Below are 115,343 nucleotides of genomic sequence, written 5' to 3'. Positions count from 1 at the left end.
TATTGTGATTGTAGCTGGGATTTTGGTGTTTAAATTGACCAAATTGGAGTCGGCAGAAACAGATCAATCGCAAGAAAAAGGGCTGCCACAAGAGTAGCTGCCCTACTTTATATCAATCGCCGCCATAAAACCGTTATCGCGGATAATCCATTTAAAAGGAGCCTTTTCATCAAAGGCTTTTTTTTCTGTCCATAAGCGCTCGCATGAAGGACTGTTCGATCTTTAGCTACGAGATAACTGTAGGCGATTTTTCGTTCAATTGCCTGTGTAAGTGATAACGCAAACGGGGCACTGTCAATGACCAAAATTGACTCTGTGTTTAAAAAACTAGACCTCGCATCTAAGTTATATGTCCCAATAATACTCAAGTAATCATCAATCACCATTGATTTCGCATGAATGGAATACGGGCCTTCATATTCATACAAGTGAACGCCTGTTTTCATCAGTTCCTTTTTTGTGCTTAAATACCCTGCAAAGGCCAACGGATTTGGCGTCGCTGTAAGAGAATTCGTAACAACTGTCGTCTGGATCTCACTAGGTAAGGGAGTGAGTCCGGCTTTCATTGGGCGTGTTGGGATGACATATGGCGTCTGTATGAGCACAGAACGCTTTGCTCGGTGCGCAAGATCGTTCAGCTTTTTCAACACAAGCGGCCGCTTATTAAAGCGTTCCACAGGATTTGTAAAAAAGGCAATCTGTTTCACAGAAATGGTATCTGCTGCCCAGTTAAAGGATGACATCACAAAAGGTTCTTTCGTGCGCATGGCTTCTTGATAGGATCTGAGCAGCTGTTTTCTTAGCTTTAACCCTTTTTTCGCTTTTGCCTTGGAAAACACATCTTTTGTTCTTTTCGTAAAATCATGATTCCATAAATAAACGAAATATTGCTCCATTTCATCTAACACTTTTCCCTTTTTCGCGTTATATAGCAGCACATCACGGTCAAAAGCAAAGTCTTTGGGCGGCTGGTCTGCAAAGTATTTATCACCGATATTTCTTCCGCCCATCACAGCCACTCGGCCATCTGCTAGTAGCAGCTTATCGTGTAGCCGATTATGCCACGTCCATGGCTTGAACAAACGAAAGGGCTCATAAAAACGAATCGACATGTTCGGATGATTTGCTACTGCATAGCGCAAATGCTTCAGCGGCCCGCGCAAACTGTGGCAGATGCCATCTAACAACAGCTGCACTTTCACACCTCGATCAGCTGCTTCAATTAAAGCACCTAGTATCCATTCGGCTGTTTTTCCCTTTTGAATGGAGTAGTAACTGAGGCGGATCATCTTCTTTGCCTCACGAATCATTTGGAGCCTCACCTGACCAGATTCAAACCCGTCGTCAAGAAGCATCACTTGATTTGTCCCCTGATCGTCTCCTGAGATAGAAGAGGCTTTATAAATGCAATGTTCTTTGCATGTTTTTCGAAACGGTAAATAAAACAAGACAAATGCGGTCAAAAATACATAGACGACATAAAGAAGGATGAGATAAAACAAAAGATGAAGCAACATGATCAGCTCCTTTCACACAGACACAACTTTTCCTTAGTGTATGTCAAAAATGAAATTTCACTCATTTTGGCTCTCTAACAAAATATATGACAAAAGAATCATCTTGTTTTTATTAGGTATTTAATTATAGTATGAAATGAGTAAGGGGGAATCGAATTGAATGAACCACTATTTAACATTCCAAGCGAAGTGTATCAAACGCTAAGTGAAACAGAACGTTATTTACTCCATTATATTCACCAACATTTAGAGGATATCTCCACCTTATCCATCGTCACATTGAGTGAAAGAGCGAATGTGTCGACAGCCACAATTGTCAGGCTGATGAAAAAAATTGGCTACAACGGCTATACATCCTTTAAATATCGATTGAAACAAGAAAAGAAAATGACCGATGCAAGCGATCAGCTCAAAAACATTGATGAAGACATCAAACTAGCGATTCGGAAAAACGAAGAAGAGGTTTTAAAAACGATCCAGCTGCAAAGTATTGGGCAAATTGAAGATGCCGTTCAAAAAATACATAATGCGGACAAAATTTATATTTTCGGCAGAGGTTTCTCAGAGATGATTGCCAAAGAAATGACCATCAAATTACAGCTCATCGGAAAAACATGCGAAGTACATGACGATCCGAATATCATTCGGCTGAAATCGAGAGACATCAGTAAAAACGAACTTGCGATCTTTGTTTCATTAAATGGCGAAACAGCAGAGCTCGTTGAAGCGTGTCAAAATCTTAGCATGAGGCAAGTCACGACCATTACCGTCACAACGAGAATAGATTCTACATTAAGCAAAATATCAGATATGACTCTAGTCGGATATAAAGGCGAACAATCTTTCTTCCCAGATTATGAGGTCAGATCGCGTTTGTCTCTTCATGTCATTGCCCGCATTTTACTAGATGCCTACGTGATTCGAATGAAATAACCGATAAAGAAGCCTTCGAGACTTTGATCTAGAAGGCTTTTTATACCTTTACACAATCTGAAAACATTTTCACTCCAGCGTATGAGATACTTTCTTTAGAGAAAAGAAAGAAGGTGAAACCAATTGATTTATACCTGCACCTTAAATCCTGCTATTGACCTATATATTGCATTAAAAGAAATGAAGGCAAATGCAGTCAACCGCACCGAAGATGAAGATTATCAGCCGAATGGCAAGGGAGTCAATGTCTCCATTATGCTAAAGAAATATGGATTCACCAGCACTGCATTAGGATTTATTGCTGGGTTTTCAGGCTCTTATATTGAACAATCCTTAAAGGACCTTTCCATTCAAACCGATTTTATCTCAGTTGAAGGAATTACCCGCATTAATGTTTTTATTAATACGACAGAAGAATACAAGCTCGTGAACCAAGGACCTGCGATTGAAGAAAAAGCACTTCACGCCTTTCGTGAAAAAATAGCGGCCATCCCGCAGGGGGACATCCTGATCATGTCAGGCAGCCTGCCAAAAGGCGTACCAGCCAGCATTTTTTCAGAAGTAGCAGCTATTTGTCATCAGAACAACGTCAAGTTTATTTTAGACACAAGCTCCGCAGCAGTTCTTGAGACGCTTCAATACAAGCCGTATTTATTAAAACCGAATGAAGAAGAAATCGCTGCTTTTTTCGGCAAAACACAGCCTATGTCAGAAAAAGAACTCATTGAATCAGGAGAAAAGCTCATTGAGATGGGTGCAGAGCAAGTGCTTATTTCCCGCGGGGGAGAAGGGGCTTTGTTCATTACGAAAGACGCCGTCTTAAAAGGAAACGCACCGACAGGCATTGTAGTAAATACAGCTTGCTCTGGAGATGCGATGCTCGCAGCCTTTCTTAGTAAACAGATTGAAGGTCATTCACCTGAAGAGTGCTTACGTTACGGCATTGCAACTGGCGCATCTACTGCATTTTCTAAAGGCTTAAGTGATTTACATGACATTCATTCATTAATTGATCAAGTACACATTGACAAGATATAAGGGGGAATAGACATGAGCCGCAAAAAAATTGTCGCTGCAACTGGCTGTCCAACAGGCATTGCACACACATTTATGGCAGCTGAGGCATTAAAAATAGCTGCTGAGCAACTAGGGGTCGACATCAAAGTCGAAACGCATGGTCAAGTAGGAATTGAAAACGCTTTAACCGATCAAGACATTCTGGAGGCCGATGGGGTCATTGTCGCAGCTGACAAAGATGTAAATACAGATCGTTTTCACGGCAAACCACTGATTGAAGTGCCTGTTGCGAAGGGTATCCGCACGCCAAATGAACTGATCCAAGGCATTATCAATGGAGAAGCTCCCGTTCATCAAGTGAAAGGAAGAGCTACTGGAACAGAAAAAACATCTGCTTCTTCTTCACCAGCTCAACAAAAGTCGGCGAATAAGTGGATACACACCATCTACAAACATTTAATGAACGGTGTATCACACATGCTTCCATTTGTTGTTGGAGGCGGGGTCTTAATTGCTTTATCTTTTCTATTCGGTATTTACTCAGCTGATCCTCAGCATGAAACGTATCATCCGTTTGCAGCCTATTTGAAAAGCATTGGTGGACTCAGCTTTAGCTTAATGGTGCCTATTTTAGCAGCATTTATCGCTGATTCAATCGCCAGACGACCAGGGATGGTTGTCGGATTTATCGGCGGCCTGCTTGCAAACGATGGAGGCGCTGGATTCTTAGGTGGTATTATCGCAGGTTTCGCAGCAGGGTATATCATCGTACTCCTACAATTCCTGCTTCAAAAATTACCTGCATCACTTGACGGATTAAAATCAATCTTCATCTATCCTGTCATCGGTATTTTCTTAATTGGGGCTGTGATGACACCTCTATTAGTTCCAATCACGGGGCTAAATAATTCATTAATGGATTTTCTCTCAGCTGTTCAATCCACGAATCCGCTGCTCTTAGGTTTAATTGTTGGAGCGATGTGTGGATTTGACATGGGAGGACCTTTTAACAAAGCAGCCTATGTCACAGGAACGGCTTTACTTGCAGAAGGTAACCTTTACTTCATGGCAGGTGTGTCAGCAGCATGTATCACACCACCGCTTATCATTGCGATTGCCACAACGATTTTCCGAAAACATTTCACACCGCAGGAACGAAATGCAGGAGCAATCAACTATATTCTAGGAGCGACACATATAACAGAAGGGGCCATCCCATTTGCGGCAAAGAACCCGATCGTTGTCCTGCCAATTATCATGTTTGGTTCCGCCATCTCTGCTATATTGACGTATCTCTTTGGCGTACAGGTTCCAGCTCCGCATGGCGGATTCCTTGTCCTTCCAGTCGTCACAGGCGCATTCCAGTGGGTACTATCCATACTGATTGGATCACTTGTAGGTGCCATTTTATACGGACTGTATCGTAAAAAAATAGACAAACCCGCAGTTTAATAGGGAGGAAGAGAAATGATGGAACATATTTATATGAATCTTCATGAAACCGCGTCGTCACAAGCTGGCGTTTTCGCAGCCATTGCTGACATTGCCTACAAAGCAGGTATTTGCACATCACCAGAAGATGTTAAAAAAGGCTTAGCTGAAAGAGAAGCACTGAGCACAACTGGATTTCAAGATGGATTTGCTATTCCACATACACAAACAGACGCCATCACAAAACCAGCACTCGTGATCGTACGCACGGAAACAGGCATTGAATGGGACGCTTTTGATGGGAAGCCTTGCTTTTTCTTCTTATCCTTACTGATCCCCAAAAATGAAGCAGGGACCACTCATCTAAAGGCCCTTTCTGCCCTTTCACGAGGATTAATGGATGAAGCGAAACGACAAAAGCTGCTTGAAACAAGAACAAATGAAGACATGCTGACTGTTTTAGAAACAGATATTTTAACGAGAGAGGATGTTTGATCATGCCTTTACTATCAACAACACCGATGCTTGAGACTGCGAAAAAAGAAAAATACGGAATCATTGCATTCAATGTACATTCCTTTGACAGTATTTATTGGGTGCTCGAAACGGCCGCAGAATTAAAATCACCTGTCATTTTGCAAACAACGGTTGGAACAGTTCAATCTCTTGGAGCAAAAGCGATTGCAGATACAGTCAAAGCGGCGGCTGATCAATATCAAATCCCAATCGGTCTGCACCTCGATCACTGTACGGACTTTGATGTGATTCTCACCTGTATTCGCGCGGGATATACATCCGTCATGATCGATGCATCAATGCATTCATATGAAGAAAATGTTCGTCGCACAAAAGAAGTTGTGGACCTCGCATTAAAAGTAGGGGTGAACGTTGAAGCAGAATTAGGTAAGGTAGGCGGCGTAGAGGATGATATCGTCGTCGATGAAAAGGATGCTGAAAAAGCCATTCCATCAGAATGCCGTCAATTTGTAGAAGAAACTGGGGTACCAACTTTAGCACCTGCAATTGGTACCGCACATGGCATTTATAAAGGGGTTCCGGATATTGACTTTGACCGCATTGAACAAATTGCATCACTGGTCAATGTTCCCCTTGTGCTGCACGGCGGTTCCGCTGTACCGGATGAAGACGTCAAACGATGTGTGGCACTTGGTATGGCAAAGGTCAATGTCTCAACTGAATTAAAAAATGCGTACTCTGAAGCCATCCGCGATCATTTTTCAAACGAACCAGAAAGCTTAGATCCACGTATGTATTTACAAAAAGCAAAACAAGCAGCAAAAGATATGGTCACATCGAAAATACGGATCGTTGGCAGTGAGGGCAAAGCCCTTCCTCTATATCAGTGAAACAAAAAAGCAGAGCCGCTTAAGCTCTGCTTTTTCACATTATTCGTTTTCTTTCATTTCATTTGATGTGTGTACCCGTGCATTTCCCATAAACAGGACCGTAATCGCTGCAAGGGCAATAGGAAACAATGCAATCAAAAATACGTACGTAATACTTTGTGACATCGCATCGATGACTTTATTTAAAATATCAGGCGGAATTTGTGAACGGGCACCTTCTTGAAAAATGGCTTGTGGATCGCCAATTTGAGAAGGTGCGCCTTTCATTCCGCTAAAGGCATCTGCTAAGCGATTCGATAGGACATTGGTTTGAATCGTCCCAAAAATCGTGACACCAAGTGTCATCCCAAGTGATCTCATAAATGAATTGGTCGAGTTTGCACTGCCTCGGTAACGAGGGGCAAGATCATTCATTGAAGCTGACGGCAGAAGGGAGAAGCTGAAGCCGACACCAAATCCTGATATCATCATAAAGATTGTGAGCCAAAGTCTAGCTGTATCTGGTGACATATTGGCAAGGAGCAGCATTCCCGCGAAAAATGAAATAACAGAGATCGCCATAAGACGTCTAAAAGGCACTTTCGTCTGCATCGTTCCGCCAATCATACTGCCAATGACAGACCCAATCATCATTGGTGTTAAAATGAATCCTGCACTAGTGGCAGATTCACCGTACACAGCTTGAACGAAAATAGGAATGAAGACGGCAAGAATAATAAATGTTGCGCCATATAAAAACGCCAAAATTTGAGATGTCGCAAATAAACGATTTTTAAACATCCAAAATGAAATAATCGGTTCCTCCGCTTTACGCTCAACAATAAAGAAGATGGTACCAAACACAAGAAACGCGGCAAAAAGTGTGAGGATTTGCACTGAATCCCACGCATAAGATTTACCACCAAGCTCAAGAGCGAACATCAAGCTCACAACCGCCACGACAAGTGTGATAGCACCTGACCAGTCAATTTTCTGCTTGCGATGTTCTAGCGATTCCCGGTAGTATCTGGCAATCAAGACCACACTAACAATACCAATTGGCACGTTAATATAGAAAACCCAATGCCAGCCGATTGAATCTGTGATAATAGCTCCTAATAGTGGTCCTAGTACACTCGATAAACCAAACACTGCACCAAACATACCGGACATTTTTCCGCGTTTTTCAGGCGGGAAGATATCAAAGATGATCGTAAACGCGATTGGAAGAAGGGCACCGCCTCCAAGCCCTTGAATGGCTCGGTAAATAATGAGCTGATCCATCGTTTGTGCGATACCGCACAGCGCAGATCCAATTAAAAAGAAAATAAGTCCAAACAGAAAAAAACGCTTTCGACCATACATATCAGAAAGCTTTCCGTAAATCGGCATTCCAGCCATTACTGCCACCATATAAGAAGCCGTCACCCAAGCAAATTTATCAAAACTGCCCAAATCTGCTACGATGCTTCCCATTGCTGTTGCAACAATGGTATTGTCCATCGCCGCCATAAAAATTCCTAACAGCAAACCGATGACAACTAAGCGAGTGGATGCCTTGCCTTTATCCACATGATTCATTCATTTACCTCCTGCTTACGTTCTCTCCTTATTTTTGCTATGATCAACTTAAATATAAAGGAAGAGAACATTTATCTTGATGATCAAGATAAATTGATTTTAAAGGGAGGAGAACAAGTTGTCAATAAAGAACGACGCAGAAGACAGAGCAGACCTGATCATCCATACAATGAGGCGCCTCGCCACACGAACGGTTTTATTCCACCAAGCGGCCGCACAATCGCTTGGTCTTTTCCCAACAGACCTCAAATCAGCCGATTTATTAAACGAACTCGGGCCGCTCACAGCAGGAGAATTAAGTGAAAAAACAGGTCTTAGCTCAGGTGCGGTCACAGCTCTGATTGACCGCCTTGAAAAAGCAGGCTACGTCAAAAGAGAAAAGGACCCAAAGGACAAACGAAGAGTCATCATCGTTCCATTAACGGCAGGGAAATCACAAGTAAAAGAACTCTTCCAATCCTTATCGGCATCAACAAAACAGCTTACAAACGAATACAAACGAGAAGAATTAGACTTAATCATTCAATTTATTACCGAAGCAGCAGATATTATGGACCAAGAGCTGCAATTGCTTAAGTCTAAGTCGTAAGAGAGCACACTGTTGCGGGTGTGCTTTTTCTATGAGCTGTTCAAATAAGGTAGCGAGGATTATAATTGGCTCAATTAGTGGTCTCTTCTTACCATGGAATTGCTCTATAACCTTGTTTACAATGATTTAAAAATCGCGTCTTAATGATTACTGACGATAGCGGAGCTAAAGCGTTCTAATAAAACACGGTTCATGACATATTAAGTACTTTTTTGTATCTTTATTCCTATTTAATGACAAACTTTGTGTTGGTAAAATTGACCTTGTCAATGAATGGGAAGGAGTGAATTCTTCTGGGGAAGATACTTGATGCAAAAGCACTAACAAGTGCCATGGATGCAAGGGCAAAACACTACCAGGAACTCCGTGAACAAATGGTAGATTTAAAAAAAGCACTTCAAGGCGTGGCTAACCTCGGTGATGATTTCACTGGAAAAGGTGCCGATAACATTAAAAGCTTTTATAAAGAACTGGCTGGAAATGTAGATATGTTTATCAGCTTCATTGATAAGCAAAAAGCCTTTCATGAAGGTGTTTCTGGGACACTAGATGATACAAACTTTGGCGGCGACACCTTTGTAGAAGAACACTTTTTAGACAACGCTGTACATATGGGCGTCAAAAATGCCAAAAGCATTGTGAAGGATCAAAAAAAGGCGCTTAAAACGATTTTTCAAGACATCGACGACCTCATTTCTCTAGAGGTATTTGATAGTCAAACCTTTGATGAAAAAATTGCAGATGCGGAAGACGAGCGAAAAAAGACAGTGAAAGACCTAAGAGAGCTTGATCAAAATTTAAAAGATGAATATGCTTTGTCAGAAACGGAGCAGCAAGCTACAATGGCATTGTACGCAGAAATGATGAATGCCACAAATGACGGAAAAGCGATTTCTCCGATGAATTTTGACAAGAAAGCGTATCAAAATAGCGAAATCTACAAGGCAAAAAGCGATATTGAGAAGCAAACTTCCGAATATCTCAACATTAAAAAAGAACAACAGAAAGCCCGCGAGATCGCAAAGGAACAAGAAGCACTCGCCAACCGCCCTTGGTATGAAAAAGCACTCGATTATGGCGGAAATATCGTCAATGAATTGACAGGTGTGAACGATGCAAAACGAGCTGCAACTGGCGTTGACCCAATTACAGGGGAAAAACTCGCCGCAGGTCAGCGCGTCGCCGCAGGCGGCATGGCAGCAGCGGGTTATATCCCAATCGTCGGATGGGCAGGACGCATTTTCAAAGGCGGGAAAGCTGTTTATAAAACCACCCAAGCCACATCAGCCGCAGTCAGAGCAGTCGACATTTACAAGACATCGCAAAAGTCTTTTGACGCCTTAAAAACATCTCAAAAAGGCTTATATGGCCTCACCGCCACCAACGGTTTCAGTGAAGCAATTACAGGTAGAGACATGTTTGGGAATAAGGTCTCGAAAGAACAGCAGGAAGCGAGTATGAATGCGGCGCTGGGAATGCTTTTGCCGTTTGGGGCGAAAGGGTTTCATGGGAAGATGGGGGTTAAGGATGCTGAAAAATATAATACCCATACAATGAAACACATTTATCATGGTGAAATTAACAAAAGAGGAAAAGCAGTTGGTTATCACCATGAAAGTATGCAGGGTGGAAAGGTTATTCCAGGAAGTGAAAGTCTACCAGATAAACACGGTATTTATAGAGCTAAAGTTGAAATTGATGGAGTTGAAAAAGTAGCTAAATCAAGTTTCTTTCCTAAGGAATGGAACCGCGTTGATGTGTTAAAAGCTATTGATGAAGCTTACCAAAATAAACAACAGATAGGTCCTAATAAATTTAAAGGTGTAACATCATCAGGAATTAAAATAGAGATGTATCTGAAAAAAGATGGATCAATAGCTACAGCGTATCCATTATATAAAAAATAATATGAAGGTGATTAGCTTATATGAGATATTCATATGAATTTAAGGAAGACAAATTTGGAGATTTAGCAATTATACTACCAGAAGAAATAAGTATTTTCTCAGATTTTATACAAGATATTTCAACAGAAGAAGAAGTGGATGAGTATATAGGATATATTCAAAATGTGATAGATGGAGTATACGAAAACTTTGAAATTACATTGAATGCTACCAGTGTAAATATCAAAAAAGATGAGACAGTAGTTGAACATCATTATAGGATTGAAGAACCCTTTGAAAATAAAATTGAAACGAAGGAGTTCATAGAACTGTTGTTAATTTGGAGAGAGAAAATACCAGAAATATTCAAAGATTAAACATTACTGTCGAGACATGTTTGGAAATAAGGTCTCGAAAGAACAGCAGGAAGCGAGTATGAATGTTGCGCTGGGAATGCTTTTGCCGTTTGGGGCGAAAGGGTTTCATGGGAAGATGGGACTAACTCCAAACATCTCGAAGAGACACGACAAAATAGCTCATAATCACTACTACAGTAGAAAAGACTTTAGAACTCAAATCAACAATTCTACCTTTACAGAACATGGTTTTAAACATTTAAAAGCAAAAACAACTGAACAAGCTAAGCTATTTAGCGAAACAGGACGAAAGCAGGCACAGTATTTGCCTAATATAAAAAATAAAGTTATTGAGAAAGAAGCATTAAAAAAAGGGTTCATTGTAGAAAACGAGAAAGGTGCAGTATATTTTATTTATAATACTGGTCGTCCAGTTGGTTTTGATTTAGGAGTCGAAACGTCTTGGGTTAGAGCGGAACTAACTTCAAGTGGAGTTTTTCATGGTCATCCAATAGCAGGTAATCGATTACAAGAGTATTTAAAAATAGCTAAACCAAGATCATAAGGAGCGTAAGTATTTAAAATGAAAATTGAGAAAGAACTTCCTAAATATAAACTTCAGCCACTTAGAATACCTTCAGGCTGGGAAATTAGTTACAATTCTTTAACAGAGTTAGATCCGGCATTACTCAATAAAGATGAACATGATAAATGGCTAAATTTCACAGAAGATTTATTGCAAATCAAGAATAGTAAGAAAAATATACTGCTAGATGTTGGATGGTATCCGGAAGCTGATCCGGAAGGGGTTTATGGTTTGGATGTAGTAGAAGACTTTAATTGGGAAAATCCAGTCACATCATTTGAAACGAATCAAAAAGGCGAATTAATAGAAAAAGTCGAGTTTCTATTGTGGCAACTGAGTTAACAATAAATAGAATAACCATCACCACTAATGGAATCAAGGTTTCACTTGTCTAATATAATTGGTGATTTTAATTATAATACATTGTAGAGATGATTCAATGAATGAGAGCTACAGTTATTTAGAGGAGTTAGAAGATTTTTTAGGTGGGACATTTCATCAGGATATTCATTCACAAGAAGAAGCGTTAAATGAGTTTATTCATTTAGCTAGCGAAGAATGTCTGCTGTCTACTATAAAGGATTGTCAGGATTTTTGAATAGTACTTTAAATTTACAGGAAAAAGAATGCTTTATCGTTAATAATGTAGAAATCTATTTTCCAGAGATCTCATTAAACCCGCTACAGTGGCTTAATAAAATAATAGAGAAAATGAAAAGAAGAAGTGAAAATGAAGTAATAAAAGGTACTCAAAATTTTTCACAACCTAACCTCATTACAAAGGTTTTCTATTACATAAAAGAAGACCAAAGGATAAATTTAGCCTTTTTATACAAGTCTCAAAGCACACTCAAGCGGGTGTGCTTTTTCTTATAGCAAAAGAACACCCAAAAAGCTGCACAGCATTTGCTGAAGACATTTGGGCTTCTTTGATGCATGTGAGTTGATTAGACTTATAACCAAAGGGAAGAAGGGAGGAATTCGAACTGCACTTAACCAAAAGGGGCACGACTTTATTATCGATGCTGCTTCACACAACCTCTTATCTATCAATTGAAGATTTACAGAATCGACTGAATGTCTCTACTCGAACCGTCTACTCTGAAATCAAACGAATGAATAGCTGGCTGAAAACTCATGAGCTTAGTGGCGTTCAGCGAAAAGATCAACTTGGCTACTACTTACACACACATGAAAAAGAAGTCATTATTCAAAAAGCTGACACCATTCTTGTCGGTCACGATTATGAACCATGTGTAAAGGAAAGAAGGGCGATCCTGCTCTTATCCATTGCATGCAATGAGAAATATCTAAAAATAGATGATTTTATGAAGCTCACCAAAGTGAGCAGAAATACATTGCTTGAAGATATGAAACAGCTAAAAGAAGCACTTTCAAAGCAGCTGCTCACGCTTCACTATCAGGCAGCCTGCGGCTATTTGATTTCAGGAAAAGAAAGAGCGATTCGATTGGCGCTGAAACCTTATATTCATTCCATTCGCACCATGATAAAAAATGAAAAAGCGTTTCCATCTTTTTGGTTAAAGGGGCCAATTTCATATAACAGGTTAAAGCATCTCCTCGAGCAGTCAGAACAAGAGCTTAAGCTCGAGTTTGCAGATGACATGCTGGATCAGCTGTCTTTAGATCTCTTTTTCTACTTTAAGCGGATGAAGCTAGGGCGTGCTGTACACCTTTCAAACGAAGAAAAGCGTACATTGCAGGAAACAGATGAATGTTTGGCGGCTATTCGTTTCATGGCACGAATTCAAAGAGAAACCGGCCTTCAAGTTCATGATGATGAAATCTATTTTCTTAGCACTCTATGGCTCAGCGCCAAGAAACAAAAGCTTCCATCAAGTCAAAAGCCAGAAGAGCATCTCATTCGCACCATTGCCAGACAAATGATTTTTGATTTTCAGCGGTATGCTTGTATCTCCTTTCAAGAGTACGAAGCCTTGGAGCAAAACTTAACCATGCATCTCATCCCAGCCTATTACAGACTCATCTATCACATTGATATCAGCAATGAATTAACAGAATCTATTAAAAAAACACAGCCAGAAGTGTTTGACATCACTCAAAAGGTCGTATGCCATTTAGAAAAGGCGACCTGCTCAAAGATAAGTGATCATGAAATTGCTTACGTGGCGATGCATTTTGGTGGTTGGATGAGAAGAGAAGGAATTTCGCCAATTGTGCGGCGTTCTGTATACATTGTTTGCGGCGAAGGAATTGGCACAAGTCATATGCTAAAAACACAGCTTATCGAATTAATCGGTTACATCGAAGTTCGTGATCTATTATCAAAGCGATCATATGAAGAAATGTCATCCATTGATGTCGACTTTGTTGTGTCAACAACACCTATTTCGTTTAAAGGAAAGCCCGTTCATCTCGTTCATCCCATCCTTACTGCCTATGAGAAAAAAACCTTACTTCAATATGGAGAAGGTGAAGTAACCAGGTTTGATGAGAAAAATGTGAACGCTTTATTCAACATCATTCAACAGCATACTATCGTACAAAATGAAAAAGCACTGCTTCGTGATCTTAAAGAGCTACTTCATCCCGCATATGTATCCCATCAGAAAGGGTGGAAACCAGTGTTAAACGATTTATTAACAGAAAAAACCATTCAACTCCAGCAAACAGCAGAAACGTGGCAAGAGGCCATCACAAAAGCAGCGCAGCCTTTACTCGATCAAAATGCCATTCAGAAAGGTTATGTGGAGGCCATGATTCAGTCCGTTGATCAAAATGGACCTTATATTGTGATTGCACCACAAGTAGCCATTCCACATGCTAGACCAGAGGACGGCGTGAACGAATTAAGCATGTCACTCATGTCATTCGAACGGCCCGTCTTTTTCTCTAAGGATGAAAAAAAACAGGTTCGTCTCATCATCGTGCTAGCAGCCATTGACAGTATGACCCACTTGAAAGCACTCAAACAACTGACCATGCTTTTAAGTGATGAAAAACGGAGGGAACAACTGGTTGAAGCAAATGAATTAGCATCGGTGCAAAAACTAATTGATCAATTTTCACAACGATAAAGGAGGAAAAAGAGAATGAAAAAAATTCTTGTTGTGTGCGGAAACGGATTAGGAAGTAGCTTTATCGTAGAAATGAATGTCAAAAAAGCATTAGAAGAGTTAGGACTTGTAGCTGAAGTGGACCATACCGATCTCAGCACAAGTAAAAATGAACTGGCTGATCTATATATCGGAGCAACAGACATTATCGATCAGCTGGATGACGGCACAAGAAAGGTCGCTGGGTTAAATAACTTGTTAGACCAGAAAGCCATTAAAGACGTCCTTCGTAAACACATTTAAGCCACGAAAAAGGGGGATTCACATCATGATAGAACTGATCATGAACGATATATTGGGCACACCAGCCATTCTCATCGGGTTGTTTGCACTGGCCGGTTTACTTTTGCAGAAAAAATCAGCCGCAGATACCGTGTCAGGCACCTTGAAAACAACGATGGGTTTTTTAATATTAGGAGCGGGCGCCACAGTCGTATCTGATTCACTTGGAGTTTTTCGAAAAATGTTTGAAGTAGCATTTCACATTCAAGGGGTTGTCCCAAATACAGATGCCATGGCGGCCATTGCTCAAAAGGAATTCGGGACACAGACGGCTCTCATAATGATTTTTGGCATGCTGGTCAATTTATTATTGGCAAAATTCACGCCCTTTAAATACGTCTTTTTAACAGGACACCATACCTTGTATATGGCTGCAATGCTCGCAGTCGTTCTCTCGACAGCTGGAATGCAAGGAGCGTTTCTTGTCACCACCGGTTCGATTATATTAGGGACAGCTATGGTCATTGCACCCGCTATTCTTCAGCCATTCACAAGGAAAGTCACTGGAAGCGATGATCTCGCGCTTGGACACTTCAGTACTTTCGGTTATTTTACAGCGGGAATGATCGGAAAATGGATCGGTCGTCCGGAGAGATCAACAGAAACCATTCAAGTGCCTAAATCACTCGGCTTTCTACGAGATACATCTGTGGCCATTTCAATCACGATGGCTTTGCTGTTCTTTGCGATTGCACCATTTGCTGGGATTCCCTTTATAGAACAAATGAGTGGGGGCACGAACTTCGCTGTCTTCATTCTCATTCAGGCTATAACCTTTGCTGCTGGTGTGTACATTATTTTAGCCGGGGTGCGGATGGCAATCGGTGAAATCGTGCCTGCTTTCAAAGGGATTGCCGATCGTTTTGTGAAAGGGGCAAAACCGGCACTTGACGCACCAACCGTTTTTCCATTTGCTCCAAATGCAGTCATTATCGGTTTTTTATGCAGCTTTGCAGGAGGCATCGTATCCATTTTTCTTTTACCTTTGTTTGGTTTAACTGTCATTGTTCCTGGTCTTGTCCCTCACTTTTTTTGCGGCGCTACAGCAGGAGTGTATGGCAATGCAACAGGAGGCGTGAGAGGGGCTGTCGCTGGGGCATTTGCGAATGGGTTGCTTCTTTCTTTTTTACCTGCTTGTTTATTACCTGTGTTAGGAACCCTTGGTTTTGAAGGGACAACTTTTGGAGATACAGACTTTGGTATCATCGGAATCTTGATTGGATTGATCAAGCTTTTATTTCAACTGTAAAAAGGAGGAACCTGGGAATGACAGCCATTTTTTCACCTTCACTGATGTGCATGGATTTAACGCATTTCCGCGAACATATTCATATTCTCAACACAAGAGCAGATCGATATCATGTCGACGTCATGGATGGTCATTACGTGAAAAATATCACCTTATCACCCTTTTTCATAGAACAGCTTCGAAAACTGACAGATAGACCAATTGATGTGCATCTTATGGCAGAATACCCCCAAGAATTTTTAATCGATGCCTGCATTGATGCAGGCGCAAGCATGATCTGCTTACACCCAGAGGTCGTGCAAAGAGACGTCTTTAGAATCATTCGGCATATCCATCAAAGAAAATGCGAGGTCGGCTTTGTCTTAAACCCCGCCACACCAATTGCAGTGTTAGATACCTATATACATTTAATAGACCGAGTGACGATCATGACGATTGATCCAGGCTTTGCAGGGCAGCCTTTTATTAAAGAAATGCTTCAGAAAATGAAACAGGTGAAAGATGTAAAAGAGAAGGGAGGCTACACGTTTTCAATTGAAGTAGACGGCTCTTGTAATGAGAGCACGTTCCGGCTGCTTGCTGAGGCTGGAAACGAGATCTATATTATCGGCAACTCAGGTTTATTTGGACTTCACCATCAACTTGATACAGCTTGGGAGACAATGAAGCAATTGTTTTCAAAAGAAACAGACTCAATTGAATCACGTTAGTAAAAGAGGATGAAACCCATCCTCTTTTTTACGCAACTTTACTAAAACCTCACATCTAACCAAAACATACTCAAAAACAAAATAAAAAATCACGAATTCACACTTGAAAGCGCTTTATCAACATGTTATCCTTCAAATACCTTTAGTAAATATTTAGTCAAAAACCAAGAGGAGTTTGCCTATGACCACACTCAAAGATATTGCTCATGATGCAAAAGTGTCCGTTTCTACTGTATCCCGTGTGTTAAATGGCGATCAAACCCTTGCCGTTTCGCACGCAACAAGACAAAACATCCTCGACATTGCAAAGAAGTTAAACTATACCCCAGTGAGAGCAAGAAAAGCCGATCAAGCAGAGGAAAAAAGCCCATCTGAATCCCCAGTCATCGGTATCGTTGTCGCTCAATCCATTGACGAAGAATTAAATGACCCCTTTTTTTCATCGATTCGAAAAGGAATTGAAAAAGAATATGCCAAACAAGGGCTCTCCACCCTCCATACCTTTCGCCTGAGAAGCATGGATAAAGGGGCGATGCTAAAGGATATTGACGGTTTGATCGTCATTGGACGAATTAGCCCTGATACGGTGGAAAAAATGACAAATCGAATGGAACACATTGTTTTTATCAATCATTATGCGGATGAGGATTTATATGATTGTGTACATGTCGATTTTGTCAGAGCGGCAGATCGAGCGATTCGCCATCTGCAATCGCTTGGCTATACACATCTAGGTTATCTTGGCGGAAAGGAGCGAGAGCATTATTTCGAAGGTAATGCTGTGATTGAGGACGAAAGACAAACGACGTTTATGAAAAGAATGCAAGAGGCAGGTAGTCTTCATCTGGATGACATCCATATTGGAGAATACTCCATGCAAGAAGGCTATACGCTCATGCAGAAGGCCATTAAAAAAGGAAACCTGCCACAAGCCTTTTTTATCGGAAGTGATTCAATGGCGATCGGTGCAATGCGCGCGCTCAACGAAGCCGGTCTAAGTGTTCCTTCAGATGTATCTATTGTTGGGTTTAATGACATTGAAGCTGCTTCATTTTCAAGCCCGCCGCTTACAACCGTCAAAGTATATACAGAAGAAATGGGGGAAGTCGGTTTGAAGCTTTTGCTTGAGAGAATAAACGGCAGAAAGCTTCCTCTAAAAGTTGTCATGCCAACAAAACTCATCGAAAGAGGCAGCACATGCCTCATCCATGAAAGGGGGTGAACCGCGTTTTTAGCAAACAAAAAAGAGACAAAAAAGCAGAAAGCAAGCTGCTTCGCATGATGGCCAGATCATGCGAAGAACAAGGCAGCCTACCGGTATGCTCTCTTATCTCTTTGAAAAGAATAGAATTCCAGTATAATGGACTTCTTTTGTTTCCGCAACTGCATGAATTCTACCGATTATCGTCTGAATTTTCAGTGATTAAAAGGAGGAAACCATGAATAAAAAAATCATGCTACTCACTGCGGCCTTTATCTTGACCATTCTTTTGTCTGCTTGTAGCAATAGCGGAACGTCCGAAGCAAACGGAAAGGTCACCCTAACTCTCTTTTCGACGATGAGCAACAGCGGGGAAAGAAAAGCGTTTGAAGAAGTGATTCGTAAGTTTGAAAAAGAGCATCCACATCTTCGAATCGATGCCAACTTCCCAGGCAACAGCTATGAAGATACGATCCGTGTCAAAATGGGGGCAAATGATATGCCGGATCTGTTTGACACACACGGCTGGGCCAAACTGCGCTACAGCGAGTATGTCGCTGATCTAAAAGAAATGGATTGGGTGAAACAGCTTGATCCTTCACTCGATCAAATTTTAAAGGACCAAGATGGAAAAGTATACGCGTATCCGCTGAATCAAGCAAAAGACGGGCTTAGCTTTAATGCCAATCTATTAAAGGACTATGACATTGAGGTTCCTAGAACACTTGATGAATTCAAATCGGCTTTGCTGACAGTTAAGGAAAAGAGCAAAGGAGAGGTTGTGCCGCTCTGGATACCAGGAGGAGACAACTCAAATATCGCCCAAGTTTTTGATGAACTCGCCACACCTTTATTGATCACCAGTCCAAACCATCGATACGGAAAAGACCTTGAAAACGGATCATTTGATTGGTCTCTCTATACACCGCTTGCACAGTTCATGAAGGATCTGAAGGATCAAGATCTTTTAAACAAAGATGTCCTCACAGCAAAACTATCTCAAGCACCTGAACTGATGGCACAAAACAAAATAGCTTTCACCTTTGTCGGAGGGTCTTTAGGACCTGAGGCGACAGAACTCAATCCATCGATCAAAGTAGGCACGATGCCTGTTCCTGCCATTCATGAAGGAGATAAGCAAAGCTGGATTGGAGGAGAACGGTTTACGGTCGCTGCATGGAAGGACTCCAAACATCTAAAAGAAGCAAAACAATTCATCGATTTTCTCGCAAAGCCTGAAAATGCGAAAAAAATCGCAGAAGGCACCTCCTCTGAAGCAGCCTTAAAGCAAGTTAAAGCGAAAAACTATTACTCTATGTTTTACGATCAATACGAAGAGGTGAAGGTTGAACCGTATTTCGATCGAAAATACTTACCAAGCGGCATGTGGGCTGTCATGTCAACAACGAGTCAAGAATTATTAGCAGGCTCCATCACACCAGAACAATTATCGAAGAAGATGGAAGAGGAATATAAGCGTCTGAAAAAACAATAGCAGGCTCATGCTGAAACAGGAGTGAATCCAATGAATGACATCACAAAAGCACAGCAGCCAGCCGCATTCACCTCTTTACCAAAGCAGAAAATGAAAAAAAGCCAAAATTCATCCCTTTGGTGGATGTACTTGCCAGCTGTTCTCATTGTCAGTACCTTTATCATTTATCCTTTTTTGAACGGAATTCAGCTATCTTTTACGAATTGGAATGGGTTCTCACAAACTTATGAATGGATTGGGCTTGATCAATATAGGCGTCTGCTTCAGGACCCAACCACATGGCTTGTTGTTAAAAATACGCTTCTATACGGAATCGGTAGCACAATCTTACAAAATATCATCGGACTTGGATATGCTCTTTTATTAAATCAAAGCTTAAAGATGAGAGCGATCACAAGAACAGTCATCTATTTACCTGTCATGATTAGTCCGATTGCGATGGGCTATATTTGGTATTTCGTGTTTACTTACCAAGGCGGTGCCTTAAACGATGTGGTGACGCTTTTTGGATTTGATCAAATGAATGCGCTTGGCAATCCCCAATTAAACACATGGATCATTGTGCTCGTCAACACCTATCAATTCGTCGGGATTGCGATGATCATTTATTTAGCAGGACTGCAAAGTATTCCTAAGGATTATTATGAAGCGGCACAATTAGACGGTGCATCCAGCCTCCAGCAATTCAGGCGAATCACATTGCCGCTCCTTATACCGTCTATCACCATTAATGTTGTGCTGAATGTCATTGGCGGGCTCAAGCTCTTTGATGTCATTGTGGCGCTCACTGGCGGCGGACCGGGAGATTCCTCACAATCGATGTCGACCTTTATGTATGATCTGTATTTCAAACGTCAGGATGCAGGCTATGCAGCAACTCAAGGGGTCTTCATGGCGGTCATCATCCTTGTCATTAGTGTCGCAGCGTTGATGTATTTCAAACGAAAGGAGACCGAGGTGTGATGGAAAATGCCTTTAAACGGAAGAAGAGATGGTACACCTTCCTCGCCCTTTTGGTGACATTGCTTCATCTCATTCCATTTTATATCTTGGTAACGACATCATTAAAGGGGATAGGAGATTTCAGTTCAAAATGGCTATTTCCAAAAGCGCTTCATCTTGAAAACTTTCGCACGGCATGGACAGAGGCTCAGCTTGGCCAATCCTTTTTGAATACCGTGATCATTACGTTCAGCTCTGCTGTATGCCTCATCTTTCTTGGCTCTCTTGCAGCCTATCCGCTCGCAAGAAGAAGCACAAAGCTAAATAAAACAGTTTATGTTTTATTCATCGCCATTATGGTCATTCCACCACTCACAGCCCTTGTCCCGCTCTATAAATTGGTCGTTCAAATTGGGATGATGAACACCTATCAAATCGCTATTTTAAATAATGTCGCTGCTTTTTTGCCGCTAACGATTTTCTTATACGCAGGCTTTATCCGGTCAACCATTCCAAAGGAGCTTGAAGAAGCAGCCCGTATTGATGGAGCTGGGACACTTAGAGTTTTTTTCACCGTCGTTTTTCCGCTTCTGAAACCCATTACCGCTTCTGTTTTAATCATTGCCTGTGTGTATATTTGGAATGACTATCAATTTGCCATCTTCTTTTTACAAGATAAAGAGATGCATACACTCACAGTCGCCCTATCCCATTTTTTTGGTCAAAATCAACATCAGCTTCAGCTCGTTGGTGCTGCTGCGCTCATTGCAATGCTGCCAATGGTGACGATGTTTTTACTGTTGCAAAAATATTTTATCGCAGGGCTTTCACAAGGCTCTGTCAAAGGGTAGTTCAATATGGATGCGAAAAGGAGAGTCGTCTATGTCTAAAATTACATTTATCGGTGCAGGGAGTACCGTGTTTGCTAAAAATATATTAGGAGATTGTTTGTTCGTCCCTGCACTAAGCGGTTTTGAATTCGCTTTATATGATATCGACCACAACCGGCTGAAAGAATCCGAAACGATGCTCCGCCATTTAAAAGAGAACTACGGTGCACATGTGACCATTACGTCCTATCACAACCGAAAAGAAGCCTTAAAGGATGCGAAATATGTGATCAATGCTATCCAGGTTGGAGGCTACCGGCCAAGCACGGTGATTGATTTTGAGATTCCGAAAAAATATGGGTTAAGACAAACGATTGCGGATACGGTTGGCATCGGCGGGATCTTCCGCTTCCTTCGAACATTTCCTGTGATGCTTGATTTTGCAAAGGAGATGGAAGAGGTTTGCCCAAATGCTTTATTGTTAAATTACACAAATCCAATGGCCACACTGACAGGTGCGATGCTGCGCTATACACCGGTTCAAACGGTGGGTCTTTGTCATAGTGTGCAGGTATGTACAAAGGATCTATTTGAATCACTTGAAATGGATCATGAAGGCATTGAAGAAAAAATTGCTGGCATCAATCACATGGCGTGGTTATTAGAAGTGAAACGGGACGGAAAAGATTTGTACCCTGACATCAAAAGAAGAGCGAAAGAAAAGCAGAAATCACGGCATCATGATATGGTACGTTTTGAGCTGATGGATAAATTCGGCTACTATGTCACAGAATCCTCAGAACATAATGCCGAATATCATCCTTATTTCATTAAATCACGCTATCCAGAACTGATCGGTCAATTTAACATTCCGCTTGATGAATACCCGAGACGCTGCGAGGAACAAATCAACAACTGGAATACCATGAAGCATGACCTTGTGGGCAATACACAGATCACACATACTCGCTCAAAAGAATATGGTTCTCGTATCATTGAAGCGATCGAAACGAACGTTCCCTTTAAATTTGCCGGGAATGTGCTGAATACAGGAGGCCTCATTCACAACCTGCCTGAAAAAGCGTGTGTCGAAGTGCCGTGTGTTGCAGATAGGAGCGGTATCATGCCATGCTATGTCGGAGAGATCCCTGAACAATTGGCTGGACTCAACCGGACCAATATCAGCTCACAGCTCATGACAATCGAAGCAGCAATCAGCGGCAAAAAAGAACACATTTATCAAGCGGCATTACTAGATCCACACACAAGCGCTGAACTATCGATTGATGACATCATCAAATTATGCGATGAACTCATTGAAGCACATGGTGAAATGCTCCCACATTTTTCAGAACCGAATCAATATGCCGCATCAACCAACTTACAGAAATAAACCAGACTCTACCTGATGCAACGCGCATCAGGTTTTTTTATGCTGCAAAAAAGAGGATTGACTGAAAGCGTTTTTAATATTATGATTTTTCTAAAGTTAACCAAAAGTTAATCAAAAATACACCATGAATGAATCACATTCCGGAATTATTTCTCATAAACAAATGGATGGGCGGCAACCTTTCACACGTTAGAGCAAGCTTTTATCACAACGTAAACCAAAACGACAATAATATTTGACAAAGAGTGTATACAGATGGACGCCCGTTAGATGAGACAATGACAACCAAACACATCCTATAAGCATGACACATTTTTTCATAAAAAGGAGAGAGGGAACATGACCAAAACAGATGTACAAATGTTGAAAAATTATATTGGCGGACAATGGATTGAGGCAGAAACTAGTCAAACAGAGGCAGTATATAACCCAGCTACTGGCGAGATCATCGCAGAAGTGCCGCTTTCAACAAAAAAAGATGTCGAACGTGCGGTACAGGCAGCACAAGAAGCATTTACCACTTGGTCGAAAACACCCGTTCCCCGCCGTGCACGCATTTTATTTAAATATCAGCAGTTACTCGTTGAAAAATGGGATGAGCTGGCTGAACTCGTAACGATTGAAAATGGAAAGAGCATAACAGAAGCAAAAGGAGAAGTGCAGCGCGGGATTGAATGTGTCGAATTTGCCGCTGGTGCACCAACCTTAATGATGGGAAAACAATTACCAGATATCGCATCTGGACTCGAATCTGGCATGTACCGCTATCCAATTGGCGTCATTGGAGGGATTACTCCATTTAACTTTCCGATGATGGTCCCTTGCTGGATGTTCCCACTTGCCATTGCCTGCGGAAATACGTTTGTTTTAAAACCTTCAGAGCGCACGCCGATTCTTGCCGCACGTTTAGCCGAGCTATTTGAAGAAGCAGGTCTTCCAAAAGGTGTTCTCAACATTGTCAATGGGGCTCACGATGTCGTCAACGGTCTGCTTGAACACCAAAAGGTCAAAGCCATTTCATTTGTCGGCTCTCAGCCAGTTGCAGAATACGTCTATAAAAAAGGCACAGAGCATGGCAAACGTGTCCAAGCACTTGCAGGAGCAAAAAATCACTCCATTGTCCTCAAAGATGCAGATTTAGACGCGGCAACGAAACAAATCATTGGTGCTGCCTTTGGATCAGCAGGAGAGCGCTGCATGGCCGCGGCCGTTGTCGCTGTGGAAGAAGAAGTGGCAGATGAGCTCATTCAAAAATTAGTTGATGAATCGAACGAGCTCGTCATTGGAAACGGAATAAATGAAGAGGTCTTTCTTGGTCCAGTCATTCGAGAGGAACATAAGGAGCGAACGCTTCAATACATTCAGTCAGGGATTGAAGAAGGCGCAAGTCTCATTCGAGATGGCAGGAAAGATCACGAAACAAACGAAAAAGGGTATTTCGTTGGACCAACGATCTTTGACCATGTTACAAATCAAATGAAAATTTGGCAGGACGAGATTTTCGCCCCAGTCTTATCAATTGTTCGTGTCCCTTCACTAACAGAAGCAATCGACCTGTCCAATCAATCAAAATTTGCGAACGGTGCCTGCCTGTACACAGACAGTGCATCAAGCATTAGAGAATTTCGCGAAAACATCGACGCAGGGATGCTCGGCGTCAATATCGGTGTTCCCGCACCAATGGCATTTTTCCCGTTTTCCGGCTGGAAGGATTCTTTCTACGGGGATTTGCACGCCAATGGAACAGACGGAGTGGAGTTTTACACAAGAAAGAAAATGGTAACCGCTCGTTATATGTGATCAACAGTCATGAATAAGCTAAGAAAGTGCAGTTCCAAAAGGGGAACTGCGTTTTTTTGTTGTCTCCTAGTCAAAAAGTAAGGGTTTACATAGTTGTGTTAGCAGCGATCCCCCAAGAAATCATCCTTTGTATTCATTCTTCATCAGCGTCTATCAACATAATTTGAAATTGGGCGTAAACCCCAAGATTAGGAAGATGAAAACAGGAGGAAAATGACACGATGAGAAAGAGGATGAAGTGCGGTGTAGGTTTTTTGATTCTAGCTTTGGTACTAAGCTGTATACCAGTATATGATGCGAGTGCAGCAAGTACCCCCATTGCAAAACGAGTAGGAAATGCAAATCCGCTCATAGATCATCACCTGGGAGCAGATCCGTTTGCGCTCACCTATAACGGCAGGGTGTACATTTATATGTCGAGTGATGACTATGAATATCACAGTAATGGAACGATTAAGGACAATTCTTTTGCAAATTTGAATAGGGTTTTTGTCATCTCTTCGGCGGATATGGTGAACTGGACAGATCACGGAGCGATTCCAGTAGCTGGCGCAAATGGAGCCAATGGCGGAAAAGGAATTGCCAAATGGGCAGGCGCTTCTTGGGCTCCAGCCGCTGCGGTGAAAAAAATCAATGGGAAGGATAAATTTTTCCTTTATTTTGCTAACAGCGGCGGAGGGATTGGCGTCTTGACAGCGGACAGCCCGATTGGTCCTTGGAAAGATCCTATCGGAAAAGCGCTCGTCACGCCAAATACACCAGGGATGTCCGGTGTTGTATGGCTGTTTGATCCAGCCGTATTTGTAGATGATGACGGGACCGGTTATCTATATGCCGGCGGAGGCGTTCCAGGCGGTTCAAATCCAACGCAGGGACAATGGGCCAACCCTAAAACAGCAAGAGTCCTGAAGCTAGGGCCTGACATGACAAGTGTGGTCGGCAGTGCATCAACCATTGATGCTCCTTTTATGTTCGAAGATTCAGGGATGCATAAGTATAACGGTACCTATTACTATTCCTATTGCATCAATTTTGGCGGCTCCCACCCAGCAGATAAACCACCAGGCGAGATCGGTTATATGACGAGCTCAAGTCCTATGGGTCCCTTTACGTATAAAGGACACTTCTTGAAAAATCCAGGTGCATTTTTCGGTGGCGGCGGTAACAACCATCATGCTGTGTTCAATTTTAAAAACGAGTGGTATGTCGTGTATCACACGCAAACGGTGAGCTCTGCCTTATACGGAGCAGGGAAAGGCTACAGATCTCCCCACATTAATAAGCTTGTGCATAATGCTGACGGCTCCCTTCGAGAGGTCGCAGCCAATTTTGAAGGCGTTAAACAGCTTTCCAATCTAAATCCTTATCAACGGGTAGAAGCTGAAACATTCGCTTGGAATGGACGCATTTTAACAGAGGCCTCCTCAGCACCTGGTGGGCCAGTCAATAACCAGCATGTCACAAACATTCAAAACGGCGATTGGGTGGCTGTCAGTAATGTCGATTTCGGATCGAGAGGTGCCAGAACCTTTAAAGCCAATGTAGCAGCCGCTTCAGGCGGACAAATTGAAGTACGTCTTGGCAGTCCAGACGGCAGAATTGCCGGAACACTCAATGTCCCTTCCACAGGCGGAAACTGGCGAGAAATAGAAACAGCTGTAAACGGGGCAACGGGAGTACACAACGTATTTTTTGTCTTCAAAGGAAATGGTGCCAATCTATTCCAATTTGATTCCTGGCAGTTTACTCAAAGGTAAACAAAATCTGATGCTACGGCATCGATTAATGGTTGATGGGAGAGTGGGGAAATTTGATGTCCATAATCAAAAAACCAATTTGCACTTTATTGGTCTGCTTCACTATGTTGTCTGTCATGTTCATAGGACCCGGCGTAACTGAGGTGTCAGCGGCAAGTGATGCGAATATTAATGTCAACGCGGAAAGACAAGTGATCCGCGGCTTTGGCGGGATGAACCACCCGGCTTGGATTGGTGATTTGACCGGCCCTCAAAGGGAAACCGCCTTTGGCAATGGGCAGAATCAGTTAGGATTCTCCATTTTACGGATTTATGTAGACGAGAACAGAAATAATTGGCACAGAGAAGTCGCCACCGCTAAAAGAGCGATAGAGCACGGTGCTTTCGTGATTGCTTCGCCTTGGAATCCTCCAAGCCATATGGTAGAGACTTTCAATCGTAATGGTGCGTCTGCAAAGCGGTTGAGATACAATCAATACGCCGCATATGCTCAGCATTTGAATGATTTCGTGACATACATGAAAAATAATGGCGTCAACCTCTATGCCATTTCTGTACAAAACGAGCCTGATTATGCACATGAATGGACATGGTGGACACCTCAGGAAATCCTGCGATTCATGAGAGAAAATGCTGGCTCCATTAATGCACGTGTGATTGCACCAGAATCCTTTCAATACCTTAAGAATATCTCAGATCCTATCTTAAACGATCCACAGGCGCTTAGAAATATGGACATTCTCGGTGCCCATCTGTACGGAACCCAAATCAGCCAGCTTCCGTATCCTCTTTTCAAACAAAAAGGAGGGGGAAAAGAGCTGTGGATGACAGAGGTCTACTACCCGAATAGTGATAACAATTCAGCGGACCGCTGGCCTGAGGCATTAGGGGTATCAGAGCATATTCACCATTCAATGGTGGAAGGGGACTTTCAGGCGTATGTATGGTGGTACATCCGGAGATCATACGGTCCTATGAAAGAAGATGGAATGATTAGCAAGCGCGGATACAACATGGCGCATTTCTCCAAGTTTGTGCGTCCAGGGTACGTCAGAATTGATGCAACGAAAAGCCCTGAACCAAATGTTTTCGTCTCAGCCTATAAAGGAAACAATCAGGTCGTCATTGTCGCGATTAACAAAAACAATACAGGAGTCAATCAACACTTTGTTATGCAAAACGGAACTGCTTCGCAAGCTTCAAGATGGATCACGAGTAGCAACAGTAACCTTCAGCCTGGAACTGACTTAAACATATCAGGAAATCAATTTTGGGCACACCTCCCTGCTCAAAGTGTGACAACATTTGTGATCAAACGCTAAAAAACACAAAAGCCAATTTTCTCATTAAAAAAGAAAATTGGCTTTTTTCTGTGTAAATAGAAAGTTGATTTTTCACGACGTCTACACTTTGGGTATAATAATAGCAATGACTTCAGGAGAGTGATCATAATGCCAAAGCTTCAAAGCAAAGTATTGATTATAGATGACGAAAAAGAAATCTTGGAATTAATCCATACAGTATTAACAAGGGAAGGCATTGATCGGGTGATAACAGCTTCAACTGCCCGTGATGGGCTTATGCAATTTCATCAAGAACAACCCGATCTCGTCATACTGGATATTATGCTGCCAGACGGTGAAGGCTACGATATTTGCAAACAAATCAGAGACGTCTCACATGTTCCGATTATCTTCTTATCAGCAAAGGGAGAGGAATCAGACAAAATTGTAGGACTTGCCATTGGCGGCGATGATTACATTACAAAACCGTTCAGTCCAAAAGAAGTCGCCTACCGGGTAAAAGCTCAGCTAAGACGGTCATCATACTTGCAGCCTTCTCAAGCTGATCCCGTCATCAAAAAAGGGCCATTTGAGTTAAACGAGCAGCAAGCCGAACTGACAAAAAACGGAGCGGCGATTGAGCTCACTCCGAAAGAACTTATGTTGATGACCTATTTCTTGCAGCATCCGAATCGCGTGATCAGTAAAGAAACGCTTTATCAAACGGTTTGGGGAGAGGATTTCTTCGGTTCTGATAATACAGTGATGGTTCATATACGAAGACTTCGGGAGAAAATAGAAGATTCCCCATCTACACCAGAATTTCTCGTGACGGTTAAAGGGCTTGGCTATAAATTTGTTGTAAAGGATGCGTAAAGATGAAATGGCGATTAACAGGCAGATATATGGTCTCTGTCATTATCGTGACCATTATCACGGTCTTTATTAACTTATTTGGATTCATGATTTGGCTTGTACTACAAGCAAGCAGCCAGCAAAACGAAGAAAATACGCCGGAAACCTTCACAAGAACATTTGAACAATACATCACCTTATCCGATCAAGATATCACCGTGAGCAAAGAAGGACAGCAAGCCTTAAAACAACAAAATGCATGGATTCAAATATTAGATGAAAATGGACAAGACGTTTATCATGCACAAGCACCTAAAGGCATAAAGAGTAAATATACACCTATAGAAATCGTAAATTTACATAAATATAAGGATAAGCAATTGCTATCGACTATTTATGCCGGGGGAAAAAAAGGAAAGGGCAAGGAATACAGCTACTTTATCGGATTTAAGGACCCTTCCATCGGAAAATATTTATTTTCGTTCGATACGAAAGACTTAATATCAAGATTTAATATCGGGACGATGATTTTATTATCAATAGATGCCATCATTGCCTTACTCATTGGGTACTTATTCAGCCGGCAGCTCACAAAACCGCTCGGCCGTGCTATTCATGGCATCCAGCGGCTCGCAAATGGAGATTATACGACGAAGCTGCCAACTAAGGGGATATATAAAGATGTTTTCTATAATGTTAATCACTTATCAGAGCAGCTCGCTTCAAGCCAAAAAGAAAAAGACAAATTAGAGCAAATGCGGGAAGAGTGGATCAGTCATATTTCTCATGATATTAAAACACCATTATCCTCTATTCAAGGCTATGCAGAAATCATGAAAGATCCAAATTATCCTCTTTCAGATCAAGACATCAAACATTATGCCAGCATCATAGAGAATAAATCACTGTACATTAAAGATGTCATGGAGGATCTCAATTTAACAACAAGGCTGAAAAATAACGATGTGATGCTGCATAAAGAGCTGGTGAACATTGTGCCGTTGCTGCGAGAAACGTTAATTGATATCCTCAACGATTCGAGATATGCAGATCAAAGCATTGAGCTGCAAACGAATGTAGACAAGCTTATGCTGAATATTGATACGATCCTCATACGAAGAGCGGTCACCAATCTCATTTTAAATGCCCTTGTTCACAATGATGCTGATGTGAACATCATTGTACAGCTTGAACAAAAAGAACATACCCACATCAAAATTCAAGACAACGGCAAAGGAATTGAAGAGGCAGAGCTAGAAAAAGTGTTTGACCGCTACTATAGAGGGACGAATACAGGAGGGACCCATGCAGGCTCTGGTCTTGGAATGGCGATTGCAAAAGATATCATCCAAAAACACGGCGGAGATATTACGATACAAAGTATGTTAGGGGAAGGAACAACGATTGATATCCAATTACCCGCTTGAACGGACATACAAAAAACGGTTCTGCTCAATCACAGAACCGTTTTTTTCATCTATTATTCTGAAAACACTTTAATGCCTTTCACAATGTTCCAAATGAAGAAGTAGATCGCGACAAGGAATGTCACAGCATACGTTGCAATTAAGAACGGACCAGCATGACTGATATCGTTCATGCCAAGTAAACCTGAACCGGCAATACCAATTCCGAAAATCAAATAAGGAATAATATGTGTCCATAGTGATTTTTTCGCATGCTCTTTCACTTCGTCCTTTCCTAAGAAATAGACGATAATCGGAAACAGAAACGGTGCAAAAAAGATACTGAAGTAACATAATGAAGACAAAATTTTATTTTCTCTCAAACCTTTTCACCTCTATGATTGATTTAGAAGAGGGGACCATTTGACTCATCCCTCAATTCCTATAAACCCATTGTACAACCTCAACCTTAACTTGTATTAATCCGAACCTTACAGCAACATTAAAAATGTTATACCGTAAAATGATTCTAGTTATTTCATTAATCAAGCTGTATGACAGATACCAAAAGCCTTTGTTTGTTTGTGAAAATGGACTTGGCGCAAGAGATACATTGACACAAGACAGAAAAATACACGATGATTATCGAATTGATTATTTGAAAAAACATATTGAACAGATGAAAGAAGCAGTCAAAGAAGGTGTCGACTTAATGGGGTATACGCCTTGGGGATGCATCGACTTAATTAGCTGCGGAACTTCTCAAATGAGTAAACGCTATGGTTTGATCTATGTGGATCAAGACGATAGAGGGAATGGTACATTGAATCGTTACAAAAAGGATTCCTTCTACTGGTACAAAAATGTGATTGCAACAAATGGAGAAGATTTATCATAATCCAGATTGAATGATGAAAAGCATCATTGCGCCCGACTTTATTTGCCGGGTGCGATGGTGTTTTATTTGTTCACCGAAAAGAAACCCAAATCATGTCATAGCAAGCACAAGGAATATCTTCTCTCTACTAATCTGAAAGCAAAAGCTGGCTAATAAATGTTTCACCTTGACCTTGAAGTATAGTTCAACCTTTATAATGTACATATAGTAAGACTAAATAATGACAAAGGAGTAACGATGGAGTTGATGACTAGAGGAGAACTTGCCAAAAAAACAGGAGTAAGTCCTGCCGCAATTCGTTACTATGAAGAGCACAACATATTGCCTGCTCCAAGACGACGTTCAAACGGTTACAGATTCTATACAGAAGACTATGTTGTGAAGATTCAATTGATCAAAGATGCGAAAACACTGGGTTATTCATTAAAGGAAATAGCTGAAATTATGGAAATGCTAAGTCAAGACATAGACCTTGATACCCTAAGAAAAATTGTCCATCTTAAACATGAAGAAATTGAAAGGAAAATTAAAAGCCTTCGTCTCATTCAAGACCTTTTATCTAACTTATTAAAGACCCGTGAAAAAAAAGTACAAGTCTACCTGGAATCATTTCGTGTACCAAATGAGGATGATCAATCATCATATTGAGTGAAAGGAGAGAAAAAAATGAGTGTAGAAATGTATCATGGTGAACGTTCTGAAGAAAGTGTTCAATTTGAAACATTATTCGCTTCGCAAAGTAATAAAGAGAGTTTTTCTAGTATCGAACAAACAAAAAAATTTCTTGAGCAAAAAGGAATTGAAAATACGCAGCCTTATGCCATTGGGGATGATGTGAAGTTAATGAGTGAGGTACAAGAGCAGACATTCGAAGGCATGCAAGTTTTCACATTGAACGAACAAGCATCACAAAACCAAAAAGTCATTCTCTATCTACATGGTGGCGCATGGACAAATCAGCCGTTGAATGTCCATTGGTGGTTCATGGATAAAATGGCGCAATCACTCGATGCGAAAGTGGTCGCTCCTATTTACCCAAAAGTGCCTCATTATAGCTACCAGGATACGTATCCGAAAATACTTAACCTATATAAAGACCTTCTGAAAACTGCCGGAAGTGCCAATCAATTGACGATCATGGGAGATTCAGCTGGTGGAAATATCTCACTTGGTCTGGCTCACCTTTTAAAGAAGGAGGATCTGCCGCAGCCGAAGGATATTATTTTATTATCTGCATGTGTTGACATGAGCTTAAGCAATCCTCTCATGTTTGAATATGCAAAAAAGGACCCGATTCTAGGTTATGAAGGAATGGAAGCCATTGCAAAGATTTGGACAGCTGATCAACATGTAACTGACCCATTGATCAGTCCCATTTACGGTGACTTCAAAGGACTTGCGAAGATTACTCATTTCATTGGAACACATGATATGTTATATCCAGATGCCATAAAGCTCGATGAAAAACTAACAGAACAAGGAATTGACATAAAAACCTTTGTTTATCCCGAAATGCTTCATGTATTTGTTGTCATGCCAATCCCTGAAGCAGATGCTCAGGAGAAAATCATTCAGGTGATCAATCGTTAAGAAATGTAGAATGATTTGATTGAAATAGTCGAAAGTTTAGTGAATGGGCTGCTTTTATGAAAGCAGCCTTTTTCAATTCAACATGAAATACATCCACAATGTCCATTCACTACAGATTAAACTTTCCTTAAATTCCAATTTATGTTTACAAGGAGCATCTTTCCCATTAATATAATGATTGTTCGCTTTATCATTGGGATGAAACAAATGGCTGGTTAGTAAAGGAGAGTGGATAATGATGATTTCTTTTCTTCAACCTATGGCTCTGATCTTATTTACATTGCCTTTGTTATTTTTAATATGGGGGATTGTAGGCTATATCATCTTTAAGCGGGTCTACATCGTTCTAATGATCACATTTGCAGCTTCAACCATTTTTATCTTTGCCTATACGGGGTTTGATATGTCGAATATGTATTGGGTCATCGCTATGACCTTTCTATGCATGTGTACCTCTCTCATCACAAAAATCATCCACTATATGATTCGTCGCTATAAAAAAGGATAAGAAGAAGATGATATGTGCAAACATAAGCTGTATTTGTTCCCATTCATTTCATCTCACGCAACAGTTCATCACCTAATGTTTGGTATAATAAATACGAGCAGTGAAGTAGAAGGAGAACACGATGAAAACTTTTGACCTATGACAAGAAGATTTAGAATTAATAGACGAAGCAAAAAAGAAGATTATCAGTCTTTATGAAGATGATAAACACCATGTATGGGCAGCAATCCGCATGAAAACAGGAGAAATAATGTCGGCTGTCCATATAGAAGCCTATATCGGACGGGTAACTGTTTGTGCAGAAGCCATTGCAATTGGCAGCGCTTTATCGAATGGATATAAGGATTTTGATACAAAATTGTTGCAGTGAGACACCCTTATTCAGATGAAGAAGATAGAAGAATTAGGGTAGTAAGCCCTTGCGGCATCTGCCGAGAGCTCATTTCAGACTTCGGACCAGCATGTTTTGTCATCATTGAGATGGATGGGGAGCTGGTCAAGGTGAAAATCGAAGAACTCATCCCGCTCAAATATACTCGAAGCTGATATACCACATAAAGATAAAGTAGGAGGGATGCAGCAAACGTTAAGTGTGATTCTTGCTGCATTCAAGATGACTGAAAAATCGCTCAACAAAAGCAGCCCCATATATTTTCTCCATATGTTTCGTGTTAAAAATATATTGTTCCATATGCTCAAGCTTGCGTAGACTGCGCACCAGTATTTTCCGTTCATCGTCAGAAAGTGCAGGGTCATCGTCTATCATCTTCAAGGCCTTTTTCACACGTGCAGATACCTTTTCAATATAGAGATGGTTTTTGGATGCTGGCGGAATACATGCCGACAGGTCACAGCCTGTAAAACGAACACCGTCAAGGGTACAGTTTTCAAAATCGGCGATCAGCTTTTGTTTGCCATTTCCCTCAAACGTTATATCTATTAGCTTACCACCAAAGGTACAATTGACGATATTTGCTGCCTGTAATACGCGGTCATTGAATCTACATTTAGAGAAAGTGCAATCGATAAACGTAGCATTCTCCAATGTCATTCCTCTCATATCGCAAGAAGAAAATACGCAATTGGTGAAGACAGCTTCGTTTTTGCCAATGCCCACAGAACGCAAGTCTGAACGACTAAAAGTACAATGATCAATCGTACTACCAGCAAAAAATCTTGCATTCGTGAGATCACACGTATCAAATACAAGATGATCCAGGTGACAGCTCCAAAAAATAGGAGAACGAACATTTGAGTTGATGATCGTCGTTTTGCTGATTGTTTCGTTTTCATACCTGGCAATATCAGAAAATGATTCGTTGTCTATTGATATACCAGACTCAAGTCTTCTCATCGCTATCACCCTATCATTTCTTCAGAACTTTTCACCATTATGATGTCCATTCAGCAAGTTCATTTCATTTCTCTTAGCACTTGTCTTTGACTCAAGATTATATCACAAAACGATACTCACCCAGCAAAGAACAGATATCCATTTTCATGATGAAGGGGGCATAAAAGAATGAAAAGGTATGACACATTCCCAGAACCAATCGGTAGCTATATAGCCGGCCGAATCCAGATGGATTTTGAGTATACGGCATCAGATCACTCCAAAAGAGAACTGACCGCATTTATGTACTATCCATCTGATAGCAGTAAAGGAAAGACTCCATCCACATACATGTTTCCTGAAGTCTACGAAATGATTCATGACCAGCCGCTTGTCACTGAGTATTTGAAGGAAATAAACTTCTTCTCTATCGATATCAAAACGCATTGTTACGACGACCTGGCTCTTTCTCAGAAGGAAGAGCGCTATCCAGTGGTATTCTATGTTTGCGGCGGGGGTGGTTCACCAGAATGGGGGACAGCCATCTGTACAGACATGGCAAGCCAAGGGTATGTTGTCGTCAGTATCGGTCATCAGGATAGCACCATGTATAAACGGAAAGATGGGAAACTGTTGAATGTATCAAAGGGTTTTTCGGATGTCATTATGGCGTTTTCTGAAGATCCAGAGATGATGGCGCTGGCTAGTAAGATGAAAATGCGCCCTGACGATGAAACGGCTATTGAGATGTGCCATAACATCCTTACCTTGCCAATCATTAACGAGTTAACAAGATATAGTGAACAACAGGCAGAAGATGTAAGGTACGTAGCTGATTATCTTCACAAACTAGACTCTGGAGAATGGAAGTCCATCTTTCATGACAGACTGCTACTCGACACGGGCATGGGTATCGCCGGGCATTCTTATGGCGGGCCTACAGCGGCTATTGTTTGCCGGGATGACGACCGGTTTGTCTGCGGGGTTGGCTTAGATAGTGGTGCATTCGGACTTCTCGACAGCGACCTCAATAAACCCTTTTTGCTGCTGTTTTCTGAACCGAATTATTATATGAATGCGATCATTGGCGCTAACAACAGCATGGAAACCTATTATTTCTCCGTTGATCGTGCTGCACATTTAGATTACTGTGACATCGTGTTTACCGGCGTAGATGAGGAACTTAGAGGCACAAGGGATGCATTAGAGATGCGTAATCTTGTGACGGACTATACGAAGACCTTTTTTGATCATAACATCCTGCAAAAGGCTGTACTTGTGGAAAGCCTGTCATATGATGGTGTAGACTTAATCAAGAAAACCAGCAACAAGTGAGATAGGAGAAGCTGCTGATAGCAGCCTTTTAAAGAGTCAGTTTAAAGGTGAATATCTTATTTAATTCATAAGCAAAAAGAGCAGCAAACAACCGCTCTTTTTTCGTGTATCAATCTTTATGCGTTTTTAATGGACCTTTTGTGATATGAGTCAGCTCAGAGTTTATGTCAAAGATTTTCGCATTGATGTCTGTTATGCCAAAGCTAGTGATTCTTTTAGAATGCACATCGAGATATGTTTCAGCTGCTTCTTTTGTTTCGAATAAATAAATCCCGCCAGCCTCATTTTTCTCAGGGTTCTCCGTCCATATCTTCCATATGAACCCGTCCTCTTCATCAATAGTTCTCGCTAAATCAGAAAACTCTTTTGCCAATTCATCTCCGAAAGGGCCATTCATCTTAAAATCCACTTGTAATACGTAAGCCATCTCCATTCTCCTTATGTTGAAGTTGTGAAATACTGTTCTCCTAGAACTTCTTTCATTTGAAACGATTCTTGTGAAAATTCTTTCTCCATAAAAGACCTCGCATCCGATTGGTCAATATCGTACATCACTTCAATCTCTTTAGAGAATAGAAGTTTTTCTTTTTCGAGTAAGGCAGAAACAGCTGGGAGCTTCTTCGGTTGAAGCTCTACAGAGTTTAAAGCTTGCTTTAATCCATCAACATAGACGTCTAATGGTCGACCACCCGTGATTTTAACTCCTTTATTTTCTTCATTGACGAAGATGATGGTAGGAAACCCTCTTGCACCGAGTTCTCGAACAAGAGCAAAATCTTGATTTAATAAGTCTTGTCCGCTAGGGAGTTCCGCTTCATGTAAAATAACATCTCCGTTCAGTCTAAGGTTGTTGACGATATCAATCAAAACCGTGATATCAGATATATTTTGATTAAATGCAAATAGTGCTTCTCTTGCACGACGTAAAAACGTATAGGCTTGTTCATCACCGTGATGTTTTTGAATCACTTTGAACACGCGAGAGGACGGGTAGGAGGATTGAACAGGATTGTCAATCATTAAGGACCCATCAATTGGCATGCGAGAATGTTCTCCGACCTCTCTCCAGTGACCCGCAACATCAGCAGGTTTATAAATTCCGTTTGCGGGGTCTATTGGACCGTCATGCCATTTCTCTAGCAGTCCACCCAGCACAGTCTGGAAATGAAAATAATGTCCGTATTGCTCTTTAAATCGACGCAGGACAGGTTCAATTGCCCAGCAATGAGAACAAATCGGATCTGTTACATAGTAGAGCTTAATGGATTTTTTAGGTTGGTGAAAGTCAATGACCTGGATATCTTCTTCACCTACACCGCATACACCAGTTTCTAAATCACAAAACATGCCATTGTTTTTCAAGTTATTTCCTCTTTTCTATTTAAGTATCCATGATCATTAATGTCTAATGGTTTTTAAAGCAGTAGACCAAGATACGACCTCAAACAACATCGTATCAACCGTTTGCTCATGAAATGCGGCTGGCTTAAAGGTTGTCATATGTTCAAAGTCAGTAAAAAGACTTAGCCCAGGTTGAGTACGAACTGTTGCAACAGCCGGAACAGATAAAATTAAACGTAAGTTATTTGCTGCTGTCACACCTAGAGAAGAACCATAACTGACAATTCCACCTGCCTTGTTGTTCCATTCAGTATATAAGTAATCAATTGCATCTTTCAGTCCAGCTGTGACCGCTTTGTTGTATTCAGGCGTGACAAAGATAAAACCATCAAGCTCACTCACTTTTTTTGACCATGCATGAGCTTCAGCCGTGATTAACCGGGCGACGTTTTATTATCATTTTGAGGATAAATACGATTTATTAGATAAAACACTCTCAGAAGTATTGTCGATTAATTTAGAAAGTATCAATTTTAATAATAGTAAACTAGATGAAGATACAATGATGAATATATTTAAAGCGCTAGCCAGTTTTCAACAATCTCTGCATAATCGCTGCCAAGTAGAATATGAAACTGAACTTGCTCCAATTGTTCGAGAACAGCTTGAAATTATTTTTTATCAATTGTTAGTGAATCAATATACAAATGTCGAAAAACAAGTGTTAAAGGTCACGGCTGTTTTTTTAAGCTGGGGAATTCACGGAGCTTCTGTTGAGTGGAGAAAGAATAGTTCGCACATATCTTCAGAAGAATTTATCAAATCAGCATTACCGTATATCATGTCAGGAATTGATTTTAAGCATAACAGGTAGACAATTTGACAATGTTTAATCGCTCCACTAATATAAATGCTATAGCATATAAAATTGTTAGAGGGTGTTTACATGAAGTTACATGATTTAATAGGTTATCTCGTTCATCGCACTGATGTGAAAATGACGAATTATTTTACGAATAGGTTAAAGCCGTACGGAGTTACACCAGAACAGTGGAGCATTATTAGTATTCTTAGCCGTGAAAAAGGCTCGACTCAAAAGGAATTGGCAGAAGGCATTGATAAAAATCAAACCACTGTCGTAAGAATGATCCAGTCAATGGAACGAAAAGGGCTTGTCAAAAAAATCTATAATGAACAAGACCGGCGCTCGCATCACCTGTTTTTAACAGAAAAAGGGGACGAGATCAAAAAGGCGATTCTTCCTGTCGTCATGGATGCACATCGAACTGTGACACATCAATTAAGCGATGAAGAGATCCAACAATTAAAATTACTTTTAAACAAATTATTCCATTCAGACTATCCATCTTGATAAATCTGTAAAGTAGGAACAACCTCTATTTTTGTACGATATATGCTATGACATATAAATTTCACCTTTTGGTCAAATAACTTAGAAAGATGTGATCACTATTTTCATTCTTATTCTACAAATTGTATTGGCCGTTTTCTTTTTCCTAACAGGAACGAAAATCATATCTGGAAAAATGGCAGAAGAGTTCAAACGATTTGGTTTACCCGCATTTTTCAATGTTTTAACGGGGGCTCTTGAGCTAATAGGCGCTGCTGGAATGCTAGCCGGCATATGGATGCCAACATTAGCATTATTATCAGGCTTATTGTTAGGAGGCACGATGCTGGCAGCTGCATTTACACTGATCGTATTGGCCAAAGATCCCTTTAAAAAAGCAATCCCTGCACTTGTTTTATTCGCTATCAGTATTGGGGTCAGCTTATACCACATTCTTTAAATTCATATCAAGAAGTCACAATAACCTAAACAAATCTCCATTGTTCCAATGATAGATTTTGTTTAGGTTTTTTTAGCGATTGAATCGTTTTCGAAGAACTAGGCATGAAACTGCGAAAGCGCCTGCTGATACAGCAGCAAACATCAGCCCAGATTGTTCTAGTTTGAATTTGAATAACAAAGGGACAGAAAGAATGAGAGCGGCACCACTAAAGCCCAATCCTAATATCAACATTGCCAATAATTTATTCATAGAAACACCTCTTATACTTAGAGTTAGAACAATGGAAGCCTACTGATCCAAGAATCATTGCTATGATTCGACATCCTTTAACATTCCTAGATGGAGTGTAACATATGATAGCAGGTGATTGGTTTCTTTTCATTAAAACACAATCATGAAACAAACGATTTTAAACGAACAATGTTCGTTATAATATAAATGAGAGGTAGTTTTAAACGATTTCCATAAAGGAAGAGGAGATGCATACGATGAAGGCATTATCTAAGGACCAAAAGCAAATCGCTATTATTGGAGGGGGACCTGGGGGGCTAACACTCGCCTTAATTCTGCAAAATTACGGTATACAAACAACCATCTATGAACGGGAGATGTATGACATGAGTCTTGAAAGAGGGGGGTCACTGGATATTCACGAAGAAACAGGCCAAAAAGCATTAAAAGAAGCAGGAGTTTATGAGAAATTTCAAAAGAACGCCCGTTATGAAGGAGAAGATTTCCGATTACTTGATAAATCAGGAAGAATTTATTTAGATGAAGAAACGGAATCAGATCAAAAAGGCACTCGTCCAGAAATTGATCGTGGTGTGTTGTGCGAACTGCTGTTAGATCAAATTGATGCTGCAAACATCAAATATGGATATAAACTAGGAAGATGCGTTTCATTAGAAAACGGCATGACGGAGCTTCATTTTGAAAACGGGGTTGTCGAGACAGTTGACCTTTTGATTGGGGCTGATGGTGCATTTTCTCGTGTGCGTCCTCTGTTAACAGATATTGAGATTGAATACTCTGGGCTCACGATGCTGGAATTGAATGTCCTAAGCGTAGAGGGGAACCACCCTGATTTAGCTGAATTTAATAAACGTGGTAAGATGTTTGCTTTAGCAGACCATAAAGGACTGATTGGTCAATTAAACGGAGATGGACGAATCAAAGTGTATGCAAGCCTTATGGTAGACCGCAACTGGATCGAGACTTGTGGTATACCGTTTCATCAAGCGAAAGAAGCAAAAGAACAATTATTAGAGTTATTTAGTGATTGGGATGATCAGCTGAAAAATTATATTCGTTATGCAGAAGATGCCATCATCCCAAGACGGATTTATACGCTTCCTGTCGGTTTTAAATGGAATCGTCATAAAGGAGTAACGCTTATCGGTGATGCAGCTCATGTCATGTCACCATTCGCAGGCGAGGGTGTAAACATGGCGATGTTTGATGCAATGGAGCTTGCACTTGCTATTGTCCGACATCCTCATGATATTGAAAAGGCTATTGAGGAATACGAAGACATGATGTACGAATATTCATCGGAAAAGGCTCATGATTCGGAGAATAGTTTAAAACTGTGTTTTTCAAAAGACGCTGCGGTCAAGCTTGCAGATATAATGAATTCTTTTCAAGAAAACGGTGATTGATGCTCAATTTACTATTTTACTTTGACATGTTATAAAGAGAGTATGAACAATTCAAATCGTCGTATTATAAGTCGCCGGTCTCGGCCGGCTAAAGAGCCCTTAAGCCGTGAGCTCATTGTGAAAACGGCCTATGAGCTTCTTAAGGAGCAAGGAATAGAGGGCATGAGTATGCGTAAGGTGGCTAAAGCATTGGATACGGGACCTGCATCCTTGTATGTCTACGTGAACAATTTTCAAGAACTCAGTGCTTACGTATTGGATTATGGTCTCGGCCAAATGGTTTATCCAGATTCAGCAGATAGCACATGGAAAGAACAGTTATTTGACATATTGCAGACTTATTTCCTACTGCTATTCGAAAAACCTGGTCTCGCTGAAATTTCTCTTTCCACTATTCCACAAGGAACGAACTTTCTTCAGTTGACCGAACATATTCTCGCTGCATTGCATGAAGGCGGGATCAAATCTACATCCGCTGCATGGGGAGTAGACCTATTACTGTTATACGTATCTTCGGTAGCTTACGAAAAGGTCTCTTGGAAGAAACATGACTCTTCGCAGATTTCAGACACAAAAAAAACATTTCATAATGCAGACAAAACGCGTTTTCCTTTCATTCATAGTGTAAAAGAAGAAATGTTTTCAGGTGATCCCGTATCAATGGAACGGTTCCGATGGGGAATTGACGTCATTTTGTATGGAATCCAGAAAGAAATCAATTAGAAAGGAGCACAAGCAAAAAGCAGTCAATGGCTGCTTTTTTTATATGGTTATTTTCACATTTATGATCTTGTGAGCATCATGATATATAAATAAATCTATATATTGTATTTATATATAAAAAATTATATAATCTAGTGGAATAAAAAAATGAGGTGCTTAGGCATGGAACATATTAAAAAGTTATTAGAGAGTTATATTCCTTTAGCAAAATCTACTGCAAAAATGTTTGGACCAAATTGTGAAGTGGTGATTCATGATTTAACGAACCCTCAAGCATCTGTCATGTTTACAGTAAATAACCATGTGACAGGAAGAGAAATCGGTCAATCATTTGATCATCTAGTAAAGACTGTATTACAATCAGAAGATTTTAAAGAAGATTATCTGGCTGGTTATACATTTGTAACTGAAGATAAGCGTACGATTCGTTCTTCGACTTCATTAATACGTGATTCAAAGCAAAAAGTGATCGGTGCTTTCTGTATCAATTTTGATGTTGAAGCCCTAAATCAAATGCAACATTTTATGGATACTTTTCTTTCTACACAAGTGGAAGCTCAAGAGAAAGAAACAACATCAAATGATGATCTTGAAAATGTGGAAGAAATAGTAGATCAATTGATTCAACAGATCATTCAAAACAGTGTTCATCCAGTCATGAAACGTCATGAAAAAATTGAACTAATTAAATTCATGGATGAAAAGGGCATTTTTTTAATGAAAGGATCTGTTGAGAAGGTCGCATCTATGTTAGGCATTTCCAAAGTAACCGTCTATAGCTATTTGGATGAAATCAAAAATAAATCGAGATAAGGAGTGTCAAAATGGAAAGCATACTCGAGGTAGGAAATTTAAAATCAAACGGACACTATGCATTCGCAACCATTCATCAAAACACGGTCTATGTTTCAGGACAATTTGCCATCAATCCCGAAACGAGAGAAAAAGAGTTCGGTCCCATTGAAGAAGAGACATTACAAGCGCTTAAGAATGTAGAGATGATTGTAGAGGCTGCTGGAAGTAAAAAAGAAAAGATTTTGCGCATGACATTATACATTTCGGATATTCATTTATGGGACAAAGTCGATGCTGTTTATACTGAATTTTTCGGTGAACATAAACCAGCACGTACTATTGTACCAACGAATGAATTACATTTTGGTTTCAAAATTGAAATTGATGCCATTGCATATATTTAAGACCTTTTTTTGTCTACTCTATATAAAAAATTATATTTCGTATAAAAAAATATTTGAAGGGGTTGATGATTGATGAATCAATTGATTTGTAACCATTGCGGGAAAAAATATGAGATGACACCAACTCTATGGAAATGTGATTGTGGTGGAGTATTAAATCTAGTGAAAGATACCCCGAAAATAGACGTCGCAGCTTGGGATCACTATCCAAATTCATTATGGCGTTATGTTGAAACCATGCCATTTTCAAAAGCTTCTAAGACTTGGGAAACTGTCACAATGGGGGAGGGTCAATCCCCTTTAATCGTTCTAGATCCTAATGAGCCAAACACTTATGTAAAAGTTGATTATATGATGCCGACATTATCCTTTAAAGACCGAGGAGCCGTAGTTCTAATGACAAAGGCTAAAGAACTCGGGGTATCAAAAGTGATTGCTGATAGTAGTGGGAATGCAGGAACAGCGATTGCAGCTTATGCAGCACGCTGCGAGATTGCCTGTGACATCTATCTAAGCGATGACACTTCACCTAAAAAGGTCGCTCAAATAAAAGCACATGGAGCAACGATTAAAGAAATTCACGGGACGCGAGAGGACATTGCAGCTGCGGCACAAAAGGCAGTAGACAATGAAAGCGTTTTTTATGCAAGTCATGTTTATAACCCTTATTTTTTTGAAGGAACAAAAACATACGCCTATGAAATCTATGAGCAACTAAAAGGAGCACCTGATGCTTTAATCATTCCGGTTGGAAACGGTACTCTCCTCCTCGGTGCATATTATGGCTTTAAAGAGTTATTTGAAAATGGTCTCATTCATAACATACCGAAAATCGTGGCCATACAAGCGAAAAACTGTGCACCCCTTGTGAAAGCTTATCAAAATGAAGAAAAATCAGCATCACCTGTGACGAATAAAGGGACCTTAGCAGAAGGGATCGCCATTGCTGCTCCAGCACGCTCCAAACAAATTTTAGAAGCTGTACTAGATACGAATGGTACGTTTATTGATATTGAAGAAGATGAAATTCTGAATGCACGTTCTAAACTAAGTGAGAAAGGATTTTATGTTGAAGTGACATCTGCAGTCAATTTAGCTGGCTACATGAAATATCAAAAGGAACCAGAAGAAACCATTGTCATACCTCTTTGTGGTGCAGGGATTAAATCAAAATAACCCTCCATTGCTGGATCTTTCGGATTCTGATAGTTACTTAATGCCAGATGTTTGTAAGACCGTTGCTGTTAGGTTACGTCAACTGATCCGATGACAGCTCATTAAATGCACTTTGATTCAAAAACCTTTATGACCGATTTGATTTATTGAAGAGGTAGTAGAGGTTTTTGATATTTATTCATTTCTTTTTATTAGTTTACATAATATATATTCTAGGAAGTTAAAGCATGAATGAATTTTCGTTGTCTCAACACTAAGTATACTTATCTTATTGAGACAAAAAAGAAAAAATCAAAATCCAACATTCAATCTTCAGATTTTGATTCATGATTTTGATTCATGTAAATGCTTTATGATTTTTCGTTTGCCCAATATCAAAATTCGTGAAAAAATGCTCATCGACCTCGATATTGTATTCATCATCACATTGCAACCTACCTTCAAAAACTACATTGTCACTGCAAGCGCCCAACAATTCCTTTAAAATGGATTGTTTTTTTTCCGATCTGTCATCAGCGTTTGATCATTAGATAGAAAAGATTCTCCGTGGATCATCTTTTCTTGTTGACCCTCCCTTCTATTTATATAGATTCATGGTTTGAAGGAATGCCTCTGTGAATTGGGTCGTCGTCTCGTTTCCTCCTAAATCTTTCGTTTTAATGTTCATTTTCATGATCTTATGAAGTGTACGTTCGATAAGAGCTGCCGTCTTTTTTAACCTTTCATCATGATATTTCGCATGTAACCAGTCACAAAGCATCACTGTAGAAAGAATCATGCCAATTGGGTTGGCGATATTCTGCCCAGCGATATCCGGTGCTGATCCATGTGCCGCCTGTGCCATGGCTTGGTCTTCGTTACAATTTAATGAAGGCGCTATTCCTAAACTTCCGACTAGCTCACCTGTTAGATCAGATAAAATATCACCAAACATATTCTCTGTCACAATGACATCAAAATCACTTGCACGCCTCACTAAGTGAGCCGCCATTGCATCGATATGTACATCCTCTACCGCCACTTGCGGATACGCTTTTGCTACCTCTTGGCATGTTCGCAAAAACAAGCCAGACCCTAATTTGATAACATTTGCCTTATGAACAATAGTAACCTTTTGCCTGCGCTTCATCGCACTTTGAAAGGCTGCATGAGCAATACGTGTTATCGCTTTTTTTGTAAATACACCTGTAGATATAGCGACATCTGGTGTAATCATCCACTCTCCTACCCCATGATACATGTTCCGATCTGGATAGAAGCCTTCTGTATTTTCTCGAAAAATAACGAGATCGACGTCTCGTACAAGGCTTTGTACCCCTGGTAACGATTGAGATGGACGAATGTTCGCAAATAGATCAAACGTATGACGGAGCTCTCCGCTTGGATTTCTCCTCTCTTTAAATATGTTCTGGTATGAAGCAGAATCATGAGGCCCTAAAATCCATCCATGGCATTTTTTCAATTCGTCTTTAGTAGATGTCGGCACAGGATCTTGGTGAAGAGAATGGATGGCTTCAAAACCGATTGGACATTCTACAAATTCCACAAATGACTCATGAAACTGTGACAGCGCTGCCTCTAAGATGCACATACTTGCTTGTACAATTTCTGGTCCAATTCCATCACCTTTCAATACACCGATTCGATATGACTGCATAAAATCCGCCTCCTTTGTCTTTATTTTACTTCTCACTAGAAGAATTGTGAAGGCACCATTTCTTGTTACTAAAATTTCAGCATGACCTTTTCTCATGTTATTTACGAATCAGGAAGTCTCATTTATAATCGAGTAGATTTGTTCTGTAATATATATCATTAAATGTGAGGGATTAGATGGAATTAAAATGGTATAAAGCAATCATCATCATTTTCACGATGTCTGGTATTTCCATCTCTACATGGTTTTCACGGACACCAGAAGTTAGAGATTTATTACAAGCGAATACAGGGACAATGGGACTTATTTTACTTGGCTTATCTGTTGGTTCTATTGTTGGACTTGTCCTTTCCAATATATTCGTTCGAAAAAAAGGCGGACGAGTGGCCATTGTGATCAGCGCTTTTTTGATGTTCACTGGATTCACGACTCTCGCTATTGGTTCAACACTCTCTTCTACCCTTGTTGTCACAGCCGGTCTTTTTCTTTTTGGAGCGGGCTCAGGCATGTGCAATGTGGCCATGAACTTAGAAGGGACAGAAATTGAGTACAGCATCAGGAAAACCATCCTGCCTATTTTGCACGCTTCCTTCAGCATTGGCACGTTAATCGGTGCAGGTGCTGGCATTCTCTTTATCCATCTAGGGGTATCTGTGTTGATTCACCTTCTGATCATTGCCATTCTTTTCTTTCTCAGCATTTTGATTTGTACACGGTTTATTCCGCACGGGACAGGAAAGGATCAGCTTGAGAAGCAAACAGATACAACTGATGGTTCTCATGCGGCATGGCTGAACAAACGGACGATATCTCTTGCGATGATCGCCTTATGTCTTGCATTTGTAGAAGGCTCTGCAAATGATTGGATTCCCCTTGCGATGGTAGATGGGTACCAGGTTTCACATTCCATGAGTACCGTCATCTATGCTTTATTTTTGTGCGGGATGATTAGTGGACGACTGATCAGCGGGCGTTTAATTGATCGATTTGGCAGGGTGTTATTACTAAGAGTCGCTATTTTTTCAGCAGCTGCCGGACTCTTGTTAGTCATTTTAAAGATTTCACTCGTAGTGTGTATGATATCCATCTTTTTATGGGGACTTGGCGCTTCTTTAGGCTTCCCGCTAACCATTTCGGCAGCTGGTGATGATAGCCGCTACGCCGTCAAACGCGTTAGCATTGTGACCTTATCTGGTTACACAGCCTCTCTTTCTGGTCCTCCTATTTTAGGACTGCTCGCCAATGAGGTGGGATTGCTTCATGCCTTTATATTTGTTCTATTCGCTATATGTATGGCGGGAATCTTTACAAAAGCTGTAGCAAAACCACATTCATTACATTCTCACTAAAAAGTGTCTGATCCTCGATCATGGCACTTTTTTTAAATTAAAAAATAAAATTGAAACCTTTCATGAAGTGAAACAGTCCTATAGATGTCCTGATGTTTATCGCTTTTTTAAAGAGGGAAAGTAAAAAAATAAGACTTTTCAAATAACAGAAAACGTGGTAAGATCATGAAAATAAAGAGGAAGGGGTGAGATAAATGAAAAAAAATATGCTGCTAAAATTAGCTGTCTTATTCATAGCACTCGCAAGTTTTCATTTGTTCTCAATGCCTCATTCCGTTCAGGTATACCATCATGCAAAGGTGGTTGCCGATCAAGAATCACATGAGATGAAAATCGCTCAGACCATGGGCGATGAAAAGAAACAAAAACATGTGAGCGCAGTATTTGCCGCATTTACAGTACTGCTGATGATTGGCAGTATGACAGCTGGATTTGCACGCATCACTCATACTGATCAATATGACCGGAAAAAGAAGCATTTACTTGCAGTGTTCTATCAATCTTCTTATTTCCGACTATCTCGTGTTTAACCCAACCATCTAAATCAAAACAAAAATTGGGAGGTTTTACACGATGTTATTTTTCTTAAGAGTATTCATTCTAGGTCTATTCTCTGTCACTTCACTTTCTCTTTTCGTCTACCAAGGAATTGAAGTAGTGCACGCCATTACAAACATGTTTGGCAGCCACGAGAGCTAAATGACCCGTATATAAAAGAAACCCCCTGTTTATCGCAGGGGGTTTTCGTTTGCTTATTTATTGTCATCTGGTGCAGGTTGAGGTGTGACAAGGACATGCGTTACTTCTCCCTGCTCTTCCTCATCTACAATAAATGATCCATTGCTATAGCGGTCATTCGCCCTTAGAGTAGAGATATCAAGCGGAATCGTTGAACCCTTATCCGTATCAATTTCAAGTGTATCGTGCAGTGATGCAGCAATGACAGCCACAATACGGTGCGGGTTTTTCTTTAATTCTCTTAACATCAGAACTCCGCGTTTGGCTCTAGATGTTTTATCAAATTCAGAGAGGTTCATTCGCTTCACAGCCCCTCTTTGCGTTGTCAGCACGAGGACATTGTTTTTCGGATCAATGATCTGGCCAGAGACTACTTCGTCCCCATCCTTCAAGTTGATGCCTTTGACACCAGCCGCTCTCGGACCAACAACACTTACTTCTTCTTCATCAAACCACAATCCATAACCATTTTTCGTCGCAATAAACAATTCCTGCTGTCCTGATGTCACATGGACATCCACGAGTTCATCGTTCCCTTTTAGGTTCAAGGCGACAAGCGGTTTCGAATAGCGCTGCGCTTTATATTGCAGAAGCTCTGTTTTCTTCACCATTCCGCCTTTTGTAAAGAACAGAAGATACGACGTTTCATCAAATTCTTTAATTGGAATGGCTTTTTGGATCGATTCATCACGATCAATTGAAATGATATTCGTGATATGCTGCCCCATGTCTTTCCAGCGTATGTCTGGCAGTTGATGCACAGGACAATAAATGTAGCTCCCTTTATTCGTAAACAATAGAAGGACATCTGTTGTGTTCATTTCAAACTGATGAATCAGGCGGTCTGTATCCTTCATGCCAAAGTCCTTACCGTTAGAAGCAGCATAGGAGCGCTGGCTTGTCCGTTTGATGTACCCATCCTTCGTCACCGTGACGTAAACATCCTCTGAGGCGATCATCACTTCAAGGTTAATCTTAATTTCTTCGATTTTTTCCTCAATGACAGATCGTCTCTCATCAGCATATGTCTTTTTGAGCTTTTTCAAACTGTTTGTAATGACCTTTAGCAGCTTTTTCTCGTTACCTAAAATGTCTTCAAGTTCTGCTATACGCACATCAAGCTCACTTGCTTCGTCTCTTAATTGCGTAATATCTGTATTCGTTAAACGATATAACTGGAGGGAAACAATCGCTTCTGATTGTGCTTCTGTAAAGTCATATTTATCCATCAAGTTATTTTTCGCATCTCGCTTATCATTAGAAGAGCGGATTGTGGCAATGACTTCATCTAAGATGGATAGCGCCTTAATTAATCCGTCTACAATATGGTGGCGTTCCTTCGCTTTTCGAAGCTCATATGCTGAGCGATTCGTCACCACTTCTTTTTGATGGGCAATATATGCATCAAGTATAGTTGTCAGCGTCATTAAGGTTGGTCTACGATTATGTATCGCCACCATATTAAAGTTATACGGGATTTGCAGATCTGAGTTTTTATATAAGAAATTCAAAACACCATTTGCATCTGCTTCTTTTTTCAGCTCTACTACGATTCGAAGCCCAGTCCGGTCAGTCTCGTCTCGAACCTCTGAAATTCCTTCCACTTTTCTTTCAATTCGGAACTCGTCCATCTTTTTGACAAGGTTGGCTTTATTCACTTCATAAGGAATCTCTGTGATCACAATTTGCTGGCGCCCGCCGCGGATGGTTTCAATCTCCGCTTTTCCGCGAATCATGATCTTTCCTTTGCCTGTTTCATAAGCCTTCTTAATGCCGTCTACCCCTTGAATGGTACCGCCTGTTGGGAAATCTGGACCTTTGATGACCGTCATTAAATCCTCAACCGTACAATCCGGTTGTTCGATTCGTTTAATGACACCATCAATCACTTCTCCTAGATGATGCGGCGGGATATCAGTGGCATAACCAGCGGAAATCCCTGTTGATCCATTCACGAGAAGGTTTGGAAACATCGCTGGTAAAACAACGGGCTCCTTACTTGTATCATCAAAGTTTGCGACCAACTCGACCGTTTCCTTGTCTAAGTCCTTTAATAGCTCTGAAGCAATCGCAGAAAGCCTTGCTTCCGTATAACGCATGGCAGCAGGCGGATCACCATCGATACTCCCGTTATTTCCATGCATCTCAATGAGCACATTCCGTACTTTCCAATCCTGACTCATTCTCACCATCGCTTCATAAACAGATGAGTCACCGTGCGGATGATAGTTACCAATCACGTTACCGACTGTTTTCGCGGCTTTACGGAAGTTTTTATCTTGCGTGTTTCCTTCTGCGTACATCGCATATAAAATTCTTCGTTGTACAGGCTTTAGTCCATCTCGCGCATCTGGAAGCGCACGATCTTGGATAATATATTTACTATAGCGACCAAACCGGTCTCCGATTACTTCTTCTAATGGTAAATCATGAAATCGTTCTTGTTGTGCCATGTTTAAACCTCCTCAGCTAGCGACAAGTTTTCATTTTCAAGAATGTTACTTTCCTCATCAAGTCCAAAGGCGACATTCTTTTCAATCCATTTACGTCGTGGTTCTACTTTGTCACCCATTAATGTCGTGACGCGGCGTTCCACACGTGCAGCATCGTCGATTTTGACTCTGACAAGTGTTCTCGATTCTGGATTCATTGTCGTTTCCCATAGCTGGTCGGCGTTCATTTCACCTAAACCTTTATAGCGCTGAATCGTGTACCCTTTTCCAACTTTCTTCAGTACGTCATCCATTTCTTCATCAGACCATGCGTACTCAATAACTTCTTTTTTCCCTGAGCCTTTGCTGACTTTATATAAAGGCGGTAGTGCAATAAACACTTTGCCATGCTCAATCAGCGGCTTCATATAGCGGTAGAAGAACGTGAGCAGAAGCACTTGAATATGGGCTCCATCTGTGTCAGCATCTGTCATGATCACGATTTTGTCATAATTGATGTCTTCTACGTTAAAATCGACACCGACGCCTCCACCGATCGCATGAATAATGGTGTTGATTTCTTCATTTTTGAAAATATCAGCAAGTTTCGCTTTTTCTGTGTTAATGACCTTTCCACGAAGCGGCAGCACTGCTTGGAATTTACGGTCACGTCCTTGTTTTGCTGACCCGCCCGCTGAGTCGCCCTCTACTAGGTACAATTCGTTTCTTGCTGGGTTTCTAGATTGAGCAGGTGTTAATTTACCGCTCAGTGTTGCTTCGGACTTTTTCCGTTTCTTGCCGCTCCTTGCTTCTTCACGTGCTCTTCTAGCAGCTTCTCTTGCCTGCTGCGCTTTAATCGCTTTTCTCACAAGAAGAGTCGCTGTTTCACGGTTTTCTTCAAGGAAATAAGCCAGTTTTTCAGAAATAACAGCATCAACAGCTGAGCGAGCCTCACTTGTCCCAAGCTTTCCTTTTGTCTGGCCTTCAAATTGAAGCAGTTCTTCAGGAATTCTAACAGAAATAATAGCAGACAGCCCTTCGCGAATATCAGTGCCTTCTAAATTTTTGTCTTTTTCTTTTAAAAGGGCTACTTTGCGCGCATATTCATTAAAGGCTCTTGTCATCGCCGTTTTGGCACCAGACTCATGCGTACCGCCATCTTTTGTTCTAACGTTATTGACGAAAGAAAGAATATTTTCCGAGTAGCCGTCATTGAATTGAAATGCAAAGTCTACTTCGATGGATTGATGCTCTCCTTCAAATGAGACCACTTCACTCAGAACATCTTTTTCTTCATTTAAATAAGCAACGAAGGCTTCAATGCCTGTCTCATAATAAAAGGTTTCTTGTACATCATGTCGTTCATCAATCAGCTCTATTTTTAATCCTTTTAATAAAAAGGCAGATTCTCTTAAACGTTCTGATAACGTATCGAAATTATAGGCTGTAACGCTGAACATGGATCGATCTGGTTTAAAATGAATCAGTGTTCCAGTTTTTTTCGTTTTTCCGACTTTTTCAAGTGACGTCACAGGTTTTCCGCCGTTTTCAAACCGCTGATGATATATATAGCCATCACGTTCAATTGTGACAGTGAGCCATTCTGACAGCGCGTTTACAACAGATGCCCCAACTCCGTGAAGCCCACCACTTGTTTTATATCCGCCTTGACCAAATTTTCCGCCTGCGTGAAGGACCGTTAAAATGATCTCAGGTGTCGGTTTTCCAAGCTTATGCATACCAGTAGGCATCCCGCGTCCTTTATCCTGAACGGAAATGCTGTTATCTTTATGTATTTTGACAACGATATGATCTCCATGGCCAGCGAGTACTTCATCGACAGAGTTGTCTACAATCTCATAGACAAGGTGATGGAGACCGCGTGAATCCGTTGACCCAATATACATTCCTGGACGTTTACGGACCGCTTCAAGTCCCTCTAGCACCTGAATAGAATCATCGTTATAATCTACTTGCTGCTTTTTAACCAAATGCTTAATCCCCTTTCACTAACAAACATAACCGGCAAACCATCAAATGATCTCTCTAGAATTTAATGATGATCATGCTGCTCATTACTGTCCACTTTAATAAGCTGCATCATCACCATGCATGTGTGGTTCAACAAAACATGCTCCTTTGCACGGCTATGAGAATGTTCTACATTCTGCAATGAGAACTAGAAGTCCATTATAAACAAGACTGTTTGATAAGCCAAATGCAATCATATGATGATTTTTACAAAACAGAACAAATGTTCTATCTTTATCTTATCGCTCTTTTTCTTGATATGCAAGATCACCGATATGTCCCTGTCGCCTTATTTTATCGCTTTCTTCTAGAATCGCAAATATATTTCTACAACAAAAAAGCAAAAATCCTTGAAAACCAAGGATTTTTGACGATTTAATGAGTTTTTGTCATTGCATGAGCCACCTTGATACATAAATCCATGATGGCGACCTTGCCATTTTCCTCAATCAGCCTTTTCGCTTTTTCATGATAGATGCCTTGCTGCGCCCAAAAAACAGGTGCGTCTATTTCGAGAAATTCTTCAGCCACCTCGGGCAAAAACTCTGAACGTCTAAATACATTGACGATATCAACATGCTCTTTGATCTCTTTTAGTGAAGCGACTGCTTTCACACCAAGTGCTTCATCGATCGTTGGATTCACCGGAATGATCTCATAACCGGCATCCTGCATCGCTTTAGACACCATATAAGACGTTCGGTGCGGCTGATCTGATAAACCAACAACAGCAATTCGTTTACTGCTTTTTAATATACGGCCAATTTCTTGTTTCGAAGGATGATTCATCCAAACACCCCTTTTCCTCTATTTTAGCGAACTTCTGCTTAAAAACAAAGCCGAATCCATCTGCATTTGATTTTTTCAAAAAAAGATCCCCATGTTTTTCATAAGATCATGTTAAAATGTAAGACAAGAGGGAGAATATAAAGGAGTTATGCAGATGTTAATTGCTTTGATGTTTATTTTGGCTTATCTTCTCGGCAGTATTCCATCCGGTCTCATTGTCGGGAAAGCTGCAAAGGGTATTGATATCCGTGAACATGGCAGCGGAAACCTAGGTGCGACGAATGCATTTCGTACGCTTGGCGTGAAAGCAGGGTCTATTGTTATTTCTGCTGATATTTTAAAGGGGACTCTCGCTTCTGCTTTACCGTTTTTCATGCAACTGGACATTCATCCCTTATTAGCAGGGGTTGCTGCTGTTATCGGTCACAGCTTTCCTATCTTTGCAAAATTTAAAGGGGGAAAAGCAGTCGCTACATCTGGCGGCGTGTTATTATTTTATGCCCCATTCTTATTTATCACGATGATCGCTGCTTTTTTCTTATTTTTATACATTAGTAAATATGTTTCATTATCATCTATGCTGACCGGCATCTATACATTCATTTACAGCATATTCACCAAAGACGTATTCTTAATCATTGTTGTTGCCGTTCTTGCTGGTTTTGTGATCTACAGACACATCGCCAACCTCAAACGAATCCTCAACAAAACTGAACCGAAAATCAAATGGCTCTAGCCGTTTCATAAGTTTCATTCTGTGGTAAAAGTAAAGAAAAGCTGTTTTTTGCATCCTGCATTTTAAAAAACAGCATGACTTCAAAAAAGGGGCGATCACATTGAAATTAACGATTAAAGAAGATGCACTCAATTGGTACAAGGATGAATTAGATTTAGAAAAAGGTGATCAAGTTCGCTTTTTTGTGAGATATGGCGGGTGCAGTAATGTACAAAAAGGCTTTTCTCTCGGCGTCGCAAAAGATGAACCTCAAAATGCCGGCGCAACCGCTGAAATAGAAGGTATTACTTTCTTCGTGGAAGAAAGTGATATTTGGTATTTTGACAACCATGATCTGCATATTGATTATAACGAGTCTGTAAAAGAACCAGAATTTCATTATGAATAAACAAAAAAGATACCTCCTCCCTCGGGTATCTTTTTTGTTTTATCCTTCAATATATAGCCCATATTCCTGAATGTTTCCTAAAGACCGCTCCTTTTGTATAATTCTTTTTTGCGTTTCACCGATCAAGTCAAAGTGAGGAAACCCTGCACGGTCGTGAATCCATTCTTTTTTGAGCCCATGTTTTTCTCCCCACTCAATTAACTGCTTCATATCCTGACAGGCTGCTTTAGTGACGGTATTGGCATGCGGGAAACGGTCATCAAGCCAATAATGGGTTAAAAAAGCCATTTCTCCTTTCTGAACAGCTGATTTCCACGCATTTAAATCGCTTCTTTTAATACCAAACGCCATGAATTAAACCTGCTTTTTCGACTGTTCATATACTTTGTGCCAGGCAGGAAATGCTTTTCTAAATTGAATCGGTCTAAATGTGTCTTTGTCTACACAAATATGCGAGGTTGTCCCTGTAATCGCTGTTTGTCCATCAGGCTTTTGAATTTCGTAGCCATACACCGTTTTGAGTCCATTGTATTCTTCAATCCAAGTATGAACTGTCGCTGTTTCACCGTACAAGAGTGGTTTTTTATATTTCACCTGCAAATCTATAACGGGTGCAAGAGCACCGTCTGCTTCTAGTTGTGCATAGGAAAATCCTAATTCTTTAATCAGTGCAGTTCTGCCGACTTCCATCCAGATTAAATAATTGGCATGATACACAATGCCCATTTGGTCTGTTTCTGCATAACGGACTTCTATTTCTTTTTTAGATACATACACGTTTTCATCGCTCTCCTATCAAAACCTAAGATCTCTGCCATTTTACCACAATCGAAATGGTTCTTCTAAAAGGAGGCAATAAAATAAACCAGGGATCCCTGGTTTATTCAGTATAGCCATTTTTTCTTGCTGCTTCTTCGTCCTTAATCTCAGAACGCATGGCATCAATGCTCATTTTTCGATTTTCATTTTTTTGCTTGATCATCTGTTTTTCTTGATCTGTCGAAAGGGCCATTGCTGCTTCAGATTCATCGATATTGTCAAGGGTGTTTTCGATCATATCTTGTAGCTTTTCAACATTATCAGAACGATCATCTGGATTGGATTGATATGACTTTTCATTCATCTTAATACCCTCCTTATTCGCCCTTCGTCTGGATCACATCAGGCTGTTCATTTGATTTATTATGCATCTTTTTACCTTTATTGCGTTTGTATGCTACAGGTTTTGTCCCTAAATGGTCTGGTGTAAACTGCGCTTGTTTATCATGCTCTCTACCCATCATTCATCCCTCCCTCTTCTTTAGGATGAACGAAAAAGGATAATTCATAACTTATTTCTGTCTAAATCGCTCTTCCAACTTTTCTTCAAGCTGGTTTAAAAATTCCTCATTGCTTAATAATTCTTTTTTATTTTCAAGTACAAGCTCTTCAAATGTACGTCGTTTTCTTCTTCTCATTGTACTCACCTCCAGTGTTGTATTTCATTTTCGCCAAAACATTTAGAAAATAAGCAAAAAAGCTGAATCATTATAGATCCAGCTCTTGCTCAATTTCTTTTTTTGTCAGCATTTGATGCTTCACAGACATGATGCGTCCTTTTTCATCTAATATGTATGTCGTGGGGTATGAAAGCACCTGATATCGTGCTTGAATGCCTTTTTGATCCAATAAAATAGGAAAGCTCAGCTTTAATTCATCTGCAAATGCTGCAACATGATCTACACTTTTTTCTGTGGTCGTCAAATTCACCGCAAGTACTTCGACCTGATCATATTCACTTCTAATCGCATCTAGATCTGGCATTTCTGTCCTACATGGCTTACACCATGTCGCCCAAAAATTAACGAGCACCTTTTTCCCTTGGTAATCAGATAACGAGGCCGTTTGACCATCAAGGGTTTTAAGTTCAAAATCAGGGGCTTGATCCCCTTTTTCAAGACCGATTGCGGGCTCTTTTGGTTCAAGTAAATTCCACACAAGTAAACCAATCAATACAAGTAAAACAGCGCTTGCTATTCCTTTTTTCCACATGATGGATCCTCCACTATTTTAAAAAAGAAGAGAAAGCTGTCTAGGCGCCTTCTCTTCTTTGCTGTATGAGTATTAGTTGCTTGCCAATTTTTCACGAAGTACCATTTGAAGGATACCACCATGACGATAGTAGTCAATTTCGACTTCACTGTCAAAGCGAACAACCACTTCAAATGTTTTCTCATTGCCATCTGTATCAATTGCTTTCACAGTGACAAGATCACGTGGACGAACTGTTTCATCAACTTCAACTTCAAATGTTTCTGTTCCTGTTAGTCCATAAGTTTCTGCACTTTCTCCGTCTTTAAACTGTAACGGAAGTACACCCATGAAGACAAGGTTACTTCTGTGGATACGCTCAAAGCTTTCAGCTAGAACGAATTTAATTCCAAGAAGGTTTGTTCCTTTTGCAGCCCAGTCACGTGAAGAACCCATACCGTAGTCTTTACCTGCTAAGATCGCAAGACCTGTTCCATCTTCTTTATAACGCATGCATGCATCATAAATGGATGTTACTTCACCAGTTGGCCAGTACGTTGTATATCCGCCTTCTGTTCCTGGTGCGATTTGGTTCTTAATACGGATGTTTGCAAAAGTACCTCTCATCATGACATGGTGGTTACCACGGCGAGATCCGTATGAGTTAAAGTCTCTAGGCGATACGCCTCTTTCTTGCAAGTATTTACCCGCAGGTGTGTCCTTACCAATCGCTCCAGCAGGAGAAATATGGTCCGTTGTGACAGAATCACCGAACTTCGCCACTACGCGCAAGCCTTTAAGCGGTTCAACTTTACCAGGTTCAACTGATAGGTTTTCAAAGAATGGCGGGTTATCAATGTATGTGGAATTTTCATCCCATTTGTACAATGCATCGTCCGTCGTTTTAATTTCATTCCAGCGGTCATTGCTGTCAAATACAGTTTCATACTCTGAACGGAAGAGTTCAGGTGTGACTGTGCTTTTCACGACGCTGTTGATTTCGTCCATTGATGGCCAAATGTCATTGAAATAAACGTTCTCACCGTTTTTATCCACACCGATAGGGTCTTTTGTTAAATCAATATTCACCGTGCCAGCAAGTGCATACGCCACAACTAATGGTGGAGATGCAAGGTAGTTTCCTTTCACAAGCGGATGGATACGTCCTTCAAAGTTACGGTTACCTGATAAAACAGAAGTGATCAGCAGATCATTTTCAGAGACAGCATCCTCAATTTCTTGCGCAAGCGGTCCTGAGTTACCGATACATGTTGTACAGCCATACCCAACGATGTTAAATCCAAGGTCTCTTAAGTATGGAAGAAGTCCTGAGTTCACGAGGTATCCTGTAACAACCTTAGAACCTGGCGCTAGTGACGTTTTCACGTAGTTTGGCACCTTCATACCAAGCTCACTTGCTTTCTTCGCAACAAGACCTGCTCCAATTAAGACATATGGGTTCGATGTATTCGTACAGCTCGTAATCGCTGCAATCGCAATCGCACCTGTCTTCATCACAGCTTTTTCACCATTTGCTAGATCAAATTCAATTTGTTTATCCAGCTCTGATTTTTCTAATCCAAACCCTTGGTTACCAGCTGGGCTTTCAATGTGCTGATGGAACGTCTCTTTCATATCTGAAAGTGGAATCAAATCTTGTGGACGCTTTGGACCAGATAAGTTTGATTCAATTTTAGAAAGATCAATTTCCACAACATCCGTAAAAATTGGGTCCTCTACATCTGGCGTATAGAATAAGCCATTTGCGCGAGAATATTCTTCAACGATATTAATTTGCTCTTCATCACGTCCAGTAAGGCGAAGGTAAGCAAGAGCTTCCTCATCTACTGGGAAGAATCCGCAAGTAGCCCCGTATTCAGGCGCCATGTTCGCAATCGTTGCACGATCTGCTAACGGCAGCTGTGCAACTCCAGGTCCGAAGAATTCAACGAATTTGTTCACTACGCCTTTTTCACGCAGAACTTGTGTCACTTTTAATGCAAGGTCAGTTGCAGTCGTTCCGTTTGGAAGCTCTCCAACTAATTTAGCACCAATGACTTCTGGTACTGGGAAGTATGAAGGCTGACCGAGCATACCAGCTTCCGCTTCAATACCGCCAACGCCCCATCCAAGTACGCCGATCCCGTTGATCATGGTTGTATGAGAGTCAGTACCAACCAATGTATCTGGGTAAGTGATGATCTCGCCATCTTCTTCAATCGCATGAACAACACTTGCAAGATACTCTAAGTTTACTTGGTGAACAATTCCTGTTGCAGGCGGAACAGCTTGATAGTTATTAAACGCTTTCTTTGCCCAGCTAAGGAAGTTATAACGCTCTGCGTTACGTTCGAATTCTAAATCCATGTTAATGTTTAATGCATCTTCAGTTCCAGCTTTATCAACTTGTACTGAGTGGTCAATGACAAGGTCAACTGGAATTTCAGGGTTGATTTTATCCGGATCCCCGCCTACATCTGCCATTGCTTTTCTTAAAGAAGCAAGGTCAACGACGGCTGGTACACCCGTGAAGTCTTGTAAAATAACACGAGAAGGTTTAAATGGAACATCAATTTCTTTGACCTCGGCAGTTCCCCATTTTGCCAAGTTTTCAACGTGTTCCTTTTTGATCACTCTACCGTCTACTTGGCGAAGCACTGATTCTAAAAGTACCTTAATGGAATAAGGCAGCTTAGAAACATTTCCGATTCCTTGTTTCTCTAGTGCTTCTAACGAATAATAGTGATACGTTTTCCCATTTGTCGAAAACGTTTTTCTAGATTGAAAAGCGTCTTGTTTAGCGACTTGCTGCTGTTTCGACATATCCAAAATCCCCCTTTTGATGATCAAGATCAATTTCAATTCTCAGAAAAATCGTCGTATTTCACCACAATTTTCTCACAATTTCATCTTAAAACAAATTCATACATAAGTAAATAACAATGCTTTTATTAAATTCAATAAGTTTATCTTATTACTAGGAAATGATTACTCTTCATAATCCAAGCAGGGCAGGTTCATACTACAATTGAGGTGATAGAACATGACAAAACGTAAAGCAAATCATGTGATTGACGGCATGAACGCAGCCAAAAGCCAAGGGAATGGTGCAGGCTACATTGAAGATGACCAACTCGTTTTAACAGAAGAACAAAGACAAAACAATAAAAAACGTAAAAAAAACCAATAAGAAAGGAGCAAGCATCATGACGAATAAAAACTCAGGGAAAGACACCCGTCAAAACTCGCCTAAGGAGCATCAAGGCGGACAGCCTGAGCCATTATCAGGCAGTAAAAAAGTGAAAAACCGCAACCATACAAGACAAAAGCACAATTCTCATCACGATATGTAAACATTCTCCTCTCATTCCGTGGCAAAGCGGGATGTTTTAGGTCTTTCACACATTTCAGTTCTCAACATATCATTTATTATGAGATGTGATGGAGGAGTGTTTATGGAGAATGAAAAGCAATCGAATTCCTCTGATTTTCTAGAAATAGATGATTGGCTTAATGTTTTAATGGATGATCCATTTGCCTGGTATGATGAACATCTCCCAATTGACCTTTATGAAACAAGCCGTGATTATATTATTGAGATTGATGTCTCCACCCTGTCGATCGCTGATGTAAAGCTGACCTTCGCTGGACATGAACTCACTCTCGCTTACACAGTACAAAAGCCAAATGATAAAGGCGAACAGCCAATTGAAAAAAGTGTCATGCTCCCTTTTTACTTGAACGACAAAGAGATTGAAACAGAATACGAAAACCGAATCATTTCGATAAGAATTAAAAAAAGTTCCGACCATCCAAGCGGAGCATTTTCCTTTCAAATCCCGCACTTCAAACATTAAGAGCCCACCTTCATTTGGTGGGCTCTCTTCCGTTCGTGTCAAGTCAATACCTTTTGCGAACCACCATGGCCAAATAGTAGAGTCGCTATATGATAAGGTATTCTTTTTCTACTAGATGGTTTGGGTCTTTCTAGTAAATGGGCAGTTATGAATGAAAAAAGGCGTTCATAGAGATGAGAGACATACATTTTTGTTATTTTCTTCTATCATGTCTTCATGTAAAATAAGATAGAGAGACGAGAGGTATAAGGAGTGAGAACATGTTAAGCGGCTGGTTTTTGTTGTTCATTTTATTTTGGGGCACGGTGATGATCGGATTACTCGCAATCGGTGGCTTTTTTATGTTTCGCAAATTTTTAAAACGATTGCCGAAGGAAGATGGGAAATCAGAGCTTGATTGGCAGGATGAATATATTCAAAAGAGCCTCCACCTATGGCGGGAAGAAGACAAACAGCTTTTAAATGATCTTGTATTACCTGTTCCAGAGCTGTTTAGAGATGTCGCCAAAGAAAAAATTGCAGGAAAAATTGGCGAGCTGGCTTTAAAAGAACAAGCTGCCAGCATTAATTTAGACTTAATCATTCGCGGCTATATTATCGCTACACCAAAGCGTGATCATAAGTTTTTATTGAAGCGCCTTCAAGAAAAAAACATCGATCATACGCCATATGAAGCATTATTAAAATAACCTCCTTATAAAAAGGAGGTTTAATTCATTTGAACCTGTTGCGGATCTAATTGCTTAGATATCTTTCTAAACGACAAATACATAGCAACGCGCCAAGGTACAATCATGCCAAAAGCAAGTATCCAAAACATTCCGCTTAGAGAGCCATAATCAATAGAAGAACTCAGGATCGTCTTCATCCCGATACGAAGAACAAGAAGTCCAATGAGAATAAACACAAATGCTTTTGACCGCTTTAAGTAAATCTCGTTCCCTCTAATTTCAAACTTTGATGTTTTGATTAAAAAGATGGAGAAAAACATCCCCACTGTGATCGCTTCAAGAAATTCAGCTCCAGTTACCTGAAACATTGGAACAAAAAACATCAGTGCACCAGTGCTCATAAAAATAGGAGGTAATATAATTTTTTTTGCGGTTGCCGGTTTCGCAGATGACTTAATGCGAATAAACATGACGGCTACCGCCATACATATTGCAATTATAGAAGAGATTAAGACCATCATATCAAATCATTCCTTTATTCTTTAAGGTCAGCCTATGTATAATATACTCCAATTGACGAAAAAAAACCATTCGCCGCGACTGTAGAAAACGATTTCAAAAGCCTGTAAATCCGCCAAACAATGATGAGAACATGATGATAATCCATGTGAGAAGATCAAAGAACAGCAATAGCCCTACCACAATCATAATGATCCCGCCAATTTTCATGATAAGCTGCTGACGCTTTCTGATCCACGCCATTTTCGTAATGAAAAAGGAGAGAACAAAAAATGGAACGCCAAATCCAAATACATACGCAATCATATAAGGCACAGCCGACTCTGGATTGTTACTAGCAAGTGCGATAACGGCAGATAAAATAGGTCCTGTACAAGGTGTCCAACCAGCGGCAAAGCCCATTCCAATGAGAATCGATCCAAAAAAACCAGCAGGACGATTTTTAAACTGCATTCTCTTTTCGCCCATGAGGAAAGAAGGCTGAAATACACCAAGAGTCATAAAACCAAAGAAAATAATGAGGATAGCTCCAACCTGGCGAATCGCTTGATGGTAATCATCAAAAAACTTCCCAACAAACGATGTCCCAAAGCCTATCGCAATAAAGATAATAGAGAAACCAATTAAAAAGAATAAGGTATGAAGCAGACTTCTTCTTCTCAGCATCACCTTCTCAGATTTCACTTCATCCATACTAACGCCCGTAATATAAGATAAAAACGCTGGATAAAGCGGCAGACAGCACGGTGAGATAAAAGAAAGAAACCCTGCTCCAAAGGCTAAAAAGTAATTCAAATCTGTCAAAAGAACACCCCCTTCTTACAATATACAATAAGAGATGACAAAATCATTTCATTTTTTTTACATCCTCTCAATAAAGATGGTCTATTCTCTTAAAACCTTATATAATTTAATTTGACATCGAGATAACGAATCCTTTAAATTTGAAAATAAACCTGAAAATGGATATAATAGAATCGATTCTTTTTATCAAGATTTGCATGAAAGGAACATGACTTTGGTAAAAACATCATTATTAACTCAAATCGAAGAAAAAAGAGAAGAGCTGATGAAAGTTGTGATGCACAATGGGATGACATCAACAGTAACCATTGAACATAGCCAGCAGCTAGATCATCTCCTCTTACAATATCAACGACACTTACACTCAAACTCAGCCAACTAATCATATCTCATGATATTTATCATGCTGCACGATTTTTAGAACAGTTGATATGTGTGACCATAAACGAAACAAAAACCTCTGATAACAGGGGTTTTTGTTTTTTAGCAGGAAGCTGAAGCCAAAATAAAAACCACCTTCCCTGCTTCATTTAGGCAAGTACAGTGGTTTTAAAGCGTCTGATGAAGGTGAATTCATAAAGAAAGGACAACGCTTGTCCACTCTTTATAACCATGTTCCATCTATGATCATAATATCTTACGTATTATTTCGCTTGGTTGTTCATGGCTTTCATCATTTGATTGATTTTCTTCTGGGACGGTTTCATGCCCATTTGCATCATCATCATTCGAAGCATTTGTTCATTAATTGGTGGATTCTTTTTCAAGTAGCTCATCATATACTTACGAGCAATAAAGAATCCGAGTGCAACTCCTGCAAGCAGTGCAACAACGCCTACAAGGATGACAACCCATAAATCCATAATTCTTCCTCCTTCATGTTGTCTCGTATAAAGTGTACTAAACAAAAGGCTATTATACAACATTTCACGTTCAATTTTATTTTTTTAAACAAAATTCCTCACTTTTACCGGATTGAGCCACCCGTGCTTCTTTGAACCGAAGTCCATTGCCAGGAAGCAAGGACTAATTTTTCTCAGCACTTCAAAAAACACTGCTTCTGCTTCATAACTGCCGGTAGCAGACATTTGGATATAACGATCTTTTATGATAAATGCAGCCGTTCCTTTTCCATCAGGTAAGGAAGCGCTGTATATCGAGCCAATTTGTGTATAGTGAACGTTCGTTAAGTTGTTCATTAATCGCTGATGCATATGAAAAGCAGGGATTCGTTTCGTCACGTAATCCACTTGTTTCACAAGCATCACCAATTCATCTTCCGTGCGGTTCGTCCAGTGTAACGACTCAAACAAATGAAACAAAATTGATTCTCTGCCAAAATAATGATGCGCAAATTCATCCTCAATCCAATAAATATAATAATGGCGTTCCATGTCTATCCCTTCCTTTCACATTTCGTCAATCTCGTATATTGCTTGTATTATACAAAAATGTGAAAGAAAGAATTGTCTATATATGAAGCAAGAAGAAACTAGTTTTGTCAAAAAAACGAGAAAAAAGAAAAAAGTTTGCAGAGCGGATGAAAATGCTCTGCAAACAGATGAAAAAAAGCATGATGCTTGGAGACTGGTTATTTGTTCAGCTTCGCTTTCACGCGGCTGACGACATTGCTGACCGTAAAGCCGTATTTCTCAATAATGGTTTCACCAGGTGCAGAAGCGCCAAATTTATCAATGGCAATTACATCACCATCAAGACCAGTGTAACGCTCCCAGCCAAGTGAAGCCCCCATTTCAATCGCAATACGAGCCCGCACTGCTGTAGGAAGGACTGATTCTTTGTATTCGTCTGACTGCTGATCGAAACGATCCCATGCAGGAAGACTGACAACAGACGCGCGAATCCCTTCTTTCTCAAGTGCTTTTTGCGCTTCAATCGCTAAACCGACTTCAGATCCAGATGCGAGTAGAAGTGCTTCTGGCTGTGCATCAGCAGCTTCAACGACGACGTATCCACCCTTTTCTACTCCCTCATATGCCTTCTCAGGTGCTTGGTCAATCGTTGGAAGGTTTTGACGAGTCAGAACTAGTGCTGTCGGTTTATCCGTTGAAGATACAGCAAGTTTCCACGCTGCAGCTGTTTCGTTTCCATCCGCAGGGCGAATGACAGAAAGGTTCGGCATCGCACGTAATGAAGCAAGCTGTTCAACCGGCTCATGCGTCGGACCATCTTCACCAACAGCGATACTGTCATGAGTAAAGACATAAGTGACCGGAAGTCCCATTAAGGCAGCAAGACGAATCGCTGGTCTTAAATAATCTGAGAAAACAAAGAACGTTCCGCCGAATACACGAAGGCCGCCGTGAAGCGCCATACCGTTTAATGCGGCACCCATTGCAAATTCTCTGACGCCGAACCAAATGTTCTTGCCGGCATAATGATCTTTACCAAAATCGTCTGTGTTTTTAATCGTTGTTTTGTTTGAACCTGCAAGGTCAGCAGATCCGCCAATGAAGAAAGGTACTTGCTTCGCAATGCCATTTAATACTTCGCCTGAAGAAGCGCGGGAGGCAAGACTTGAACCTGCTTCATAAACAGGAACCTCTTGATCCCAATTCTCAGGAAGCTTTCCTTCAATCGCAAGCTTCAATTGAGCTGCAAGCTCAGGGTATTCTTTTTCATATTGCGCAAATTGTTCATTCCAAACTGCTTCTTTTTTCTGACCAGCGTCTTTTACAGCTTCTTTGAAATGATCGTACACTTCAGAAGGTACATGGAAATCTTCTTCAAACGTCCAAGAGTAAGCTTCCTTCGTCAGCTTGGCTTCATCGCTGCCAAGTGGTGCACCATGCACACCAGACGTTCCTGCACGGTTTGGCGATCCGAAACCGATTGTTGTTTTCACTTCAATCAGTGTAGGTCTGTCTGTGCTTTGTTTTGCCTTTTCGATAGCAGCCGTCACTTCTTCAATGTTATTGCCGTCTTTCACATAAAGAACTTCCCAGTTCATCGCTTCAAAACGATTCTTCACATTTTCAGAGAATGAACGATCTAGGTCGCCATCTAAAGAAATATCATTTGAATCATAAAGAACAATTAAACGGCCTAAGCCTAAATGACCAGCAAGTGAAGCAGCTTCAGAGGAAATTCCCTCCATTAAGTCTCCATCTCCGCAAATGCTGTATGTATAGTGATCTACAACATTAAAGTTGTCTTTGTTATACGTTTCCGCAAGATGTCTTTCTGCAAGTGCCATACCAACTGCCATGGCAATCCCCTGCCCTAAAGGACCTGTTGTAGCATCTACACCCTCTGTATGTCCAAATTCAGGATGTCCAGGTGTTTTGCTACCCCATTGGCGGAATTGTTTTAGATCATCGATGCTCAGGTTGTATCCGCTTAAATGAAGCATGCTATATAGAAGCATAGAACCATGTCCCGCAGATAATACAAAGCGGTCTCTGTTAAACCAATTTGGGTTTTGCGGACTTACGTTTAAGTGATTCGTCCATAAAGCGTATGCCATTGGTGCAGCACCCATCGGCATTCCAGGGTGACCGGAATTCGCTTTTTCAATTGCGTCTATGGAGAGAGTACGTATTGTTGCAATAGATTTCAATTCAATCGTTTCCATATAAATCCCCTTCCGTATCTTGTGTACACCATTATCATAAATCTACTGTCCTTTTTTCACAACTATTTCACGCTGAAAAAGAAGGATTTTGTCACATTTAGTTTATCGATCACTTAAAAAGTTATGCAAATATGAAAAAAGATGAGAATATTCTTCCCATCTTTTCAAAATTCAAGAAATCATAAGCTTAATGAAGGTTTTGATCTCTTTCTCTTTTTAATTTTTCTGGTGTGACATCGTTTCCTTCAGGGTCAACGATTTTCACGGTTTTAAGTGTATTTTTCATAGAAGAACGAAAAGCTTTTAAATACTCTTCTCTTAATTGCTTTTGTTCTGTTTTTTCAGCGTCTGACAAACCGGTCTCTTTCGACTTTTTTGAAAGCTCATTGATTCTTGCAAGCTGTTCTTTAGAAATCATGACAAACTCCTTTAAAGCATTTTCTCTACATACTACTAAATATCAATCATTTTGACAACAAATCAAGCTTTAGGTAGTCAGACCTTTTTCATATTCTTGATACCTTCTATGGACCGTTGCTTTTGAAATGTCAAAACCTAGTGCCTGAAGAGTTGCTGCGATTTCTGCGAAGGTCATGTTATTTTTTCTTAATCGAACAATTTCTGAAATCGGCACTTCAATACGCTCACGGCCAGGCGCATGATCCTGCTGTTTTAAATTCAGTTCGGGCTGATACCCGCGTTCTACGGCTCTTCTCATTCCCCGCTTAATTTTCAGGTTATGAATTTTTCGTTGATACTCTTCAACGACTCCTACGATCTCAATCACCATTTCATCTGCTTCTGAGAGCTCAAGCTCGCCTCTATGAAACGTACTGTACACCTTCACATTCTCTTTAAAAAGACAATGAAGAAGCGCAATTTTTGCTTGTCCTCTTCCGAGACGTGTTTCATCCTGGATAAGAACAGCATCAATTGACTCATCTTTTAGTGTAGCTAGCATATCAAACACACCATCGCGATCTAGATCATACCCGCTTGCTTTTTCTTTAATGACTTTAACCACATTCATCTTGTGCATAGCAGCTAAAGCTAGCAATTCTTCTTCTTGTCTCTTCAGCGAGGTTTCCTGCTCTTCTTTGACAGTGCTTACTCTCGCATAGATGATTGCATTCATGTCTTCAATCGACCTTTCTACTGTACTGTTGCAAGTTGATATACGACTGGATGCTCTTTTTTGACTGGTATGACAAGGATGTCACCAGGCTGGATTTCTGTTGAAGCAAGATCATTGTGCTGAGTGACCCAGTCAATAAACGCATTTTTATCGATTGATTTGCTGTCGTTTACTTGATCAGCTAACCCCCAAAGAGTATCACCTGATTGAACTTCTATTTTAACATATTGATTTGGATCATTATGACTTGTGAATGCAATAAGTGAGAGAAATATGCCAACGATGAATGAGAATACCCCAATAAAAATAATAGATTCTTTTAACCTCATAATGTCATCTCTCCTAATAGAATGTGTGTTCGTTCTTTCTGTCACTTATTATAAATACGAACAAACGTTTCTGTCAAACGTTTTTTTCGAACCTATGTTTGTACTGTTAGGAAAAACATGCTATAATTTCTTTAAAATTGACGTTTTGAGGTGCAAAAGATGACGAAGCTATCAAAAAGACAACTCGATATCCTGACATTCATCAAAGAAGAAGTAAAAAGTAAGGGCTATCCCCCATCCGTTCGTGAAATTGGAGAAGCTGTCGGTCTAGCATCCAGTTCAACAGTTCATGGACATTTAGCTAGACTAGAAACGAAGGGCTTAATTAGAAGAGACCCAACAAAACCTAGAGCGATCGAAGTATTAGATGAAGAGGAAATGAATATTCCAAAGAGTGCTGTAATGAACGTACCAGTCATCGGAAAAGTAACAGCAGGCCTGCCTATTACGGCTGTTGAGAATGTTGAAGAATACTTCCCTCTTCCAGAGACTTTTGCAGCACCAGATGAACAAGTATTTATGCTTGAAATTATGGGAGAAAGTATGATTGACGCAGGAATTTTGGACAAGGACTATGTCATTGTGCGTCAGCAAAGCACTGCTAACAATGGAGATATTGTCGTCGCCATGACAGAGGAAGATGAAGCGACAGTGAAACGTTTCTATAAAGAAGATACACACTTTAGATTACAGCCAGAGAACCCATCTATGGAACCGATTATTTTACAGAATGTAAGTATACTAGGTAAAGTGATTGGCGTATTTAGAAATATTCACTAAAAAAAGCCGGTATTTCATCAGTTAATGATGAGAACCGGCTTTTTTTTTATGAACAAGAATAGGCAAGAATACTCGAGCTTGGGAAGGAACCAAAGGTAAAGTTCGGCCAAATAAAGCCAGTTGTTCTCCCGAAAGGCTGTGAGGATAGGACATACATTAAAAATACTTGACCGTTTCTCATAAACACAATCGTCCACCTTCTATTACATCCCGCGGCAAATTGAACCGATTGCTGACCTCCACCTGTTTGCCCTGAAATAAGTGACTGCATGCTTTGAGGCTGTGATAATGCTTGATGATATTGCGAAATGATATGCTGTGGTGGGGCTGGCGGGGCTGATCCACTAGATCCGGGCCCAGTGCCTCCTCCTCCGATTGGAAACCCTGGAAATCCTCCACCTTGAGAAGGGAGCGACGGCCAACCTTGCATCTGCCTATCATATGAGTACCCATTCCACATACCTTCATACGGATAATACATATTCAACACCACTTTCTTAGACATTCATCACGATAGTATATGTCATAAATAAAAAAGCGTGTTGAACGTCCAAACAGAAACTTTTCCAAAAAACGTTTTGTTCTTCTTTAGAACGGTTAAATAGTAGATATAAAGAAAAAATAAAAAAATGAAAACTTTTTGCCACCCTCAAACGTTATATATATAGAAAGAAAAGAAATAAAAAACATTTAGATTTAACACTTGTAATATCACTGTAATTATTGTAACATTTGTAACATAAGAAGTTTTCATTTAAAAAAGGAGGCAATCGCCTTGAAAAAATTATTCGTTTTATTAACTGCTATTATGCTTATGATCTCATTACAATCTACAACATTGGCCGCTTCTAAAAAACCAGCCGCTTTGACAAATAAAGAAGCGTTACATATTGCCCTTGATGCACGAGAACACTTTTGGAGTGCGATGTCAGGCTACAAAATTAATGAACATTCTGATTACAAATTAAAATCATTTAGCTATAAAGACATGACTTACAACTATCTTTCTAAAACATTTGATACAAAGAAAAAACTAAACAGCTACCTATCTCAAGTTTTCACAAAAGAAGCCATCAATCAAGGTTTAAAAGACTACCAGTTCATTGTTCATAAAGGCAAAATGGCTGTTCCAGTCGGCGACGGAGACAATATGCTTAATTGGGATAAAGCGACACCTAAACTTGTCTCTAAAAAACAAACAGTCCGCACATATGAATTCACTGTCCCAACACTTGATGGACGCAAAGTACAAAGAACGGTTACGTTCGAAAAAGGACAAAAAGATTGGAAAGTCACAAAAATTGACGCTGTTATCTAAATAAAAAACCAGGCCATTCAATCGGCCTGGTTTTTATATTGAAGTAAATTCAGTCATGCGGTCTAGGGCGTGAGCAAGTGATGATGCCGTGCGAAATTCATTAAAAGGAAGCCCGAGCTGCACAGCGGTTTGGGCAATTTCTGGTCTGATCCCTGAAATGGTCGTCTCTACTCCAATTAACCGAAGTGATGTGACAAGATCAAAGATTTGATGAGCCACCATTGTATCAATAATGACAACGCCCGATAAATCAATACATAAATGCTGTACACCTTTTTGTGAGCACTGTTTCAACGTATTTTCTAAAATAATCTTCGCTCTCGCTGTATCAATATCACCTACTAACGGCAATAACGCAATATGACTTTTTAAAACAATGACAGGTGAGCTCAGCTCGTAAATCATGTCTCTTTGTGCCACGAGCTTCCTCGTTGTATTTTTCACATATTGTTGGATGAACATATGAATTGAAATATTAAACGCCTCTGAAATTAAATCATACCAATAAAAGATGCGGTCAATATCAATTTCATCTTGACGCTGCTTAATAAATTCTTTTAAGTAATGAAGGACTACTTTGATTGGACATGTATTCTCTCACAACGTAATCTAATGGTGTGTTTAAATGCTTTGGGTCACTGGCTAAGTCTTCAGACCACTTTTTAAACTCAGTATGTAAATACGTCTTGTCTTCAATAAGAGCACGTATAAAATGCTGGTAATAATCCTGATTTTGCCGTTTTAGCTCTGATATGATGCTGGAATCTGTTGAACGATAGATTGATTCTGGATCATCATCTTCAATTGAATCATACCAAGTTTCAGTCAGTTTCTCTGCATGTTGCATGAAATAATCGTATAATGCACGGTTCTTATCCATAAGCATATGTCCCTTCACATTTTTCTTCTTGTCTGTCTTTGTACCTTATAGGATCCATTGTACCACTGGATCTTTTGTCCCTGCTAGCTCCAATACGCTCTGATCATCATCAAAAAAGGCACCTACTCACAGGCGCCTCTCTTTTAGTTTTATTTCACAATAAATAAAATTCTTTTCCCATCAGGATACCCGCTCATCTGGTGTCCGGTCCATGAGCCCGCTCCCCTATTATCAGACGGGCTGACATATTGAACACTCGCCCCTTTTCCTCCTTCAAGACAAACTGCCATCGGCCACTCATCTCGGTCGAATCCGGGTTTAGTCGGAATGTCTTTTAATGATTCTTGCCTGCGGGCATCTGCTCCATTTCGGTCTATCGTACACACATCGGAATGCCCTTTTCGAATGGCTTCTTGAATATGACTGCCTGTTTCAGGGTATCGTTCCTTTGGAAATTGAATGACATGATCATATCGATCCGCACCTTTTGCCGCATGTTCCTCCCCAAATCCACCTAACAGCGTGACCATCCATATCACAAAGCATAAGGCGACAGCAGTAATCCAGCCTCTTCTCATCTTCAATAGTGTGAGACCTCCTCATTTTTCTCAAGCAAAATCTTGACTTAAAGGAAATGTGTCATTTTAATGTATGAGTCGTTCACGAATGACATGTGAAAAAAATGAAGAGGCTGAGAAGTCAATGGATCTTTCAAGCATAGACAGTTAGACACTTGTATCCACATAAAAAAGCTTGTCCCCTATGAAGGAAACAAGCTTTATGATCTAGCTTTTATTGCGCTTTTGCATAGTTGATAAATTCAACAAAGGCAGCTGTCGCTTTTGGACCGCCATTAATCGTTCCGTTTGAATACCCTGCGTTATGAACCCCAACGATTTGCTGATTTTGATCTAGCATCGCTGAGCCTGAATTTCCGCTAAATGTATCAATCGTATAGTATGCGAGATTCGTATCTTCTCTTGTCACAGGACCTGACATCTCCCACTGCGACACCTTGCCAGTCGATCTCATTTTATCACCTGGATATCCAGAAATTTTAATCGTTGTTCCAGTTAAGTTTGTCACCTGACGGATGGAACGGTAACCGACTGTATTGCCAATGTTCGTATCTGTTTTGATCACGGCAAAATCATATTGGCTCGCACCTGTATTGATATATCCGCTTGGTACATAGAACTCTGTCATATTTGCTGACCCATTTACCGCAGTGCTATCATTCATCCCTGGATACACCGATCCTTTTGCACTATAACTTCTTGATGCTGTATTGTACACGCAGTGTCCGTTTGTCAAAATTTTGTTAGGGGCAATGAGTGTCCCCGTACAGCTTGAGCCGCCAAATGTAATATAAGCAACTGAATTATATGGTGCTACTCTTGTGTTTGCTACTTTTGTTCTACCATCGTCTCCAATGACGACTTTTGTTTGAAAGTCTTTTAAATATTTTGATAGTGGTTTTACTTTTTCGCCAACAGTTGAAGATAGATCATCCACTTTGTCAAAGGATGAGGGGGATTTCGTATCATTGTGGAAATCACTTGAAGAGATCACCTTTCCATCAGAAGTCACCATGTCATAATCAGACGTTAGTACTAAATCCGATGCGGCGTGGGCAAAACTAGGCACACTTAAAGCACCAAAAACGAGTAGAGAAGGGAGTAACATTTTCACCTTTTTCATCATATTCCTCCTTTATGTCCTATATCAAAAATGATACGATTGTTTCATATTGGAGTAAATGAGAGAATATTCTTATTTTTTCAAAATATTTCATTTTTAAATTAGGTGTTTTGTATCTTTCCAACTTTCATTCTATCGATCTCACCTCTCTTGATGAAACAGAAAAAACCGCCTAATTGGCGGTCTTTCCTTTTGTTAGCTCCACACATCTTTTACATATCTATTGTCATTTGCAAGAGTGGTTAGCCAATTTTCAGCTGCTTCCTTCCTGCATTGTTTCTTGTGTTGATAGAGGTCGATCAGTGTAGCCTCTACATCAGGTGCCATGACTTTTCCGTCCCCGCACACGTAAAGATACGCACCTTCATCGAGTAATTTGATTAGCATACCGCCGTCTTCTTTTAACAAATGCTGGACATATATTTTTTGGTCTTTGTGACGAGAATAAGCCCGGTGGATGTGAACGACTCCTTTTTGCGCTGCAAGCTGCATTTCTTCAAAATACAGATCATCTTCATGAGGGTGACGGCAGCCAAAATACAGGTGAGCTTCCCCTAGTGGTTTGCCTTCCTTCTGCCATACTTCTCTTGCCTGAACAAACCCTCTAAATGGAGCGATTCCTGTACCCGGTCCGATCATGATAATCGGTACTTCAGATGAAGGCGGCAGCTGGAATCCTGCCTGCGCTTCGTGGAGGAAGCAGGCGACTTCTTCACCTTCCTTCAGACCACATAAATAGTTTGATGCGACTCCGGCATATTCTCCGCGGCCGCTCCACGCTTTCCCTTTCACAACCGCCACTGTGATACTGACTCTTTTTTCATCGACCTTTGGTGAGCTAGAAATAGAATAATAGCGCGGCTTCAAACCTGGTAAAAGTGCTAAAAAGTGCACAAATGGCAGCTCACATGCTTCATATTGATCTAGTAAGTCAAGCATGGTTACTCGTTTCTTTAAAATAGCTTCTTGATACGCTTCACCAGCCATTTCCTCAAGCTCCACGCGGTGAGGCGGACAAACTGTATATGCGGCGAGCTCTCTTAGCTGCGTACGTGTTGCAGGCTCTTGAAGCTCAACATGTGACGCAAGTAATTCTCTCATTTGAATCGGCTGATCTAAAGGTAAATGATTTGCTTCTTTCTCAGAAGAAAGCTTGATGTGCTGCTTAGGATCTAGATTGAAGCGATTGATCACCCGCTGCACGAGTGCATCACAATTTTTCGGAACAATTCCGATATGATCCCCTTCTTTGTATTTTTTCCCTTCAGGCAATTGCAGTTCAATATGTCTTGTTTGCCGCTCACTTTTCTCAGATTGTAATTCCTCATTTTTCAGTACAACAGCTGAAAAGGCACCATATGTTTTCGCCACAGGACGTTCTACTAGCTCATTTGTATAAGCAACTGATAGTTTTGAGTTTTCCTTACCTTTTTCTTGGAAGGTGAGCTTAAATTCTTTTGCGAGCTGCTTGAAGACCGTTTTCTGGAATGTTTCTTTATCCTCATCCATATCTCCGCCTGCATCACCTTCTCCTAAATCAGCTACACGCTTCGCACCTTTTCTTTCAAGTGCTTCATCAATGAGACGAGGAATACGCTGGTACGTACTCGCCCAATTTCGATCTCCGCATCCAAACACAGCAAATGTCACGTTTGTTAAATCCTGCTCTTTCTCCTGCGTGACCCAATCCACAAATTTTTTCGCATGGTCAGGCGGATGTCCATTATATGAAGCGGTCACGATGAAGACTACACCCTTATCTGGTAATTGGCGTGTATAGTCATCAAGCGGAGCAGTGGTCACATCAAACCCTTTTGCTTTTCCTTCTTCAGCCAATTCGTTTGCGATTTGCTGCGCCGTGCCAAGATTTGATCCATATAAAACAAGCAGTGGTGTACCATGACTCTTCACTTTAGACTCATCAGTTGTGGTGCTTTTTTTCGTCTCTTCTTTCGGTGGTACCATAAAGAGTTGCTGCTTCCTTGGCCGCACTTTGATTTTAAAATCGTTTGGCTTAATCGTTAAAGATTCTTTTAAATCAAGTTCGTATGATGTGTGATCAATCAATTCCAGGTTGTGCAAGACCATTGCTAGCACCATTGTGGCTTCATGAAGAGCAAATTGCATACCAATACATGCACGCTGTCCATTCCCAAAAGGCTTGTAGGCATGCTGCGGGATCTTTTCAGGGTGTAGAAACCGCTCTGGTTTAAATTCTTCCGCATCCTCTCCCCATACCGCTTGATCACGATGTAACTTAGGTAGCAGCACGGAGACACTTTGGTTCTTTTCAATCGAATATTTCCCTCCGATGACGGTGTCCTCTTTCGCATAAAGAGAAAACGTAGGCGCTGTTGGCCAGAGGCGAAGAGATTCATTTAAAACCATACGAGTGTAATTTAGTTTTTGTACCTGCTTAAATGTTGGCAGTCCGCCTTGCAGCACATCATCTGCTTCTTGGACGGCTTTCTTTAATTTTTCTGGATTCTTTAATAAGAAATAAATCGCAAAGGATAGCAGCCCGCTTGTTGTTTCGTGCCCAGCTATCAAGAAGGTAATGATTTGATAGCGAATATTTTCATCTGACAGGCGCTCTCCTGTTTCAGGGTCCTTTGCATGCAGCATGAGGGACAGTAAATCATTGCCCGTTTTATCTTGTTTTTTCCGTTCTTGAATAATGTCATCTACTAATTTCTTCATAAAATCGACATTTTCTTCAAATTTTTTTCTTCTTTTGATCATTAGCTTATCTGCAACCGGCAACCGGCTCGCCTGATCCATCGCTTCGTTTAAACCATTCAGCATACTTTCGATGAATGGATGCTGATTTTCTTTATAAAAACTGTTAAACCTGAAATCAAAACCACAAAGTCCGATCGTATCTAAAGTAAGCTTTGTCATATCCTCTGCTACTTCAATTTCTTCATCACGGCCTGTTCTTTGCCATTTTTGTACAAGCTGTGTGGCAATATCGAGCATCATCTCATGATAGCCCTTCATGGCCTGCTGACTAAACGCCGGCATCAAGATGTGGTGAGCCTTTCTCCAGTTCGGTTCTTCTGTCCAGCTCGTAAATAACCCATCCCCTGCAAATGCTCTTACTTTATTGAGACTAGTCCCAATGTATTTATCAAAACGGCTCTCATCACATATTTCTTGGACAAGTTCATGATTAGAAACAAAAATACTTGTTGCTTTTGAAAATTCAAACTGAAAGATCGGTCCTAATTCATCTGCTAGCCTCCAAAAGGTTTGAGAAAGCTCCCCCTTTTTGATATGGGGAATATTTTTAAAAGGTCCGTATGTTTTTGGTTTTGGAATGATTGATGTTTGTTGCATGTGCCCACTCCCTTTATATCATTAAGAAGCAACGCTAATGGCGCGCCATAAACATTGCTCAATGTCCTCTAGAAATTCAATCGTTGGCTCTATTTCTTCTGCAAGAATTTGTTTATGCAGCTGTACAAAGGCACCAAATACAATCGATAGAATGGTTCTACCTGAAAGATTTGGATGAATCCCATCCTTTTTCCCTTCTTCAAAGATAAGGAATAGCTCATGTAACAAATGCTGCATTTTCTCTTTGCTCGTCTCGTCTAAGTAATGGGATCGCTTATCAATTTCTAAAAAATATAGCCCGCTTGGATTCTCCTTTGTAAATAAAACCAAGCAATAAAATACATGCTTAAAGTACGCCCGAATACTCGCCTTTGGATCTGGACTGTTTGTGTTCATTTTTTCGATAAATGAAGAAAGGCTGCGCTGGTACAAAATATTGACGAGTGCCTCTTTACTGTCGAAATAACGGTAAATGGTTCCCGCTCCGACGTTTGCTCTTTTTGAAATCATCGGCATCGTGGTCCCATCAAAGCCCCGTTCAATAAATAAGTCCAGCGAAGCCTTCATAATCTGTTCTTGTTTATCAGTCACTGCTGGCACTTCATCCCCTCCTCACCATAGGAATGAACATTCATTCCGCAAACGGTATATTATATTAATATTTTAATTTCTTCTATATACACTTAAACACATTTATTTTTTTCCGTCATCACATTTTCTGAAAATAATAATAATTGAGAAATGATGCCTAGTCAGACAGCAACCAAAGGACTTATAAATATTGTCAGATATGTGTCAGGCGGGTGACATCAGCACTACATCTTCATTCTTGATCAATCGGAGAGTGAATGTGGTCGTCATATGTATCAATATATAAACTGCCATTACTTGAACGGACTGCGTATACAATGTCCTTTAAGGAGAGCTGCCTTTTCTTAAGCTCTTCATCTATCCACTCCACAGTTAATTGATTTTCTTGAATGTTTTTCAAAATGAGCTTTCCGTCCATGATCACTTCGATAGGCATGTAGCCCTCTGCCTTCATATACAATTGAAGATCCTTCCGAGTGACATTTTCAAACGAAGGATATTTTTTCACTGACATATGTCCATCTGTTTCAATCATGGCAAATTCAACTTCGCTAATATCAAAAATGTCTTTTTCTCTCAGCTGCTGATTTAAATAATCAAGTGTATACCTCATTCCCTTCATATTCTCTTCAAGAATTTTGCCATTTTGTATGACAAGGGTTGGTTTACCTGCCATAAATCCTCTCAATTTTCGGCTCCTTAAAGCTATCAGCGAAATCACATAAATGATCATGACAAGCGTGACAAAGGAAATCGTCGTGTGATGAAACGGAAGCGTTGTATTAAACGCGAGACTCGCCGCAATTGAACCTAAGCTAATAGCTGCTATAAAATCAAAAATATTCATTTGCGCTATGGTTTGCTTTCCAAGAAGACGTGCTCCGCCAAATAAAATCGCAAAAGCAAACATCGTCCGTAAAATGACTTCAATATGGTCAGGCATGTAAGGGTCCACCTTTCAATTGCATCAAAAAAAGCCTTTTCTTTAGAAAAGACTCCTTTTTAGACTATGCATTTATTCCATCAGTATTCAATTGGGCAGCATCGCTTTGCTCAAATTGTGAGCGCAACTCAATAATGGAGCTATTTCTGACAGCATTGGCATCTTGCTCAAGAAGCCACGTATAAAATCTAGCTTGCTCCGCTGTTTGTAATGCCTGCATATATTTTTGCGTGGAACGCTTCTCTGCAACGCGCTGTTTGATCGCGCGCATCTGCTTCCAGAATTGATAATAAGGAAGCTTGAGCTTAGTCATAAAGCCGCGATCATCCTCAATGACATATCCCTCTTCTTTGATCGAGTCGTCATGAGAAACGCCCTGATACCATTTATAAAAAGACGTCCAATTATGGAACACAGCCACTTCCTGCTTGCTGGATATTCCAAGCTGTTCGCTTACTCTTTTCACTTCAGTAAATGGTGCCTTTTCATAGCTTAGCTGACGCTTCACTATATCAAGCAAAATGAGTTGATCATGATCATATGTGATAATATGCGGGTCTTTATCTGGCAAAATGACTTCAAACACAAGAGATGCATTGTGGTCACGTACGTATGATTTGATGTAGTCGACCTGCACGTCTCCGAAGGTCTGATAGAATAACTCTTCGACCCAGGAAGCATGCTGATTTTGCTTCACATGAGATGTATACGATTTGGACGTAAACACCAATTCATCTTCCATTTCGTTATACCCAACCGTCCCTAAATATCCATTTGCTTTATCATAGACGGTGACAGGAAATTGAAGGTGGTTCACTAAATGATGCATTTTTGTCTCCGGACGCTCATCAATGTTAAAAAATTTGTTGTAGCTTCTTGAAACAATCTGCTTTGACACCATATTGACAAACAAACCTCTTGCCTTCACATTCACATCATCCCACTGCCGTTCACTAAACGCTTTTTTCGTAAAATTAAAAGATGAAATGTGGTGCGGAAGCTTTAATTCCTGTACATATTCATGTTGATCTAAGTGAGCTAAAAAGTCATCTAGTGAGATATCTGGTTGAATAGCGGCTGATGGTTTTTTCTCAGAAGCTCTATAGATTGGGTTGTCAATTTCATGAGTCTCAATCCCGTCAGCTGTGATTTTCATCACCCTCAGCTGTCCCCCGAATTCAACCTGGCCTTCTAGATTATAAGACCTTTCCGCTGCTTGAGTAGGCAGCCTGTATAAATTGCGATGCCCGTGAATTTGAATGACATCTAATCCAGCAGTATTTTGAACAAACAAGTGATCAATGTCATCTGAATATTCACCTACACCGTGAATGAGCTGCTGTGTTGAGACATGCAGAAGCTCTTCTGGCAAATGAGCAAGCCCCCCGTGGGTAACAAGAAATGTCTTGTCATGGTACGTAAAATACGTAAGCTGATGAAATGTTCTGACAAACTTCCGTACTTCTTTTAAATCAAAGTCTGCTGCTTCGATTTCAGGTGCAGTATGCCGGTTAAACATATTGCTTCTTACTTTTTCACCATGTGCAAACCGGTATAAATGCTGATCATGATTACCCTCAATCACGATGACATTCCGGCATTCTCTATGTGCGAGCATCCATTCTAATACTTCCTTGTTTTCTATACCTCTATCAAGTAAATCACCTGCAAAGATATAAAGTTCATTTTCTTTAATATCTCCTTGCAAATAGGTGGTCAGAGCGGTATGACAGCCGTGAATATCTCCAAAAACATGAATGGCCTCATATTGATCGAAGGATCGAGGCTGATAGGTCATCACTTGTGGATATTCCTCAGGCTGCAAGACAGTCACCCATGACGGGACCTTTTCTGTTTTTAGCCGCTCATTCATTTGATATAAAACAGACTCCCGCACAACTTTGTGAGCTTCCCGTGAGCGATTTTGCAATAGAGCTGTTTCAAGCGGCACCTGCGTGAAATCTACGACATACACCCTGTAACGATACGATGTGGCCAGCGATTTATATTGAGATATCGATTTGCTTGAAATATGTGTCGCATCAATCACAGTAAAGTCTCCGCGTTCCATACGTGCTGTAAGCAATTCAAATAATAAAGACCAGACTTTGTGGTCATGTTTGCTTGAAATTTCTGGTTTCCCATTGACAGATAACTGCGGAGGCTGGGTCAAAAGACGAATCTGATCCGCTGATAACGTGTAAGGCTCTAAGCCTTGGGCTTTGATCCAAGTTGATTTCCCTACCCCTGGGAGACCTCGTAAAAGGACTAAAGTTCTCATATTGGTTCTCCTTTAATAAGTGATATTTTACCTATTATAGATAAATGATGGATAAATCTCAATCTTTTATCGATTATGGTAATATATAGATAGAAAGGGAGGTTTTACGTATGCCTAATGGGGAGAATATGGCATTTAACATGGGTGATCTTCTATTTCAAGTGTTCTCTCTTCTATTCATTGCTGCTATCGTGACGATCTTTGTCATTGCTTTTCGAATGATCAGAAGAAAACGAATGGAATTGAAGAAGGTTGAGGAAAGATTGAACAAAGTGATTGAAAAAAACGATTTAAAAGAGTAAAAATCCGGAATTTAACCGGATTTTTTTTGTTTCATCACAATTCTTTGACGCTGCTGCATCAAAAAGAAAAAGACGCCTAAAAGGACAAGAAAACCGCCACACATTTGGAGCAGCGTGACTTTTTCTCCAAGCAGCCATACAGCAAGAATCGTGGCTCCAACAGGTTCGCCAAGGATACTCATTGAAATGGTTGTGGCATTGACATAGGTTAAAAGCCAATTATTAATAACATGAGACATGGTGGGGATGATCGCAAGCAATAAAAAGATTCCCCACTCTTTACCTGGATAGCCTGTAAAAGGAGTTTGCTGAATCCAATTGAATAAAATTAAAAAAAGACCGGCAAAACCAAACACACAAAAACTATAAATCCAATGAGATATCTTTCTGACAGCCTGTTGACCTATTAATAAATAACAAACAACCGCTATTATACTTAAAAAGGATAAAATGTCTCCTAGGATGGCTTCCTGGCTATGACCTATGTCTCCCCACCCAATCATAAGTGCACCAACAATTGCGGCACACATCGTCAAAAGTGCAGGCAGCGTCGTTCGTTCACGGAAAATGAGAAAGCCGCCTAATAAGGAGACCATCGGCTGAAGAGCGATGATAATAGTAGAGCTTGCCACAGTCGTCAGCTTTAGTGAGCCAAACCACAACACAAAATGGAGTCCTAAAAAGAAACCTGACATACATAAGAAAAACCAGTCTCTTCGCTGAATCGAGAGAAATTCTTTTTTTCGAGGCAGAATAAACGGCAGCATAAAAACCGCAGCAAAGATCATTCGATACATGCTTAAAATAGCAGCAGGTGCATTTGACCATTTCACAATAATAGCAGAAAACGAAATGGCAATAATTGAAATCACAAGCGGTAGTGCAATTGATTTCTTTTGAGCAGTTGACTTCATGTCCATAAGCAGCTTCCTTTACATCAGCAGTAGATGAGAAGTTCATCTTGTATGTCGTCATCTTACTATGTCCAATCCGCTAGAGGCAAGATGATTTTAAAACTTGTGTGAGCTTTTTTGCATGAAAAAAGGCTTTCATCTCGAAAGCCCTACTCATCATCTATCAATAGATAAACGGCCCGAACTGGACCATGAACACCTACCACTAAATTCATCTCAATATCCGCAGAGTTACTCGGACCTGATATGAAATGAATCGCACCTTTCGCCTGCTCTCCCTCTTCTACCGAGCGATTAAGAGCCGAAACAGCTTGAATCATCCGCGGAACCACCGTGCTTTTTTCGATACACACGATATACATCATCGGTAAAAAATGGAGCGCTCTTCCTTGGCCCTGATGGGATGAAAGGACAACTGTCCCTGATTCTGCTAAAGTGTAATCACTGAATACAACCGAATACGCCGCTTGTTCTGCCAGCCTGATATTTTCTTCCCTTGAAGCCTCAGCATTCCAGCTGGTGACTGCGAATCCTTCGTGCTGCAAGCTGTCAAACATCGGATAAAATCCATATTGTTCAAAACGATGATCGCCCGATGTCATCACAGAACCCTCTCCATACTCTGTCATCAATGATCGTAATACAGAGGGCGCTTCCTGTGGTGTTGTTTCGACCACTCTTGTGTGAATTCGTTGACATTGCTTCTTCAGTTGCTCGACTAGTTCTTCTTTAGACAAAAGTCCGTTTGTTTCCCACTGAACTTGATGCTTCCAAGCTGGACGCTGAATAGATGCAGACGGGGAGGAATCCTTCCCTAATTGCTTACGGATATGAGCTAAAAACGACTCTCGGTGAGAAATGGTTCCCTTCATCACTGCTCCTCCTTCTGTCTCTTTTTAAACCAATCCCTGAATCTTTCTTTACTTGGAGCTGGCAGGTCACGAATATCTGTCCAATTCTTTAAAGGACCTATTCCTTTTGAAATCTGTCCGTTTGAAGCCATACGATTCATCAATACAGGAGCTGCTTTTGTTCCGAATTGATACATCCCGGGAGTCGATGCGCCCATTCCGAACATTTTCATCGCCATCATTTCAGCTTTAGGCGCTCTCCCCTCTTTTTCAACGATGACTTGTCGATGTTTTATTAATAACTCGTGAAGCGGGATCTTTACTGGACAAGCATCTGTGCAGGCCGCGCAAAGACTAGATGCAAAGGGGAGCTCTTGGTAGTCATCATAGCCGCCAAGAAGCGGCGATAAAACAGCACCAATTGGCCCCGGGTAAATCGATCCGTATGAATGTCCGCCCACATGCCGGTAAACTGGGCACACATTGATGCAGGCTGCGCACCGGATACATTGGAGAACAGGCTGAAAGGCAGTACCTAATATATTGGACCGCCCGTTGTCCACAATGACCAAGTGAAATTCTTCTGGTCCATCCACTTCTTCTCCTTTTGGTCCGACGACAGAAATATAACTCGTTAATTTCTGACCGACTGCACTTCTGCACAAAAGACCAACGAGGACATCTAGTTCCTCCATCGTTGGAACAATCCGTTCCATGCCCATAACGGCGATATGTGTCTTCGGTATAGCCGTAACAAGATCGGCATTCCCTTCATTTGTCACAAGGCAAATGGAACCTGTATTGGCGACAGCAAAATTACAACCGGTGACACCAATATCTGCTTCGAGGAACTTTTCACGTAAGATGGCTCTCACAAAACTCGTCATATCTTCAGGTGTCTCTGACATCTCATATCCGAGCTTTTCGTGAAAGACTTCTCGTATTTGTTCTTTCGTCATATGAAGAGCAGGTGCCACAATATGTGAAGGAGGTTCATGATCATTTACTTGCAGAATATACTCACCAAGATCGCTTTCCACCACGTCACAGCCGATCTCTTCAAGCGCTTGATTCATTTCAATTTCTTCTGTGACCATTGATTTTGATTTAACGATCTTTTTGGCCGCCTTTTTCTGTGCCACATGTTGAATATACGCCGATGCTTCTTCCTTTGTTTTTGCAAAAAAGACATGTCCCCCGCGTGCACTAACGCTTTCACTTAGTTGGTATAAGTAGTCATCGAGATGCTTCAGCGTATGCTGCCTGATTTCCTCGCCAAGTTCTCGCCACTTTTCCCAGTTGCCAAGCTCTTCGCTCGCAGATAGCCGCCTTTCATACAGGCGTTCCTGCGCTGAGGAAACAGCCCCTCTCATGACCGTATCTTCTAATCCTTCCCCGATTCGTTCTTTAAAGGCCTTCTCTCCAATTTTCATACTCATGTGCCGTTCCCCCTCTTAAAGTCAGCGGCTATTTAATACCTCTGCGATATGCATCACTTGAATGGGTTTATCAAGACGATTCAGTCTCCCGCCAATATTGAGCAGGCAGCCGCAGTCAGCACCAATGATGTATTCGGCGTCTGTCTCCTCTATGCTTTGGACTTTCTCATCGACCATTTGTTCAGAAATAGGTGTCATTTTTATTGAAAAGGTTCCTCCAAATCCGCAGCAATTTTCTGCGCGCGGCAATGGTGTCATCGTCAAATCTTTGACATTTGACAACAGTGTGAAAGGGGCTTCCTTAATTCGCAGCAGTCTCGTCATATGACAGGATGTGTGATAGGTTGCGTTTCCTTTCAGGCTCGCCCCTACATCTGTGACGTGTAATATATCAACAATAAACTCTGTTAATTCATATGTTTTCTCAGCAAGTGCCTCAGCTTTTGCTGACCACACTGGATCTTCTTTTAAAAATTGAGGATATTCTAAAAACATCGCCTTACAAGAACCTGACGGTGTCACGACATATTCAGCTGATTCAAAGGCTTTGATCATGTTTTTTGCTACTTTAATGGTTTCTTTTGTATAGCCGCTGTTAAAGGCTGGCTGCCCGCAGCACACTTGTGCCTCTGGAAATTCCACTTCTACACCGAGCCTTTCTAATACTTCCACTGTGGCCTTTCCTACATTTGGCTGGATGGTGTCAATTAAACAGGTAACGAATAAATGAACTTTCATCGGCGAACTTCCTTTCTTTGCTGCAATTTGATTCATCAATTTGGTCATCTGATGACGAAATAACAGACCTTATTTTCATTTTAATCCCAACTTTCTGAAATTTCAACGAAGTGATTTGTCTAAATTTGGACATTATGGCTCGTGTGGATGAATGAAAAAAACGCCCTTTTGATAGGACGTTTTTCATATGTTTATTTTGAAATCATTTCATGAATTCTTTCTTTGATAGGTGTGAGGTGGCCTAATTTTTCTTTATGTTCTCAATTCTTTTTTCGAAAGAGGGGTGACTTTCACGCCATTCAGACTTTCTTCCATAATCTCCATCTTCTTCTTCAATAAGATTGCTTAATTTAATCAAAGTATTGAGGTACAATGTTTTATTCTCAAGATGGGAAACAGCAAAGTTATCAGCTTGAATTTCAAACAACCGGCTGATTTTCTTTGGCAGCCATTCCGTTATGAAAACCATGAGAATTATTCCTATTGGGAAAATAAGAACATATTGCCACCATCCGTTAGCAAGCATAACCTGTCTAGCGTAATACATACTGATGCCCATAAGGAATGTTACGATCAAAGTTAGGTACAAGGTATAATGTGCGTGTTTTAACTTCGCATGTCCCATTTCATGATATAGGATAGCACGAATTTCATCTTTTTCAAACTTATCTAACAACCCTTCTGTTACATACACATCGACTCTTCTTTTAAATGGAAGTTTAAAAGAATATATCCATGCATTCACATCCTGTTTAGAGTCTTTTTTCACCCAAATATTCACTTTTTGGTTTGTCTTATTCTCAATATCCTTGCGAATATTCATGAATGCTTCCGTATTTAAAAGTTCATATTTGTTTATTATTTTTTGAATGATTGAGTAACCAAAAATAAATAATATGATTAGGGCGAAGTACCAGCCACAAAATAGAAAAAGGTTATCCATGATTTTCGCTTGAAATGACAAAGGAAGTAATAAATATGATCCGAAATATAGCAAAGATAATGTGGCAGCACCAAACAAAACAACTTGCTCCCTAACATTCATTAAGAACGAATTTCCTGACGCGCCTTCATGTTCTTCTAAATCTTCAGGCGTATCTTTTGTAGTATACTCAAATGAATAAGCTGTCAATAAAATTGACAGGAAACTAGGTACAAGTATAGAGAGAATAATGCTTAATACATAAGAGCCTGTTATTGATAGCACATATCCCATTAAGAAATAATAATTTAATCCCAAGGGAAGAAAAATGGCTAAAACAAAGGGAATAAATAATGTGAACAGGTTTTTCATAGATTCATGAAGATTAAAAAATAAAAATAACATAGCTGGAAAAAGGATTCCCATTAAGGTAATGAATATAATATATGTGGTATTATGCTTAAAACCTGTTTTGACCTTAGTAATTTCTGTTAGATTCGTTAGATTGTATTTAGAGAAAAAAGGATTTTGCGATACCTGTTCCATCTTAATTTTATCATCATGAATAAGTACAAAACCTCTTCTTAGAAAAACCGTTGCCTGATCTTTCATTAATTTGTCAGTTTCAATTGTGCTAATTCCATTCCTAGAGGGAATCTCCGTGAAATTTATTTGCTTTCCCCCCAATTGAAAGGCTGCTTCTGAACGATCTTTGGAGTGACCATCTTGATAGGTTAATAAAAAACCACCCTGATAAAGAGAATGAGAGATTAATACTTTTGGATTGTTATCTTTATTCGAATCAAGTAGAACAAATGGAGAAACAACTGCTGAACGGATACCAACTTCAATCAAAATGACTATTATTGTAATAATGCTTGCAATAAAATAAGAAAGTGAGGCTTTTCGTAACATTTCATCACCTGCTTATGGTTTAAAAAGGTTGCATATGTTAAGAAAGAGTGATAGCCATTATATACGTCCATTTTCCATAAGAACTTATTGAAAATCTAACCCTTATTATTAGCTTCCCTATGCTAGGGTACACTTTCTCAATTAAACAGGAAGAATAAACAAATAATAAGCCTAAATTCCATTTTAGTCCCAACTTCCTGAAATTTCAATGAAGTGCTCGTGTAGATTGAATGAAAAAACGCCCTTTTGATAGGACGTTTGAGAAAATTTATTTTGAAATCATTTCACGAATTTTTTCTTTGATAGGTGTTAAGGGGCGGCCTAATAAGGTTTTGAAATCATCGCTTTCAATGGCTAAGGCATCATCGCGAATTCCGCTTTGAATGGCTTTGACAAATGGCACAGCTTCTTTTGGTACACCATTAGAAGCTAAAAATTCCCCAAATGTGTCGACATCAATTTGCTCCACTTTGATCTCTTTTCCGCTCACTTCACTGACAATGCGAGCAAGTTCAGTATGCGTCCGAAGAGGTCCTGACAGTTCATATTTCTCCTTGTCATGTTTAGAAAGTGTTAACGCATTTGCGGCCGCTTCTGCGTAGTCATTTCTTGTTGCCCAGCCAACCTTGCCATCACCAATTGGACTTAAATATGGTGCGCCGCTAACGGCTGCTAGTATCGTATCTTTTTCATTTTCTACATACCAATTGTTTCTTAGAAACACATGAGGAATGCCAGAGGACACAATGGCTTCTTCAGTTTTTGCGTGGTCATGTGCAAGGACAAGCTGACTCTCTCTTGCATTCACAACGCTAGTATAAGCAATAAAAGATACACCAGCTGCTTTCGCCGCTTGGATGGCAGCCGTATGTTGCTGCACGCGGTCACCATCCGCAGTTGAAATGATCAAAAGGCGGTCAATGCCTTGAAAGGCTGCCTTAAGGGTGTCTGGCTGAGTAAAGTCTCCGTGGCGTACATCCACCCCAGCTTCCTTCAAATGTGCTGCCTTTTGCGGATTTCGAACACTCACCGCAATTTGTTCAGCTGGTACCTTTTTAAGTAAATGCTGGACGATGAGCGATCCAAGCTGTCCTGTTGCGCCTGTTACTAATAACTTCATAATGTTTGACCTCCTCATTTTGTGATTCACGGTGATGTTTTGGTACACCTTTACGTATCCGTTTATTCGTTATAACCATTTCGATTACAACAATTGGTGTAAAAAAAGCCCAAGTTCAGCCTGAGCTTCTTTTATTCTGACTCTGTCAACAATTGCTGGATGGTCACTTGTTTGAGGTGATTTTCAAGCGCCGCTTGAGCTTCTTTTAGTTCACTTCTCAGTCTTGTATCCATCGCTTGACCAATCGGACATGCGATGACTGGCTGATGGAAGTTAAACAATTCTTCATCCTCGCTTACATCGACAGCGCGGTACACATCTAACAGCGTGATGTCCTCTGCCGGTATTTTTAAATAAGCACCGCCTACTCCGCGGCGTATCTCAATGAGACCCGCCCGTTTGAGCATTGCCATCATTTTTCGAACAATGGCTGGATTTGAATTCACACTTTCTGCAATAAAATCCCCTGTACACTCTTTTTGAACACCTGCAATAAATGACAAAATATGAACAGCAATCGGATACCTGCTGCTAATTTGTTTCACAATCTTTCACCACCGTTGTAATCAATATAGTTACAATGAGTGGTTTTGTCAATCAATAAACGGATTTTTCTTTCGATCCCAGTCCTCATATGTCATGATATCGTAGTCTTCTCCTGTATCAAGCTCTAGCGGTGCAATGCATTCAAGCAGATTTCCATCTGGGTCAAGAAAATAGATCGCTGCATGAAATTGCGGCGGGTTATCTAGAACTAAAGGCTGCTTCTCTTCTGAAAAGCCGAACATTGGGTGAATGCCGATGCCTTTTTCAACCAGCCAATCCTTGATTTGTTCGATACTAGACGTTGTAATTTGAAAAGCAACGTGCCGGGTCGAAGGATGGTACGGGAAGTCATTGATATCTACTTTCCACAAGCCAAGCCAGCTCTTACCTTTCTCAATCCATAAAAAAGCAACTCGTTCATTTTCGTGAGCAAGTGTCAATTCCAATTTTTCATAAAACGCAATAGACGCCTTCAAGTCACTCACAGGTAAATGGGCTTCATACAAACCTTTTATCATCATCAAAATCACTCCTTTTCTACCTTCTATTCTGCGGGATTTAATGAAATTACACCTCAGCAAAACGATGTATTTTATCCCCTTCATTGGTTTGAGAAGAATGAGATGTTTGATCCATTGCAGATGGGGGAAGGTGTTCAAATAAAAGAAAGGAGCGTTTTTTATGCCTTGGACGATGAATGATTATCCGGCTTCATTTCAATCGTTAGATCACATCATTCGAAAAAAAGCGCTTGAGATTGCGAACAAAATGATACAGGAAGGCTATGACGAAAGTAGAGCCATCCCAATTGCGATCAGTCAAGCGAAAGAATGGAAAAAGAACGCAACGGAGAAAGAGATCGAGAATTTCTCAGCTCATGGTTCTGTCACGCCATCTAAAGACAGCAGCTCCGCAAGACCAGAGCTCATGGATCATGCGCAGCATGTCGTCAAACATGAAAAAGGCTGGGCGGTTCAAACAGAGAAAGCAAAACGAGTAAGTGAGATCAAAGAAACGAAACAAGAAGCAATTGACCGGGCAAAGGAGATTGCATCTAATAAAGGGACTTCTGTTGTTATCCATAGAAAAGATGGGAACATTCAGGACGTGTTAAAACCGCAATAAGATCGCCCGTAAGCAGTCTCAGCGTGTAGGCAAACCCTCGCATTCGTTGTCAGGTCTGCGCTCCGGTGCTCGTTCTTCCTAGACTTCAAAGGTTTTCTATCACGCTGAAAAGAAGAAAGAGCCCGCTCGAAAGCGGTCTTTTCTTATGCATTCTTTTCTTTTTTAGCTGGTGCTTTTCTTTTTTTAGGTGCTGCCTTTTTCGCTTTGGCTGGTTTTGATCGGTCGATTGAAGCCTGAAGAGCCGCCATTAAATCGGTCACATTGGATGCAGGATCTTTTTTACCTGTCGTTTCTGGCTGAACTGTATGTTCTCCAGATATTTTATCTCCAATTAAATTCATCAGCTGTTCTCTGTATTCATCCTGATAGGCAACTGGATCAAAAGTTGTGGTTAATTGCTCGATTAAAAGAAGCGCTGTATCTAACTCCTTTTTCACAATGTTTTCCTCTTGGGGGATATTCGGTACATCTGATACCTGTCTAATTTCATCAGGGAAATGAATGGTTTCCATCAGCAAAATATGTTCATAGCACCTAACAATTGCTAATTGCTCCTTTGAGCGAATCATAATCTTTGCCACACCAATTTTCCCCGATTCCTCTAAAGCTTTTCTTAATAATGAATAAGCCTTCGCTCCGCCGGTATCTGGTGATAAAAAGTAACTTCTTTCATAATAGATTGGATCAATCTCTTCTATTTTCACAAAATCAATGATTTCCACGGCTTTTTCTTCATTTTCTTTTCGCAGTTTTTCAAGCTCTTCCTCGTCTAATTCAATGAATTTATTTTTTGCATACTCGTACGCTTTTACAATTTGTTCTGGTGCCACCTCTTCCCCGCAGTTGGCACAAACCTTTTTATAGTTAATGGGCGTATGACACTCTTTATGCAGCTGTCTTAACTTAATATCTTTGTTCTCTGTAGCGGTAAACAGCTTCACTGGAATATTGACTAGTCCAAAGCTAATGCCGCCTTTCCAAACTGTATGCATCGCGTCGCCTCCGTTCTTTTCTCCTTACTATGCAATGTTTTCGTTAGACTTATGTATGTGAATGAAAATTTCATCCCACTCTAAGAACACATCATATGAGGAAGTGACATGCACAAATGAAACCTATGCGATTAACGGCTGCACATGATGTTCCTACCGGTGCAGACTGGGTGTATGAATTAAAATATGACGGCTTTCGAGTCATTCTGACGTGGGATCAAAACAAAATTCATTTAGAAAGCAGAGCCGGAAAACGATTAAACGAACAGTTTCCTGAGGTGATTGAACAGTGCGAACAATTAAGGGATCAATTTGCTCTTTTTTTACCTCTGACGTTTGACGGGGAATTGGTCTTTTTACTGGATGAACAGCAAAGCGATTTTGCGAGGGTTCAGCAAAGAGGCAGGCTGAAAAACAAAGAGGCTATAAAGCTGCAGGCTGAGCGGTTTCCATGTCATTTGATCGCATTTGATCTATTAAGATGCAAAGGGCAATCTCTAATTGATTTGCCGTTGATGGAAAGGAAAAAACAGTTACAGCAAGTTTTCAAAGTAGCAAAACTTCCGCCATCTGTACAGCTTGAGCACCCTTCCCTTCTTCAACTCATTCATACAGACACAAATCCTGAACATATGAAAAAGCTGATGACGACGTATTTAGCAGAAGGACTCGTCGCGAAAAAAGGGGCGAGTAAATGGCACGACAATACCCGGTCAAAAGAATGGTTGAAAATCAAAAACTGGCGATATGTCTCTGTCATTGTTACTCGTTTTGATAAAGAAAATGGCTACTTCCAAGGCTGTATTTATCAAGGTCATCATCTCACCGAGGTTGTCCAATTCAAGCATGGATTTTCTAAAGAAGAAGAACAAATGCTGCGTACGCTCTTTCAAACAAAAGGCAATCAAACAGGGGCATCAAGATATGAAATCCCACCTTCTATCGTCGCGAGCATTGCTTGTATCTCCTTTGATGGATCCGCCTTAAGAGAGCCGCGTTTTTCTTCCTTTTTACTAGATACTGATCCAGCGACGTGTACGTTTCAGCAAATGCTCAAACAGCTAAATCCGCTCCCTGCTGTGATTGACATCACTCATCCTGAAAAACCGATTGTGCCAGCTCTTCATCTGAACAAGGCAGATTACTTACTTTATTTGAGACAAGCAGCTCCCTATCTCTTGCCCTTTTTACGTGAAAGACGGCTGACTTTAATTCGGTTTCCTCATGGCGCCGGGGATGAATTCTTTTATCAAAAGTCGACACCTGATTATGCGCCAGATTATGTGTTGACCGATCAAGCTGATGATATTTCATACACTGTCTGTAATGACCCTCAGACGCTTCTTTGGCTCGGCAACCAGCTTGCAATGGAATTTCATATTCCCTTTGAAACAAGGGATACGAACCGGCCGGTCGAAATCGTCTTTGATTTAGACCCGCCGTCTGTTAACGAGTTTCATCTAGCGATAGAAGCTGCCAAGCGAATCAAAACGCTTTTAGACGGCCTCTTTCTCACAGCCTTTATTAAAACAAGCGGTGGTAAAGGACTGCAAGTGTATATTCCATTAAAGAAAAATGCCTTCACATACGAAGAAACGAGAACATTTACCGCGTTTATATGCCAATTTTTATGTGAACAAGCCCCTGAGCTATTTACTCTGGAACGTCTTAAGAAAAAACGCGGCAATCGCTTGTATTTAGACTATATTCAGCACGATGCTGGAAAAACAATCATTGCGCCCTATTCACCAAGAGGAAATGAGCTTGGACTTGTAGCGACACCGCTTGAATGGGACGAACTCCATCAAGATGGACTTCATCCTTCTTTGTTTACCATGCCAGCTGTGATAGAGCGTCTAAAGGAAAAAGGCGATCCATTCCGCCGCATGAGGCACCTTGTAAATGATGACACTTTCAGACAAGTTTTGCACCGGCTTGAGGACATTATCCCGGCACATAAGATGGACATACGCGGTCATTAAGCGTTACACTTACTCATTAGAGAGTAAGAAAGGGATGACCATTTTGACCGCACTTTCATTTCGAAATATAGCACTTATTTTCTTGTGCCTTGCAGCAGGTATTGTGGATGTGATTGGCTATTTGAGCTTAGGGCATGTATTTACAGCCAATATGACAGGTAATATTGTGCTGCTTGGCATTGCAGCAGGAAGCTCCTTGCAGCTTACGGCCCTTCATTCCATCACCGCACTGAGTGGATTTGTTTTAGGGGTTTTACTTGCTGTTGTGATAGGCGGAAAGAATGAGAAAACGTTTTGGCCAAAAGCCGTTACACGTATCTTTATCATAGAAGTCCTGATACTGCTTCTATTTGCTCTCATGACCATTTTCCCTTATACACAAGGTGCTTATTTTATGCTGATTATCCTTTTAAGTATGGCCATGGGCCTACAGACAGCGGCCGCCCGCAAATTAAATGTGGCTGGCATTTCCACAACGGTTCTAACGAATACACTCGCCAACCTATTTGAGGATTTGGCTCAGCGCATTTCACATCGGGAAAAAAGAAAAGCTCCCATTCAGCATGTCAGTTTCATGCGAATAGGCTCTATTGTCTTTTACTGCCTAGGTGCTGCTTTAGCGGCATACACTGATGCATACGATCCGTTTATCATCATTTGGCTGCCTATCTCTATCCTGGGAGTCATTGTGATAACTGCTGCATTTAAGCACTTTCATCAATTGAAATAGCCAATCGTTAGATGGCTATTTCAATCACTGTAATGAAACACTAATAACTTCTTACATAAAAACCAGGAGGACGCCCCATAATGAACGTGGAGCCATACGGATATCCAGAAAAAGTCCCGAATCCACCGTATCCAGGGAAACCGCCTAAACCAGAGAACACACCAGGGCTCACATAATACCCGCCAAAGCCGATATGAGGGCCCACTGCTCCTCCACTAAAACCGCCGCCGTGAAAGCCTCCATACACCCGTGGATCCATACAATCACCTACCTTCTAGATACACTTCATCTCATCATATGTATGACAAACGGAGCGGTGTTCACACTTTTTCTTTCAATTCTATGTACAATAGACCAATCTGATAAAATTTGAATGAAAAGTCCTGCAAAAAATTAAATTAAGCAAAGAAAGGTGACCTTTTTAACTTGTTGCTCTGCCCTATGTTTATTTAGAATAATGGGGCAGGTAACAAATTTGCACACCCCCTTTGTTGCGAATTCTTCTTATTAAACGCTCTTGTAGCGTTTAATAAGAAGAGCCTATTTAAACAAAAAACCCTTGCTGACGATCATCAACAAGGGCGAGATATGGATTAGTGATTAACCACCAATGATTTTTTCTGCTACTTCGAATGAACCCGCAACGTTTTGAGTTAGAACAGACGCAGCGATAGCTAAACCTACAACGAATAATACTTTTAATCCTGTTTTCATCTTAAATCAACCCCATTCTTTTCATATGTAAATCCGCTTCTAAACTTTTGTTCAAGTAAAAAACAGACTTCTCAAAAAGTGCTTGCTTTTCACAATATTTTGCCGCAAAATGTGAAAGCTCTTTTACTTCATGATATTCATTCTTCTCTTCTAACTTTCTTAATTTCTCATCAACTTGCTGAAATCTTTGTGGCGCATTCGTTAAGTAAAGATCATGTACGATGCCTATTTTGAGCTGAAACACTTCATGAGAAGCATCTTTTATTTTGGCATATGCAGCCTCTATATATTGGCTTGCACGCTGCTTTTCACCAATCACACAGAGTTCCCGGCTGATCAGATACGTAGAATGGAAAAAGAAATCTGAATCATAATACTCTTGATGGGACAGCGCTTTTTCAAGATGACGTATTGATTCTTTCGGTTTGTTCCAAAATGAATATAAAATAGCCACATTGTGGTGATGTTGAGCAAGCATAAAATCATCCTGCTCGCTTGTCAAAACCTCTTCCGCCAGACGATAATTCTCAAGAGCCTCTTCGTACCGGCCGATCTCTGTTAGATTCGCTGCAACGAGTGAGTATGAAAGTGCCGTTCTTCTTTCATACTGTTTGTGACGTTTATAGACGTGGAGGGCTTTGCGAATATAGCTTAATGAGAGCATAATATGACTAAGACGATAGTAAAGCCAAGCCACCTTAAAATCAAAATCAGCTCGTTCTATCTCACTTGGAATTTTATCTAAGAGCTTTTCAGCACTTTGATACATTTGCAATGCAACCTCGTAATTCCCTTGATGCTGCTCATACACACCCTCATAAAAATCGAAATAATAGGCAAGGCGGTTAGATAAGTCATCCTCTTTTTTCCCGTGAAGACCTTCTATACTTTTCGTTGAAACACTGCCCTTTTGACCTCTTAAATTGTACATGAGAATGTGATGCCTCTTTTCAAGAAGAGAATAGTACATAAGGATGTCCGCATCGTCAATTTCCTCTACTGCTTGTTTCGCTTTAGCAAATAGCCGTTCTGCCTCATCTGCATGATCTTTTTTGATTTCCATGTTCCAGTCATTTAATAGTGATGCCAATTCCGCAACAGGAACTTTGCTCATTCTACACCCCCAATCACCTTCAGCTACATGACATGATTTCACTAAATATGGAACTTCTATTAGCAATTGCTAATTAGTCCATTTGAGATCATTTTAATATGAATCACTTGAATCTTCAATAACCGTTTCCTTTGAAAAAATGAAAAAAGCCCTTTTTGGGGGCTTTTTTCATTATTCTAATCGTATGATGGTAAGTGCCGCTCCAACAGACCCTCCCCCAAGTAACACCACTGTTGCGACTAAACCGAAAATTTGGAGAGAAATTTGGTTACCTGCTGCAAGTGTTGTAATGAGAGATACGTTGTAGGTAGATACTGATAAAGCGGGTGTTAATATAGAACCAGGAATGGCAGATCCGCTGTTAATCAGCCTTGTTCCAGCAAGCAGCGCTGCACTTGTGTTCACTTGATATGTGATGAAATAGCGACCTGAGACAGGCACTGTAAAAATCGTATTTCCACCACTTGCCGTAAAGCCATCTAAACTCTGATTATTAGGCAAAGAAACCGCTGCCCCGCCTAAGACAACAAGCACTGTACTTCCCGACGTATTAGACGCGTACATTGAGTTAGCGGTTACAATTGGGCCGGTTGGGCCGGTTGGGCCGGTTGATCCGGTCAGGCCGGTTACTCCCGTTGGACCTGTTATTCCGGTTGCGCCGGTTACTCCAGTTGAGCCTGATGAACCTGTTACTCCGGTCGGGCCTGTTACACCCGTTGGGCCCGTTGATCCGGTCAGGCCGGTTACGCCCGTTGGACCCGTTGACCCGGTTGCGCCGGTTACTCCAGTTGAGCCCGTTGGACCTGTTGATCCGGTCAGGCCGGTTACGCCCGTTGGGCCCGTTGACCCGGTTGCGCCGGTTACTCCAGTTGAGCCCGTTGATCCGGTCGGGCCGGTCGGACCCATTATTCCTCCACACATATTAAGCTGGGCACACATGCCTCTCACTTCTTTCAAACTGTGGAATCTTCAAGACATACACACTAATACTGATAATTGAGAGAAAAAGAAACGACAATACTTCCAGTCGAGGTCCCACCAGTAGCTACAATCCCAATGGAGTTAAGATCACTTAGCGTAATGGATCGACTCTCTCCTGGGGGTACAGTGAAATCTGGAACAGCCGCACCGTTGACCTCTAATGTCACAGTTGGAGCTACAGCCACGATTCCGTTGTTTTCCACCATAATGGTCCCGTTTATGACAAATGGTGTTCCATCCGTCCAGACGATAACTGGATCCGCTGCTGCTGCTAAATCGACTGTGAAGCATACCGCATCATTCACAAAACCTGTTTGCTCATTACTACACCCGCCTAAAATAGCCATTTTAACCCTCCTTTAACCTATTCTTGATAGACTATGATCTAGTGATCTACGAAGATTGTGCGATTACCCCAGACTCAAAGCCTTATTTTTTTCCTTTGTACCATGTTCAATTGAATATCTAAGCGTGCTTGCACCTTTTCAGCGGTTTGATGATTTAAAATCAACATCATATCTTTTACAGTAATCGATCGACTTTCTCCTTTTTGAACACATATATCATGACATGCTTTTTTCGTTTGAATCGTGATAGAAACTGGCACATCTTGATCATCACGATGATGCAAAACCACTGTTGCTGCATTTGGTAATTTTGTTCCATTCCGCCAGATTTCAACCGCACTGGGCGATGTTGAAAAATCAAGAAGGAGGTGGTGAGGCTCTATGTTCTTTAAAATGAACGCATCATAGACTGGCAATTCTGTTTCAATCATTCCGCATAAAAAAGAAAGATCAACAAGGATCTTTGAACTGGATCGATATAAAACTTTCTGACAGCACGTCGATCGCATGCAGCACGGAACAAGAAGCTCTAACACCACACAATTCTGTTCTTCATTGATGGAAATCAAAGAAAAATAGCAAGTCTTAAACACACTTCTTTCAAAGAACACCCATGAGTAGAAAGGTTCCCCATCTTCCATGATGAGCAAAAAAGGAGAACTTATTGAACGTTTGTGAGTAAAGCCTTCATTTTTTGTTTGATTATTGATCTCTTTCAGTTTACTCATCAACAGGTTTGTCACTTTCCATCAGCCCAATTCAATGCTGTATACAAATCCATATGGTCTTTTATCATATGTGTCTTTGACTATTTTGTGCAATTCGCCTAAAGATTAGGGACTGGAAAAGTCACCAGGGAACTAACCGCAAAATGTACTGAACGAAAAGTTACTTAGAAGTTGTCATTTTCCTATTGAATCTTGGGATATTACGCCGGTTTTCTGTCATGCTCCGCCAAAAACGATGCCAGCTATTCCTAAATAAAAAGCCAAATTAATACGCCTATAAAGGAGTTAAAAGGTTATTCATAAATTGTGAAAATGATCACCTTATAAAAATAGGTAAATTTAAGGTATTTTTACAAATTTCGACACAAAATACTCTTTCTCTTTGATACTATTGAATCAACCTATTTACAAATAATAGGTAAATTACTATTAAGGAGTTGTTTTGTTTGAAAAAATCAACATTAAAAAAAGCTGTATTATCTATCGCCTTTTCAGCAACCATGTTATTTTCTATGAATACTGCAAGTGCTGCTCCGTTAGAGTGGGTCAGAGATGCTTATCCTGATCAGTGGGACTACGTATTAATTAAACAAAATGGGGTCAGTTACACTCAAGTTTGGACAAGTAGCAACAGTTATTTCCTTGTGAAATGCGAAGTATTATCTAACGGAAAATGCTTTGTTTCAAAATAAAACTTTCACAAAACGACTTCCAATTTCGGGGTCGTTTTTTACTATAAACGGGAGCTTTATATAAAACCTCATTGAGAGCGTAAGATAGGTTTAGGTAAGGCTTTTTTAAACATGTATACAATCTTTCACTCATACTGATTTCATTTTTTATCTTTTAATGGTTAGTTTGAAGATCATCTCTTCCTTTTGATTTTTCTTTACAATACCCCTATTAGCATTTTACTATAAATCATATGGTCAATTAACTTCCGCGCCTCAGTAGCTCTAGAAGGGAAGAGCGCCGTAAAACAAATTGTAGCTGGCGGGTCGCAAGGCAAGGGTTTCAGAAGCACCGAAAAGCACACTAGCTGAGACAGGCGAAATTCCTGTTGGTGAAATTCCGTAGGGAAGCGTGTTGCCCCTAGCCTATGCTTACGAAAGGAGTGCGGGTTCGAATCCCGTCTGAGGCTTATGAGGTCGATGAAATTGGAGGATAAAACATCATGCATGTGTTTGAAGAATATGTTGGCAATATCGGTAATCCAGAGCTGAAGCAGCGCACGCAAGACATTTTACAATGGATATTAGACACATTCCCTCAATTAGAGCCAAAAATTGCTTGGAATCAGCCCATGTTCACGGACCATGGCACATTTATTATTGGGTTTAGTGTGGCAAAACATCACATTTCTGTCGCACCAGAAGGTAAAGGAATTGATCACTTTTCAGCTGACATTGTACAAGCGGGTTACGATCATGGAAAAAAGATGTTTCGCATGAAGGAAAGCTTGCCAGTTGATTATCCTCTCCTAAAGAAAATCATCGAATTTAATATCGAAGACAAGGCGGATTGTTCAACGTTTTGGCGAAAATAAAAAGTACCCCGATCTGAGCCATTAACAGATCGGGGCATTTTGCTGCAACATGTTATTTTGTTCTCTTCCTTACAATTTTCTGCTCAAGCCACTCATAACATGACAAAATGGCATTCACGCTCCTTTGGCATATCGGCAAATAGACAACAGCGACCGCTGTTAAACTCGCTATGACAGCACCTGCTAAGACATCAAATGGATAATGGACACCTACCCAAATCCTTGAAAAACCAACAGCGCACGCTATGATCAGCCAATAAACATGGCGTTTGTGAAAAAGCCAAAAGATCAGACATATAGAAAAAATAAAGATGGTATGATCACTCGGAAAAGAGTTATTCACTTCCTTTTGAATCAAAAGATTGACATGACTCATTTCGGCAAAGGGCTGCTGGTTGTAATAAAAAATTCCTGCGATTTTCCCCATTAACTCTGCCAATATGAAAGTAAGTCCGGCAGATACAACCATCCCCCTATTGGTTCTACTTCGATTTTGAAACCATATGAACAGACACGTGAGCGCTGCTAACAGCACAGTATATTCAGCTAGTCCAATGAATATCGGATTCAAATAACCATGATCGATACTGAGCTGATTCACCCACCTAAATAAATCTTCATTATATCCCTGCATCTCATTTCATTCCTTTTCCTCGATTTATGACAAGGATAATTGAAATAAGATGACTCTTCCATCGATTGAACGAACAAACCATGGAACCATATGACATGTTTGTCACTTTGCTGTCACTGACATCATTTACTTACTGCTCTATAGAGAATGACGCTGCTCCCATTCCTTTTTTAGTAAAGCATATTGGTACGTGTTTTCATATTTAGGGGTGCCATCCTCATATGTAGTAAATGAAATAAACTCAAGAAAAAGGCCTTCTCTCCGCATGCCTAATCGCTCACATAATGCCTGCGAACGGACATTATCATCTTCTACATAGGCATAAAGCCGCCTTGCTCCCTTTTCTACAAATAAATAGGACAAAAATGCTTCAGCACTCTCTCGTGCATACCCCTTTCCTTCATATGCTTCATTGAAATTCCAGCCGATTGAATACGTATCAGGCTCCTCTTTTAAATGAAACAACTCACCGATAATCTGTTGGTTTTCTTTCAAACAAACCGCTACATATGAATGGTCTTTTTTTCTCTTTTGCACTATAGCCAAAGCTTCTTCTAATGAAGAAATTCGATCAGCGAGAAAACAATTTACTCTTGGATTAGACAAGTACTCAAGCATCCCTGCCGCATCTTCATTGCAAAACGGTCTAAGAATTAAACGATTCGTTTCTAATTGATTCATAAATAACTCCTCTTTGCATCATTTCGTATTTTCTAGTCTCTCCATATTTTAGATGACATGAACAAGCTTTGACAATCAAGTTGTTGTAAACTGTCTTCAATAAATGAAACTCATAAAAAGCATTTTGCTATTAAATCATTTGATTAAAACTGATAAAATAGAACATAAGTTTCTATTTTATGAAAAAGGGGTTACACGATATGATCAAAACAGTGGATGGCAACATTTTAGAGGCAAGTGAAGACATCATCTGTCACCAGGTGAACTGTAAAGGGGTCATGGGTGCTGGATTAGCCAAACAAATCAAAAGCAAATATCCCAATGTGCACAAAGAGTATAAACAATTATGTACAGAACATGGAGATGACTTGTTAAGCTCCGTTCAACTCATCACAACTAATGACGGAAAAACAATTGCCAACTTATTTGCTCAAACTGGGTATGGAAGAAAAAGAATGCAAACGGATTACGATGCCTTACGTAGCTGCTTACAAAGCCTAAAAGACACAGTAACCCATTCACATGAAAAGAAAAACCATACTTCCATCGCCATTCCCTACGGGATCGGCTGCGGACTGGCGGGCGGCGATTGGGCGATTGTGGAAGACATGATTGAAGAGGTGCTTAGTGATTGTGAAGTGACGGTTTATCGGTTTAAATAAAGTGAAAAGAAAGATTTAATTAGAAAAGAATATTGTGTTTTTCGATATTTTTGCTTTCGTGAATCGGTTTCTTTGACATGCTAATCAATACACAGTTGATTCCATATGTATTGATTTTTATTTTATTGCTAAGTGTGTCTGTTTTGTTATTGATTAATAGGGGGCATTATTGAATAAGAGCACCATTTCTGCTTGGAATGATGCTCTCAATATGTTCTCTAGTCTTTATTTCTTTAATCTATCAAAACGAATTTTATAACATCTCTAAAAGTTACTCCAATGTAGAAAGGTATTTTTCTAAATGTTTTTTTCCAGAGTTGCTTTTAGGTATAATACCTAGATGATTATATTTCCAAATAGTTTTTCTTTCATGAGGGTTTGTATTCAAAAGGTCATCATAATTAAATTCTATATTAAAATGCCCCGTTTCATCAAATATCATTGTGAAGTTTGTCCAAGGTTTTTGACCATTTTGTTCAAACTCTGTCTTAAGTTCTTGGATACAGTCAACTAATTGATGCCATCTTTCTTTGTATTCAAGTTCACTCACTTCAAAAAGTTCAGTGATCTCATGACTATATATCAGTTTGCTCTCATTTTCTTTAGATGAAAAATAAAAGTAAACAGTTTGAGAACCTTCAACTACCTCCCCATATAAATACACCTTTCCCCATTCAATTGGTATTGTTCCCACTACAACATCAACTATCTCTTTATATAAATGTTCTATTTTTTCTTCATTCATTGTTTTTTACCTCCATACACATTGTCGAACCTTTTGATTTCCCATTCATCATCACCGATTTTATATTTAATATCAAAAGTTTCTGGGCGTAGAGAATCCGCTTTATAGTTAGGGGTAATCTTCACTTTAACTTCATCACCATTTTGAAGAGCATCAGCCCAAGTATTTTCAAGCTTTTTCCACTCCCCTTTGTTTAAATTCCCATTCATCGGCACAAGATTGTCTATATCGCCAGATCCTTTGAAAATAGATGCAATTAAATGACCACCATCGTCATCTAGTAATCTGTCAGGCTTTCCTGAATTGGATTGGGCGTATTGGTTTCTTTTGACCTCTCCGTATTTTAAATCACTTGCTTCGACTTTGACAATCCTTCCGTAGTGGTCGGTTGTGTAGGTGTACCCTTGCTTTGTTGAATAAACGACATTTGGTTTTAATACTTTTTTACGTTTCCATCTTACATAGTGATCTCCGTAACTGACAACAGCCGGTGATGATTTAGGTGCTGGTAATCGTCTGCCTGTCTGAGAGATTCCGTAGCCTGAATTGTTGTCGAGTCGCTTTGCCATGGAGAGGAGTTTATTTTTGAGATTTTCGCCGTCAAAAACGTTATACGGTAGCTTCGGTCCACCAGCCATTTGAAACTTTGGTGAATATGGCAATAGGCTAGGAATGGAGACTCTGTCGATTGATTTTGCTCCTTGTTCAAGCCCTTTCTTCACTGTTGTTTTCGCCGCTGTTGTTCCTGTTTTTGTAATGGCTCCTGCCCCTTTAGAACCAAAGACGATTTCGGCTAGAGAACCAGTCGCATAGGCGAACCAATGTGATCGAGAATACGCATCACCATCTATGACTTCTTTTTGGAATGAGTCTGAAATCGATTTTCCAATCGCTTTCGATGTTTCAATTGGATGAGAAATAGCTGTCACAACTGATTCTACAGCCCCACCAGGGTCAGCGACAAGATCATATATTCCGATCACTGTTTCTTTTGCTACATCGTATATACCAACTGCTGCGCCTTTTACACCATCAATAAAGACACTTGATGCTTCTTCCTGTGCTTTGATTTGGAGCAGCTGGCTGTAATACATTTTTTGATCGTAAGAAAGATTTTCATATCCAATTTCATCTACAATCTCAAAGTATTTCGCTTCTGATATACACGAAGGATCATTGAGCTTTTCTTTCAATTCTTTGATTCTTCGTTTCTCTTTTTCTTCTTTTTTCACCTTTAAATATGCTTTCACCTGTGCATCGATTTTATCATGATTCTTGTACACATCTGTCTCGTGAAATGCTTTTGCATCATAATACATGGGCTGAGCGTTCTTACCTTTTCCTGTAGCAGCCATCATCTTTGCATAAAAAGTTGCAAGATGTTTTTCAATCGCTTCTGACTTTGCGTATTCTGTTTTTAGAGCATGATCTAACCTATGTACAGCCTCAATCGCATCTTTTCTTTCTTCGTTCGCATCATCTAAATGCTCATCTACCTCTTTGCTGGAAAACGTCTGCAATTCAATTAGATCACTGACATCGTCAAAAATAGCCGTAAGGGCTTCTTTTTGTTCCTTAACCATATCTTTATTGTTCTGAATGCCTTGCTTCAATTGAGCATCTAGGAAGTGCTCATCAATAAATGTACTCCCGCCTAATGATTCATCATCCAGCTTTCCTTTCACTCCATCTAAAAAAGCTTTTTGCATATCGATAAAATCAAGATAAGTGTCTGCGTATAGTGCAAGATCATTATAAAAAGCTTTGATATTATCTGCACCTTTTCCAGTAAACTCATCACCTAATCCCGATACACCTTTTAATGCTTTTTTCACAAGTTTCATCTCTTCTTGAAGCTCATGATAGGCCTTTGACCTCTGTTCGACAGCTGATAGTAAAGATGGAGCATCTAATATTTTCATATAAAAAAGACTCCTTTTATGGAATATTCTTTTACTAGAATACCATAAGGAGCCTGACACTTTAATCCACTTTATCGTTTTTTAACCAATTATCCTCCAGAGCTCCCTCTTGATGCGACGGTTTGGACATCATCATGTTGAGGTTGAATGAAACCATTTGTAAAGAAAAGTGTACCTAATTCTACCACAGCTATTGATTTATTGATTACGTAACAACTCACTACAGCACTTGTTCTAATAATTCAATTGACAAAATCCCCATTTACCTAAAAATTTTATACATTCTTCCGATATATACCTGTGTACATAAAAATAGGATAAACATAATCAAATTATATTTTGTTAACAGCTAGATTGTGTTGATTTATTATTCTTGAAATAATGAAACTGTTGGAAACTAAACGTTAATGTTAGTATAAACATATTTTTGAATCAATAATTGCTACTTATATTATAAAAATGGAGGGACTATGAATGAAATCAATAAATAAAGTAGAAGCTCTTGAAACAATTAATTTTTCAGGTGCTATATCAAGAAAAGAATTAGGCCTTAGTAATAAAGATATTAAAGTGAAAAAGATCTCAGGAATTAATATCAAAAAGTTCAGGAATATGGGAAAAGATTCTACAATTGACCTTGCAAATAGAATTACCTTAGTATCAGGCCATAATGGAACTATGAAATCAACGTTAATTGGTTTATGTGTTCAACCGTTTAATTCAGATGTAAATGATATATTTGGAAGTCCGCTGAAGACCAATTTCAGGGAGATATTTCGCCTTTCTTCTGAATATGATAAAGAACGCTACGAATACGATGTTTTTATAGAAGATACTGAAGGCTTATCTGTTAAGATTCCCGTTTATACAAAACCAAGGAGTAAATCAGATCCAAATATTCGTATAGTAACTGGCGGGAACACTAAAGGTGACGGAAATTTAATTTTTAATACTAATTATCTTAATTTAAATCGTCTCTATTCAATTCACTCATCTGATGCAATTCCGGTGATTTTAAACTTAACTGATCAAGAAAAAAATTTCATTTCTAAATTTTATAATACAGTTTTAATTAAAGACTCTTATAATTCTATCGAGAGTGTGCAAGGAAAAGGAACTGCTAATGCATCCTCAAAAAAAACCTTTGGACCCAAAAATTCACATTATAATTTTGAATCAATATCATCTGGTGAAGATAATTTAGGTAGAATCGCTATTAGTCTGATTTCATTTATGAGAGCTGCAGAAAAAAACAAAAATAAAGATCTTTATAATGGAATTTTTTGCATTGATGAAATTGAGGCCAGCCTTCATCCCGTTGCACAAATAAATTTGTTTAATTTTTTGTATAAATGGTCTGGTAAATACAAAGTTCAAATATTAGTTAACTCCCACTCCCTACCTCTAATTAGACATGCCATACAGTTAGCACAAAGTGGACAGGAGATTACAACTTACTATTTGTCATCATTATATTCTGAGGATGTTCAAGTTAAACGCAACCACCCTTATGAAAGTATTTATAAAGAACTTACTTTTGACTTTGAATCTAAAGTGAAAATTCCCAAAGTGGATGTATTGTGTGAAGATAAACTAGCAATCAATTTCATAAAGCGATTAGTAACATCACAACAAGTATTAAGAAGAGTAAATTTTATTGTACCAGATGAAAATGAAGGTTTACCTTATAACTTGTTAATTAAGTTATGTCGAAATACTAGTGCATTTATGGCAAGTACCATTATTGTTTTTGATGCGGATGTACCTAACACAGCACTTTCAAAAGTTAAGAAAGATGACAATATAATTCAACTTCCAAACAAAACACTCAAACTTCCTATTGAAAAATTATTTGTCAAGTACTTATTAGATACAGAAAAAAATGATACACTTTTCTTTAGTAAGATTAAAAAGCCTAAAGATCATATTATTTCCACCTTAATTGAAGAAAATATTAACCCTAGCATTATATCTGATATTAATAAATTTAGAGATATTGACACAAAAAGATATAAAAAGTGGTTTTCAAATAATCAGGATATTGTTAATAAAGTATTTAATACTTTTGTGAAACAAGTCGAAGGTCGTGAAGAATTCACAACTCTATTCATAAAAAAAATTAATAAAATTTGCGAGATAAATGGATATCCTTCTGTAGAAATAAACTAATTTTAAAGTAGGTGATTTTTTGCCAAGAGCCACATTAACTCCACTAAGATACCCTGGAGGCAAAGATAAAACTTATAACTATGTAAGACACCTCATTCTTGAAAACAAATTAACTAGTTATATCGAGCCTTTCGCAGGAGGAGCCGCAGTAGCAATAAGACTGTTGATAAATGAAGATGTCGAAAGAATATATATTAATGATGTTGATAAAAGTATTTATTGTTTATGGAAAACAATAATTAACCATCCAGATAGCCTTATAGAAAAAATCAAATTAACCCCTTTAACAATGGATGAATGGTACAAACAGAAGAACATTCAAAAAAATAAAGAGACTGCAGATGACTTATCATTAGCTTTTTCTACACTCTTTTTAAATCGAACAAATCGTTCTGGAATAATCAAAGCTGGTGTCATTGGTGGTAAGAATCAGGACGGTAATGACAAAATGGATTGTCGATTCAATAAAAATGATATTATAAATCGAATAGAGTTAATTGCAGCAAAGGCTTCTAGAATAAAAGTCTACAACTATGATGCGATAGAATTTATTGAAAAAGTCGTTAAGAATACTCGTAGATCTCTAACTTTTTTTGATCCGCCTTATTACGATAAAGGACCAGATTTGTATACCAATTTTTATGGTCATGAAGATCATGTTAAATTAGCAAAAGTAATACAAAAGCAGATGAGGAATCGCTATTGGATCTTAACATACGATATTGCTGAGGAAATTAAAAAGCTTTATTCAAGATACAACTATCAAAAATATTATTTAAATTATTCAATCGCTACACCAACAAAAGGACAAGAATTTATGTTTTTTTCTAGCAAAATCAAGCCAGGTAATTTTAGAGCTCACTTACAGACAGTTTAAACTCTCAAACGATTATTTATAAAGATTTCAATTTCATCTACAACAAACGCCAGCTGCCTCTCAGAAATCTTATAAATATTGAATAGTCTGTACATACTCTTTTTTACTGAACTCATACATACCTATAAAAAAGACATTATAGTATTGCAACATTCCTGAAGATTGATGGTTAGAATTCTCTATTTCAGCTAAATGCAACTCGAGTATTTCATTAACTTTCAGATGAATTTCCCTACCGCTATCTTTATTATTTATAACCATTATAAAATGTCTCACTTATTTTTAATGAAATTTTATTGTGGTCTCGAAATCCTTAAATTCTTGTGACTTGTCTTTAAATTCAATCCCTAAATCTTCAAGTGCTTTTTCTTTTGATTGGATTAAAGGTTCTGGGTCAATAATTAGATCAGTTATCCCCCAAGCTTTCTGACCAATTAAGGCTCATATATTCATACTTGTTAGTTGTGTCTCCTTCATTTTGAAATATTAAAAACATCCTCAAAAACAAAACCCCCTTGAAATAGGGGACTGACCCCCGTTTTTGAGACAGGGATCAAAACACCTTTATACAGCCAATTGCCGATAGTTTATCGGTGATTGGTTGTTTAGTTTCGTTTGAATACGAATGTTGTTATAATAATAAATGTATTCTTTGACAGTGCGTTCTACGATGCTGGTCGTAGTGCGGTCAATCCTGTTAAGATAGAACGTTTCAGACTTTAGTGAGGAATGAAACGATTCGATGGAGGCATTATCAGCGGGCGTCCCTTTACGGGACATGCTCATGGTAATGCCTTTTATATGAACAGCTTTCTGATACTCGTAAGATGTATACACAGAACCTTGATCGCTATGTAACACGCAATTCTCAGGCAGTGCTGGGAGCTGATTAAGTGTGTTTAAGATAAAGTCTGTGTCCTGCTTATCACCAATCGTAAAAGCAATCACTTCTCCATTATATAAATCCAATATACTGGAAAGGTACAATTGTTTCTGTCCATAAGGCAAATACGTGATGTCCGTTACTAGTTTTTCAAGAGGGCGATCAGACTGAAAGTTCCGATCCAGTATATTACTGGCCACGGCATAGGGCTGCCCATTCTTCTTACGCTTTTTCATTTTAACCCGGCATTGCCACTGGTTTTTCTGCATGATGCGTTGAACAGTTTTATGGTTAATACGCATTCTCCTTTTTAGTATAGCTGTGATTTTTCGATAACCATATCGATATTTGTGCTTTCGGCACAACGTGCCGACCTGTTTCTCTAGTTGTCTTTTAGAATGATTCTGAGTCAGATCCTTTTTCCATCTATAATACGAAGTACGTAAGATGCCTAAATGGACACAGATGTCCTGTACCGTCATCGTTTTGCACAATTCTTCTACCAGTTTGATTGACGTTTCCTTATCAACTTCCTTTCCAATTCGTTGTACTTTTTTAAAACTTCATTCTGTTGACTCAAATAGCGATTTTCTGCCTGCAGTCTCTCTAATTCGGAAGAGTACTCGGGACCCTTTCCATAGGTATATTGTTTTCCAACAGGCTGTTCGAACCGGTGTGTATCCCCAGCTTTATGCCACCTCACCCATGTCTGAACCTGCGTCTTATTCTTGATATTCAATTTCTGCATGATCTCTTTCATAGGTACGCCTGCCAATCTCATTTCTACAGCCTTCTGTTTGACTTCAACCGGATAACTCACTCTTGTCCCCATAGAAAAAACACCTCCATGTTTTATTTCGGATCACAACGATCCATTTTCAAACTTGAAGGTGTTTTTTATTTGTCTCATCTTATGGGGTCAGTTCCATAGACTGACATAGCAGAATGAGACACGAATAAAACACCCTTATTAGGCTGACATGCTACCAAATGTTTTTGGTGCGTGGTAGCCTAATTTTTCTTGGATATGCTCTTCATTATAATACTTGATGTAATGGTCGATTCGTTGTCTGACATCTTTTTCTGATATAGAATTGAATTTTGTAAACATAAATTCCTCTGATTTTAAGCTGGAATGGAATGATTCAATCACTGCGTTATCCCAACAGTTACCTCGTCTAGACATACTGCTTGTAAGGTCCCTTGCCCCCAGCTCCTTTTGATATGCATACAAACTATATACACTTCCTTGATCTGAATGCACAAGTACACCTTTAGGCAAATTCCTTTTCTCTAAAGCTATCCTCAATGTGTCCAATATGAGTGATGTTTGTTGGTGATCATCTAGGGTATAGGCAACAACTTCGTTGTTGTATAAATCCATAATGGTCGAAAGGTAGAGCGTTCTCGGTCCATACTGAATATAAGTAATATCTGTTACCCATTTTAAATTCGGGTGTATTGCGGTGAAGTTCCGATTTAATATATTTGGGGCAATGATGACAGATTCCCCTTGTGATTTCCAATTTCTTTTACGCTTCACACGACATTGAAGATGGTATTTTTGCATGATGCGCTGTACAGTATTTCGGTTTCGTTTGATAGCATATTGATGCTGAAGTAGCTTTCGAATCTTCCGGTGGCCGTACCGGAACGACGTTTCGGTACATAAGGAAATAACAGCCTTCTCGACTTATGATTTTTTACGTATTCCTTCGGATACCCAACGATAATAGGTCGATCTAACGACCTGCAAAATACTTAAGATAGACGTTACTGTATATTTCTTCCGTAGTCTCTCGATCAAATCAAGGCTACTCCCTTTTCAACTCCTCTATGATCTCCAAATACTTTTTTAGAATTTCATTCTCCATCTTAAGGTGTTCAATCTGCCTATTCACTTTTTCCTCTTTTGATACATTGTCAGGTCCATACCCGAAGCTATATTGTTTTCCAATTGGCTGATCGAATCGATGTAACTGATTTTCTCGATACCACTTCATCCATGTTTTAATCTGAGACACATTCTTTATATGATATTTATCCATAATTTGTTGATTGGTAAACTGCCCGCTTAATTTATCTTTCACAACTGCCCATTTTATTTCAGCTGAATATTTGTTTTTTTTCATAAAAAATATCCTCCAGTTTAAGTGTATCACTTGAAGGGTGTTTTTTTATGTCCCATTTGACTAGGTTAGTCTAAAACCATTGGCTCCAAGGGGTTTTCTTTATTAATACTGAGACATATATTGATCGCGTTCCCATGGGTGTACTTGGGTGCGGATTATAACCTATATTGTCTTTATATGTCTTAGTGAATCATCAACGTTGATTTATAGAGATTTTCATCTTAAAAAAATAATACAAAATCATAAAATATTTTTAAATTGTGGGTGATTCGTGGGCATTTTGTGGGTGTTTCCTAAAAGAATGAGAATTCATTATAAACCTAGTTTGATAAAAGATAACAAATCCTTTCTATAAAACAGACCTAAAAGGTCTGTTTTAATTTTATTGCGAAGTCTAATTAGAAACACCGGATAAACCTTCATCTTTAATGAAATTACAGTTCTTGATTTCTTCATATATGCTTCAATCAAGCTTCTCTTCATTTATCCTTTTATTGCTTACACTTTGACAGACAAGATTATCCCGTTTTAACTCCTTGCTCCACCACTTAATTAAATAGTGATAGCAATCATTAAGACGCTCGTCAACTTTCGGCCCTTCAATGATTTTGACTTTCATATCAAATCACCTCCTGCAAGAAAAACGAGTTTACCAGTAGATATAAAAAAGACCTGACTGAATATCAGCCAGGTTCATGAAGGGGTCAATCTTATTCTTATTATAACGAAATCCAAATTGTCAATCAAACATTTGTTCCCACTTTCTTTTTCGAAGTCTCTTTTAATTTTGTCTATCTGTTTAGAGAAGTTGTATTTCGGTCAATCATCGTCGTGTTTCGATCGGTTTTTTGAGGAAATACAGTGGTATTTCGATCAGTTGATTCTTGTGAGTAATTTAGAGAACCCAGGCAAGCAGCACCTACCAATAAAGCGGTGCTAATCAATATCTTCATTTTAATATTCATATAAACACTCTCCTTTTTGGATTTCGGTTTGAGCTTCTATGGCAGTTCTATAATAATCTGCTACCCTCTCCGAATCATTCCTTTTCTCATAGAGATTTGCAAGGCTTAAAGCAAACTCTTCAATATAAGGATACAACTTCTTTTCCTCTAAACCTTAAACCTTGAAGAAAACATTTATAGTGTTGATTTTCTGAACATATTTTCTGAATCTCTTCTTTCGCTTCAATGACTTTACCTGGCCGTTTTCTGTGTATCGGAAATCGACCTCAACAGGATCACCAAGCTTACAGACTCTCAAGTATTGTGCATCCAGATATTCAATTCCTGCAGGCTGCAGGCTTCCCTGTACCATCTCGAAGCACTTCGACAAATCCATTACCTGTTTTTTTCTCGGTCTTCTATCACATAACCAAGGACCACTTCGGCTGACTCATCATAGTTCATATATCTGGCGAACTCTTCAAGCCTTGTCCATTCTTTCTCAGCTGCCTTTTTCTTTCCCTCTGTTGCGTTCTCAGCGTTGAAGTCGAAAGTGTATTCAACTCCCAAGCCGAATCCTAGAATATTCGTTTTATATGTATCTATACATTGTTGAAGAATGGTAGAATACTCGGCTATTTGTTTGAGCTCCTTGATATTGTATGGCGGCTCAATAACGCCATCAGCCTCATAATTAAAGCCATCCTCATGAATTTGTTTGGTCGTTTCAGAAACAGTTGATTTAATCACAGTAGCTTTCACTTTATTCATCAGCGTGACCTCCTTTCTCTGTTCGGGCGTGTCCGCTCTTTTGGTTTCTCTTTCAGATCGGTGACCTCATAATCATCTAGCGCATACCAGATGGCCGACAACGTATGGGGATCAATCTTAAACTCGTCTTCTATGATGTTACCGTTCTTGTCTGTCTTGTATGTGAGCGGCTGAAGCTCATAAATCGTGTTTTTACATGAATCGGAACATATGATTTTCTTGAACCGCTTGATCTTCTTTGTGTACTGCAAACGTGATCCCTGGAACTTATGAGCGGCCACCATGTTGTATCCCATCTTCCTGAAGTATGCGATGGTTTTCGGTTCAGCTGCGTCCGCTTTGATAAGCTCTTTTGTTTTTGCAAATTCGATAAGCTCTTGAACAGTTTCATCATCGGTTGTGCCTTTTTGATAATACTCCCAATAGATGTATAGATATTTCTTCTCATGATCGACGGCCAGTCGAATCAAAGCGTTATATGACTCTACGAAACCAAAGTCCATGCCCGCTTTAAGCAAAGGACGATTAATATTTGAGATGGCCAGCATCACATCTTCATGCGGCTGCACCTCGAATTGAGGAAGAACACGAATTCCGTTAATGCCAAAATGACCTTTTCGGGCTATTCGATAAAGGTCTGGATCGTATTCCTTCAGTTCGTCCAGCTGCTTAATGTAACTGACCGGAAGGAATAAGTTGTCTTCCGCTGTAGAATGATGATAGTACGTATCGTTGATAGCAATGGTTCGCTCTTCGTACAATGTCTCGTCATCCATAATAAAGCGGTTGTTCTGATCGTCTTTAAAGAAGTGACGGTATGTCCAGTTATCCTGCCCGACAGGGTTCGTTGATAGAATCATATGCAGCTGCAACGTTGGATGACGCAAACGACCAAGCAGCTCCTTAAATCCCTCGTACTTAACCTCGGAACATTCCTCAATCCATATGATTGAGATGTTGTTGATCGACTTCAATTTGGCTGGCTTGTCCAAGCCTTTGAAGATGATCCGGCTCCCATTATGGAATTTCAGCATGAGCGGTGATGTCCGGCACTGAATGACATGGTCGAGTCCTAGATCATTCACGATCTCTTCAAATAAAGAAAACGTGGAATCTCTGTGCGTGTCATAGACTTCACGAATCACAAGGGCTGTCCTCTTTTCATCCAGTAACTTTAAGATGAGTTTCAGGGCAATGTGATAGCTTTTAGATGACCCGTAACCACCCACCAAGAACTGAAACTTCTGATCCCAGTCAAAAAGAAAGTCCTCAAAGTGTGGATTGACTTCCTTCTCCATCAGTTGCATCAGCCATCACCTTTTTTCTTTGCTCTCTTAATCGTTATCTGTACAGAGTCATCGACAGGTCGAGCGGTGATTCGCTCCAGTTCTGCCTCTCTCGTTCGGTTTGCAAGATCAAGACCACGCAGCCTCAATTCATGCTCTGACATAGTTTTCATAATGTCGTGTTTCTGCCTAATGGCTTTAAGACGCTTGTCTGTTACTCGCGTCAATGCTTCCTCTATTTCTAGGATGCGATCAATAACAGGTAATTGAGTTTCTTCAACTTCAGTGACTACAAGACGTTCATTGATAATCGGAACGTATTTGACAACACCATTCTCACTTGTGGATGGTGCAACGTCTTTTGTCTTCCTAAGTTGTTGAAGTACACGCCGCTGATTATCGGTTAAACCATTCTCATACTTCATGATCCTGTGCATCATGCGCCGCTCTCGAATACTAAGCTCACGTATGGTCAATTCAATTTGATAGAGCGGATCGGTCTCAATCTGCTCAAAGAATTCCTTTTCTGTGTCGTCCATATAATCAAACATGATAGATTCATATTCACCCGTGCGTAAAGAATTTTTATTTCCTTTTGGAGCTGCGCCGCCCCTATTACCTTTAGCATTTTGGTTACCAGTTGGCGCTTTACCACCTTTGTTTCCTTTGGCGTTTTTGTTCCCTTTAGGTGCGCCGGAACGTAAAGAAGCGCTCCTATTTAATTTAGGAGCGCTCCCTTTGAATTTGTCTTCCCATTTATCGTTCGCTTTCCATTTACGGACTGTGTTGCTTGTCACACCCAACTCATCTGCAATGTCTTTAAGCAAGCGGGTTCCATCGCTTTCTTTCCAAAGACGAAAAGCCTCATCTCTTCTTAGATCGCGCCGTCTAGCCATTACATATCACCCACCTCCGAGCTGCTGAATTAAGTTTGAGTTTGTTTTATTTATTTCGACTTCCTGTAAACGCAATTGATCCCATTCTATCAATAGCTTTTGTAATCAAGTCAGAATCGACTGCTCTAGCCTGTTCTAATACTTGCTGGAAACGAATCGCTGCAGGAAACATTGCATCTCCTTGCTGTCTTTCAATATTACTTACTAAATTTAAAAGTGACTTTGATTGTGGTTCCTTCAAGTTTAGATTACTTATTTCTTGCCTTAATTTTTCAATTGTATTTTTCGACTCTTGTTTCTCTTGATTCAGCTCTGTAAAACGCTCTAATGTTTCTTTAATTGAGTTAACCATTTCATCTGCACTACCAGCCAATCTATTTAACACTAGTAATTGATTAGTTAAGATTTTATCCCCAACATAATAAGGATAACGAAGTTGATGGTCAATCTCACTCCAACCCTCTTCAAAAATTGTGCGAACTTGTATTTCAGCTAAAGTTAGCTCTTTAGTTAAACGACTTTTTATTAAATAGTGCCAAGAACGGTATCCAGCTGAATGTTTTTTTACATTGAATTTCCCTTCTGCTTCTAATTTAGCTTTCTCATCATCATCTATGTCACCCTGTCTAATATAAATTATGACCTTCTCTTCCAAATCCCAATAATTTCTTATCATGTTATCAAGATTTATAGCCTGATCTTTGTATAAATGAAGAACCCTTAGCCCAATTAAATCAGTTATTTTTGACTTGTAATCATCAATATCAAATGAAAACTCGGAGTTGTTAATGCTTTTTCTAATTAATTTCTCAATAAGATGCTCAGGGTCTTTTATTCTCATTCGTACCGTATGAGCATCAGAATGTGTCCTTAAAATATCCGCTATTGTTTTACCTGTATGTTCAAGTAATTCTCTACAAGAAGTATAATCATTAAAAATTGATTTTAATTCACTCCATACTATACCAGTCTCTTTAAACTCCTCTTCATTGATTAAATATTTTTTGAGAAATCTTTCTTTGTCCATTAACTGATGCATTAGTTCTCCCCCATTAGTATTAATAATTAGATTTTGATATTCTTAAATATACTTCAAGAAACTTCTTGTTTCACCATTTTAATGCATAAAGTAAACAAATAACGGATTAATACACTAATGCTCTTCTTTAATTAGATCATAAAGAAAATATATTCAGTCCATATAAACTATGTTTTATTAATCGTACGAGAGTATTGACACTAGGGGTATATTGGAGGATTTTATGTACGGGAATTGTTTTGATATTCATGATGTATTGTATCGCCTCCAATAAAAAAACACATTATCTCCTAAGGCGTTCAGTACTTATCTAATTTAAAACTTCTATCTGGAATTTCATCTAAACATTCTTGTAGTAATCGTTTGTAACCGTTCAATTCTTCTAGTAAAGCCTTATCACGGTAAGTCAGAATGGCCCATACTATAAAAACCATAACAGCACCAAGACATACAGCAATAAATTGATAGCTTATTTCTTTTATATATACAAAAAGACTTTCACTAAATTTTATTTGATTTCCAATAATGAAAGCCAATATTACAAAAAAAGCTGTAAAAACATGATTTAAAGATTTTTTGTTATCTAACATATCCTCAATCCTACCCAAAAGCATTTTAATGTGTTTCCTATCATGTTTCTTAATTTGGTCTTTAAATTTTTCTTGTTCAGAAAACTTAGCACTATGCATATTTTTCCCAAACTGTTGCAAATATAATCTTGCGTCTGTAGCATCATCAAATGACGTTTTACTGTTAGTTTTGTTGAAAAAAAACTCACCTCCTAGACTTATATCGGAGGTGAGTTGAAAATTTCCAGGTATTCAGTGCATTGGTTTTATTTAACGTAAAATTCAGATGTATAGAACGTACCAACAGTTTCAACGTGGTTTCCGTTTTTGTCGTATCGCTCTAAATCTACTTTGAATCGATACGTACCTTTTCTATTACCTAGTGATTCCTTGATGCCGAATTCATCGTACTGTTTCTCTGCTGGGTTAAGCGGGTTAGGTGAATTCGTCTTGATTGTGACCCATTTCCCTGCAACTTTTCGTTGAGGAATAAGATTTGGTCCACAAATGTAATCATTGTGATTCTGAATCGCAACAACCACAACCTTGTCCTTTCCTAAAGTATGATTCGCTTTTTTTGGATTAGCAGATACACCAAATTTTGATGCCATGTTCATCATCTCCTTTTTTGCTTTTGCGCTCCTATCCCACACCAAAGCACCTGCAGCCATACACCCAAAAGACGACTGTTCCCATCAAATCAGCGTTTCCTCCGGATACGTCCGCCTTGTCGTTGGTACGTTTCACGTCTCGTTCCCATGATTTCTTCCCAATATCGCTTTGTTATCGGATCAGCATTGCTCTTCTTCTTTCGATTAGAACCAGGAGCAATGCGCTTTAATTGCTTCGTTGTTTCTACGGATAAAGAATCTCTGATCTTCATGTTCATACTCTCCTTGCCGAATAAGCACCACCTTACGCTATTCGCTTAAATAGATTTTGCAATGATGACTACACTCCGAGAGGATGCCAAGTACAGTCAATCATCAAGTGAAAACTGTCCTCGATACGGCTGCCGCAGACCAGCTGCTATCCAGGCTCAGAATGTTCCTCTCGTATGGCCACATTTCTCAACACCTTTGTTCCGTATCCAGATACGCCATTGATAAAGGAAAGACGCGTCTCCCAATAAAAAAAGCGGACACCAATCAAGGCACGTAAAGTGCTCAATGATCAGCGTCCGCAGGTTCTTCCTTCTGGACAAAATATTCACGTTCATTTTGCTTGTCTCTATCTTACGATGATCCACTTAAGAAAAAAGGTCCCCTTTTTGTCGGCTTTTTCTCTGCAATACAAATAAAAAAGTGCCCATAAACATAGACACTTTGGTTCAATTATTCCCAAAACGCATCGCCTTCAGAATCAATATACTTCTAGAAAAGCTTAAAGACTGCATAACAGTCTTCAAACAGATAAAGATGTCTTCTTCTATATCATTTTATTTATTGTAACGTATCACACAAAAACGCTATGCTTTAATTAAACCATTTTCTTTTAGAAATCGTTCGAATAATGCATCACCTTTATCCTCAATATCTTCATCATCAATATTATACTCTCCAACCAACAAACCAAAATCATCATATTTTTCATATTTTTGTTTAAGTTTTATACCATAGTTTTCTTGATCAAAAAACAATAACCATTTCCCTGAATCTAAACTTTTAAAAAACACACCTTCATAATCTAAATCATTTTCATAATAGCCTACATGCAAATGCATTGTATCGTCTAAGTTAAGCAACGTTGATCTCCCCTTTAGAAAATAACATGATGATCTTTTAGATTAGGTGGAACATGATAATGCAGAACAGCAGGTCTTCCATGTTTTATAGGTGCATAATCTAGTCTGAATAGTGGTTTTTTGGTTTTTTTGCTACGTACCTGTATAATGCGCCCTCCTGATCCAGGGCCATCAATAATATAATTTTGAGGCGCCTTTAATGCTTTCTGCACATATGGTCTAGCTACTTTCCATCCTTTTTGCATTCCCTTTTTTCCAACTTGAGAAATTAATAATCTTAAAGCAGCAGCCACCACCGGTATCCACTGACCAGTTACACTGTCTTCTTTCAATTCAGCATTCTGACTCTGTAACGCTAAAGTTTCTTCTAATTCAATAAATACTGGATCATTCAAAAGAAAGTCAAATTCTTTATTAAAGTTTGATACATCTACATTTGAAACATCTATACCGGTATCCTCGTATACTTGTTCAATCAATTGATCACTAACCACAAATTCACTATCCTGTGAAGTTACGCTCTCAGCATATACTGGAGTCACCGCCGAAAAACATAGAATAAAAGACAGTACTACTAAAATAAGCTTATTCTTCATATAAACCCTTCTTTCTCAAAAAAATTTATCTGTATTCATAACTGAATACCCATTTATTTTATCTAAATTTTTGATTTTTTTCCATATTTTTTTAGAGATTGTGGATTTATTATAAGAAGAATATTCTTCAAAAAAGAGAGCAGCAAGACCTGCCATGTAGGCAGCCGCCATTGAAGTACCACTACTATATAAAAAAGAACCATCTTTTGAATAACTTTTTATATACTGCCCCGGAAGTAACACATTTAATCCATTACCTACAGTTGTCCCTTTCCATATATCACCGTTCATATTTAAAGCTCCTACAGCAATAACACCTTCAAATTTAGCAGGGTAGAGTATCTCGCTCTTTTCTTGTAACCCATAGTTCCCAACCGATGATATTACAACAATATTATTTCTTAAAGCTCTATTTATTACAGATTCCAGTTTTTTAGAATATTTTAAAGTGCCAAATGACATTAGAATAATGTCAACCTTTTCTTCAATACTATAATTCACTGCTTCTATTACATTATTAATATCACCGTTTAAATTGTTATCCAAGGCTTTAATTACATATAAATCGATGTTTGGCGCAACACCAATGTCTTTATTAGTTAAAATTCCAGCTAAATGAGTTCCATGACCATGATTATCTTGATATGATCTTTTGGGATCTAAAACGTTTACCCCCTTCTTAACATTGATCTCCTGCTTAAATGAAACACCTGAATCAATTAATGCTACTTTAACACCTTTTCCAGTTAGTTTTTTCTGGTTATGCAGTTTATTAATTTTTAGATATTCATAGGCC

Annotated in this window: 122 protein-coding genes and 6 pseudogenes (2 of these 128 only partly in view); 61 read left to right on the top strand and 67 right to left on the bottom strand. The window is 39.8% G+C overall.

Translation table 11 applies throughout. From position 1 onward, the window contains the following. On the top strand, nucleotides 1–97 hold the 3' portion of the coding sequence (locus MKY83_RS09585; protein WP_044141344.1) for a DMT family transporter. It extends 389 nt beyond the left edge of the window; only the last 97 of its 486 coding nucleotides appear in the window; its start codon lies beyond the left edge, outside the window; it ends in the stop codon at nucleotides 95–97. Between the two features lie 10 nt (nucleotides 98–107). Here the strand turns inward: MKY83_RS09585 and MKY83_RS09580 are convergent, their stop codons facing one another. After that, a complete protein-coding gene (locus MKY83_RS09580; RefSeq protein ID WP_185108857.1) occupies nucleotides 108–1,514 on the bottom strand; it encodes a phospholipase D family protein in 1,407 nt (468 codons plus the stop codon). Nucleotides 1,515–1,673: 159 nt separating this feature from the next. Between MKY83_RS09580 and MKY83_RS09575 the strand changes: the two genes are divergently transcribed. The 5 genes from MKY83_RS09575 (at nucleotide 1,674) to MKY83_RS09555 (ending at nucleotide 6,265) form a co-directional block, all read left to right on the top strand. Beyond that, nucleotides 1,674–2,450 (top strand): MurR/RpiR family transcriptional regulator, encoded by a 777-nt coding sequence (locus tag MKY83_RS09575; RefSeq protein WP_113768443.1) that lies wholly within the window; start codon nucleotides 1,674–1,676, stop codon nucleotides 2,448–2,450. 123 nt (nucleotides 2,451–2,573) lie between these two features. Beyond that, nucleotides 2,574–3,488 (top strand): 1-phosphofructokinase, encoded by a 915-nt coding sequence (pfkB, locus tag MKY83_RS09570; RefSeq protein WP_217013192.1) that lies wholly within the window; start codon nucleotides 2,574–2,576, stop codon nucleotides 3,486–3,488. 12 nt (nucleotides 3,489–3,500) lie between these two features. After that, the gene (locus tag MKY83_RS09565) at nucleotides 3,501–4,919 is read left to right on the top strand and encodes a fructose-specific PTS transporter subunit EIIC (protein ID WP_106067710.1); all 1,419 of its coding nucleotides are present in this window, start codon (nucleotides 3,501–3,503) and stop codon (nucleotides 4,917–4,919) included. Nucleotides 4,920–4,934: 15 nt separating this feature from the next. Next, on the top strand, nucleotides 4,935–5,393 hold the full coding sequence (locus MKY83_RS09560; RefSeq protein ID WP_065098137.1) for a fructose PTS transporter subunit IIA: 459 nt from the start codon (nucleotides 4,935–4,937) through the stop codon (nucleotides 5,391–5,393). 2 nt (nucleotides 5,394–5,395) lie between these two features. After that, nucleotides 5,396–6,265 (top strand): class II fructose-bisphosphate aldolase, encoded by an 870-nt coding sequence (locus MKY83_RS09555; RefSeq protein ID WP_065098136.1) that lies wholly within the window; start codon nucleotides 5,396–5,398, stop codon nucleotides 6,263–6,265. 39 nt (nucleotides 6,266–6,304) lie between these two features. Here MKY83_RS09555 and MKY83_RS09550 read toward each other — a convergent pair whose 3' ends face one another. Further along, a complete protein-coding gene (locus tag MKY83_RS09550) occupies nucleotides 6,305–7,825 on the bottom strand; it encodes an MDR family MFS transporter (protein WP_065098135.1) in 1,521 nt (506 codons plus the stop codon). A gap of 169 nt (nucleotides 7,826–7,994) precedes the next feature. Here MKY83_RS09550 and MKY83_RS09545 point away from each other — a divergent pair, with 169 nt between their 5' ends. From MKY83_RS09545 to MKY83_RS09450, 20 genes and pseudogenes are all read left to right on the top strand, one after another. Then, a complete protein-coding gene (locus MKY83_RS09545) occupies nucleotides 7,995–8,414 on the top strand; it encodes a MarR family transcriptional regulator (protein WP_065098422.1) in 420 nt (139 codons plus the stop codon). A 293-nt stretch (nucleotides 8,415–8,707) separates the two neighbouring features. Further along, nucleotides 8,708–10,321, top strand: a complete 1,614-nt coding sequence (locus MKY83_RS09540; RefSeq protein WP_260406926.1) for a T7SS effector LXG polymorphic toxin — start codon at nucleotides 8,708–8,710, stop codon at nucleotides 10,319–10,321. 20 nt (nucleotides 10,322–10,341) lie between these two features. Beyond that, complete coding sequence (locus MKY83_RS09535; protein ID WP_003211795.1) at nucleotides 10,342–10,677, top strand: hypothetical protein; 336 nt, start codon at nucleotides 10,342–10,344, stop codon at nucleotides 10,675–10,677. A 10-nt stretch (nucleotides 10,678–10,687) separates the two neighbouring features. Continuing rightward, a pseudogene (locus MKY83_RS09530) lies at nucleotides 10,688–11,221 on the top strand (hypothetical protein); the annotation flags it as partial. An 18-nt stretch (nucleotides 11,222–11,239) separates the two neighbouring features. Then, on the top strand, nucleotides 11,240–11,584 hold the full coding sequence (locus MKY83_RS09525) for a hypothetical protein (RefSeq protein WP_003212179.1): 345 nt from the start codon (nucleotides 11,240–11,242) through the stop codon (nucleotides 11,582–11,584). A gap of 97 nt (nucleotides 11,585–11,681) precedes the next feature. Then, a pseudogene (locus tag MKY83_RS09520) lies at nucleotides 11,682–11,959 on the top strand (contact-dependent growth inhibition system immunity protein); the annotation flags it as partial. A 269-nt stretch (nucleotides 11,960–12,228) separates the two neighbouring features. Beyond that, nucleotides 12,229–14,301 carry a BglG family transcription antiterminator gene (locus MKY83_RS09515; RefSeq protein ID WP_302053125.1) on the top strand — a complete coding sequence of 691 codons (2,073 nt, stop codon included), beginning with the start codon at nucleotides 12,229–12,231 and terminating at the stop codon, nucleotides 14,299–14,301. Between the two features lie 15 nt (nucleotides 14,302–14,316). Further along, complete coding sequence (locus tag MKY83_RS09510) at nucleotides 14,317–14,583, top strand: PTS sugar transporter subunit IIB (protein WP_065097405.1); 267 nt, start codon at nucleotides 14,317–14,319, stop codon at nucleotides 14,581–14,583. Nucleotides 14,584–14,608: 25 nt separating this feature from the next. Next, nucleotides 14,609–15,871 carry a PTS ascorbate transporter subunit IIC gene (locus MKY83_RS09505; RefSeq protein ID WP_113767747.1) on the top strand — a complete coding sequence of 421 codons (1,263 nt, stop codon included), beginning with the start codon at nucleotides 14,609–14,611 and terminating at the stop codon, nucleotides 15,869–15,871. Nucleotides 15,872–15,888: 17 nt separating this feature from the next. Further along, the gene (alsE, locus tag MKY83_RS09500; protein WP_265209085.1) at nucleotides 15,889–16,581 is read left to right on the top strand and encodes a D-allulose 6-phosphate 3-epimerase; all 693 of its coding nucleotides are present in this window, start codon (nucleotides 15,889–15,891) and stop codon (nucleotides 16,579–16,581) included. Nucleotides 16,582–16,762: 181 nt separating this feature from the next. Further along, nucleotides 16,763–17,803: a LacI family DNA-binding transcriptional regulator gene (locus MKY83_RS09495; RefSeq protein WP_065097402.1), complete on the top strand. Its 1,041-nt coding sequence runs from the start codon at nucleotides 16,763–16,765 to the stop codon at nucleotides 17,801–17,803. A 217-nt stretch (nucleotides 17,804–18,020) separates the two neighbouring features. Beyond that, complete coding sequence (locus tag MKY83_RS09490) at nucleotides 18,021–19,277, top strand: ABC transporter substrate-binding protein (protein WP_065097400.1); 1,257 nt, start codon at nucleotides 18,021–18,023, stop codon at nucleotides 19,275–19,277. Nucleotides 19,278–19,307: 30 nt separating this feature from the next. Then, a complete protein-coding gene (locus tag MKY83_RS09485) occupies nucleotides 19,308–20,240 on the top strand; it encodes a sugar ABC transporter permease (protein WP_065097399.1) in 933 nt (310 codons plus the stop codon). Next, nucleotides 20,240–21,070 (top strand): carbohydrate ABC transporter permease, encoded by an 831-nt coding sequence (locus tag MKY83_RS09480; RefSeq protein ID WP_065097398.1) that lies wholly within the window; start codon nucleotides 20,240–20,242, stop codon nucleotides 21,068–21,070. Before MKY83_RS09485 ends, MKY83_RS09480 begins: the two co-directional genes overlap by 1 nt. 31 nt (nucleotides 21,071–21,101) lie before the next feature. Continuing rightward, nucleotides 21,102–22,442, top strand: coding sequence for an alpha-glucosidase/alpha-galactosidase (locus tag MKY83_RS09475; protein WP_065097397.1), 1,341 nt, complete (start codon nucleotides 21,102–21,104; stop codon nucleotides 22,440–22,442). Between the two features lie 339 nt (nucleotides 22,443–22,781). Beyond that, nucleotides 22,782–24,242 (top strand): CoA-acylating methylmalonate-semialdehyde dehydrogenase, encoded by a 1,461-nt coding sequence (locus tag MKY83_RS09470; protein ID WP_065097396.1) that lies wholly within the window; start codon nucleotides 22,782–22,784, stop codon nucleotides 24,240–24,242. Nucleotides 24,243–24,475: 233 nt separating this feature from the next. Then, nucleotides 24,476–25,999, top strand: coding sequence for a glycoside hydrolase family 43 protein (locus tag MKY83_RS09465; RefSeq protein WP_189318738.1), 1,524 nt, complete (start codon nucleotides 24,476–24,478; stop codon nucleotides 25,997–25,999). A 53-nt stretch (nucleotides 26,000–26,052) separates the two neighbouring features. After that, entirely contained in the window at nucleotides 26,053–27,321 is a 1,269-nt protein-coding gene (locus tag MKY83_RS09460) for a glucuronoxylanase (RefSeq protein ID WP_065097394.1), read from the top strand. A gap of 129 nt (nucleotides 27,322–27,450) precedes the next feature. Continuing rightward, on the top strand, nucleotides 27,451–28,158 hold the full coding sequence (locus MKY83_RS09455) for a response regulator transcription factor (RefSeq protein ID WP_044141362.1): 708 nt from the start codon (nucleotides 27,451–27,453) through the stop codon (nucleotides 28,156–28,158). Nucleotides 28,159–28,160: 2 nt separating this feature from the next. After that, complete coding sequence (locus MKY83_RS09450) at nucleotides 28,161–29,564, top strand: HAMP domain-containing sensor histidine kinase (RefSeq protein WP_342488599.1); 1,404 nt, start codon at nucleotides 28,161–28,163, stop codon at nucleotides 29,562–29,564. Between the two features lie 53 nt (nucleotides 29,565–29,617). On the opposite strand, the gene MKY83_RS09445 is transcribed toward MKY83_RS09450, so the two are convergent. Continuing rightward, nucleotides 29,618–29,926, bottom strand: coding sequence for a DUF4870 domain-containing protein (locus tag MKY83_RS09445; protein ID WP_044141364.1), 309 nt, complete (start codon nucleotides 29,924–29,926; stop codon nucleotides 29,618–29,620). Nucleotides 29,927–30,078: 152 nt separating this feature from the next. Between MKY83_RS09445 and MKY83_RS09440 the strand changes: the two are divergent. The 5 genes and pseudogenes from MKY83_RS09440 to MKY83_RS09420 all read left to right on the top strand — a co-directional run. Next, nucleotides 30,079–30,441: pseudogene (locus MKY83_RS09440) on the top strand (family 1 glycosylhydrolase); the annotation flags it as partial. Nucleotides 30,442–30,678: 237 nt separating this feature from the next. Next, the gene (locus tag MKY83_RS09435) at nucleotides 30,679–31,089 is read left to right on the top strand and encodes a MerR family transcriptional regulator (RefSeq protein WP_185108804.1); all 411 of its coding nucleotides are present in this window, start codon (nucleotides 30,679–30,681) and stop codon (nucleotides 31,087–31,089) included. 18 nt (nucleotides 31,090–31,107) lie between these two features. Beyond that, a complete protein-coding gene (locus MKY83_RS09430) occupies nucleotides 31,108–32,031 on the top strand; it encodes an alpha/beta hydrolase (RefSeq protein ID WP_340911015.1) in 924 nt (307 codons plus the stop codon). Nucleotides 32,032–32,266: 235 nt separating this feature from the next. Beyond that, nucleotides 32,267–32,539, top strand: a complete 273-nt coding sequence (locus MKY83_RS09425) for a DUF2651 family protein (protein ID WP_044141368.1) — start codon at nucleotides 32,267–32,269, stop codon at nucleotides 32,537–32,539. 232 nt (nucleotides 32,540–32,771) lie between these two features. Then, nucleotides 32,772–33,085: pseudogene (locus MKY83_RS09420) on the top strand (cytidine deaminase). A 40-nt stretch (nucleotides 33,086–33,125) separates the two neighbouring features. Here MKY83_RS09420 and MKY83_RS09415 read toward each other — a convergent pair. After that, nucleotides 33,126–33,893 carry a pentapeptide repeat-containing protein gene (locus tag MKY83_RS09415; RefSeq protein WP_113767736.1) on the bottom strand — a complete coding sequence of 256 codons (768 nt, stop codon included), beginning with the start codon at nucleotides 33,891–33,893 and terminating at the stop codon, nucleotides 33,126–33,128. Nucleotides 33,894–34,061: 168 nt separating this feature from the next. Here MKY83_RS09415 and MKY83_RS09410 point away from each other — a divergent pair, with 168 nt between their 5' ends. Beyond that, a complete protein-coding gene (locus MKY83_RS09410) occupies nucleotides 34,062–35,207 on the top strand; it encodes a choline esterase (protein ID WP_044141370.1) in 1,146 nt (381 codons plus the stop codon). A gap of 109 nt (nucleotides 35,208–35,316) precedes the next feature. On the opposite strand, the gene MKY83_RS09405 is transcribed toward MKY83_RS09410, so the two are convergent. From MKY83_RS09405 to MKY83_RS09395, 3 genes are read right to left on the bottom strand one after another with little or no spacing between them, the layout of a single operon-like run. Further along, nucleotides 35,317–35,634, bottom strand: a complete 318-nt coding sequence (locus tag MKY83_RS09405) for a monooxygenase (protein WP_217012474.1) — start codon at nucleotides 35,632–35,634, stop codon at nucleotides 35,317–35,319. A gap of 11 nt (nucleotides 35,635–35,645) precedes the next feature. Continuing rightward, nucleotides 35,646–36,569 (bottom strand): DsbA family protein, encoded by a 924-nt coding sequence (locus MKY83_RS09400; protein ID WP_217012475.1) that lies wholly within the window; start codon nucleotides 36,567–36,569, stop codon nucleotides 35,646–35,648. Between the two features lie 36 nt (nucleotides 36,570–36,605). Further along, nucleotides 36,606–36,950: an NADPH-dependent FMN reductase gene (locus tag MKY83_RS09395; RefSeq protein ID WP_342488597.1), complete on the bottom strand. Its 345-nt coding sequence runs from the start codon at nucleotides 36,948–36,950 to the stop codon at nucleotides 36,606–36,608. A 28-nt stretch (nucleotides 36,951–36,978) separates the two neighbouring features. On the opposite strand from MKY83_RS09395, the gene MKY83_RS09390 reads away from it, so the two are divergent. The 3 genes from MKY83_RS09390 to MKY83_RS09380 all read left to right on the top strand — a co-directional run bounded on the left by MKY83_RS09390 (nucleotide 36,979) and on the right by MKY83_RS09380 (nucleotide 38,359). Beyond that, complete coding sequence (locus MKY83_RS09390; RefSeq protein WP_260564594.1) at nucleotides 36,979–37,422, top strand: TetR/AcrR family transcriptional regulator; 444 nt, start codon at nucleotides 36,979–36,981, stop codon at nucleotides 37,420–37,422. Between the two features lie 72 nt (nucleotides 37,423–37,494). After that, complete coding sequence (locus tag MKY83_RS09385; RefSeq protein ID WP_044141373.1) at nucleotides 37,495–37,920, top strand: MarR family transcriptional regulator; 426 nt, start codon at nucleotides 37,495–37,497, stop codon at nucleotides 37,918–37,920. Between the two features lie 91 nt (nucleotides 37,921–38,011). Then, on the top strand, nucleotides 38,012–38,359 hold the full coding sequence (locus MKY83_RS09380) for a DoxX family protein (protein WP_044141374.1): 348 nt from the start codon (nucleotides 38,012–38,014) through the stop codon (nucleotides 38,357–38,359). A 72-nt stretch (nucleotides 38,360–38,431) separates the two neighbouring features. On the opposite strand, the gene MKY83_RS09375 is transcribed toward MKY83_RS09380, so the two are convergent. Then, complete coding sequence (locus tag MKY83_RS09375; RefSeq protein ID WP_268454605.1) at nucleotides 38,432–38,611, bottom strand: hypothetical protein; 180 nt, start codon at nucleotides 38,609–38,611, stop codon at nucleotides 38,432–38,434. 239 nt (nucleotides 38,612–38,850) lie between these two features. On the opposite strand from MKY83_RS09375, the gene MKY83_RS09370 reads away from it, so the two are divergent. From MKY83_RS09370 to MKY83_RS09350, 5 genes are all read left to right on the top strand, one after another. Then, nucleotides 38,851–40,020, top strand: a complete 1,170-nt coding sequence (locus MKY83_RS09370; protein WP_268454603.1) for an NAD(P)/FAD-dependent oxidoreductase — start codon at nucleotides 38,851–38,853, stop codon at nucleotides 40,018–40,020. Nucleotides 40,021–40,062: 42 nt separating this feature from the next. Next, nucleotides 40,063–40,743 (top strand): TetR/AcrR family transcriptional regulator, encoded by a 681-nt coding sequence (locus MKY83_RS09365; protein WP_185108816.1) that lies wholly within the window; start codon nucleotides 40,063–40,065, stop codon nucleotides 40,741–40,743. A gap of 162 nt (nucleotides 40,744–40,905) precedes the next feature. After that, nucleotides 40,906–41,556 (top strand): PAS domain-containing protein, encoded by a 651-nt coding sequence (locus MKY83_RS09360; protein ID WP_217012478.1) that lies wholly within the window; start codon nucleotides 40,906–40,908, stop codon nucleotides 41,554–41,556. 11 nt (nucleotides 41,557–41,567) lie between these two features. Then, nucleotides 41,568–41,942 (top strand): RidA family protein, encoded by a 375-nt coding sequence (locus MKY83_RS09355; protein ID WP_106067585.1) that lies wholly within the window; start codon nucleotides 41,568–41,570, stop codon nucleotides 41,940–41,942. 72 nt (nucleotides 41,943–42,014) lie between these two features. Beyond that, nucleotides 42,015–43,118, top strand: a complete 1,104-nt coding sequence (locus MKY83_RS09350) for a threonine synthase (protein ID WP_106067586.1) — start codon at nucleotides 42,015–42,017, stop codon at nucleotides 43,116–43,118. Nucleotides 43,119–43,695: 577 nt separating this feature from the next. Here MKY83_RS09350 and MKY83_RS09345 read toward each other — a convergent pair. Further along, nucleotides 43,696–44,775 carry an isocitrate/isopropylmalate dehydrogenase family protein gene (locus tag MKY83_RS09345; protein ID WP_342488594.1) on the bottom strand — a complete coding sequence of 360 codons (1,080 nt, stop codon included), beginning with the start codon at nucleotides 44,773–44,775 and terminating at the stop codon, nucleotides 43,696–43,698. A gap of 176 nt (nucleotides 44,776–44,951) precedes the next feature. Between MKY83_RS09345 and MKY83_RS09340 the strand changes: the two genes are divergently transcribed. The 3 genes from MKY83_RS09340 (at nucleotide 44,952) to MKY83_RS09330 (ending at nucleotide 46,823) form a co-directional block, all read left to right on the top strand. After that, entirely contained in the window at nucleotides 44,952–46,124 is a 1,173-nt protein-coding gene (locus MKY83_RS09340) for an MFS transporter (protein ID WP_113767730.1), read from the top strand. 194 nt (nucleotides 46,125–46,318) lie between these two features. Continuing rightward, nucleotides 46,319–46,654, top strand: coding sequence for a hypothetical protein (locus MKY83_RS09335; protein WP_003210975.1), 336 nt, complete (start codon nucleotides 46,319–46,321; stop codon nucleotides 46,652–46,654). Between the two features lie 43 nt (nucleotides 46,655–46,697). Continuing rightward, nucleotides 46,698–46,823 (top strand): hypothetical protein, encoded by a 126-nt coding sequence (locus tag MKY83_RS09330; RefSeq protein WP_003210976.1) that lies wholly within the window; start codon nucleotides 46,698–46,700, stop codon nucleotides 46,821–46,823. Nucleotides 46,824–46,876: 53 nt separating this feature from the next. Here the strand turns inward: MKY83_RS09330 and parC are convergent, their stop codons facing one another. From parC to MKY83_RS09315, 3 genes are all read right to left on the bottom strand, one after another. Then, nucleotides 46,877–49,315: a DNA topoisomerase IV subunit A gene (gene parC / locus MKY83_RS09325; protein ID WP_044141395.1), complete on the bottom strand. Its 2,439-nt coding sequence runs from the start codon at nucleotides 49,313–49,315 to the stop codon at nucleotides 46,877–46,879. A gap of 2 nt (nucleotides 49,316–49,317) precedes the next feature. Beyond that, entirely contained in the window at nucleotides 49,318–51,285 is a 1,968-nt protein-coding gene (gene parE / locus MKY83_RS09320; protein WP_044141396.1) for a DNA topoisomerase IV subunit B, read from the bottom strand. Between the two features lie 415 nt (nucleotides 51,286–51,700). Next, nucleotides 51,701–52,114 (bottom strand): CoA-binding protein, encoded by a 414-nt coding sequence (locus MKY83_RS09315; protein ID WP_185108826.1) that lies wholly within the window; start codon nucleotides 52,112–52,114, stop codon nucleotides 51,701–51,703. Between the two features lie 154 nt (nucleotides 52,115–52,268). Here MKY83_RS09315 and plsY point away from each other — a divergent pair, with 154 nt between their 5' ends. After that, nucleotides 52,269–52,850, top strand: a complete 582-nt coding sequence (plsY, locus tag MKY83_RS09310; protein ID WP_058015656.1) for a glycerol-3-phosphate 1-O-acyltransferase PlsY — start codon at nucleotides 52,269–52,271, stop codon at nucleotides 52,848–52,850. A gap of 100 nt (nucleotides 52,851–52,950) precedes the next feature. Then, nucleotides 52,951–53,238, top strand: coding sequence for a HesB/YadR/YfhF family protein (locus MKY83_RS09305; RefSeq protein WP_003210876.1), 288 nt, complete (start codon nucleotides 52,951–52,953; stop codon nucleotides 53,236–53,238). Between the two features lie 39 nt (nucleotides 53,239–53,277). On the opposite strand, the gene MKY83_RS09300 is transcribed toward MKY83_RS09305, so the two are convergent. The 7 genes from MKY83_RS09300 to acnA form a co-directional block, all read right to left on the bottom strand. Further along, entirely contained in the window at nucleotides 53,278–53,589 is a 312-nt protein-coding gene (locus tag MKY83_RS09300) for a hypothetical protein (protein ID WP_106067590.1), read from the bottom strand. Between the two features lie 3 nt (nucleotides 53,590–53,592). Beyond that, a complete protein-coding gene (locus tag MKY83_RS09295; RefSeq protein ID WP_003211985.1) occupies nucleotides 53,593–54,015 on the bottom strand; it encodes a thioesterase family protein in 423 nt (140 codons plus the stop codon). Nucleotides 54,016–54,118: 103 nt separating this feature from the next. After that, nucleotides 54,119–54,361, bottom strand: coding sequence for a small acid-soluble spore protein Tlp (tlp, locus tag MKY83_RS09290; RefSeq protein ID WP_012010110.1), 243 nt, complete (start codon nucleotides 54,359–54,361; stop codon nucleotides 54,119–54,121). Nucleotides 54,362–54,374: 13 nt separating this feature from the next. Beyond that, complete coding sequence (locus MKY83_RS09285; protein ID WP_008357830.1) at nucleotides 54,375–54,518, bottom strand: acid-soluble spore protein N; 144 nt, start codon at nucleotides 54,516–54,518, stop codon at nucleotides 54,375–54,377. A 51-nt stretch (nucleotides 54,519–54,569) separates the two neighbouring features. Beyond that, complete coding sequence (locus MKY83_RS09280) at nucleotides 54,570–54,695, bottom strand: FbpB family small basic protein (protein WP_003211002.1); 126 nt, start codon at nucleotides 54,693–54,695, stop codon at nucleotides 54,570–54,572. A gap of 70 nt (nucleotides 54,696–54,765) precedes the next feature. Further along, complete coding sequence (locus MKY83_RS09275; protein WP_268508449.1) at nucleotides 54,766–55,269, bottom strand: TlpA disulfide reductase family protein; 504 nt, start codon at nucleotides 55,267–55,269, stop codon at nucleotides 54,766–54,768. A gap of 72 nt (nucleotides 55,270–55,341) precedes the next feature. Further along, nucleotides 55,342–58,071, bottom strand: coding sequence for an aconitate hydratase AcnA (gene acnA, locus MKY83_RS09270; protein ID WP_065097370.1), 2,730 nt, complete (start codon nucleotides 58,069–58,071; stop codon nucleotides 55,342–55,344). Nucleotides 58,072–58,291: 220 nt separating this feature from the next. On the opposite strand from acnA, the gene sspO reads away from it, so the two are divergent. The 4 genes from sspO (at nucleotide 58,292) to MKY83_RS09250 (ending at nucleotide 59,794) form a co-directional block, all read left to right on the top strand. Further along, nucleotides 58,292–58,438 (top strand): small acid-soluble spore protein O, encoded by a 147-nt coding sequence (gene sspO / locus MKY83_RS09265; protein ID WP_034660777.1) that lies wholly within the window; start codon nucleotides 58,292–58,294, stop codon nucleotides 58,436–58,438. 16 nt (nucleotides 58,439–58,454) lie between these two features. Next, nucleotides 58,455–58,601: a small acid-soluble spore protein P gene (locus MKY83_RS09260; RefSeq protein WP_065097369.1), complete on the top strand. Its 147-nt coding sequence runs from the start codon at nucleotides 58,455–58,457 to the stop codon at nucleotides 58,599–58,601. A 102-nt stretch (nucleotides 58,602–58,703) separates the two neighbouring features. Continuing rightward, complete coding sequence (locus tag MKY83_RS09255) at nucleotides 58,704–59,105, top strand: spore coat protein (RefSeq protein WP_106067592.1); 402 nt, start codon at nucleotides 58,704–58,706, stop codon at nucleotides 59,103–59,105. 260 nt (nucleotides 59,106–59,365) lie between these two features. Then, the gene (locus tag MKY83_RS09250; RefSeq protein WP_268454585.1) at nucleotides 59,366–59,794 is read left to right on the top strand and encodes a DUF2621 domain-containing protein; all 429 of its coding nucleotides are present in this window, start codon (nucleotides 59,366–59,368) and stop codon (nucleotides 59,792–59,794) included. Nucleotides 59,795–59,814: 20 nt separating this feature from the next. Here the strand turns inward: MKY83_RS09250 and MKY83_RS09245 are convergent, their stop codons facing one another. Together MKY83_RS09245 and MKY83_RS09240 are read right to left on the bottom strand one after the other, a co-directional pair. Then, nucleotides 59,815–60,297: a CcdC protein domain-containing protein gene (locus tag MKY83_RS09245; RefSeq protein ID WP_044141406.1), complete on the bottom strand. Its 483-nt coding sequence runs from the start codon at nucleotides 60,295–60,297 to the stop codon at nucleotides 59,815–59,817. A 94-nt stretch (nucleotides 60,298–60,391) separates the two neighbouring features. Next, complete coding sequence (locus tag MKY83_RS09240) at nucleotides 60,392–61,099, bottom strand: cytochrome c biogenesis protein CcdA (RefSeq protein WP_065097365.1); 708 nt, start codon at nucleotides 61,097–61,099, stop codon at nucleotides 60,392–60,394. Nucleotides 61,100–61,313: 214 nt separating this feature from the next. Between MKY83_RS09240 and MKY83_RS09235 the strand changes: the two genes are divergently transcribed. Then, nucleotides 61,314–61,481, top strand: a complete 168-nt coding sequence (locus MKY83_RS09235; RefSeq protein WP_003211291.1) for an aspartyl-phosphate phosphatase Spo0E family protein — start codon at nucleotides 61,314–61,316, stop codon at nucleotides 61,479–61,481. Between the two features lie 262 nt (nucleotides 61,482–61,743). On the opposite strand, the gene MKY83_RS09230 is transcribed toward MKY83_RS09235, so the two are convergent. The 6 genes from MKY83_RS09230 to yneA form a co-directional block, all read right to left on the bottom strand. Beyond that, nucleotides 61,744–61,962: a YneF family protein gene (locus tag MKY83_RS09230; RefSeq protein ID WP_003212379.1), complete on the bottom strand. Its 219-nt coding sequence runs from the start codon at nucleotides 61,960–61,962 to the stop codon at nucleotides 61,744–61,746. Between the two features lie 84 nt (nucleotides 61,963–62,046). Further along, entirely contained in the window at nucleotides 62,047–62,493 is a 447-nt protein-coding gene (sirA, locus tag MKY83_RS09225) for a sporulation inhibitor of replication protein SirA (protein ID WP_003212113.1), read from the bottom strand. Nucleotides 62,494–62,690: 197 nt separating this feature from the next. Further along, nucleotides 62,691–64,694, bottom strand: coding sequence for a transketolase (gene tkt / locus MKY83_RS09220; RefSeq protein ID WP_106067593.1), 2,004 nt, complete (start codon nucleotides 64,692–64,694; stop codon nucleotides 62,691–62,693). Between the two features lie 187 nt (nucleotides 64,695–64,881). After that, nucleotides 64,882–65,112, bottom strand: coding sequence for a DUF896 domain-containing protein (locus MKY83_RS09215; RefSeq protein ID WP_039167715.1), 231 nt, complete (start codon nucleotides 65,110–65,112; stop codon nucleotides 64,882–64,884). A gap of 69 nt (nucleotides 65,113–65,181) precedes the next feature. Continuing rightward, nucleotides 65,182–65,829, bottom strand: coding sequence for a recombinase family protein (locus tag MKY83_RS09210; protein ID WP_106067594.1), 648 nt, complete (start codon nucleotides 65,827–65,829; stop codon nucleotides 65,182–65,184). A gap of 17 nt (nucleotides 65,830–65,846) precedes the next feature. Next, complete coding sequence (yneA, locus tag MKY83_RS09205) at nucleotides 65,847–66,158, bottom strand: cell division suppressor protein YneA (protein WP_044141409.1); 312 nt, start codon at nucleotides 66,156–66,158, stop codon at nucleotides 65,847–65,849. A gap of 159 nt (nucleotides 66,159–66,317) precedes the next feature. On the opposite strand from yneA, the gene lexA reads away from it, so the two are divergent. Then, complete coding sequence (gene lexA / locus MKY83_RS09200) at nucleotides 66,318–66,938, top strand: transcriptional repressor LexA (protein WP_003212311.1); 621 nt, start codon at nucleotides 66,318–66,320, stop codon at nucleotides 66,936–66,938. A gap of 46 nt (nucleotides 66,939–66,984) precedes the next feature. Here lexA and MKY83_RS09195 read toward each other — a convergent pair whose 3' ends face one another. Next, nucleotides 66,985–67,419 (bottom strand): hypothetical protein, encoded by a 435-nt coding sequence (locus MKY83_RS09195; protein WP_065097362.1) that lies wholly within the window; start codon nucleotides 67,417–67,419, stop codon nucleotides 66,985–66,987. A gap of 294 nt (nucleotides 67,420–67,713) precedes the next feature. On the opposite strand from MKY83_RS09195, the gene MKY83_RS09190 reads away from it, so the two are divergent. Beyond that, on the top strand, nucleotides 67,714–68,256 hold the full coding sequence (locus MKY83_RS09190) for an IseA DL-endopeptidase inhibitor family protein (RefSeq protein ID WP_065097361.1): 543 nt from the start codon (nucleotides 67,714–67,716) through the stop codon (nucleotides 68,254–68,256). A 33-nt stretch (nucleotides 68,257–68,289) separates the two neighbouring features. Here the strand turns inward: MKY83_RS09190 and MKY83_RS09185 are convergent. The 7 genes and pseudogenes from MKY83_RS09185 to MKY83_RS09155 form a co-directional block, all read right to left on the bottom strand. Beyond that, nucleotides 68,290–69,136: pseudogene (locus tag MKY83_RS09185) on the bottom strand (STAS domain-containing protein). Between the two features lie 149 nt (nucleotides 69,137–69,285). Beyond that, entirely contained in the window at nucleotides 69,286–69,666 is a 381-nt protein-coding gene (locus MKY83_RS09180) for a NucA/NucB deoxyribonuclease domain-containing protein (protein WP_223252879.1), read from the bottom strand. A gap of 262 nt (nucleotides 69,667–69,928) precedes the next feature. Then, the gene (locus MKY83_RS09175) at nucleotides 69,929–70,837 is read right to left on the bottom strand and encodes a trypsin-like serine protease (protein WP_106067596.1); all 909 of its coding nucleotides are present in this window, start codon (nucleotides 70,835–70,837) and stop codon (nucleotides 69,929–69,931) included. A gap of 195 nt (nucleotides 70,838–71,032) precedes the next feature. Then, nucleotides 71,033–74,176: a bifunctional cytochrome P450/NADPH--P450 reductase gene (locus MKY83_RS09170; protein WP_342488588.1), complete on the bottom strand. Its 3,144-nt coding sequence runs from the start codon at nucleotides 74,174–74,176 to the stop codon at nucleotides 71,033–71,035. A gap of 21 nt (nucleotides 74,177–74,197) precedes the next feature. Next, entirely contained in the window at nucleotides 74,198–74,776 is a 579-nt protein-coding gene (locus MKY83_RS09165) for a TetR/AcrR family transcriptional regulator (RefSeq protein WP_065097358.1), read from the bottom strand. 223 nt (nucleotides 74,777–74,999) lie between these two features. Then, nucleotides 75,000–75,710 (bottom strand): DUF421 domain-containing protein, encoded by a 711-nt coding sequence (locus MKY83_RS09160; RefSeq protein WP_003210832.1) that lies wholly within the window; start codon nucleotides 75,708–75,710, stop codon nucleotides 75,000–75,002. 64 nt (nucleotides 75,711–75,774) lie between these two features. After that, a complete protein-coding gene (locus tag MKY83_RS09155) occupies nucleotides 75,775–77,991 on the bottom strand; it encodes an RNA ligase (RefSeq protein WP_106067598.1) in 2,217 nt (738 codons plus the stop codon). 110 nt (nucleotides 77,992–78,101) lie between these two features. Between MKY83_RS09155 and MKY83_RS09150 the strand changes: the two genes are divergently transcribed. Further along, nucleotides 78,102–78,293: a hypothetical protein gene (locus MKY83_RS09150; protein WP_106067599.1), complete on the top strand. Its 192-nt coding sequence runs from the start codon at nucleotides 78,102–78,104 to the stop codon at nucleotides 78,291–78,293. Between the two features lie 11 nt (nucleotides 78,294–78,304). Here the strand turns inward: MKY83_RS09150 and MKY83_RS09145 are convergent, their stop codons facing one another. The 8 genes from MKY83_RS09145 to MKY83_RS09110 form a co-directional block, all read right to left on the bottom strand. Continuing rightward, entirely contained in the window at nucleotides 78,305–79,213 is a 909-nt protein-coding gene (locus tag MKY83_RS09145; RefSeq protein ID WP_065097354.1) for a DMT family transporter, read from the bottom strand. A gap of 143 nt (nucleotides 79,214–79,356) precedes the next feature. Continuing rightward, nucleotides 79,357–80,079, bottom strand: a complete 723-nt coding sequence (locus MKY83_RS09140; protein ID WP_065097353.1) for a lactate utilization protein C — start codon at nucleotides 80,077–80,079, stop codon at nucleotides 79,357–79,359. Further along, nucleotides 80,079–81,497 (bottom strand): LutB/LldF family L-lactate oxidation iron-sulfur protein, encoded by a 1,419-nt coding sequence (locus tag MKY83_RS09135; protein WP_065097352.1) that lies wholly within the window; start codon nucleotides 81,495–81,497, stop codon nucleotides 80,079–80,081. Before MKY83_RS09135 ends, MKY83_RS09140 begins: the two co-directional genes overlap by 1 nt. Nucleotides 81,498–81,518: 21 nt before the next feature. Then, the gene (locus tag MKY83_RS09130) at nucleotides 81,519–82,235 is read right to left on the bottom strand and encodes a (Fe-S)-binding protein (protein WP_342488586.1); all 717 of its coding nucleotides are present in this window, start codon (nucleotides 82,233–82,235) and stop codon (nucleotides 81,519–81,521) included. 241 nt (nucleotides 82,236–82,476) lie between these two features. Then, nucleotides 82,477–84,072, bottom strand: a complete 1,596-nt coding sequence (locus MKY83_RS09125; RefSeq protein WP_342488585.1) for a M48 family metallopeptidase — start codon at nucleotides 84,070–84,072, stop codon at nucleotides 82,477–82,479. 268 nt (nucleotides 84,073–84,340) lie between these two features. After that, the gene (locus MKY83_RS09120; RefSeq protein ID WP_319610560.1) at nucleotides 84,341–85,192 is read right to left on the bottom strand and encodes an SDR family oxidoreductase; all 852 of its coding nucleotides are present in this window, start codon (nucleotides 85,190–85,192) and stop codon (nucleotides 84,341–84,343) included. Between the two features lie 131 nt (nucleotides 85,193–85,323). Then, on the bottom strand, nucleotides 85,324–85,737 hold the full coding sequence (locus tag MKY83_RS09115; RefSeq protein WP_065097348.1) for an Rrf2 family transcriptional regulator: 414 nt from the start codon (nucleotides 85,735–85,737) through the stop codon (nucleotides 85,324–85,326). A 48-nt stretch (nucleotides 85,738–85,785) separates the two neighbouring features. After that, nucleotides 85,786–86,259, bottom strand: a complete 474-nt coding sequence (locus MKY83_RS09110; RefSeq protein WP_081277103.1) for a VOC family protein — start codon at nucleotides 86,257–86,259, stop codon at nucleotides 85,786–85,788. Between the two features lie 160 nt (nucleotides 86,260–86,419). Between MKY83_RS09110 and MKY83_RS09105 the strand changes: the two genes are divergently transcribed. After that, entirely contained in the window at nucleotides 86,420–86,863 is a 444-nt protein-coding gene (locus MKY83_RS09105) for a DUF2188 domain-containing protein (protein ID WP_044141422.1), read from the top strand. A gap of 143 nt (nucleotides 86,864–87,006) precedes the next feature. On the opposite strand, the gene MKY83_RS09100 is transcribed toward MKY83_RS09105, so the two are convergent. Then, on the bottom strand, nucleotides 87,007–87,855 hold the full coding sequence (locus tag MKY83_RS09100; RefSeq protein WP_065097347.1) for a Ku protein: 849 nt from the start codon (nucleotides 87,853–87,855) through the stop codon (nucleotides 87,007–87,009). Nucleotides 87,856–87,971: 116 nt separating this feature from the next. Between MKY83_RS09100 and MKY83_RS09095 the strand changes: the two genes are divergently transcribed. Together MKY83_RS09095 and MKY83_RS09090 are read left to right on the top strand one after the other, a co-directional pair. Continuing rightward, complete coding sequence (locus tag MKY83_RS09095; protein WP_319610558.1) at nucleotides 87,972–89,837, top strand: DNA ligase D; 1,866 nt, start codon at nucleotides 87,972–87,974, stop codon at nucleotides 89,835–89,837. A gap of 34 nt (nucleotides 89,838–89,871) precedes the next feature. Next, on the top strand, nucleotides 89,872–90,567 hold the full coding sequence (locus MKY83_RS09090) for a YoaK family protein (RefSeq protein WP_065097345.1): 696 nt from the start codon (nucleotides 89,872–89,874) through the stop codon (nucleotides 90,565–90,567). 40 nt (nucleotides 90,568–90,607) lie between these two features. On the opposite strand, the gene MKY83_RS09085 is transcribed toward MKY83_RS09090, so the two are convergent. The 5 genes from MKY83_RS09085 to MKY83_RS09065 form a co-directional block, all read right to left on the bottom strand. Next, a complete protein-coding gene (locus MKY83_RS09085; RefSeq protein ID WP_044141425.1) occupies nucleotides 90,608–90,826 on the bottom strand; it encodes a hypothetical protein in 219 nt (72 codons plus the stop codon). A 456-nt stretch (nucleotides 90,827–91,282) separates the two neighbouring features. After that, a complete protein-coding gene (locus MKY83_RS09080) occupies nucleotides 91,283–92,395 on the bottom strand; it encodes a tetratricopeptide repeat protein (RefSeq protein ID WP_065097344.1) in 1,113 nt (370 codons plus the stop codon). 171 nt (nucleotides 92,396–92,566) lie between these two features. Further along, on the bottom strand, nucleotides 92,567–93,301 hold the full coding sequence (locus MKY83_RS09075) for a hypothetical protein (RefSeq protein ID WP_342488584.1): 735 nt from the start codon (nucleotides 93,299–93,301) through the stop codon (nucleotides 92,567–92,569). Nucleotides 93,302–93,378: 77 nt separating this feature from the next. Next, entirely contained in the window at nucleotides 93,379–93,723 is a 345-nt protein-coding gene (locus MKY83_RS09070; RefSeq protein WP_044141644.1) for an S-Ena type endospore appendage, read from the bottom strand. Nucleotides 93,724–93,797: 74 nt separating this feature from the next. Further along, the gene (locus tag MKY83_RS09065) at nucleotides 93,798–94,451 is read right to left on the bottom strand and encodes a CotZ-related putative spore coat protein (RefSeq protein WP_065097342.1); all 654 of its coding nucleotides are present in this window, start codon (nucleotides 94,449–94,451) and stop codon (nucleotides 93,798–93,800) included. A 446-nt stretch (nucleotides 94,452–94,897) separates the two neighbouring features. Between MKY83_RS09065 and MKY83_RS09060 the strand changes: the two genes are divergently transcribed. After that, nucleotides 94,898–95,143 carry a hypothetical protein gene (locus tag MKY83_RS09060; RefSeq protein WP_034660753.1) on the top strand — a complete coding sequence of 82 codons (246 nt, stop codon included), beginning with the start codon at nucleotides 94,898–94,900 and terminating at the stop codon, nucleotides 95,141–95,143. Between the two features lie 482 nt (nucleotides 95,144–95,625). Next, entirely contained in the window at nucleotides 95,626–95,997 is a 372-nt protein-coding gene (locus MKY83_RS09055; RefSeq protein WP_003212353.1) for an iron chaperone, read from the top strand. 52 nt (nucleotides 95,998–96,049) lie between these two features. Here MKY83_RS09055 and MKY83_RS09050 read toward each other — a convergent pair whose 3' ends face one another. Then, nucleotides 96,050–96,631, bottom strand: a complete 582-nt coding sequence (locus MKY83_RS09050; RefSeq protein WP_342488583.1) for an undecaprenyl-diphosphatase — start codon at nucleotides 96,629–96,631, stop codon at nucleotides 96,050–96,052. A 138-nt stretch (nucleotides 96,632–96,769) separates the two neighbouring features. Then, nucleotides 96,770–97,312 carry a GNAT family N-acetyltransferase gene (locus MKY83_RS09045; protein WP_065097341.1) on the bottom strand — a complete coding sequence of 181 codons (543 nt, stop codon included), beginning with the start codon at nucleotides 97,310–97,312 and terminating at the stop codon, nucleotides 96,770–96,772. Between the two features lie 200 nt (nucleotides 97,313–97,512). Between MKY83_RS09045 and MKY83_RS09040 the strand changes: the two genes are divergently transcribed. Continuing rightward, a complete protein-coding gene (locus MKY83_RS09040; protein WP_342488582.1) occupies nucleotides 97,513–97,974 on the top strand; it encodes a macro domain-containing protein in 462 nt (153 codons plus the stop codon). A 271-nt stretch (nucleotides 97,975–98,245) separates the two neighbouring features. On the opposite strand, the gene MKY83_RS09035 is transcribed toward MKY83_RS09040, so the two are convergent. Beyond that, nucleotides 98,246–98,719 (bottom strand): antitoxin YezG family protein, encoded by a 474-nt coding sequence (locus tag MKY83_RS09035; RefSeq protein WP_106067610.1) that lies wholly within the window; start codon nucleotides 98,717–98,719, stop codon nucleotides 98,246–98,248. Then, nucleotides 98,716–100,641, bottom strand: a complete 1,926-nt coding sequence (locus MKY83_RS09030) for a T7SS effector LXG polymorphic toxin (RefSeq protein ID WP_342488581.1) — start codon at nucleotides 100,639–100,641, stop codon at nucleotides 98,716–98,718. Before MKY83_RS09030 ends, MKY83_RS09035 begins: the two co-directional genes overlap by 4 nt. A 474-nt stretch (nucleotides 100,642–101,115) precedes the next feature. Between MKY83_RS09030 and MKY83_RS09025 the strand changes: the two genes are divergently transcribed. Beyond that, entirely contained in the window at nucleotides 101,116–102,810 is a 1,695-nt protein-coding gene (locus MKY83_RS09025; protein WP_106067612.1) for an AAA family ATPase, read from the top strand. Nucleotides 102,811–102,829: 19 nt separating this feature from the next. Next, nucleotides 102,830–103,687, top strand: a complete 858-nt coding sequence (locus MKY83_RS09020; protein WP_106067613.1) for a DNA adenine methylase — start codon at nucleotides 102,830–102,832, stop codon at nucleotides 103,685–103,687. A gap of 564 nt (nucleotides 103,688–104,251) precedes the next feature. On the opposite strand, the gene MKY83_RS09015 is transcribed toward MKY83_RS09020, so the two are convergent. The 14 genes and pseudogenes from MKY83_RS09015 to MKY83_RS08950 form a co-directional block, all read right to left on the bottom strand. Further along, nucleotides 104,252–105,402 (bottom strand): IS3 family transposase gene (locus MKY83_RS09015; RefSeq protein ID WP_185108217.1). Its coding sequence is split into 2 segments (ribosomal slippage): nucleotides 104,252–105,129 and nucleotides 105,129–105,402, totalling 1,152 coding nucleotides; the frame shifts between segments, so codons are not numbered across the junction. Between the two features lie 138 nt (nucleotides 105,403–105,540). Beyond that, nucleotides 105,541–106,248 carry an IS3 family transposase gene (locus tag MKY83_RS09010; RefSeq protein ID WP_106067762.1) on the bottom strand — a complete coding sequence of 236 codons (708 nt, stop codon included), beginning with the start codon at nucleotides 106,246–106,248 and terminating at the stop codon, nucleotides 105,541–105,543. Nucleotides 106,249–106,384: 136 nt separating this feature from the next. Continuing rightward, the gene (locus MKY83_RS09005; protein ID WP_106067763.1) at nucleotides 106,385–106,702 is read right to left on the bottom strand and encodes a hypothetical protein; all 318 of its coding nucleotides are present in this window, start codon (nucleotides 106,700–106,702) and stop codon (nucleotides 106,385–106,387) included. 463 nt (nucleotides 106,703–107,165) lie between these two features. Continuing rightward, a complete protein-coding gene (locus MKY83_RS09000; RefSeq protein WP_185107320.1) occupies nucleotides 107,166–107,321 on the bottom strand; it encodes a hypothetical protein in 156 nt (51 codons plus the stop codon). A 506-nt stretch (nucleotides 107,322–107,827) separates the two neighbouring features. Beyond that, nucleotides 107,828–108,417, bottom strand: a pseudogene (locus MKY83_RS08995) (phage portal protein); the annotation flags it as partial. Next, nucleotides 108,417–109,715, bottom strand: a complete 1,299-nt coding sequence (locus MKY83_RS08990) for a PBSX family phage terminase large subunit (protein ID WP_185107343.1) — start codon at nucleotides 109,713–109,715, stop codon at nucleotides 108,417–108,419. The pseudogene MKY83_RS08995 and the gene MKY83_RS08990, both read right to left, overlap by 1 nt. An 8-nt stretch (nucleotides 109,716–109,723) precedes the next feature. Beyond that, nucleotides 109,724–110,599: a phage terminase small subunit gene (gene terS, locus MKY83_RS08985; protein WP_185107318.1), complete on the bottom strand. Its 876-nt coding sequence runs from the start codon at nucleotides 110,597–110,599 to the stop codon at nucleotides 109,724–109,726. A 46-nt stretch (nucleotides 110,600–110,645) separates the two neighbouring features. Next, a complete protein-coding gene (locus tag MKY83_RS08980; RefSeq protein WP_106067766.1) occupies nucleotides 110,646–111,638 on the bottom strand; it encodes a hypothetical protein in 993 nt (330 codons plus the stop codon). A 299-nt stretch (nucleotides 111,639–111,937) separates the two neighbouring features. Then, a complete protein-coding gene (locus MKY83_RS08975; protein ID WP_142936309.1) occupies nucleotides 111,938–112,348 on the bottom strand; it encodes a hypothetical protein in 411 nt (136 codons plus the stop codon). Between the two features lie 125 nt (nucleotides 112,349–112,473). After that, nucleotides 112,474–112,818, bottom strand: a complete 345-nt coding sequence (locus tag MKY83_RS08970; protein ID WP_106067768.1) for a structural protein — start codon at nucleotides 112,816–112,818, stop codon at nucleotides 112,474–112,476. Between the two features lie 89 nt (nucleotides 112,819–112,907). Further along, on the bottom strand, nucleotides 112,908–113,090 hold the full coding sequence (locus tag MKY83_RS08965; protein ID WP_106067769.1) for a hypothetical protein: 183 nt from the start codon (nucleotides 113,088–113,090) through the stop codon (nucleotides 112,908–112,910). A 585-nt stretch (nucleotides 113,091–113,675) separates the two neighbouring features. Then, a complete protein-coding gene (locus MKY83_RS08960; RefSeq protein WP_106067770.1) occupies nucleotides 113,676–113,951 on the bottom strand; it encodes a DUF3986 family protein in 276 nt (91 codons plus the stop codon). Between the two features lie 14 nt (nucleotides 113,952–113,965). After that, nucleotides 113,966–114,547 carry a hypothetical protein gene (locus tag MKY83_RS08955; RefSeq protein WP_065097335.1) on the bottom strand — a complete coding sequence of 194 codons (582 nt, stop codon included), beginning with the start codon at nucleotides 114,545–114,547 and terminating at the stop codon, nucleotides 113,966–113,968. A 15-nt stretch (nucleotides 114,548–114,562) separates the two neighbouring features. Further along, a protein-coding gene (locus MKY83_RS08950; protein WP_185107313.1) for a S8 family serine peptidase crosses the window boundary here: on the bottom strand, nucleotides 114,563–115,343 show its 3' portion. Its footprint extends 104 nt past the window's final position; the window shows 781 of its 885 coding nt (coding positions 105–885); its start codon lies beyond the right edge, outside the window — the gene reads right to left on this strand; it ends in the stop codon at nucleotides 114,563–114,565.

Source organism: Bacillus sp. FSL M8-0266 (assembly GCF_038613425.1).
Taxonomy (GTDB): Bacteria; Bacillota; Bacilli; order Bacillales; family Bacillaceae; genus Bacillus; species Bacillus pumilus.
This window is presented reverse-complemented; position numbering and strand designations above follow the sequence as displayed.

Coding starts and splice junctions, on each gene's coding strand:
- MKY83_RS09510 (WP_065097405.1), top strand. CDS start 14,317: ATGAAAAAAATTCTTGTTGTGTGCGGAAACGGATTAGGAAGTAGCTTT.
- MKY83_RS09370 (WP_268454603.1), top strand. CDS start 38,851: ATGAAGGCATTATCTAAGGACCAAAAGCAAATCGCTATTATTGGAGGG.
- tkt (WP_106067593.1), bottom strand. CDS start 64,694: ATGGAAACGATTGAATTGAAATCTATTGCAACAATACGTACTCTCTCC.
- MKY83_RS09485 (WP_065097399.1), top strand. CDS start 19,308: ATGAATGACATCACAAAAGCACAGCAGCCAGCCGCATTCACCTCTTTA.
- terS (WP_185107318.1), bottom strand. CDS start 110,599: ATGGCTAGACGGCGCGATCTAAGAAGAGATGAGGCTTTTCGTCTTTGG.
- MKY83_RS09340 (WP_113767730.1), top strand. CDS start 44,952: ATGGAATTAAAATGGTATAAAGCAATCATCATCATTTTCACGATGTCT.
- MKY83_RS09330 (WP_003210976.1), top strand. CDS start 46,698: ATGTTATTTTTCTTAAGAGTATTCATTCTAGGTCTATTCTCTGTCACT.
- MKY83_RS09345 (WP_342488594.1), bottom strand. CDS start 44,775: ATGCAGTCATATCGAATCGGTGTATTGAAAGGTGATGGAATTGGACCA.
- MKY83_RS09090 (WP_065097345.1), top strand. CDS start 89,872: ATGACCATTTTGACCGCACTTTCATTTCGAAATATAGCACTTATTTTC.
- MKY83_RS09375 (WP_268454605.1), bottom strand. CDS start 38,611: ATGAATAAATTATTGGCAATGTTGATATTAGGATTGGGCTTTAGTGGT.
- MKY83_RS08955 (WP_065097335.1), bottom strand. CDS start 114,547: ATGAAGAATAAGCTTATTTTAGTAGTACTGTCTTTTATTCTATGTTTT.
- MKY83_RS09085 (WP_044141425.1), bottom strand. CDS start 90,826: ATGGATCCACGGGTGTATGGAGGCTTTCACGGCGGCGGTTTTAGTGGA.
- MKY83_RS09030 (WP_342488581.1), bottom strand. CDS start 100,641: ATGAAAATATTAGATGCTCCATCTTTACTATCAGCTGTCGAACAGAGG.
- MKY83_RS09040 (WP_342488582.1), top strand. CDS start 97,513: ATGATCAAAACAGTGGATGGCAACATTTTAGAGGCAAGTGAAGACATC.
- MKY83_RS09160 (WP_003210832.1), bottom strand. CDS start 75,710: ATGCCTGACCATATTGAAGTCATTTTACGGACGATGTTTGCTTTTGCG.
- sirA (WP_003212113.1), bottom strand. CDS start 62,493: ATGGAACGCCATTATTATATTTATTGGATTGAGGATGAATTTGCGCAT.
- MKY83_RS09025 (WP_106067612.1), top strand. CDS start 101,116: ATGAAATCAATAAATAAAGTAGAAGCTCTTGAAACAATTAATTTTTCA.
- MKY83_RS09250 (WP_268454585.1), top strand. CDS start 59,366: ATGTTAAGCGGCTGGTTTTTGTTGTTCATTTTATTTTGGGGCACGGTG.
- MKY83_RS09245 (WP_044141406.1), bottom strand. CDS start 60,297: ATGATGGTCTTAATCTCTTCTATAATTGCAATATGTATGGCGGTAGCC.
- MKY83_RS09110 (WP_081277103.1), bottom strand. CDS start 86,259: ATGATGATAAAAGGTTTGTATGAAGCCCATTTACCTGTGAGTGACTTG.
- MKY83_RS09455 (WP_044141362.1), top strand. CDS start 27,451: ATGCCAAAGCTTCAAAGCAAAGTATTGATTATAGATGACGAAAAAGAA.
- MKY83_RS09425 (WP_044141368.1), top strand. CDS start 32,267: ATGATGATTTCTTTTCTTCAACCTATGGCTCTGATCTTATTTACATTG.
- MKY83_RS09360 (WP_217012478.1), top strand. CDS start 40,906: ATGGAACATATTAAAAAGTTATTAGAGAGTTATATTCCTTTAGCAAAA.
- MKY83_RS09275 (WP_268508449.1), bottom strand. CDS start 55,269: ATGTGGAAAAAAGGAATAGCAAGCGCTGTTTTACTTGTATTGATTGGT.
- MKY83_RS09550 (WP_065098135.1), bottom strand. CDS start 7,825: ATGAATCATGTGGATAAAGGCAAGGCATCCACTCGCTTAGTTGTCATC.
- MKY83_RS09095 (WP_319610558.1), top strand. CDS start 87,972: ATGAAACCTATGCGATTAACGGCTGCACATGATGTTCCTACCGGTGCA.
- MKY83_RS09525 (WP_003212179.1), top strand. CDS start 11,240: ATGAAAATTGAGAAAGAACTTCCTAAATATAAACTTCAGCCACTTAGA.
- MKY83_RS09120 (WP_319610560.1), bottom strand. CDS start 85,192: ATGAAGTTATTAGTAACAGGCGCAACAGGACAGCTTGGATCGCTCATC.
- MKY83_RS09180 (WP_223252879.1), bottom strand. CDS start 69,666: ATGGTCACGCTGTTAGGTGGATTTGGGGAGGAACATGCGGCAAAAGGT.
- parC (WP_044141395.1), bottom strand. CDS start 49,315: ATGGCACAACAAGAACGATTTCATGATTTACCATTAGAAGAAGTAATC.
- MKY83_RS09195 (WP_065097362.1), bottom strand. CDS start 67,419: ATGTATTATCCGTATGAAGGTATGTGGAATGGGTACTCATATGATAGG.
- sspO (WP_034660777.1), top strand. CDS start 58,292: ATGACAAAACGTAAAGCAAATCATGTGATTGACGGCATGAACGCAGCC.
- MKY83_RS09480 (WP_065097398.1), top strand. CDS start 20,240: ATGGAAAATGCCTTTAAACGGAAGAAGAGATGGTACACCTTCCTCGCC.
- MKY83_RS09535 (WP_003211795.1), top strand. CDS start 10,342: ATGAGATATTCATATGAATTTAAGGAAGACAAATTTGGAGATTTAGCA.
- MKY83_RS09300 (WP_106067590.1), bottom strand. CDS start 53,589: ATGGCGTTTGGTATTAAAAGAAGCGATTTAAATGCGTGGAAATCAGCT.
- MKY83_RS09430 (WP_340911015.1), top strand. CDS start 31,108: ATGAGTGTAGAAATGTATCATGGTGAACGTTCTGAAGAAAGTGTTCAA.
- MKY83_RS09465 (WP_189318738.1), top strand. CDS start 24,476: ATGAAGTGCGGTGTAGGTTTTTTGATTCTAGCTTTGGTACTAAGCTGT.
- MKY83_RS09075 (WP_342488584.1), bottom strand. CDS start 93,301: ATGGGTCCGACCGGCCCGACCGGATCAACGGGCTCAACTGGAGTAACC.
- MKY83_RS09155 (WP_106067598.1), bottom strand. CDS start 77,991: ATGAGAACTTTAGTCCTTTTACGAGGTCTCCCAGGGGTAGGGAAATCA.
- MKY83_RS08965 (WP_106067769.1), bottom strand. CDS start 113,090: ATGAAGATCAGAGATTCTTTATCCGTAGAAACAACGAAGCAATTAAAG.
- MKY83_RS09365 (WP_185108816.1), top strand. CDS start 40,063: ATGAACAATTCAAATCGTCGTATTATAAGTCGCCGGTCTCGGCCGGCT.
- MKY83_RS09555 (WP_065098136.1), top strand. CDS start 5,396: ATGCCTTTACTATCAACAACACCGATGCTTGAGACTGCGAAAAAAGAA.
- MKY83_RS09125 (WP_342488585.1), bottom strand. CDS start 84,072: ATGTTACGAAAAGCCTCACTTTCTTATTTTATTGCAAGCATTATTACA.
- MKY83_RS08980 (WP_106067766.1), bottom strand. CDS start 111,638: ATGCATCAGTTAATGGACAAAGAAAGATTTCTCAAAAAATATTTAATC.
- MKY83_RS09145 (WP_065097354.1), bottom strand. CDS start 79,213: ATGGACATGAAGTCAACTGCTCAAAAGAAATCAATTGCACTACCGCTT.
- MKY83_RS09545 (WP_065098422.1), top strand. CDS start 7,995: ATGAGGCGCCTCGCCACACGAACGGTTTTATTCCACCAAGCGGCCGCA.
- MKY83_RS09435 (WP_185108804.1), top strand. CDS start 30,679: ATGGAGTTGATGACTAGAGGAGAACTTGCCAAAAAAACAGGAGTAAGT.
- MKY83_RS09065 (WP_065097342.1), bottom strand. CDS start 94,451: ATGAGTAAACTGAAAGAGATCAATAATCAAACAAAAAATGAAGGCTTT.
- MKY83_RS09135 (WP_065097352.1), bottom strand. CDS start 81,497: ATGAGTATGAAAATTGGAGAGAAGGCCTTTAAAGAACGAATCGGGGAA.
- MKY83_RS09450 (WP_342488599.1), top strand. CDS start 28,161: ATGAAATGGCGATTAACAGGCAGATATATGGTCTCTGTCATTATCGTG.
- MKY83_RS09470 (WP_065097396.1), top strand. CDS start 22,782: ATGACCAAAACAGATGTACAAATGTTGAAAAATTATATTGGCGGACAA.
- MKY83_RS09560 (WP_065098137.1), top strand. CDS start 4,935: ATGATGGAACATATTTATATGAATCTTCATGAAACCGCGTCGTCACAA.
- MKY83_RS09285 (WP_008357830.1), bottom strand. CDS start 54,518: ATGGGTAGAGAGCATGATAAACAAGCGCAGTTTACACCAGACCATTTA.
- MKY83_RS09335 (WP_003210975.1), top strand. CDS start 46,319: ATGAAAAAAAATATGCTGCTAAAATTAGCTGTCTTATTCATAGCACTC.
- MKY83_RS09350 (WP_106067586.1), top strand. CDS start 42,015: ATGAATCAATTGATTTGTAACCATTGCGGGAAAAAATATGAGATGACA.
- MKY83_RS09210 (WP_106067594.1), bottom strand. CDS start 65,829: ATGAATGCAATCATCTATGCGAGAGTAAGCACTGTCAAAGAAGAGCAG.
- MKY83_RS09405 (WP_217012474.1), bottom strand. CDS start 35,634: ATGGCTTACGTATTACAAGTGGATTTTAAGATGAATGGCCCTTTCGGA.
- MKY83_RS09070 (WP_044141644.1), bottom strand. CDS start 93,723: ATGGCTATTTTAGGCGGGTGTAGTAATGAGCAAACAGGTTTTGTGAAT.
- MKY83_RS09140 (WP_065097353.1), bottom strand. CDS start 80,079: ATGAAGGGAACCATTTCTCACCGAGAGTCGTTTTTAGCTCATATCCGT.
- acnA (WP_065097370.1), bottom strand. CDS start 58,071: ATGTCGAAACAGCAGCAAGTCGCTAAACAAGACGCTTTTCAATCTAGA.
- MKY83_RS09475 (WP_065097397.1), top strand. CDS start 21,102: ATGTCTAAAATTACATTTATCGGTGCAGGGAGTACCGTGTTTGCTAAA.
- MKY83_RS09255 (WP_106067592.1), top strand. CDS start 58,704: ATGGAGAATGAAAAGCAATCGAATTCCTCTGATTTTCTAGAAATAGAT.
- MKY83_RS09355 (WP_106067585.1), top strand. CDS start 41,568: ATGGAAAGCATACTCGAGGTAGGAAATTTAAAATCAAACGGACACTAT.
- MKY83_RS09410 (WP_044141370.1), top strand. CDS start 34,062: ATGAAAAGGTATGACACATTCCCAGAACCAATCGGTAGCTATATAGCC.
- MKY83_RS09000 (WP_185107320.1), bottom strand. CDS start 107,321: ATGAAAGTCAAAATCATTGAAGGGCCGAAAGTTGACGAGCGTCTTAAT.
- MKY83_RS09230 (WP_003212379.1), bottom strand. CDS start 61,962: ATGGATTTATGGGTTGTCATCCTTGTAGGCGTTGTTGCACTGCTTGCA.
- MKY83_RS09150 (WP_106067599.1), top strand. CDS start 78,102: ATGCCTAATGGGGAGAATATGGCATTTAACATGGGTGATCTTCTATTT.
- MKY83_RS09170 (WP_342488588.1), bottom strand. CDS start 74,176: ATGCAACAAACATCAATCATTCCAAAACCAAAAACATACGGACCTTTT.
- MKY83_RS09490 (WP_065097400.1), top strand. CDS start 18,021: ATGAATAAAAAAATCATGCTACTCACTGCGGCCTTTATCTTGACCATT.
- MKY83_RS08970 (WP_106067768.1), bottom strand. CDS start 112,818: ATGGCATCAAAATTTGGTGTATCTGCTAATCCAAAAAAAGCGAATCAT.
- MKY83_RS09050 (WP_342488583.1), bottom strand. CDS start 96,631: ATGCAGGGATATAATGAAGATTTATTTAGGTGGGTGAATCAGCTCAGT.
- MKY83_RS09045 (WP_065097341.1), bottom strand. CDS start 97,312: ATGAATCAATTAGAAACGAATCGTTTAATTCTTAGACCGTTTTGCAAT.
- lexA (WP_003212311.1), top strand. CDS start 66,318: ATGACGAAGCTATCAAAAAGACAACTCGATATCCTGACATTCATCAAA.
- MKY83_RS08990 (WP_185107343.1), bottom strand. CDS start 109,715: ATGGAGAAGGAAGTCAATCCACACTTTGAGGACTTTCTTTTTGACTGG.
- MKY83_RS09005 (WP_106067763.1), bottom strand. CDS start 106,702: ATGAAAAAAAACAAATATTCAGCTGAAATAAAATGGGCAGTTGTGAAA.
- MKY83_RS09175 (WP_106067596.1), bottom strand. CDS start 70,837: ATGAAAAAGGTGAAAATGTTACTCCCTTCTCTACTCGTTTTTGGTGCT.
- MKY83_RS09080 (WP_065097344.1), bottom strand. CDS start 92,395: ATGAGCAAAGTTCCTGTTGCGGAATTGGCATCACTATTAAATGACTGG.
- tlp (WP_012010110.1), bottom strand. CDS start 54,361: ATGAATGAAAAGTCATATCAATCCAATCCAGATGATCGTTCTGATAAT.
- MKY83_RS09105 (WP_044141422.1), top strand. CDS start 86,420: ATGCCTTGGACGATGAATGATTATCCGGCTTCATTTCAATCGTTAGAT.
- MKY83_RS09505 (WP_113767747.1), top strand. CDS start 14,609: ATGATAGAACTGATCATGAACGATATATTGGGCACACCAGCCATTCTC.
- MKY83_RS09260 (WP_065097369.1), top strand. CDS start 58,455: ATGACGAATAAAAACTCAGGGAAAGACACCCGTCAAAACTCGCCTAAG.
- plsY (WP_058015656.1), top strand. CDS start 52,269: ATGTTAATTGCTTTGATGTTTATTTTGGCTTATCTTCTCGGCAGTATT.
- MKY83_RS09565 (WP_106067710.1), top strand. CDS start 3,501: ATGAGCCGCAAAAAAATTGTCGCTGCAACTGGCTGTCCAACAGGCATT.
- MKY83_RS09130 (WP_342488586.1), bottom strand. CDS start 82,235: ATGAAAGTTCATTTATTCGTTACCTGTTTAATTGACACCATCCAGCCA.
- MKY83_RS09315 (WP_185108826.1), bottom strand. CDS start 52,114: ATGAATCATCCTTCGAAACAAGAAATTGGCCGTATATTAAAAAGCAGT.
- MKY83_RS09280 (WP_003211002.1), bottom strand. CDS start 54,695: ATGAGAAGAAGAAAACGACGTACATTTGAAGAGCTTGTACTTGAAAAT.
- MKY83_RS09055 (WP_003212353.1), top strand. CDS start 95,626: ATGCATGTGTTTGAAGAATATGTTGGCAATATCGGTAATCCAGAGCTG.
- yneA (WP_044141409.1), bottom strand. CDS start 66,158: ATGAGGTTAAAAGAATCTATTATTTTTATTGGGGTATTCTCATTCATC.
- MKY83_RS09215 (WP_039167715.1), bottom strand. CDS start 65,112: ATGATTTCTAAAGAACAGCTTGCAAGAATCAATGAGCTTTCAAAAAAG.
- MKY83_RS09385 (WP_044141373.1), top strand. CDS start 37,495: ATGAAGTTACATGATTTAATAGGTTATCTCGTTCATCGCACTGATGTG.
- MKY83_RS09495 (WP_065097402.1), top strand. CDS start 16,763: ATGACCACACTCAAAGATATTGCTCATGATGCAAAAGTGTCCGTTTCT.
- alsE (WP_265209085.1), top strand. CDS start 15,889: ATGACAGCCATTTTTTCACCTTCACTGATGTGCATGGATTTAACGCAT.
- MKY83_RS09415 (WP_113767736.1), bottom strand. CDS start 33,893: ATGAGAAGACTTGAGTCTGGTATATCAATAGACAACGAATCATTTTCT.
- MKY83_RS09100 (WP_065097347.1), bottom strand. CDS start 87,855: ATGCATACAGTTTGGAAAGGCGGCATTAGCTTTGGACTAGTCAATATT.
- MKY83_RS09035 (WP_106067610.1), bottom strand. CDS start 98,719: ATGAATGAAGAAAAAATAGAACATTTATATAAAGAGATAGTTGATGTT.